This window comes from Sphingomonas aliaeris, from assembly GCF_016743815.1.
Taxonomy (GTDB): domain Bacteria; phylum Pseudomonadota; class Alphaproteobacteria; order Sphingomonadales; family Sphingomonadaceae; genus Sphingomonas; species Sphingomonas aliaeris.
This window is the reverse complement of record NZ_CP061035.1, coordinates 2,191,077-2,306,419: the sequence shown is the minus strand read 5'-3', so window position 1 is coordinate 2,306,419 and position 115,343 is coordinate 2,191,077. Positions and strand designations below refer to the sequence as shown.

The window sequence follows — 115,343 nt, the reverse complement described above, 5'->3', positions numbered from 1 at the left end:
GCCGGATTAACGCCCAACCCGCAATGGCTGCCGTGGACCTGGATATTGTCGGTCTCGGCACCGCTGGGTTCGATGCAGTTCTGCCATGCAACCACGCCATCTTCCCGCGAGAAGATCGACGTCGACGGCACCGGTGGTGCGGTCTCGCTCTCGCTCAACTGCGCACGTGCATCGTCGCCATCGATCTTGTGGCCGGTCAGTATCTGATAGGCTCGCCAGGCGTTCGTCGCCCGCGGCGACCCGGTGAATGGCGATCCCAGAGTGATGACCTGACGAACCGCTTCCGGCGCACGACGCGACAATTGCCGCGCCATCACCCCGCCCAAGCTCCATCCGACGATGCTCACCTTCTGCCCGGTCGTATCATGCACCGCCTTCAGCCGCGCGATCAGCTTCTCGCCCTCTGCACCGATCGCTTTCGGCCCAAGGTTGCGGCCAAGTTCCCAGGCATGCGCATCATAGCCCATCCGCTTCAGGAACGATCGCAGCACGCGGGTCGAAACGTCCGTCGTGACGAAGCCCGGCAGCACCAGCACGGGATGACCGTCGCCATGCGGCGCGCTGGCCAGGATCGGTGCGGCGAGACCCAGCGACCCGAACTCCGCGATGGCGCGGGGCAGTTCGGTCAGCGCCAGCAGCGCCGAAGGCGGGCGGATATCGCCTGCATGTGTCTGGGTCGTCATCTCTATCTCCTGTGTCTCCGGTCCTAAACTTGCCGGGTGACTATATGTTCAATCCTCGATCCCGAATGCCCGGTGCTGTGCCTGTACCCGCGCCACATCATAGGCCAGCACCGCCAGATCGTGCGACTTGCCGCTGCGATCGCGGACATGATCTTTCAGCAACGCCTCGGCGCGGAAACCAAGGCTTTCGAACAGCATCACCGATCCGATCTGGTCCGGCGTCATCTGCGCGGTCAACTTGTCGATGCTGCGTTCCATTGCGATGGCGAAGATGCCCTCGAGCAGGTCGCGACCCAGCCCTGCGCCCCGCTTGGTCGGCGATACGAGCAGGCGGATCTCGCCGACATGCGCGCTCCACCCCAACGGATCGCGCACCAATGCCGCCGTTCCGACGAAGCGCTCGTCTTCCTCCGCAACTAGACTGTCGATCCAGCCTTCCTCGATCGCGGATTGCCATGCATCCACGACCCGGGGGTGCTTCAGATCGCGGCCGAGGAACAGAAGGTCATGCTCGGGCAGCCCCTCGGCAAAGGCGAGCATCGCGTCGCGATCTGTCGGCGCGAACCGCCTGATACGATAACTCAAGTGGATCGATCCCCCAGCCAGTCGATCAATTTCGGCCAGAGCCGTTTGATCGCGTTTCCGCCGGCGACGAGGCTGACATGCCCGCCCTTCATTGTCACCTGTTCCTTGTCCTCCGATCCGATCATCTCGATCAGTGGCGTCGAGGCGGCGGAGGGCACAATATGGTCGTGTTCCGCCGTGACATGCAGGAAAGGCGCGCCGATCGCGGCGAGATCGATCGGCCGGCCAGCGACTTCCATCGTGCCATTATGAAGCGCATTGTCCCACATCAGCTTCTTGGTCGTCTCCCGGAAATATTCTCCGGCCAGCGGCAATGTATCGGTCGCCCAACGGTCGAACATGCGGAAGGATTTGACGAACTCGTCATTCCACATATTGTCGAGCAACCGTATGTTACCCGCAATCTTGGCGCCCGGCTTCAGCATGTCGAACGCGGAATACAGGTAATCCGCCGGGCAATTACCAAATGTGTCGACGAGCCGATCGACGTCGAAGAAGCGCCGGTCCGACCAGGATTGAAACATCTCCATCTGCGAGAAATCGACCGGCGTCGTGAAGCAGACGAGATTCTTCATCGGCGCATCCGGGTGCAGTGCCGCCCATAACAGGGACAGCACCCCGCCGAAGCAATACCCGACCAGACTGAAATCCTGTTCGCCCGTTTCCGCCTGGACCCGCGCGATCGCGCTCGGGATGAAATCGAGAACATAGTCCGCCAGCGTCAACGTCTTCTCGTCGGCGCGCGGCGGCGTCCAGTCGAGCATGAATACATCGTACCCAGCCTTCAGCAGATACTCGACGAGGCTCTGCCCCGGGACCATGTCGAAGATATAGCCGCGATTGGTCGTCGCCATGACCAGCAACAATGGGACGCGGTATACGTCGTCCGTCATCGGGCGATAATGGTACAGGTTCATGGTGCCGCGCTGGATCAGAAGATCCTTGGGGCTCGCGCCGAGTACCGGGGCAGGGGACGCGAAATATTCCAGCCCCTTGAAGTTGCGCTGGATCGTGCGGTCGAACAGCGCGCGGGCTTGATCGAATGCGTCCGGGGCGGCGGTGTCCGTCATGTCAACATCGCCCAAGCTTCGACTTGCTCGTCAAGGCTCGCGAGGCGATCGGGCCAAAAGTCACGCCTTTACCGGCGGTTTGCGGTTGCGGCTTGGCTTGGGGCGAGCGGGCGGCGCTATGCCGGCTTGCGCCATAAGCATCGCCTCGATGCGGGCGACGCTTTCCTCGATACCTTTCAGGCGCGCGGACAAATCCTCGATCTCGCTGCGACTCGGCATGTTGGCGGCGGCGAGCGCACGATCCATCAGTTGGTGCGTCGCGGTCTGCGCGTTCATCGTGGCGGCATTCGCACCCTGGATCGCCCGGGCGAACTCGCCGGATTTCATCATCTGGCCGCCGACCTGGTTCGCCATGCTTTCCCATTGGCCAAGCATGTCGCGCAGGAACGCGCCGGGGTCAGGGGATTGGATCGCCATTCCCGGCATCCTTCACTCGCCGGGACGATCCGTCAAGCAACTGCCTTTGCGACGTTTCTGCGCAGCAATTTTGCAGCAGGCTTAGCCTTCGGACGATGGTAGGAAGAGCCGGCTGATCTCGGTCAGCGGTTTCCTGGCACCCGCGCGCTCCCGGAAGGGCCTTGGCCGACCGCAACCGGCCCCGCCGGAGTTGCCTCCAGCAGCGAGTCTCCACCCAACACCCGATACAACGTCACGAGGTTGGTTGCCCGCGTCAGTTGCGTACCGACCAGCGACCGACGTGCCGAATAGAGCGAGCGTTGGGCATCCAGGCTTTGGAGGAACGTGTCGATCCCCCGCGATACCGCGCGTCGGACAATTGGTAATTGTCCGCGGCCGCCGCGGCCAACGACTGGGCGGCTCGCGTTTGGTCGGTGATCGTCCCGCGACGGGCCAAGGCATCCGAGACTTCCTGGAAAGCGGTCTGGATCGATTTTTCGTACGTCGCAAGGGCAGCATCGCGCTGCGCTTCTGACAGGCGAACGTTGGCCCGGCCGGCGCCGGCGCGGAAGATGGGATATCCTACGGAAGGGGCGACCGAATAGTTGAACGCGCCACTGGTAAACAGGCCGCTCAAAGCGTTGCTGGCAAAGCCAAGCACGGCGGTGAGGGCGAGCCGTGGAAACAGTTCGGCCCTTGCTGCGCCGATTTCAGCATTCGTGGCGCGCAATTCGTATTCGGCCTGAAGAACGTCCGGCCGGCGCAGCAGAATGCCCGAATCCAATCCCGCCGGCAGCTCGGCCAAGTTGCGCGACGCATCATCGATATCGGTTGGCAGCAGAGTCGGATCGACGGGTGCGCCGACCAACGCCTGCAACGCGTTGACGTCCTGCGCCAGAGCGGTCGTCTGCTCGGCAAGATCCGATTGCGCCTGCGCCAGCACAAGCTGCGCCTGATCAAGATCGGTTCTCGGCGCGATGCCCCCGTCGAGACGCGCTTTGGTCAACCGCACGCTGCTTCCTGCGCTTACTGCCGTGTCCTGCGCGATCTTCAGCAGGCTTTTGTCATAGCCATAGGTTGCCCAGGCGGTGGCGATATCGCCCACTAGCGTCAGGCGCGTTGCCCGTGCCACCGCCTCGGTCGCGAAATAGCGGTTTTGCGCCGCGGTGCTGAGTGACCTTATCCGCCCAAACAGGTCGATCTCGAATGCCGTTATGCCGATATCGGTGCTGAAGTTCGTTCGTGATCCACCCGGAGGCGTAAGGCCGCTGCTGTTCGTGTTACCACCGCCGGAATAGCTCCGCGTGGCGCCGGCCGACGCATCGACCTGCGGGAGCAATTCCGCGCGCTGAATGCGGTATTGTGAACGGGCGGCGGCAATGTTTGCGGCCGCTACGCGCAGGTCGCGGTTATTGATCAACGCCTGTTCCACAATCCCTTGCAGCCGTAAATCGCGGAAGATATCCCGATACGTGACACTGGGGAGGGTCGCTTCCGTTTGCCGCAGATACGCGTCCCCCACCGGCCATGACGGCGGCACCGGTAATTCCGGCTGTACGTATTTCGGGGCCATAGAACAGCCCGAGAGCGCCGCGGCCGCCACCAGCGGCGTAAGGACCGACGTGCGGATCATCCTGCTGGTCATGCGGCCGGCTCCGGCTTCGTATCATAAGGCGTCGGTTCTGACGGTTTGTCGCCGTGTATTTTCTTCAGCACGTCCCGCGTTCCCCGGCGAACGAGAACGAAGAAGAGCGGGATGTAGAAGATAGCGAAGATCGTGGCGGTCAGCATTCCGCCGATGACCGCCGTGCCGATCGCCACGCGGCTGTTCGCGCCGGCGCCGGTCGAGATGGCGAGCGGCAACACGCCGAAGATAAAGGCGAGGCTTGTCATAAGAATAGGGCGCAAACGCAGGCGTGCGGCCTCCAGCGCGGCGTCGATCACGCGCTTACCTTTCTTCTCCGCTTGTTCCGCGAACTCCACGATCAGGATCGCATTCTTCGCCGCGAGTCCCATCGTCGTCAGAAGACCGATTTGCAGATAAACGTCGTTTTGCAGCCCCCGAAGCGTGACTGCAAAGACCGCACCGACAAGCCCCAATGGGATAACGAGCAGCACCGCGATCGGGATCGTCCAGCTTTCGTACAATGCGGCGAGGCACAGGAAGACGACCAGCAGAGACAAGGCGTACAAGACCGGTGCCTGTCCGGCCGATAGACGTTCCTGATAGGACAGGCCGGCCCAGGCGACGCTGGTGCCGGTCAATTGCGAGGCGAGTTCCTGCATCTTGTCCATCGCTTCGCCAGAACTCGTGCCGGGCGCCGCCTGGCCGGAAATCTCATAGGCCGATATGCCGGAAAAGCGTGTCAGCGACGGTGGCGCGGTGCCCCAGGAAATCTTCGCAAAGGACGAGAATGGCGCCATCTGTCCGCCGCTCCCGCGTACGAACCATTCGCTCAGATCCTCTGGCGAGGATCGGAACGGCGCGTCGCCCTGCACGTAGACGCGCTTGACCCGGCCGCGATCGTTGAAGTCGTTGACGTATCGACCGCCCCAGGCCGTCGCGAGCGTCGCATTGACGTCGGATTGGGAAAGACCGAGCGCCGCCAATTTCAACGGGTCGATCTCGACCTTCAACGTCGGCTGGTCGTCCAGATCGCTCGGGCGCACGGAAGCAAGGGCGCTATCGGCACGTGCGGTGGCGAGCAGTTTGTCACGCGCCGCCTTGAACTGTTCGCGGCTCAAACCACCAGTATTCTGCAATTCCAGGGTGAAGCCGTTCGACTGCCCGAGCCCGCGAACCGCAGGAGGCTGCGTCGCATAGAATTCAACGTCGCGTAGCCCCTTCAAGGCGGCGCTGGCGCGTTGCGTGATTGCCGCCGCGCCATTCTCCGTACCCTTGCGTTCGGACCAGTCCTTCAGCGCGATAAAGCCACGGCCGGAATTCTGTCCGCCCGCGCCGCCGCCGCCGCCGGCCACCGTCAGGAAGGAGCTAACGTTGCTCTTTTCCTGCGTTACGAAATACTTCTCGATCTCGCGTTGCGCGAGCGTGGTGCGGTTCAACGTCGCGCCGGGCGCGAGGTTATACTGCACGGATGCGATGCCCTGATCCTCGATCGGCAGAAAGCCGGTGGGCAAGCGCACGAACAGCAATGCCAGGATGATCACCACGCCGGCATAGATCAGCAAGAACAACCATTTGCGATCGACCACACGTGCGACGCCATCGACATACTTTTCGGTGGTGCGGTCGAAAGTGGTGTTGAACCAATCCTTTGCCCGCTGCGATTTACGCGAGAACCAGCTTTCGCGCTTCTCCGTATCCGCGCGCTTCTTGAGCAAGGTCGCGGTCAGCGCCGGCGTGAGGATCAGCGCCACCAGCACGGACAGCACCATCGCCGACACGATCGTGATGGAAAACTGCCGATAGATGACGCCGGTCGATCCGCCGAAGAACGCCATGGGCAGGAACACCGCGGACAGAACGAGAGCGATGGCGATCAACGCGACCGTGATCTCGTTCATCGATTCAATCGTCGCATCGCGCGGCGACATGTCCGGATTTTCGTCCATCAGACGTTCGACATTCTCGACCACGACGATCGCGTCATCGACGAGCAGGCCGATCGCAAGGACCAGGCCGAACAAGGTGAGCGTGTTGATCGAGAAGCCGGCGAGATAGAAGATCCCGAACGTGCCGAGTAGCACCACCGGCACCGCGATCGTGGGGATCAACGTTGCGCGCCAATTCTGCAGGAAGACGAACATGACGATCACGACGAGGATGATCGCCTCGATCAGCGTCTTGACCACTTCCTCGACGGACAGCTTGATGAACGCCGTCGAGTCCTGTGGAAACGTATAGGCGTAGCCGGTGGGGAAGTTCTTCGATTGCCGCTCGACTTCCTGCTTCACCAGTTCGGCCGTACCCAGTGCGTCGGCGCCGGGAGCGAGGCTGACGGCGATACCGGCGCCCGGATGACCGTTGATGCGGCTGATCGTGCCGTAATTCTCCGATCCCAATTCGACCCGCGCCACGTCGGACAGGCGAACCGTCGAGCCGTCCGTCTGCGTCTTCAGGATGATGTTGGCGAACTGAGACGGCGTGGAAAGACGCGATTGCGCTGTGACCGTGGCGTTCAGGACCTGATTGGGGCCGTTCGGCGCACCACCGATTTCGCCTGCCGCGACCTCGGCATTCTGCGCGGTGATCGCTGCGATGACATCGCTTGGGATCAGGCTGACGCTCGCCATCTTGTCCGGGTTGAGCCAGATCCGCATCGCGTATTGCGCGCCGAAAACATTGGTATCGCCGACGCCGGGGATCCGACCGATCGAGTCCTGGAAGTTGGACACCAGATAATCGGAAACATCCTGGTTCGTCGTGCGGTCGGTGGTGTCGTAGATCGCAGCGATCAACAGGAAGTCCGGGTTGGATTTCGTAATCGTCAGGCCCTGCTGCTGAACCTGGCTCGGGAGGCGGGAAAGCGCCTGCTGCACCTTGTTCTGTACCTGAACCTGCGCGATGTCCGGATCGACGCCCTTCTGGAACGTTGCGGCAATCGTGACCTGTCCGCGCGAACTGGACTGGGAGGTGAAATACAGTAGCCCGTCGATCCCGGTCAGTTGTTGTTCGATCACCTGCGTAACGCTGGTCTCGAGCGTTTCCGCCGAGGCGCCGGGATAGGTCGCGCGGATGTTCACCTGAGGTGGCGCGACGTCAGGGAATTGTTCGATCGGCAGCGAATAGATCGCGCCCAGGCCCGCCATCATGATGATGATTGCTATGACCCAGGCGAAGATCGGCCGGTCGATGAATATGCGCGACAACATGGTGCCGATCAGCCCTTAGTCTGGCCGGCGGACGCGTCTTTCTTGTCCCCCTGTTTCGGCGGGGTCAGATTTTGTTTCGTGCCGACCGGGACTGCCTTGATCGGCTGATTGGGTTTCGCCTTGCCAGTGCCTTCGGTGATCACCCTGTCGCCCGGCTTCAAACCACCCGTGATGACCCAGTTCTGTCCGACGACGCGCGATGCGGTGACGCTGCGTTGGATCGCCTTGCCGTCCGCACCGACCAGCAGAACCGTCGCATTGCCTTTCGCGTCACGCGTCACGCCGGCCTGCGGCACGAGGAAGGCGTTGATGTCGATCGACTGCGCGAACGATGCCCGCACGAACATGCCGGGGAGCAGCAAACCCTGTGGGTTGGGAAAGCTGGCGCGTAACGTGACGGTCCCCGTCTCCTGGTTGACCATGACCTCGGAGAACTGGACCGTACCGGTCTGGCCGTAATCGCTGCCGTCTTCCAACTGCAGTCGCACGACGGCGCTTGCGGGAGCGGCGCCGCCGGACGCGAGCGAGCGCCGCAACGCGAGCAGATCGGCGGAGGATTGCTGGATATCCACGAACATCGGGTCGAGACGCTGGATCGTCGTCAGCGGATCCGTCTGGCTGGCGGTAACCAGCGCGCCCTCCGTGAATAGCGACCGACCGATCCGGCCCGTAATCGGCGCGGGCACGCTCGTGAAGCGCAGGTTGATCCTCGCCGTTTCCAGCGCCGCCCGCGTTTGCCCGACCGCCGCGGCCGCCTGCCGAGCCTGTGCGGCGGCGTCAGTATAGTCCTGTTTCGCAACGGCCTGGATATCGGCGAGCGGCTTGTATCGATCCGCCTTTACCCGTGTGGCTTCGGCATTCGCCTGCGCGCTGGCCAGATTTGCGCTCGCCTCATTGGTCGCGGCGACATAAAGGCGGGGATCGATCTCATACAGGGTCTGGCCCTTTCGAACGATAGACCCCTCCGTGAACAGCCGGCGGCGGATTATACCGGAGACCTGAGGCCGTACTTCCGAACTTTGATAGGCCGTGGTGCGGCCGCCGAGTTCGATCGTGATCGGAACGCTGGTCGGCTGTACGACGACATAGCCGACTTCCGGGGTACCCTTTTCGCGTCCGGTGTTTTTTTCCGTTTTCCCACCGCACGCGGATACCGCGAGGGACAAAGCAAGACCGATAGAGATCGAGGTGATCGCGCCGGTCCGACGCGCTCCTAAAGGCATCTGCTCACTCAACAGCATTCGATATCCCACCGGTCCGAGATTGCGTCGGCAGGGTCGAAAACTTGCGCGCGCAAGCCCACAAAACACCAACGAGTCTGTAATGTTCCTGAACGAGCCTAATGACCGCGCCGATGCAAGGCCCGATTCTTTAGCGACGCTTCGAGCGGACGATAGCTTGATCGAGTGCGGACAGAAAGCGCGACCGATCGGTCTTCGAGAACGGTGCCGGCCCGCCAATCGCGTCGCCCCCCGCACGCAGATCGGCCATTATCGCCCGCGTTGCGATTGCGCCGCCGATCGATGCGTTGGTGAACGGCTTGCCGGTCGGGGACAATACGGTCGCTCCCGCCTTCAGGCAGCGATCCGCAAGTAATATGTCGGCGGTCACGACGATCGATGCGGCGTCGGAATGCTCCGCGATCCAGTCGTCGGCCGCGTCGAAACCGTCGCTCACGACGATCCGGTCGATCAGCGGGTGAGCCGGTATCCGAAAATGGCTGTTTGCAACGATCGTGACCGGGACTTCGGTGCGATAGGCGACGCGGTAGATCTCGTCCTTTACCGGACACGCGTCGCCATCGACGAGGATACGGACGGTCATGCCGTACCGGCTACCGAGGAGCCGGATCCGAGCCTGACCGTCCGCATCCAGTTGTTACCGTGCCCGGTCATTCGTCCGGCGAAACGTCTTGGGCTTGTGACGCGTTGGGGCCGGGCCGCTCGGGCGTGCGCTCGGGGTCAAGCGCGGCCTGTGTTCCGCCGTGCGGGGCTCGCCATCGACTGACTCAATGCGGACCGCATTTTCGTCCTGTCCGTCGAAGTTCGCAGTGCGCGCGACCGAAGCCGCGAACTTGCCGGCGAGTGCGCGCGGTATCTGGAACATCGTTTCGGTCGCTGCGATGCGAATCGCGCCGATCTCGTTCTTGGTAATGTGTCCACGGCGGCAGATCAGTGGGAGCAGCCAACGCGGATCGGCATTCTGGCGACGCCCAATATCCATGCGGAACCAGACGATATCCTCGAAGCCTTCGCGGTGCCCGTCGTTGCGCGGCGCTCCGCCGGTTTCCTTCGCGGACGAGATCAGCTCCTCCGCGACCGGCATACGTGCGCGATGCGACCGGACGAGCAAGGCGGCGATATCCTCGGCGCTCTTCGTCTCCAGCAGCTTGGCGCCGAGTGCGCGATCGTCGTCGTCGATCTCGACCTCTTCCATCAGGGTAGACAGCAAGCGCTCGCGATCCTTCTCGCGGATATCCTCCAGCGTCGGCGGATTGATCCAGTCGGCGTTGATCCGCGCGCCCTTCAGCATGGCCTCGACGCGGCGGCGACGCGGATAGGGAACGATCAGGATCGCGGTGCCCTTCTTGCCGGCGCGACCAGTGCGGCCCGAGCGATGCTGCAACGTCTCGGCGTCACGGGGAAGTTCGACATGGACGACGAGGCTAAGCGTCGGAAGATCGATGCCGCGTGCGGCGACGTCGGTCGCGACGCAGATGCGCGCACGCTGGTCTCGTAGTGCCTGAAGCGCAGCGTTGCGCTCGTTCTGGCTATGCTCGCCCGACAGCGCGACGGCGCTGAACCCGCGTTCCGTCAGCCCGGCATGCAGATGGCGGACATTGTCGCGCGTGGCGCAGAACAGCATCGCTGTTTCCGCCTCGTGGAAGCGCAGCAGGTTGACGACGACATTCTCGATATCGGCGGGTGCACAGGTCACGGCCTGATACTGGATATCCCCGTGCCCGCGATCCTCGCCGACGGTCGAAATGCGCAGGGCATCGCGTTGGTACCGCTTGGCGAGCGCCGCGATCGTCTTCGGGATCGTTGCGGAGAACATCAGCGTCCGGCGCTCGTTCGGCGTGCCGTCGAGAATCTGTTCGAGATCCTCACGGAAGCCCATGTCGAGCATTTCGTCGGCCTCATCCAGAACGGCGACGAGCAGGTTCGACAGGTCTAGCGCGCCGCGCTCCAGGTGATCGCGCAGACGGCCCGGTGTTCCGACGACGATATGCGCGCCGTGGTTCAGCGCGCGGCGTTCCTTCGACGCGTCCATGCCGCCGACGCAGGTGACGATGCGCGCACCGGCCTTCGCATACAGCCACATCAGTTCGCGGCTCACCTGCAATGCCAGTTCGCGCGTCGGTGCGATCACGAGCGCCAGCGGCCCCTTCTGGGGCAGCTTGCCGTCCTCACCCAGCAGTTCCGCGGCCATTGCGAGACCGAAGGCGACCGTCTTGCCGGAGCCGGTCTGCGCAGACACGAGCAGGTCGCGGCCGATCGCTTCGGGTTCCAATACGCCCGCCTGAACCGGGGTGGGGGCGGCATAGCCGCGTTCGGTGAGCGCTTCGGTAAGAAGCGGGGGTAGTGCTGAAAAAGGCATGGATCTCTCAAATCAAATGGGATGCGGCGCCACCACGGCGATCGCGCATCGGGGTTGTCAGGCAGTCAAATGGACTGGCCCGCGGCCCATCCGCTCGCCCATGCCCATTGAAAGTTGTAGCCGCCCAGCCACCCTGTGACATCGACCGCTTCGCCGACCGCATACAGGTTTTGTACGCGTTTGGCTTGCATTGTTTGCGATGACAGGTCTGCCGTGCTGATTCCACCCGCCGTGACCTCGGCCTTGGCATAGCCTTCGGTGCCGTTGGGGGTGAAGCGCCAGTCCGACAGGCGGCGTTCCGCTTCGGTCAGGATGGCATCCTTGATGTTGTGCAGTTCGCCCGAGATTGCAAGGCGTTCGGCTAAAGTCTCGGCGAGTCTGGAGGGCAGGGCGGAGGCCAGCGCCGCGCCGAACTGTCCGCGTGGTTTTGCCCGTTTCGCAGCCGCAAGCCAGCCGCCGGGCTGATCCGGAGCAAAGTCGATACCTACCGGCTGGCCCGATCGCCAATAGCTCGAAATCTGCAGGATGGCGGGTCCGGACAGGCCGCGATGCGTGAACAGCGCCGCTTCCCGGAACGCGGTCTTGCCGCATTTCGCAACCACATCGGTCGCGACGCCAGAGAGGGAGCGGAACAGGGTCTCGTCTCCGCCGAGCGTCAGCGGGACGAGAGCGGGGCGGGGTTCGACGATCTTCAGCCCGAACCGTCGCGCGACGTCATAGGCGAATCCGGTCGCGCCCATCTTGGGGATCGAGGGGCCGCCGGTCGCCAGCACGAGCGCGGTTCCCGATACCTCGCGATCGCCGACCCTGACCCGGAACAGAGTGTCGGCATGATCGATGGCCGTTACCGGCTTGCCGAGTGCGTATTCCACCGCCCCGCGATCGCATTCGTCGATGAGCATCGCGACGATCTGCTTGGCGGATCCGTCGCAGAACAGCTGGCCCAGCGTCTTTTCATGCCAGGCGATGCGATGACGATCGACCAGATCGATGAAATCGTGTGCGGTATATCGTCCGAGCGCCGACTTGGCGAAATGCGGATTGGCGGAAATGTAGCGGTCGGGCGTGGTGTGGATGTTGGTGAAGTTGCAACGTCCGCCACCGGAAATCAGGATCTTCTTTCCCGGTTGGTCCGCATGATCGACCAGCATCACACGCTTGCCGCGCTGTCCGGCTGCGGCTGCGCACATCAGTCCGGCGGCACCGGCGCCGAGGATTATCGCGTCATAGGGCGTAGAAGGTGGCAAGAGAACGCTACCGCAGTTTCGCGATGTTAAGTCCGTCTTCCTTGGCCTTGTCCTTTACCGATTCCTCGGTACGGGTCAGCGCCTTGGCAATGGCCTTCAGCCCCATGCCCTTCTTGGCCAGCGTATGCAGTTTTTGCACCTCATCCTGTTTCCACGGCTGGCGGTGGCGAGCGAACGTCTCTGCCATATCAGTCTCCTATCGTCTCGATGGCGAGGATTTCGATCGCATCCTCCATGCCGTTGAATTCTGCCCGTTCGCCGACTTCGCCGCCGATCAGTGCCTGTGCCAGCGGCGCCTGAAAGCCGATCCGTCCCGCGACGGGATCGGCCTCGTCACCGCCGACGATCTCGATCGTGCGGTCGGCCTTGTTCATCCGAATCGTCACGCGCAATCCGATACCGACCGTTCCGTCCTGCGGGACGGGCGCGAGTTCGGCCGTCGTCTGGCGTGTATGCCAGTAGCGCAGTTCCCGCTTGAGCGCGTCCCGCTCCGCGTCCGCGGTCGCCGCATCCACCGCAGCTTCGACTTCGCACACTTTCTGCGCCAGCATCTTCAGCCCCCGCGCAGTGACCAGATTTGGGCCGGGCGCGATCGGGCGCTCGAATTTCGGCTCCAGATGCTCTTCGTCGCTCTCCCGGCGAAACGCTACGCTCATACTCGATTCCTCATGCGTCCCTAACGCACATCTACGCCTCTTGGGGCAAGCGACACGCTGTGCTAGGGGCGCGCCCATGCTGAATATCAATGGTATCACGGTGCGGCTTGGCGGCCGCATGATCCTCGACCGCGCGAGTGCTTCGTTGCCGCCCAAGAGCCGCGTCGGGCTGATCAGGCGCAATGGCGCCGGCAAATCGACGTTGATGAAGGTGATGATCGGTCAGCTGGAGCCGGACGACGGCGAGATCGAGATGCCGAAAAAGACGCGTATCGGGTACCTCCAGCAGGAAGCGCCGCACGGCCAGACCACGCCGATCGATACCGTGCTGGAGGCCGACAAGGAACGCGCGGCGTTGCTGATCGAAAGCGAGACGTGCGAAGACCCGGACCGCCTTGGCGAGGTTTACGAACGGCTTATGGCGATCGACGCCTATACCGCGCCAGCGCGCGCGGCGAGCATCCTGGTCGGCCTGGGTTTCGACGAGGAGATGCAGAACCGGCCGCTCGACAGCTATTCTGGCGGCTGGAAGATGCGCGTCGCGCTTGCGGCGTTGTTGTTCTCCGAACCCGATCTGCTTCTTCTCGACGAGCCGTCGAACCATCTCGATCTAGAAGCGACGTTGTGGCTGGAGAACTTTCTCAAAGCCTATCCGAACATGATCGTGATCATCAGTCACGAACGCGATCTGCTGAACAACGTCGTCGACAACATCCTGCACCTCGAGGGCGGGAAGGTGTTTCTGTATTCGGGCGGCTACGATTCTTTCGAGCGCCAGCGCGCCGAACGCGCCGCGCAGCTGGCGGCGGCGAAGGCGTCGCAGGACGCCCAGCGTGCCAAGCTGCAGGAATATATCGCCAAGAATTCCGCACGCGCATCGACTGCCAAGCAGGCGCAGTCGCGCCAGAAGATGCTGGCGAAGATGCAGCCGATCGCATCCATGGCCGAGGATCCGACGCTGTCGTTCGATTTCCCCAGCCCCGAGGAATTGCGCCCGCCACTCGTCACGCTCGACATGGCAAGCGTCGGCTATACCGAGAACAAGCCGATCCTGCAGCGACTGAATTTGCGGCTCGATCCCGACGACCGGATCGCCTTGCTTGGGCGGAACGGCAACGGCAAAACGACGCTGGCGCGCCTGCTTGCGGCACAGCTAACCCCGATGGACGGCAGCATCGCGGTGTCGGGCAAGATGCGCGTCGGATACTTTACGCAGTATCAGGTCGAGGAACTCGATACCGAGGACACGCCGGTCGAGCACATGACCCATTTGATGAAGGGCAAGACGCCCGCCGCGGTGCGCGGACAGCTTGGGCGTTTCGGCTTCTCGGGTGAAAAGGCGACGACCAAAGTTGGAAAGCTGTCCGGTGGCGAGCGCGCGCGGCTCGCGCTGGCACTGATCACGCGGGATGCGCCGCACATGCTTATTCTCGATGAGCCGACGAACCATTTGGACGTCGATGCGCGCGAGGCGCTGGTGCAGGCGCTGAACGCCTATAATGGCGCGGTCGTCATCGTCAGCCATGATCGCCATATGATCGAGCTGACCGCCGACCGGCTAGTGCTGGTGGATGGCGGGCAGGCGAACGAGTATGGCGGCAGTCTGGAAGATTATACCGACCTGATCCTGGGCAAGAACCAGCCCAAGTCGGATGGCCAGAAGTTCGGCAAGAAAGACAAGAAGGCTGCGGCCGCCGCGCGCGAGAAGAGCGCGGACCTGAAGAAGTCCGCGCAGGAAGCCGAGGCGAAGACCGTCAAGCTGACCGCGGAACTGCGCACGCTCGATCAGGCGATGTTCGATCCGTCCAAGGCGGAAAGCTATCTGAAGAAGCTGTCGATGGGGGACCTTTCCAAACGCCGCGCCGACGTGGCGGCGAAGCTGGAAGCAGCGGAGGCCGCGTGGTTGGAGGCAAGCGAAGCAGTCGAGCAGGCAGGGTAACATCGGCCTGCCGTGCGTGCGGGACCTGTCGAAGCGCCTGTGCCTGATACACGCCCTTCGACAAGCTCGCGGCGAACGGGTGGTGGGCCGCAGCAGGTTATTCCGCTATCGAACTTTACGTACGAGCGGACCAGCGGCGCCCTACCGCAACCGCGCCGCCACGACCGCCTTCGCTTCCTGCGCCTGCCACAGGAGGAGAGTCGGAAGGCCGATGATCAGTTCGCGCGCACGCTTCACGAGCGACAGTGCGAGCGCCGTTTCCGCTGGCAGGCCGAACAAGGGTGCGGCGAGCGCATAGGCGGCCTCCTGAACGCCGATCGCGGCAGGGATCGCGAAAGCGACGCTGCGCAATGTGAAAATCAGGCTTTCGAGCGACAGCACGGACCACACTGAAATGCGGACGTCCATCATGTGAAGGGCAAGCCATGCGCCGAATGCGCTGGCGATCCAGCCGAGCAGGTTGAAGCCGAACGCCGCGATCACCCGGCTGCGATCCGCGTAGGTCGCTCGCAACGTTTCGAGCAGCCCGGCCATCGTTCCCGCCGCGCCGGGCAGGAAATGCCCCGCAATGCGTTCCGCGAGGGCCAGCGCCGGACGCTGTGCGATGAAGAAGGATGCCATTACCGCGATCATTATGCCCGTTCCGCCGAGAATGAGTGGACGTAACGCCGCCGCGTCGTGGCCCATCAGGATAGACGCCATCAAGGCGAGTCCGAACAGAGTGAACACCAATTGCGCCGCCATTTCGGTCGTCATATCGACCACCAGCGAGGCATAGATGCGCGTGGGCGCGATCCCCTTTTGCATCAGCGACCGGGTGCCGACCACGATCCCGCCGATCTGCGAGAATGGCAACAGGTCCGCTACCGCCTCGCGCAACACGCGTGCCCAGGTGAAGAGACACAGGCGCGACCCCGGTTCGCCCGGTGCCGCGGCAAGCCACGCCGCGCCGAGCGGCACGAAGCTGGCCAGCGAATAGAGACAGAACAGGACGAACCCGCCGGATCCGATCCGTGCAGTCGCTTCAAGGACGTTTGCGAAGCCCGTCGATCCGAACGCCCAGACCGCCGCCGCCAGCCCGACCAGCGTCGCCAGCAATATGCCGACGCGGGCATATCCGCTCAGGCTGCGGCTCCCTGTGGTGCCGGTTTGGGCTTGCCTGCGAACTTCAACGCCAGTCGCATCATCGCGGGCACGAATTTCGGCCGGATCAGCCTTGGATCGTACACGCCCAAACGACGATCGTTCTCCGCCAAACAGATGCGGGCGAGTTCGGGGAAGGTGACCTCGACGCCAAGTTCCTTCGACCCGTTCAGCGTGAAGTTATTCTCCTGCGCCTTCGTATTGTCGGCGCCCATCCCCTTCGCCATGCTGATCCGCTCACCGATCAGGAACAACCAGACAAGCAGCACCTTGGCTTCGAACAGGGGGCGTCGCCACCACGGCATGGTTCGACGCCACCACGCCACCCAATTGACGAAGAACAGGATATGACGCCCTTCCTCGCGCATCACCGGTTCGAACGTATCGATCAGTTCGTCGGGAAAGAACCCGGTGTCCTTGGCCAGCTTGAACAAGCCGAACCCGAAGAAACTGTCGATACATTCCGAATAGCCGGTGCGCATGAAGGCGAATTCCGGGTCGCGCGGCCGGACATAATCAGGTTCCGGTGCCAGTTCTATGCCGTAGGCCTGGACCATGTCGGCCAGCACGATCTTGTGCCTGCGTTCCTCATAGGCGTTCATCCCGATCGCCTCGTGCAGCAGCGGGTCCTGTATGCGTTCGTTGAATGTTTTCACGTTCATCGACGCGCGACCCTCGGTCTGGACCGCAATGTCCCAGATCGGCAGGCTGACGATACGATTGCGCGTCTCGTCATCCAGTTCGGGCCAGTGGATCAGAGCGGGGCGATAGGCATCGTGCGAGTCGAGCATCATGCGCGACAAAAGGCTGCGATGTTCCGGCGACCCCAGCCGGATACGTTGGCCGGGCGGGGGTGGTGCCTCGAAACTGGCGGGGGAGATCGTCAGCGGTTCGAGATCAGGATGCGTCCGTGAAGCGAGAGAAGTTGCCATGCATCACTCCATCGCGCTGAATCGAGGCCTTCGCAAGAACGTCCGTCAAGGCGGCGAGTTCGTCACGGTAGCGATAGCCGGGGGCGGCACCGTTCCAGTCGTCCGTCGTGGCGGGATGCGTGTAGATTTCCGTGAGTCCGGGCGGGAGCGTGTCGAGCGCTTCGCGCATCCGTGGCGTATCGAAGGCGCCGGTCCAGGCCAGCCCGATCACCCGGTCGGGTACGAGCATATCCTCTTTTCGCAGGCGCCGTTGCAGCCGCGCCGCCCACCAACGTTCGATCCCCGGCGCGCCCGCCTCCAATGGCGCGCGGACCGCCTTCATTCCGTAGTTGCGCCCAATCTCGATGACCGCGTTGGCGATCATTGGGTGCAAGTGGAAGTGTTTGTGCGCGTTGACGTGATCGAGTGGAAGGCCGGTCGCGGCGAAGGCATCGAATTGTGCGGTGATCTCGGCGCGGAGTTGGCGTCGGGCGGCGGGCTTCAGCGCGATCGCAAGTGCGGTTCGTACCATGTTGGTACCGAATCGCCCGCTCGCGTCGACCAGATCCGAAATCTTTTCCGGCGGCAGGACGGGGCGGCCCTCGACCAAAACGAGATGCAGGCCGACCCCCAAAGCAGGCATCGCCTTGGCACGAGAAACGGCGTCATCGACTGCATCCCCCGCGACCATCAGGCTTGCCGCCGTCAAGATGCCGTCGCGATGTGCGATCTCGACCGCTTCGTTGACCGACACCGAGGCGCCGAAATCGTCGGCTGTCACGATCAACCGTCGGGGTAAGGGGGCGGCATGTTCCACCGGACCCTCCTAGCAGGACATTCCCGGTGCGGCACAACCTTGCCACAGCCAAAACGATCCGTTCATGAAACAAACATCGGCGATGGGCTTTATACGGGGGAGATTACCCAGGAGAACCCCAATGAAGAAGCTTATCGCCGCAGCCATGATGGTCGCAGTCGCAACCCCCGCGATGGTCGTAGCGCCCACCGCCTCCGCCCAGTCGCGCGAGTACCGCACTTACAAGGGCAAGGATGGCCGTTATCATCGCCGTTACTATCGTTGCAAGAAGAGCAGCGGCACGACGGGTGCCGTTGCCGGTGCAGTGGGCGGTGGCGTCGTGGGTAACGTCCTTGGCGGTGGTACCGTTGGGACGATCGCGGGCGCGGTCGGCGGCGGTCTGCTCGGACGCCATCTCGACAAGAAGAACGACGCTGCTCAGAACCGTCGTAACGGCTGCTGATCGGCCGGCTGGGGCAGGAACGGCGGTGATGCCCGTCGGTTCTGCCCAAGCATTCGATTCCCCGGACGAGTTCCGGGGAGAAAGCACGGGATCGGACTGGATCCACCTTACCGATTGCCCCTTCTGCGCTTTCGCAGGACGTACGTTGGGAACGTGGGTTTAAGTTCGGTCTCGGGTTTTTCGTTCCGAACCGGGGCGTGGCCCGTTGAAGCGATCGGAACGGGAATTAAAGTCCTCGTTCAAGCCTTCGCCTCTTTCCGGCGACGCAAGAAGTCGAAGAACTCGACGCCTTCCCGCAAGCGGCGCTTCATCATATTCCAGTCTCGCAGCATCTCGCTGACGATCGACCAGATCTTCGACGGTCGGAAATAGAAGCGTTTGTAGAATTCCTCGACCTTGTCGAAGATCAACGCCGCCGGAAGATGCGGATAGCTGAGTTGGGCAATCTGGTTTCCGTCATCCGTCAGCAGATGATCGGTGCCGTCGAACCAGCCGTTTTCGGTCGCCTGTTTGAACAGGAACGTGCCGGGATAGGGCGCAGCCAGCGACACCTGGATCGTGTGCGGATCGATCTCCTTGGCATAGTTGATCGTCTCTTCGATCGTTTCCTCCGTCTCGCCGGGCAAGCCGAGAATGAAGGTGCCGTGGATGACGATGCCGAGAGCGTGGCAGTCCTTGGTAAATTGCCGCGCGACGTCGGTGCGCAGGCCCTTCTTGATATTGTGCAGGATCTGCTGATTGCCACTTTCGTAACCGACGAGAAGCAGTCGGAGGCCGTTGTCCTTCAGGATTTTGAGCGTCTTGTACGGGACGTTTGCCTTGGCGTTGCAGGACCAGGTGACCCCGAGTTTTCCGAGTTCGAGTGCCAATGCTTCCACGCGCGGCAGATTGTCCGTCAGCGTATCGTCGTCGAAGAAGATTTCCTTCGTCTGCGGCATTTCCCGCATGACGTATTTCACCTCCTCGATCACGTGGGGGATCGACCGTGTGCGGTAATTATGCCCGCCGACCGTTTGCGGCCACAGGCAGAACGTGCAGCGGCTCTTGCACCCGCGCCCGGTGTAGAAGCTGACATAAGGGTGGAGCAGATAACCGCCGAAATACTTCTCCATCACCAGATCGCGTTTGTAGACCGGTGACACGAACGGCAGGCTGTCCATATCCTCGACGACCTTGCGATCGCGGTTGTGGATGATCGTGCCGTCGTCGTCGCGCCACGATATGCCATCCACTTCGCGCAACGGCATACCGTTGGCGACGTCCAATATGGTGAAGTCGAATTCGTTGCGCGCGACGAAGTCGATCGCGGGAGAGGCCTCCATCGACGCCTGCGTTTCAACCGCGACCTTCGCGCCCATCAGGCCGATCATGATGTTGGGGTTGCGCGCCTTGATCAGTTCCGCGGTATGGATGTCCTGACGGAAGCTGGGCGTGGACGTGTGCAGGACGACGAGATCGCGGTCGTCGACCTCATGCTTGATATCGTCCCAGCTCTGGTCGTGCGCGGGTGCGTCGATCAGCTTCGATCCTTCCACCAGTGCGGCGGGCTGCGCGAGCCAGGTCGGATACCAGAAAGACTTCACCTCGCGCTTCATCTGATACCGGGCGCCCGCACCCCCGTCATACCCGTCGAAGGAGGGAGCTTGCAGGAACAAGGTGCGGAGCGTCATGCGGATTTCTCCCGGCCCGAAACCTGGCCATTCCCTGTCATTTTAAGCGTGCGGCCGCGCCAATCAACTGTGCGGGTGAAGAAAGTGGCGAAGAAGATAGGGAAGGCGAAGTGGTCGTGGAGCCATGCCATCCATAACGGGCCGACGGGGCCGCCGGTGGTGGAGTCGACGGCGCGGACGACCAGCCATCTTGCGCAAAGTGTTGCGATTACCAGACAAAAACCGGCGACGGGCCAGTACAGGCAGGCCAGCACCGCGAGGGGGAGGGGGTTGCAGACGATCGCGCCGGCATAGGGCCAGAAGGCGATGTCGCGCACCGTCGCGCTCCAGCGGAGTTCGTGCCCCCACAACGCAAGGAGCGATGTTTCGTCATAGGCGTGCGTAATAATCATCGGGGGGATGACGACCGATGCGCCGGTCGCGTTCACGGCCTGCCCGATGGCGTGATCGTCCGCGAGCGTGTCGGCGAAACGCTCGAACCCGCCGATCGCCGTCAGCATTTCTCGGCGCAAGGCGATGGTCGAGCCCATGCACGGCTGGGCGAGCCGATACGTGACCGCGATGACGACGGCGATGATGAACTGATAGGTTACGCCGGCGGCACCGAACCGCGACCAGAAACCGGCATCGCCGCGTCCGCGATACAGACAGGAGACCGCGCCGACGCCCGGCTGGTCCAACGCAGTCAGGATCCGTGCGAGATAATCGGGGCGGACCGCGATGTCGCTGTCGCTCATCACCAGCACGTCGTGCTTCGCCGCTGCCATCATGTTGATCAGGTTAGAGACCTTGCCGCTGGCACCGTGACAGGCGGGATCGACGACAAGCGCGATATCGGCGTCGGGATAGGCGGCTTGCAATTGGTGGACGACGGCTATCGCCGGATCGTCGGCGCGCTGCACCCCGCACACCATCTGCACCGGCCCGGCATGATCCAGGTTCAGGAATGTAGCGAGGTTTTCGCGCAGTCTTGGTTCGGGGCCATAGAGCGGTTTCAGCAATGTGACCGCATCGTCGCGCCCCCGATCGGGCTGGGGGGCGGGCGACGGGGCAGAGAAAAAGCGGAGCAGGGCATGTGCACCGATGAGCTGATAGACGATGCCGATCGCGGCGGCGGCGATGCCCAGCCAACCGAAAGTCGCGCCCGCGATCTGAACTGTCTGCCCCACATTCTTGCGATAGCCTTGCGCGGACCGGCAAGCTAGATCGAACGCGTGGACAGACGCCCCGACATCACCCTGGTCACCGGCGTTTCCGGGTTCGTGGGGTCGGCCGTCGCCCGCATCCTGTCCGCCCGCGGCCATAACGTGCGCGGGATGGTCCGCGCGACGTCCACCCGCGATAATCTGGCCGGCTTTCCCGGCACGCTGGTCGAAGGGGATGCGCGCGATTTCGCGGCCGTGACACGAGCCATGCAAGGCGTGCGATACCTCTTCCACGTCGCCGCCGACTATCGCATCTGGGCGCCCGATCCCGAAGACATCGTGCGGAACAACCTGTCCAGCACGCGCATCGTGATGGACGCCGCGCGCGATGCCGGGGTCGAGCGGATCGTCTATACCAGCAGCGTCGCCACGCTGCGCCCCGACCCGGACGGCCCCGCCGACGAGACCCGTCCCGCGACACCCGAACAGGCGGTCGGCGCATACAAACGCAGCAAGGTGGTGGCTGAACGGCTGGTGGAGGCGATGGTGGCGGAGGGCTTGCCCGCCGTGATCGTCAACCCATCCACCCCGATCGGCCCGCGCGACGTTCGCCCGACGCCGACCGGGCGGATCATCGTCGAGGCCGCGAACGGCCGGATGCCGGCCTTTATCGATAGCGGCCTGAACCTCGTCCATGTCGACGATGTCGCGGCGGGGCATGTCGCGGCGCTGGAGCGGGGGCGGATCGGGGAGCGCTACATCCTGGGTGGTCAGGACGTCGCGCTGGGCACGATGCTGGCCGAGATCGCGAACCGCGTCGGACGCAAGCCGCCGACGATCCGCCTTCCCCGTGGGCCACTGTTTCCGTTTGCCGCCGCAAACGAAGCGATCGCGCGAATGACCGGCAGGGATCCGTTCCTGACGGTCGATTCGCTGCGGATGGCCGCACACCATATGTTCTTCAGTTCGGCGAAGGCGCAGACGGAGCTGGGCTATACTGCGCGGCCGTGGCCCGGGGCGGTGCAGGACGCGATCGACTGGTTCCGTGCCAGCGGGGCGATCCGATGATCGCGGTCGCGGTGCTGAGCCTATGCATCTGGCTGGTGCTGGTCTTTGCCCGGCATGGCTTCTGGTTGACGCGGGAGCGCGACACGCAAGGGCTTCCGCCACCCCCGCCCCGCTGGCCGGCGGTCACGGCGATCGTCCCGGCGCGTGACGAGGCGGCGGTGATCGCCGCATCGATCGGCAGCGTGCTGGGCCAGGAGTATCCCGGCGCGTTGCGGGTGATCCTGATCGATGATGGCAGCAGCGATGGAACAGTGTCGATCGCACGGTCGCTCGATCGCGCCGATCGGCTGGAGGTGGTGACAGGTCGCCCGCTAAAGCGCGGCTGGACGGGCAAATTGTGGGCGGTGGCGCAAGGAGTGGAGCGCGCCGGGGCGGAACCCACCTATCTGTGGTTGACCGACGCCGACATCGCGCATGCGCCCGACACGCTTTCCAGCCTCGTCCGGCGTGCCGAAGGCGATGGTCTGGTCCTCGTATCGCTGATGGCGAAACTCCGCTGCGTCAGTCTGGCGGAACGCGCGCTGATCCCCGCCTTCGTATTCTTTTTCCAGATGCTCTACCCGTTCGGCCGGGTGAACCGGCGCGGCGGTATCGGCGCTGCGGCGGGCGGCTGCATGCTCGTCCGGCGAGACGCGTTGGCGGCGGCGGGCGGGATCGCGGCAATCCGGGCCGCGCTGATCGACGATTGCGCGTTGGGTGCAGCGTTGAAGAAGCAGGGGCCGATCTGGCTGGGGCTGACGGACCGGGCACGCAGCATCCGGCCGTATGATACGGTCGATACGATCGCGGCGATGATATCGCGATCGGCCTATGCGCAACTGGGCTATTCGCCGATCCTGTTGTTCGGCACGCTGCTGGGCCTTGGGCTCGTCTACGGCGTTCCCCCGGTGCTTGCGATATCCGGGGCGGGTTGGACCCGAATTTTCGGATTGGCCGCCTACGCACTGATGGCGCTGGCCTTTCAGCCGATGCTGCGCTTCTATGGACGTTCGCCATTATGGGGGCTGGCCCTGCCGGCAATCGCAGCTTTTTACGCCGGGTGCACCTTGCTATCCGCGTGGCAATATCATCGGGGGCGCGGCGGGATGTGGAAAGGCAGATCTCAGGCGAAAGCCACATGAGCGGGCAAGTCGCCAATCTCGCGTCGGGCAAGGGGCATCGCGACGAGAACTTCCCCGTCGCCAGTTTCCTGTTGAGCGCGAAGCACCGTGCGCCGGTGATGGCATTCTATCGCTTCGCCCGCGCCGCCGACGACATTGCGGATCACGAACAGGCGAGCGCGACCGACAAGCTGGATCGATTGGCGCGGATGCGTGCGGGACTTGAGGGCGACGCGGCCGGCGCGGCTGAGGCATTGGACCTGCGGGCGGTGATGGCCGAACGCGGGCTGGACCCGGTGCATGCGGGCGACCTGTTGACCGCGTTCGAGCGCGACGTGACGGTGGATCGTTGTGCCGATTGGGCCGCCCTGATGGACTATTGCCGGTATTCGGCGATGCCGGTCGGGCGGTTCGTGCTGGACGTTCACGGTGAGGATCGCGCGATCTGGCCGGCGAACGATGCCCTGTGTGCGGCGTTGCAGGTGATCAATCACTTGCAGGATTGCGGGAAGGATTACCGGACGATCCGGCGCATCTACCTGCCGCTGGACATACTTGCCGAACACAGAGCGACCGAGGCCGATCTGGCGAGGGATCATGCATCGCCGGGGTTGCGCGATACGATCGTCGCACTAGCCGGGCGCACACGCAGTTTGCTTGCGGTGTCGGCGCCGTTCGCCGCGTCGATCCGCGACCGGAAGCTGGCAGCGGAAGTCGCCGTGATCCAGCGGCTGGCGGAAAGCCTTGTCGATCGGCTCGAACGGTTCGATCCGCTGAGCGAACGCGTTCATCACCGCAAGGCGGAGGCGGCGTTGCTGGCGGCGCGTGCGGCCTTGCCGATGCTTTTGCGACGCACGGCATGAACCCGGATTCGACCCCGGGGCGCTGCACAAGCAGGTGTCCGGAAGCTCCTTCTATGCCGGGATGCGCGTGCTGCCGAAGGCGGAGCGCGAGGCGATGTACGCGATCTATGGCTTTTGCCGGCTGGTGGACGACATCGCCGATGACGATCGGCGTGATCGGGCGGAGCGTGCGGCGGCGCTGGACGTATGGCGACGGGACATCGCCGCGCTGTATGCCGGACAGGATCCGGGACAGGCCGCATTGGTCGCGCAGGCGGTGCGCCGGTTCGACCTGCGTCAGGAAGATTTTCAGGCGGTGATCGACGGGATGGCGATGGACGTCGATCGCGATCTGCGGTGGCCCCCGTCTGCTGTTCTGGACCTGTATTGCGACCGGGTCGCGTCGGCCGTCGGGCGATTGTCGGTGCGCGTATTCGGGATGGACGAGGAACCGGGCATTGCGCTGGCATTCCATCTGGGCCGGGCGTTGCAATATACCAACATCCTGCGCGATCTGGACGAGGATGCGGCGATCGGTCGCGTATACCTGCCCGGCGAGGCGATCACCGCGGCGGGGATAGAATTCACGACCCCAATCGAGGTGGTGGGGGATTCGCGGATCGACGGTGTCTGCCGGCAGGTCGCGGAGATCGCGCACCGGCATTATGACGAAGCCCGCGCGATCCTTGCCGGGCGGCCCGCTGGTCACCTGTTGGCGCCGCGCCTGATGGAAGCGGTCTATGCGAGGGTATTGGCGCGGACCGAGGCGATCGGATGGCAGCCGCCGCGTACCCGCGTGAAGATGTCTAAACCGGAACTGCTGTGGACCGTCGTGCGGCTGAGCGTGCGCCGTTGAGCTTCGTGCGGGCGACGATCGCCGGTGCCGGACTGGCAGGTTTGTCCGCGGCGGTCGCGTTGCGGCGGGCCGGAGTCGCGGTTCGCATCGACGATGCGGCGGCGCATGCGGGCGGGCGATGCCGGTCCTATTTCGACCCGGCGATCGGGCAGACGATCGACAACGGCAATCACATCGTCCTGTCTGGCAATGACGCGGTCGGGCGGTTTCGCGATACGATCGGGGCGGGTGCGACCCTGACGGGGCCGGAGCATTCGGACTTCGATTTCTGCGATCTTGGCAGCGGCAAGCATTGGACGGTGCGGATCAACGATGGGCGTGTGCCGTGGTGGATCGCATCGTCCGCCCGTCGCGTCCCCGGCAGTTCGGTGGTCGACTATCTGCCGATCGGTCGCTTGCTGATGGCGCGAAAAGGCCGGGTCGACGATCATTTCACGACGATCGGGCCAGTGTGGGACCGATTCCTGGAGCCCGTGTTGCTGGCGGTGTTGAACATGCCGGCGGGTGAAGGTTCGGCCGTGCTGACGCGTAACGTGCTGCGCGAGACGGTGGCGAAGGGCGGACTGGCCATGCGTCCGTTGATCGCGGAGCCGACGCTGTCGGCGGCGTTCGTGGATCCGGCGATCGACTGGCTGGCGGCGCAGGGCGTCGCGGTCGGGACGGGCCGGCGTTTGCGGTCGATCGGTTTTGCCGGTGACCGGGTGGCGGGGCTGGACTGGGGGGCTGGTTTGGAGGAGGTCGCGGAGGATGAGGCGGTGATCCTTGCCGTGCCGTCCTGGATCGCCGCAGGACTCGTTCCCGGTCTGCGGGTGCCGGAGGATCATCGCGCGATCGTGAACGGGCATTTCGCGTTCGCCGCGCCTGACGCAGCGCCGCGGATGCTGGGCGTGATCGGGGGGACGGCAGAGTGGATTTTCGCGTTTCCCGAGCGCTTGTCCGTGACCGTCAGCGGGGCGGATCGGCTGGTCGACATGGATCGTGGCGAGTTGGCCGGTATCTTTTGGGAGGACATCTGCGCCGCGCTTCATATCGATGCGCCGATGCCTGCGTGGCAGATCGTGAAGGAGAAGCGCGCCACCTTCGCCGCGACGCCGGAGCAGGACGCGCTGCGTCCGCCCGCCGCGACGCGCTGGCGGAACCTGTTTCTGGCGGGGGACTGGACGCAGACGGGGCTGCCGGCGACGATCGAGGGGGCGCTGCGCTCTGGTGAGACTGCTGCCGCGCTGGCGACTGGCGCGCAGGCGGGGTAATCGGTGGTGATGCACGCGTTTCCCGATACGATGACGACGATCGAAGGCGCGATCGACCGGGCGAGTGCGGCGCTGGCGGCGGCGCAGCGGGCGGACGGGCATTGGGTGTTCGAGCTGGAGGCGGATGCGACGATCCCGGCGGAATATGTCCTGCTGCGCCATTATCTGGGCGAGCCGGTGGATGCGGCGCTGGAGGGCAAGATCGGGCGGTATCTGCGCCGGATCCAGTCGGCGGATCATCGCGGATGGGGCCTGTTCCACGGCGGCGGGTTCGACGTGAGCGCGAGCGTGAAAGCCTATTACGCGCTGAAGATGATCGGGGATGCCGTCGATGCGCCGCACATGGCGGCGGCGCGGGTGGCGATCCTGGCGGAGGGCGGGGCGGCGGCGAGCAACGTCTTCACCCGCATCCAGCTGGCCTTGTTCGGCGCCGGGCCGTGGTCGAGCGTGCCGACGATGCCGCCGGAACTGATCCTGCTGCCGCGCTGGTTCCCGATCCACCTGTCCAAGATGTCCTATTGGGCGCGGACCGTGGTGGTGCCGCTGCTGGTGCTGGGGGCGATGCGGCCGCTGGCGCGGAACCCCCGGAATGTGCTGGTCGACGAGCTGTATACCGGGAAGGCGGTGCGGCTGGGGTCGAAGGCGGCGGATCCGAAATGGGTCTGGACGAAGGGGTTCGGGCTGCTCGACCGCGTGCTGAAGGCGGGGGACGGGCTGTGGCCGAAGCGGCTGCGCCGGAGTGCGCTGGAGCGGTGCGCGGGTTGGGTGGCGGAGCGGCTGAACGGCGTGGACGGGCTGGGCGCGATCTATCCGGCGATGGCGAACAGCGTGATGATGTTCGATTGCCTCGGCATCGGAGCCGACGATCCGCGCCGGGCGGTTGCGCGCGAATCGATCGAGCGGTTGCTGGTGGTGGGGGAGGACGAGGCCTATTGCCAGCCCTGCGTCTCGCCGGTGTGGGATACCGCGCTCGCGGCGCATGCGATGCTGGAGGCGGGGGGCGAGCACGAGGCGGCGGCGGACCGCGCGCTGCACTGGCTGAAGCCGCGACAGGTGCTGGATGTCGAGGGCGACTGGGCGGAGGAACGTCCGGGGGTCCGGCCGGGCGGATGGGCGTTCCAGTATAATAACGACCATTATCCCGATCTCGACGATACGGCGGTCGTCGTGATGGCGATGGACCGCGCGCGGGGGCGGGGTGGCGATTATGACGAGGCGATCGAACGGGGCGCGGAATGGACCGTCGGGCTGCAGTCGCGCGATGGGGGATGGGGGGCGTTCGATGCGGACAATGCCTATACGTACCTGAACAACCTGCCCTTCGCGGATCACGGCGCGTTGCTGGACCCGCCGACCGCCGACGTCACCGCGCGGTGCGTGTCGATGCTGGCGCAACTGGGCGAGCGCGATAGCCCGCGGATACGTGCGGGACTGGCCTGGCTGGAGCGGGAGCAGGAGCCGGACGGAAGCTGGTTCGGGCGATGGGGCGTGAACTATGTCTATGGCACATGGTCGGTGCTGTGCGCGCTGAATGCGGCGGGGTTGGCGCATGATCATCCGATGATCGCGAAAGCGGTGGCGTGGCTGCGCGCGGTGCAGAATCCAGATGGAGGCTGGGGGAGGATTGCGACAGCTATGCGCTGGATCGCACCGGCCACCGGCCCGCGCCATCGACGGCCTCGCAAACCGGCTGGGCGCTGCTCGGGCTGATGGCCGCGGGTGAGGTCGACAGCGAGGCGGTGGCGCGCGGGGTGGCGTGGCTGGCCGAGCATCAGGAGCCCGACGGGCTGTGGGGACAGGAGATGTTTACCGGCGGCGGATTTCCGCGCGTCTTCTACCTGCGCTATCACGGCTATCCGAAATATTTCCCGCTTTGGGCGATGGCGCGCTATCGCAACCTGAAGAAATCGAATTCGGATCGCATCGCGCACGGCATGTGATCGCGGGCGGTCCACCACGCCTTCCTCTGGTTACGGATATCTGATGAGCGGACATGTCGTCGTAGCAACGGGTTTCAACCGCGAAGTCGCGACGCTGCGCCAAGCGGGCATCGTCGTCGTCGCGGGCGGAGGCGATCCGGTCGGCCTGCGGGCGAAGATCGAGGCGGCGGCGAGCGGTGCGGCGGGCATCCTGAGCTACGGCATGACGGGCGCGCTGGTGGACGGGCTGGTCATCGGGGACTGGATCGTCGGCAACAGGCTGTCAGGCGCGATCGAGGTCGAGTGCGATCCGGACTGGGCCGCGAGCCTCGTCGATCGCCTGCCGGGTGCGCGGCTTGGCGGCTTTTTCGCCGACGGGCGCATGATCGACAGCGTTGCGGAAAAACTCGCGCTGGGCGTCCGGCACGACGCGGTTGCGGTCGATATGGAAAGCCATGTCGCGGCGGCGGTGGCGGTCGAGCGCAACCTGCCCTTCGCGATCGTGCGCTGCATTTCGGATGGCGCGCGCCACATGCTGCCGCATGCGATCACCGTATCGATGCGGCCCGATGGCGGGGTGGATGCCAAGGCGATGCTGCGCTCGCTCGCCGCGCGACCGGGCCAGGCGGCGGATATCGCGCGCACCACGGCGGGGTTCGGAAAGGCGATCCGCGAGTTGAAGCGCGGCGCGGTGCGGATCGGGCCGCGTATGGCGCTGGCGGGGTAACGGCGGGGCGGCAGGACAGGTGCTTCGACGGGCTCAGCACGAACGGTCTGAAATGAGGTTCCTCTAGGTAAACCGCTTTGTTTGGGAGCCGGTTTCTCGACTTCGCTCGAAACGAACGGAGGGGGTGTGCCGGTTTCTCGATTTCGTTCGAAACGAACGGAGGGGGTGTGCCGGTTTCTGGACTTCGCTCGAAACGAACGGGGAGGCGTGTGCTGGGTCACGCGCCGTCGAGTGGCCGAGCCGTTGGGCGGGGGGCGTCGTCAGGCGGCGCGTTGGACCCGCTTGAAGCCTTCCGGGTCGGTTTCCTTGATGCGGGCCAGTTCGCGTTCGACGTGGGTCGAGTGGACGTCCTCCGCGCGGCGCTGGTTCGAGATGTCGATGTCGGGCGCCATCGGGCCATCAGTGCGGACGCCCTTCCGGCCGATACCGAACATCTTGAGCGGGTGGCGGATCGAATCGGTCGCGGCGGTGCCTTCGAAGCCGCAATGCACCATGCAGTCGGCGCATTTCTCGTACTTGCCGACGCCGTATTGGTCCCAATCGGTGCCCTGCATCAATTCGGCGAACGACTGAACATAGCCTTCGCCGACGAGGTAACACGGCTTCTGCCAGCCGAAGACGGTCTTGAGCGGCATCGACCAAGGCGTGCATTCGTACGTCTGGTTGCCGGCGAGGAAGTCGAGGAACAATGGTGAGTTGGTAAAGGTCCAGGCCTTGCCGCCATCGCCTTTCGCAAACACGTCGCGGAAGAATTGCTTGGTCCGCGTGCGGTTTAGGAAATGTTCCTGATCCGCCGCGCGTTCATAGGCGTAGCCGGGGGAGATCGTGATCTCGACGCCCATCTGCTCCATCGTGTCGAAGAACGCCGCCAGCCGGTCCGAACTCGCGCCGTCGAATACGGTGCAATTGACCTGCACGCGGAAGCCCGCGTCCTTCGCCATTTGGATCGCATCGATCGCGACTTCGTACGTCCCGTCCTGATCGACCGCGTGATCGTGCATGCCCTTGTCGCCATCCAGATGGATCGACCAGGTGAAGAAAGGGGACGGCTTATAGTCGCCGATCTTCTTCTTCATCAGCAACGCATTGGTGCACAGGATGACGAATTTCTTCCGCGCGATATATCCTTGCACGATCCGGGGCATGTCGCGGTGGAGCAGGGGTTCGCCACCGGCGATGGAGACGGCGGGCGCACCGCATTCCTCGATCGCGTCCATGCATTCCTCATAGCTGAGCCGCTGGTTCAGGATCGCGTCGGGATAGTCGATCTTGCCGCAGCCGGGGCAAGCCAGATTGCAGCGCAGCAGCGGTTCCAGCATCAGAACGAGCGGGTATTTGCCGCCCTTGATGTGGTTCTTCAGCGTGTAGGCGCCGATCCGCAGCAACGGGGAAAGAGGAAGGGTCATACGGTTCGTCCTGCGGAGCGTGTCATGCGCGTCGTTTGGTGCCGCAGTTCGGGCGGCAGGCTGAATTCCACGGTCTCCTCTATTCCATCGAGCTGGGAAACGCGAACGTCGCGAAGCGCGCCCAGCGCGGCGATGACGCTGTCGACCAACGCATCGGGTGCGGATGCGCCAGCGGTGACGCCGACCGTGGAAACGCCGTCGAGCCATGCCGGATCGACCCCGGCACCATCGTCCACGAGATAGCTGGGCAGGCCCATCTCCACGCCGATTTCCCGCAGACGCCGCGAATTGGAACTGTTTGCGGCGCCGACGACGATCAGCAGGTCGCTGACGCGCGCGAGATCGCGCGTCGCCGTCTGGCGGTTCTGCGTGGCGTAGCAGATTTCGGAGACGTCGGGACCGATGACGTCGCTGAACCGATCGCCCAAGGCCGCGATCACGGTCCGCGTATCGTCCACGCTGAGCGTCGTCTGCGTGACATAGGCCAGCGGCGTATCGCGCGGGATCGGCAGCGCGGCGACGTCGGCCGCGGTGGAGACGAGATGAACGGGGGCATCCACCTGACCGATCGTGCCTTCAACCTCGGCATGACCGTCATGTCCGATCAACACCAATGTCCGGTTCGACCGGGCGTAACGCCGGCCCTGGATATGGACTTTGGTGACGAGCGGGCAGGTAGCGTCTATCACCGGCAGGCTGCGCGCCGCGGCTTCGGTCTCGACCGCTTTCGAAACGCCGTGCGCGCTGAAGATCGTCAACGCGCCCTCAGGAATCTCCGAAAGTTCTTCGACGAACACCGCGCCCTTGCGACTAAGGTCGTCGACGACATGACGGTTGTGGACGATTTCATGCCGGACGTAGACGGGGGCCTGTTCCCGTTCCAGCGCGCGTTCGACGATATCGATGGCGCGGACCACGCCGGCGCAAAAGCCGCGCGGATTGGCGAGAACTATCTGCAACGGCAGGTTGGTCTCGCTGGTCGCTCGTTCGTCCAAGTCGATCGCCCTTTTCCTGGTGTAAAAAGTCCATTCGTTTCGCGACCTGCAAGAGGATTATCACTGAGAGAGGGGAAAACGCAAACGGCTGGAAGCATCTTTTTGCACTGCGAAGAACCTGCGTTAAGCCGGCAATCATCTGGACCGGTGATGATGCGGATCCTATGATCCGGGATATGCAAGGAGCCGTCGAATGCGCCATCTCATCACCGTCGGCATGGGCATCGTCATGGCCGCAGGCGCGACGATCTCGCCCGGTCAGGCGATGGCGCAGGCGGCCGATCCCGCAATAAGCACCGTCCGTGCGCTGAACGACGGGCTGCTTTCGATCATGCGCGCGGGCAAGGCCGCGGGGCCGAAGGGCCGGGCCGCGACGATCGGGCCGGTGATCGATCGCGCGTACGACCTGCCGCTGATGACGCGGCTGTCGATCGGATCGGGATGGACGACGATCAAGCCGGCCGACCAGGCCGCCCTGACCGCGGCATTCCGGCGGATGACGGTCAGCCAATATGCCGCCAACTTCGACGATTTTTCCGGGCAGACGTTTACCCTGGATCCCAAGGTGGAGGCGCGCGGCGGCGATCGGCTTGTGCGGACGACGCTGAACGATCCGAAGGGCGAGACGGTGGCGATCGCGTACCGCCTGCGGAATTCCGGGGGCACCTGGAAGATCATCGATGTCTTCTATCGCAATTCGATCAGCCAGCTTGCGATCCGCAGGGCGGATTTCGCGCGGATCGTGCAGAATAAAGGGGCCAGGGCATTGGTCGACCATCTGAATGCATTATCGGTGAAGAGCGGCGGGTGACGCTTTCCGCGCTGATCCCGGCGCTGGTCCTGGCGGTGGCGCCACCCGCCGCGCCCGCCATGCCGCCCGGACAGGCGGTCGCGACGGCGCCGGTCGCGGCGGAATCCGATGTCGCGCCGGTCGTGACCGTGGAACCGGAACGTCCTAAAGGCGACCCGCTGGAGGCGTTCAACCGGCGGATGTTCGCGCGCCAGCAGAGTTTCGACAAGGCGTTGTTCCGCCCCGCCGCAATGGGGTACAAGCAGGTCATGCCCAAGCCGGTGCGCAGCGGGCTGCGGCGGTTCTTCAGCAATTTGAGCGAACCGATCGTCTTCCTGAACTATATGCTGCAGTTGAAACCGGGCAAGGCGGTCGAGACGCTGGTGCGGTTTTCCGTCAACTCGACGCTGGGGTTCGGCGGGCTGGTGGATATCGCGAGGCTGCCTGGCATCGGGTTGCCGCGGCGGGACAATGGGTTCGGCAATACGCTCGGTTTCTACGGTGTCGGGCCGGGGCCGTATCTGTTCCTGCCCTTCGTCGGGCCGACCAGCGTGCGCGACCTGATCGGCGGGCAGGGGGGACGGACTGGTCCTGCCGCTGGCCGTGGGCAAGCCATTCGACCGGCTGGAATATCAGATCCCGCGGGGCGTCGTGACCGGGCTCGACCTGCGGGCGGAATCGGACGCGGAGTTGCGCGCGCTGTTCGATGGCGCGGTCGATCCCTATGCGACGTTGCGGTCCGCCTATCAGCAGAGCCGGCAGGGCGAGATCGATGCGCTGCACGGCGGGGCGCGGAACTCGGCGCCGCGGGAGTTGGAGGACGATCTGGCCGATCCGGCGGGGGCCGATGCCGCGGCCGGGGAGCCGGCTTCCACGGAGCTTGCCGATCCGCTTGTCGATCCGGCGACTGTTCCCAAGCCCTGATCCGGGGCCGGTCAGGGTTTGTCGCGGCGGCTGCGTTGCGGCGGGCCGAGCAGGGCAGGTTCGAAGATCAACGCGCAGACCAGGGTCCAGGCCAGCGAGATCATCAGGATCTTGCCCATGCTCGCGGTGCCGGGGTGATGCGACAGCCATAGGCTGCCGAACGCCGTTCCGGTGGCGAGCGCGCTGAACAGGACGGCCCGCGCGAGGCTTGATTGCAACAGGTCGGTCGCGCCGTCGCGCCACGCCATGACGAAATAGATGTGGAACGCGACGCCGACGCCGAACAGCAAGGGCAGCGCGATGATGTTGGCGAAGTTGATCGGCTGACCGATGACGACGCAGGTGCCGAGCGTCAGGAAGATCGAGAGGATGACGGGGGCGAGCGTGAAGGCGACCTCCCTGATGTTGCGCAGTACGGCGAGCAACAGGAGGCTGACGAGCGCGAAGGCGATGATCCCCGCCTGCACGAACGCGCCTGCGATCGTCGCCGCCGCCGCTTGTGTGGCGACGGGCAGGCCGGAGACGTTCGGGGTGACGGTCGCGACTGCCGCGCGGAAGCGTGCCATTACCTTGTTGTCGTTGGCATTGCCGGCGGGGAAGACCTCCAGCCGGTAGCGGCCGTCGGGCGTGCGCCAGTCGCGGGCAAGGTCGGCGGGGATCGTGTCGCGTGTGACGGGCGCGGCCTGCAGCATCAGACGGATCTGGCCGAGCATGATATCGAGGGGGCGGGCCAGCATCGTCTCGACCGCCAGCCTTTGCGCCGGCCTACCGGTCGCGAGGCGGTCGAATGCGCGCGACAGGGCGCGGGCTTCGAGCGATCCCGGCCCGGGGTGGGCTGTGGCGGCGCTCGCCAGCTTTGCCGCAGTGGTGCCCAGGGCGGCGATGCGCGCGGGATCGTCGGGCGCTGGCGCGAGATCGAAGGGGTTTATCGCGACGTCGAGCAGGAGCGCGGCATCGCCGATCGCTTCCAGCTTGGGTGACTGGTCCTGCGGCACGAAGCTGTCGAGGGAGACGACCTGCTTTACCTCGGGCAGCGCCGACAGGCGGCGGGCGAGCGTAACTGCCTCCGTATGGTTCGGGGCGAGCACCGCGATCGTGTTAGGCGTGCGATCCGGATCGCGGGTCAGGTCCGTCAGCGTACGCATCGCCGGGCTTTCCGGATCGCGCAGGTCGAGCGGGTTGAAGTCGAACGAGACCCAGGGCAGCAGCGCGATGCTGAGCGCCATCGATCCTGCGAACGCCCACAGGATCGCGCGGCGGCGGCGCTCCAGCCAGCGGTCGAACGGTGCCATCGCGGCGAACCCGACCTCGCGGCGCGGCGCTGCGGGACGGAGGATCATCAGCAGGGCGGGGAGCAAAGTGACGCTGAGGCCGAGCGCGATGACCATGCCGATCCCGGCGATGACGCCGAGTTCAGCGATGCCGATATAGGCGGTCGGCAGGAACGCGCCGAAGCCGAGAAAGACTGCACCTGCCGCAAGCAGGAGGGGCAGGCCAAGCGCGACCGCGCTGCGGTCCAGCCCCTGCGCGAGCGATGCGCCGCCGACGCGCTCGGCGTTGAACCGCACGCAGATCTGCACGCCGAAATCGACGCCCAATCCGACGAACAGCGGGATAAACGTGATCGATATGAGGTTAAGGCGCCCGACCGCGAGCAGCCCCGCCGCCAGCGTTACGATCAGCCCTATCGCGATCGTCAGGATGATCGCGAGGACGAGCTTTGCCGATCGCGTGGCGAACCACAGGGTCAGCAGCATCGCGGCCAGCATGACGCCGGCGACGAGTCCGATATTGTCCTGCAACGTCGCAAATTCCTCGTCGGACAGCGGGACGTCGCCGGTCAGGCGAACGCGCACGCCGTGCGCCGCGTCCAGTTGCAGCGTGCGGGCGGCGGCGTGGATGGCGGCGCGTGCCGTCTCGCCGGGCATCAGCGATCCATAATCGAGCACCGGCCGGATGAGGATCAAGCGGCGGGTCGGCGGGGCGAGGGTGGATCCATTTCCCGAGAGGAGCTTTTGCCACGAAAAGAAAGTGGGCTTGCCGGAAAGCGATCCGTCCGTCGCATCGGCGAGCGCGCGCATCGGGGCCTGGAGATCGGCTAGGCTTGCCTGACCCGCATCGACTCCGTCGATCATCGTGGAGATCGCCTGCGTGACGCCGACGAGCGAGGGATCTGCGGCAAGTGGGCCGAGCAGGGGCTGCGCTTTCACCAGCGCGTCCAGCGCCTCGCGCACGTCCGCCTCGGACCCGAACAGCAAGCCTTGGCGGGCGAGGAAGTCGCCGCCATCGGGCCGGCGCACCGCGCGGAAATGCCTGCGGTCGGCGGCGAAGGTCGCGGCCAGGCGTGCCGCGCCGTCCTCCGCCAGTTCGGGCGTGCGGCCATCCACGACGACGACCATTGCGTCGCGTAACTGCGGGAAGGCGTCGTCCATCGCGCGTTCGTGGCGCCGCCAGTCGACGTCGGGGGAGATCAGTTCGGCGGTGTCGGTCGTCATCTCGAAATGCGACGCGATGAACAGCAGGGAGAGCAGGGCGATGGCCAGCGCGAGGATCAACGTGACGAACGGGCGCGCAATGCTGGCCGCCGTGGCGCGCGTCACGATCGACCCGAGCGACGGCATCACGTGTTCGACGGACCCGACGCCCCGAGGAAATAGCGCATTTGCAGCGCGATCGCCTGTTCCCCGCCCGAATATACGAAGTTCGCCGCCGCCCATTTCGGTGGGCCGAGCCTGATCGGCGCGTCGTTGGAGAAGCCTACGCCTTCCTTCGGCACGCCGAACAAGGCGCGGTCGACCTTGCCGTTGCGATTCTCGTCATGGAAGGCCTGCACGGCGTAGCGGCCGGCAGGCACGTTCTGCGCGACGACCACGGTCGTTCCGGCGCGCGCGGGCGCGGGGGCGGTGTAGGGGCACGTGTCCTTCAGGAAATCTCCCTGCGGGCAGACGTCGATGCGCAGGACGCCGCGATCGTCGCGGACGTTCCCGATCTGGACGGCCAATGTCGCGACGGGGAGGGGCGCAGCGCCGATCAGGATCGACGCGAGCGCACCGGCCACCGTCGCGCGCTTCATGCAGACGCCTCCACGACGCCGGTGGCGTTATGGCGGAGCGCGGTGAGGACGGTATCGACGATGGCATCGGCATCGAGCCGGGCGGCGGCATATTGCAGCTCGGGCTTGTCCTGATCCTGGAACAGGTCGGGCAGGCGCATCGTGCGCAGCTTCAGCCCGCCATCGATCAGCCCCTCGTCCGAGGCCAGCGTCAACACGTGCGCGCCAAGGCCGCCGACCGAGCCTTCCTCGATCGTCACGGCGACCTCGTGGGTCGTCAGCAGGCGGCGGATCATCGCTTCGTCCAGCGGTTTCGCGAAGCGCAGGTCGGCGACCGTCGTGCTGAGCCCCTTGGCATCCAGCGCATCGGCGGCCTTCAGCGCCTCGGCGAGGCGCGTGCCGAGCGACAGGATCGCGACCTTCTTGCCCTCGCGCACGATTCGGCCCTTGCCGATCTCGAGCAGTTCGGGCGTCTCGGGCAGCGCGACGCCCGTACCGTTGCCGCGCGGATAGCGCACCGCGATCGGCCCGCTGTCATGCTGCACGCAGGTGTGCGTCATGTGCACCAGTTCCGCCTCGTCCGCCGCCGCCATGACGACGAAGTTCGGGAGCGTGGCAAGATAGGTCACGTCGAACGACCCGGCATGCGTCGCGCCGTCCGCGCCGACGAGCCCTGCGCGGTCGATCGCGAAGCGCACGGGCAGGTTCTGGATCGCGACGTCGTGGACGACCTGATCGTAAGCACGTTGCAGGAAGGTCGAGTAGATCGCGCAGAACGGCCGCATGCCCTGCGCCGCAAGGCCCGCCGCGAACGTCACCGCATGCTGTTCGGCGATGCCGACATCGAAGAAGCGATCGGGATAGGCCTTAGCAAACGCATCCAGCCCTGTGCCCGAGGGCATGGCGGCGGTGATCGCGACGATGCGATCGTCGCTCGCGGCCTCGCTGGTGAGCGCTGCGCCGAACACGTTCTGATATTGCGGCGGTCCGGGCGGTGCTTTCGCCTGTGCCCCCGTGATCACGTCGAACTTCTGCACGCCGTGATACTTGTCCGCCGCGGCTTCCGCCGGGCCGTAGCCCTTGCCCTTCTTGGTCACGACATGGACCAGGATCGGGCCGTCCGCTGCATCGCGAACATTCTCCAGCACCGGGATCAGATGATCGAGATTGTGGCCGTCGATCGGGCCGACATAATAGAAGCCCAGTTCCTCGAACAAGGTGCCGCCGGTTGCCATGCCGCGGGCATATTCCTCCGCCTTTTCAGCGGCATTGTGGACCAGCCTGGGCAGCTTGCGCGTGACCTTCTTGGCGAAGTTGCGCAGGCCCAGATACTCGCTGGAGGACACCATCCGCGCGAGATAGGCCGACAGCCCGCCGACCGGCGGCGCGATCGACATGTCGTTGTCGTTCAGGATCACGACCAGCCGGTTGCCCGCCGCGCGCGCATTGTTCATCGCCTCATAGGCCATGCCCGCCGACATCGCGCCGTCGCCGATCACCGCGATCCCCTTGCCGGGCCGGTCGCTCAATTTATTGGCGACGGCAAAACCCAGCGCCGCCGAGATCGAGGTCGAGGAATGCGCCGCGCCGAACGGATCATACTCGCTCTCGCTGCGCTTGGTGAAGCCGGACAGGCCCCCGCCGGTGCGCAACGTACGGATCCGGTCGCGCCGGCCGGTCAGGATCTTGTGCGGATAGCATTGGTGCCCGACGTCCCACACCAGTTTGTCGCGCGGCGTATCGAAGACGTAGTGGATCGCCACCGTCAGTTCGACCACGCCCAGACCCGAGCCCAGATGACCCCCCGTCACGCCGACCGCTGAAATCGTTTCCGATCGAAGCTCGTCCGCCAACTGACGCAATTGCGCAGGCGCGAGACGCCGCAAATCGGCGGGGTCGGAAACTGTATCTAGCAACGGCGTATCGAAATCGGCATTCATCAAGGTCTGGACTCCTTGGGCAGGAGCCTAGCCCAAACCGGTCGTCAGGCAAGATTATTTGCCGATTACAGCCCCGTTATCCGGCCGATGACGCCATTATTGCAGGCCGTTTTCAATCCCGATCCACGATCGCATCATATTGCGAGTCGAGTTCGACCGCACGTTCCCCGTCCCGTTCGGCAAGCCGCCGATCGCCCGTTTCACTGGCGACGACGGCGCGATGATAACGGTAGCGCGCGACGTTTGGGGCCAGACGCACCGCCTGGTCCAGGTCGTCCAGCGCGCGCGCCGGTTCGCCCTTGCGGCGATACGCGAGCGCGCGGTTGAGATAGGCGGCGGGGTCGCGAGGGGCGATCGCGATGGCGCGCCCGAAGGCGGCGATCGCGTCGTCGGTCTCGCCATCCCATGCCAACGAAAGGCCCTCCGTCAGGACGGGTGCCGCGCGGGCATCGCGGGCCACGCGCTTGCGGCACCGCGCCGCGTCTTGGGCGGGATCGTCCACCGTGCACGCATTCCAGTCACCGCGCCGGCTGGCCGGGGACGACCGGACGCGTGAACCGGTGACGACGATGTCGTTATCGTCCGCCTGCGATACCCGCTTAGCATCGGATCGCGACATTGCCATCGGGGCGGGCGCTTCAGCGACGTGCGGCGGCGGAGGAGGTGGTGGCGGGGGTGGCGGAGGTGGCGGTGGAGGAGGAGGTGGTGGAGGCGGCGGCGGCGCAAAGGCGGGGGCGGGCCTGCCTTGTTCGAGCGCGGCCGATCTGGAAGGGGTGTCAGGCCGATCGAGGACGGGCTCGTTCGCCGGCTCACCCGTGGGCGCGGCAGGTTCCGCGCGCTTTGGAACAGTGTCGGCGTCAGGAGCGGAAGGCGGCGTTACGCCGAACCTGTCGCCCACCCGCTGCCCGGCCGCTTCGACCGGAGATGTCGTCCGCGTCGTGTCCGCTGCAGGCCGGACGTCCTCCGTCGGCGCGAGACCCAGATCGCGCGACATGAAGACCGGCACGCCCAACGTGACGACCAATGCTATACCGGCCAGCGCGGCGATTTGCGGGCGACCGATACGGCCCCGGGACGGTCGCGGTGCTTCGGCAGTCGGGCGATCGGGCAACCCTTCGAACCGCCGCATGGCCGCCTGGATCGCGGCATCCCGCGCGGCGGGGCGGGGCGGGGGCGGGGGTGGCAGGGCCGCGGCGATGTCGTCGTCATGCGCCATCAGCGCTTCCCCGCGATCCGGAACGGCGTTGCGCACGAGGGGAGACGAAGCGGCATGGACCGACCTTATAGCTCTAATTCCGATCGGGTCGATTGCCCGATGACGGGGCGGGCGGCAGAACCGCACCGCCCCGTGGCACGGTCATTCGCCGGTCGGTGACATCGAACGGGCGGATTTCGCCGCACGGACGAGCTGGATGAATTCAGACCGGTAGCCGAACGGGTCGTCGCCACGTGCGGCGAGTGCGATCTTCAGCACGTCGTCATAGGTCATCGCGCCGTTGTAGCGGCCGCCACGCAGGAGTTCGGCGAAGGCCGCGACGCTGGCCGCGAAGCGTGCATCCTGCGGCGCATCCTCGAAGCGCGCCGCCTCCGCCCGACGATCGATCGGCGTGGAAATCAGTCGGCTGGTATCGGATTTCGGCAGTTTGTAGCGGATCTTCACGAAGCCGTACTCGGTCGCGCTGGACTGTACCGGGGCGGCGGGTTTGGCGTAGCGCAGATCGCCGACCGCACGCGGCCCGCCGACGGGGACGATCTCGTACAGCGCCGTGACGGTCTGACCCGATCCGACATCGCCGGCATCGACCTTGTCATTGTCGAAATCGTCGCGGTTCAGCAGGCGGGTTTCGTACCCGATCAGGCGATATTCGGCGACCGTCGCGGGATTGAATTCGACCTGGATCTTCACGTCCTTCGCGATCGGGAAGAGCGTCGAGCTTGCTTCCTCGACCAAAGCCTTCCGCGCCTCTCCGATCGTATCGATATAGGCGGCGGCGCCGTTGCCGTTCTGTGCCAGCGCCTGCATCAGCGCATCGTTGTAATTGCCCATGCCGAAGCCGAGTACCGACAGGAACACGCCCTTGCCGCGCTGGCGCTCGACATAGCCTTTCAACTCGTCCTGATTGCTGATCCCGATGTTGAAATCGCCATCCGTTGCCAGGATCACGCGATTGACGCCTTCGGGGTCGAAGTTCGCCTCCGCCAGCGCATAGGCTTGCCGGATACCCTCTGCGCCGGCGGTTCCGCCGCCTGCGCCGAGACCGTCGATCACCGCCCGAATGCGCGCCTTGTCGCTGGCGCGGGTGGGGGCGAGCGCGGTGCCGGCATAGCCCGCATAGGTGACGATCGCGACGCTGTCGTCAGCGCTCAACTGATCAAGCAGCATCGTCAGCGATCGTTTGACCAGAGGCAGTTTGTCGTCGGCATTCATCGATCCCGACGTGTCGATCAGGAAGACGAGATTGGCGCGGGGGCGGGTGGCGCGCTTGATCTCATAACCCTTGATGCCGATGCGAACGAGCTTGCGCCCCGCCGTCCACGGGCTCGGCATGACCGCAACGTTGCTGGCGAAGGGCTGGCCGATCGTGGCGGGGGCGGCATAATCGTAGGGGAAATAGTTGATCATTTCCTCGGTGCGCACCGCGGCGGGTTGCGGCAGGACGTTGCGGTTCAGCGACGCCCGCGTGAAGGCGTAGGATGCGGTGTCGACGTCTATCGAGAAGGTCGAGACGGGTTCCTCGCGCACGACCTTGAACGGATTTTGCGCGACGGCGGTGAACTTGTCGCGGCCGACGTCCTTGTATTGCTGTCGGGTTCGGGGATCGACCTGCGGGGAGGCCATGATCGGGGGAGGAGCGAACATCATTCCGGGGGCGGGCGGCGGAGGCGGCGGGGGTGGCGGCGGCGGGGGTGGGGCACCGGGATAGGCTTGCTCCAGCCGGCTTCGCACCGCGATGGCCGGCGAAGCGTTTCTGGCGCCTGTCACGATGATATCGTTGCTCTCGGCGGCGGCCGGGGTTGCGTTCGGGGCTATGTCGATCGGGGGCTTGCCGCAGGACGCGACGAGCAGGGCGGCGATGCCGATGGTGGCCGTAGTGCGAAGGCAGGACATGGTTTTCTCCCGGAACAGCGGCGCGAGATCGTCCGCATATTCACTGGGACGCGCCGGGCCGGGATATCCTTGGAAGATTCTTTCGAACTTTTTTGGGGGAGGTCAGAGGCCGCCGATCATTCGTCGGACCTCGTGCATGCGCCAGGAAATCGTCGCCTCCGCCACGCCCAGTATCTCGCCCGCCTCGGCATGCGTCAGTTGCTGGCCCGCGACGAGGATCGCGGCGTCGCGATACGCCGGTTTCAGCCGGGCGATCGCGCCGTTCAGCCATGCGGCGTCATAGGCGTCGCGGCCATCGGGCACTGGCGCCAGGCCGACCAGGACCGCGAGGCGATCGGTAAAGCCGGCGAATGCGCGGCGGCGGCGGCGATGATCGCGGGTCGCGTTGAAGACGATGCTGCACATCCACGTCGTGAACTTCGCTTCGCCGCGGAAGCCGTGGATCTTTTCCACCAGCGTGCAACAGACATCCTGCGCGATATCGTCGGCATCGGATCGCGATCCGGTCAGTTGCCAGGCGAGCCCGTGGATGCGGTCGTAGTGGCGGGCGAGAAGGGTTCCGAATGCGGCGCGATCACCGTCTGTGGCGGCGGCGACCAATTGCGCGTCGGTCCGGGCGGCGGGGTCGTCCATCGTTCAGGCGATGTGCCGACGTGACGCGGGCCGCCGCTGGCCACAGCGGCCGCGGCCGAATCCGGTTGTTGAAGTCGCCGCGCCCGCCACCGGCGCTTTGTGCATCATCGGCGGCCGGGATGCCATCGTCGTGCCGATGGACGAGGATTCAGGCGGGCATCTCACGCACCAGCCGAAGGACCGCGTCGGCGAGTTCGGGTCGGCAGATCAGCAGATCGGGCAGGTACGGATCGGCGCAATTGTAGACCAAGGGCGCGCCATCGACGCGGCTGACGTGCAGCCCGGCGGCCTGGGCGACGGCGATCGGGGCGCAATTGTCCCATTCGTATTGGCCGCCGGTGTGGAGATAGATGTCCGCTTCGCCGCGAACGACCGCCATCGCCTTCGCGCCGGCCGAGCCCATCGGGACCAAAGTCGCGGCGAGCGCTTCGGCGACGTACAGGGCCTCGCGGGCCGGCCGCGTGCGGCTGACGAGCATGCGGAGCGGATCGCCCGCGGGCGACAACGGCGTCGGCGTGCCGGACGTCAGCGTCAGGCCGAGCGCGGGCAGCGCGACCGCGCCGACCGTCGCGAAGCCGTCTATCGCCAGCGCGACGTGCACCGCCCAGTCGGCGCGCCCCTCGCCATATTCGCGCGTGCCATCCAGCGGGTCGACGATCCAGGCGCGGCTGACCGAGCAGCGGCGCGGATCGTCCTTTTCCTCTTCGGACAGGATCGCGTCGGCAGGGCGGGCCGCGCGCAACGCCTGCATCAGGAAGGCGTTCGCCTTATGGTCGCCGGCCTTCCCCAGCTCCTTGCCGGACAGGTTGCCGGCCGTCTGAAGCTGCAGCAGGATCGCGCCCGCTTCCGTCGCGAGGCGCGCTGCGAGCGTGTCGTCGCATTCGCTCATTTCAGCGGCATAATTTGACGGACGATGAATTCAGCGGCTTCGGCCGGCGTCATCGCGACGGTGTTGACGCGGATTTCAGGATGCTCCGGCGGCTCGTACGGGCTGTCGATGCCGGTGAAGTTCTTCAGGTCGCCGGCGCGCGCCTTTTTATACAAGCCTTTCACGTCGCGTGCTTCGGCGACGTGCAGCGGCGTATCGACAAAGATCTCGATGAATTCCCCCTGTGGCAGCATCGCGCGGATCATGTCACGTTCGGCGCGGAAGGGCGAGATGAAGGCGGTCAGCACGATCAGTCCGGCATCGGCCATCAGCTTCGCCACCTCCCCGACGCGGCGGATATTCTCGATCCGGTCCGCCTCGGTAAAGCCGAGATCCTTGTTCAGCCCGTGACGGACATTGTCGCCGTCGAGCAGGAAGGTGTGGCGGTTCATCAGGTTCAGCGTCTTCTCCACCTCGTTCGCGATGGTCGATTTGCCCGATCCGGACAGGCCGGTGAACCACAGGACGCGCGGTTTCTGGTTCTTGAGGCTGGCATGCGCCTCGCGTCCGATATCGGTCGCCTGCCAGTGCACGTTCTGCGCCCGCCGCAAGCTGAAGTGCAGCATGCCGGCGGCGACTGTCGCGTTGGTGATCTTGTCGATCAGGATGAACCCGCCGAGCGTGCGGTTGTCGGCATAGGGTTCGAATACGATCGGGCGGTCGGTGGTGATCTCCGCGACGCCAATCGCGTTCAGGTCCAGCGTCTTGGCCGCCAGATGTTCCATCGTGTTGACGTTGATCTGGTATTTCGGCTCCTGCACCGTCGCTGATACGGTCTGGGTGCCGAGCTTCAGCCAATAGGCGCGGCCGACGACGAGCGGATCGTCGTCCATCCAGACGATCGTCGTTTCGAACTGGTCCGCGGTTTCCGGCGGGGCGTCCGCGGCGCCGATGACCGACCCACGCGAACAATCGATCTCGTCTTCGAAAGATAGCGTGACGGACTGCCCCGCGACCGCTTCCTTCAGGTCGCCGCCGAGCGTCGTGATGCGGCTGATCGTGCTGGTCTTGCCGCCGGGCAGCACGCGGATCGCGTCGCCCGGTTTCACCGACCCGCTCGCGATCTGACCGGAGAAACCGCGGAAATCCAGGTTGGGCCGGTTCACCCATTGCACGCCCATGCGGAACGGCTTCGCCTGATCCTCGTCTACGCCGATCTCGACGGTTTCGAGATGCTCCATCAGCGTCGGGCCGGAATACCACGGCATCGCATCGGATTTGAGCGAGATGTTGTCGCCCCGGAAGCCGGAGATCGGCAAGGCGGTGAAGTCGGTAATCCCGATGCTGCGAGCGAAACCGGTATAATCGGCGAGGATCGCGTCGTAGGTCGCCTGATCGTAGCTGACCAAATCCATCTTGTTGATCGCGAGCACGATGTTCCGGATGCCGATCAGATGCGCCAGATAGGAGTGGCGGCGCGTCTGGGTCAGTACGCCCTTGCGCGCGTCGATCAGGATCACCGCAAGATCGGCGGTTGATGCGCCGGTGATCATGTTGCGGGTATATTGTTCGTGGCCGGGCGTGTCGGCGACGATGAACTTGCGCTTTTCGGTCGAGAAGAAGCGATAGGCGACGTCGATCGTGATGCCCTGTTCGCGCTCCGCCGCAAGGCCGTCGACCAGCAGGGCGAAGTCGATCTCGCCGCCCTGCGTGCCGACGCGCTTGCTATCCGCCTCCAGCGCTGCAAGCTGATCCTCGAAGATCATCTTGGAATCGTACAGGAGCCGGCCGATCAGCGTGGACTTGCCGTCATCGACCGAGCCGCAGGTGATGAAGCGCAGCATCGTCTTGTGCTGATGCTTTGCGAGGTAGGTGTCGATGTCCTCCGCGATGAGCGCTTCTGTCTGGTAGGCGGAAGTTTGAATCTCGGCGACCATCATACTGACCTCGTCATTCCCGCGAAGGCGGGAATCCATAAGCGTGACCTGTCATCGCGGGCGCAGGGACTATGGATCCCCGCCTTCGCGGGGATTACGGGGGAGGGTGGGAGGATGACCGTAGGAGGTGCGAACATCAGAAATAGCCCTCCTGCTTTTTCTTCTCCATTCCGGCGCCGCCTGCATCCTTGTCGATCGCGCGACCCTGTCGTTCGCTGGTCGTCGTCAGCAGCGTTTCCTGGATGATCTCGGACAGGGTGGCGGCGGTGCTTTCGACCGCGCCGGTGAGCGGATAGCAACCGAGCGTGCGGAAGCGGATCGAGCGTTCGACCGGTACTTCGCCCGGTGCCAGCGGGAAGCGGTCGTCGTCGACCATCAGCAGCATGCCGTCGCGCTCCACCGTCGGGCGCTTGCCGGCGAAATAAAGCGGCACGATCGGCACGTCGTTCAACTGGATATATTGCCAGACGTCGAGTTCGGTCCAGTTGCTGATCGGGAAGACGCGGATGCTCTCGCCCTTCGACTTGCGGGCATTGTAGAGGTTCCAGAGTTCCGGGCGCTGCTTCTTCGGATCCCAGCCGTGGTTTGCAGTGCGGAACGAGAAGATGCGCTCCTTCGCGCGGCTCTTCTCCTCGTCGCGGCGCGCGCCGCCGAACGCAGCGTCGAAACCGTATTTGTCGAGCGCCTGCTTCAGGCCTTCCGTCTTCCACATATCGGTGTGCAGCGCGCCGTGGTCGAACGGATTGATGCCGCGTTCGATCGCTTCCGGGTTCTGATAGACGAGCAACTCCATCCCGGCATCGCGCGCCGCGCGCTCGCGCAGATCGTACATGGCGCGAAACTTCCAGGTGGTATCGACATGCAGCAGCGGGAAGGGCGGGGGAGACGGGTAGAAGGCCTTGCGCGCGAGATGCAGCATGACGGCGGAATCCTTGCCGACCGAATACAGCATCACAGGCTTTTCTGCCTCCGCGACCACCTCACGCATGATGTGGATCGCTTCGGCCTCCAGCCGTTCGAGATGAGTCAATGTTCGCGTCATGATTCCGGTGTCTCCGGCGCGCTGACTGCCCCGAACGCGCATGCCGGGCAATCAAGGCATTCTTCGGCGGGGGAACGCGCTGCTTTCACGGTCATGGGTTCAACCCCTGGCGGTGCGACGGCGAATGGCGTCGAGGTCGATCCCGTGCCGCTTGATCTTGTAGTAGAAGGTCTTGCGCGGAATGCCGAGCGCGGCGATCGCCTGCGCGGCATCGCCGGACAGCCTTTCCAGCGTTTCGACGATGATCTGGCGTTCGAATGACATCACCTGATCGGGTAGTGGTGTTTGACCGGTTTGCGATCCGGCATCGACCGTATCGGCATCCAGGCCCAGGACGAGGCGGTCCGCGAAATGCGCCAGTTCGCGGACGTTGCCGGGCCAGTCGTGCTGCGTCAGGTGCCGGTGGGTCGATGCGGTCAGCGCGGGGATAGGGCGGCGACGGCGACCTGCGGCAAGATCGATCAGATGTGCGAACAGCATGGGCACGTCCTCCCGCCGTTCGCGCAAAGGCGGCATGCGCAGGCGGACCGCGGCGAGACGGTAGAACAAGGCGGGCACGATCGCGTCGGCGCTACGCTGCGCCTCCTCCTGACCCGTGGCGATGATGCGCAGGTCGAGCGGGATGGCGTCGCGCGACTGCGGCACGCGCAGCGCGCGATCCTCGATCACCGTGCTGAGTCGCGCCTGAAGCGGATGCGAGGCGCGGTCGATATCGTCGAGGAACACCGTGCCGCGATTGGCGGCGGCGATGCCGTTCGACGCGCTGTTAGAGAAGAGTTCGGTATCGATTAACGCATCGGGCAAGGCGGCGCAGGCGACGGACAGGAAACGATGGCGGCCGCGCTTGCCCGCGCGGTGGATTTCGCGGGCGAGCAATTCCTTGCCGGTGCCCGTTTCGCCTTCGATGAACAGGTCGATATCCGCATCCGCCAGAACCGGGACCATTTCGCGCAGGCGGCGGATCGCCGGCGATGCGCCGATCAACGCCGCGGTCTCGTCCAATGCGGCAAGCGATCGCAGTCGCCGGTTTTCGAGCGTCAGTCCGCGCGCGGTGGCGGCGCGGGCGACGGCGGCGACCAGTGCCTCCGGGTCGAAGGGTTTGGACAGGAAATCCCACGCGCCGTTGCGCAGCGCATCGACCGCCATCTGGACGTCGCCATGCCCGGTGACGAGGATGACGGGCAGCGTCGCATCGGCATCGCGCAGGGCGTTGAACAGGTCGATTCCCGACAGTCCGGGCATCCGCACGTCCGTGACGACGACGCCTTCATAGGCGTCGTTCAACGCGGCGAGCGCGGGCGCGGCCGCGGGGAACGCATCGACGGTATAGCCCGCAAGCGACAGCAGTTGCGCCGTGGATGCGCGGAGATCGTCGTCATCCTCCACCAGCGCCACGCGCAGGGTTTCGCCACCAGTCATGCGCGTTTCATCTCGATTTCGAATGTTGCGCCGGTTTGGCCGGGCGCGAGCCGCAGCGCTCCGCCGAGATCGACCATGATGTCCTGTGCGATGACGAGACCGAGGCCGAGACCGGTGGCGCGGCTCGTCACGAACGGTGTGAAGAGGCGCGCGGCGACATCGGGTGCGATGCCCGGGCCGTTATCGGTGATGTGCAACGTCACCGTCTCGTCCCCGACGGTCAAGGCTATCCGTATCGTCTGTTCGGACTGCCCCTCTATCGCTTCGGTGGCGTTCTGCAGCACGTTGACCAGAACCTGTTCCAGCCGCACGCGTCCGGCCATGACGTTCAGGTCGGGCGGAATGACCGGCATCGTCATCGCGACGCGGGACAGGCGCTCCTTCAGGATCAGTCTCGCGCCTTCGATCACTTCGCACAACGGCACGGGCTGGATCGCGCCGGTGCCTTTTCGCGCGAAGCCGCGCAGTTCGGCGGTGACCGTGCCGATCCGCGCGGTCAGACGGGCGATAGCGCGCAGGTTTTCGCGAACGTCGTCCAGTGCGCCGCGATCGAGCAGCTGTTCGCTGGTCGCGGCATAGGTGCGGATCGCCGCGACGGGTTGTGCGGTTTCGTGCGCGACGCTGGCGGTGATCTGCCCCAGCGCGGCGAGCCGGTTGGCCTGACGCAACCCCTCGCGCAGATCGGCGGCACGCGCCTCCAGTGCGGCGCGTTCGTTCATCTCGCGGCGCAGGTCGGCGGTGCGTTCCACGACCGCCGCCTCCAGCGCGCTGGTACGTTCGCGGCGTCTGCGCGCCTGCGTCCGGGCGAGCCAGACGAGACCGCACAGCACTGCAGCACCAAGGCCGGCGGCGATCTGTGCCGTTCGGATCGCGGTGTCGATCGCGGGGCCATCGGGCTGCGCGACGGTCACCGTCCAGCCGAGGGTGTCCGGCGCGGTTGAGCCGAGCGTCAGCGTGTCGCGGCTGCCCGTCGTGCGCGCCCGGGCCGGCGCGATCCTGTCGATGGGAGAGGGGCCGAAGGCGGCGATCCCGACTTCCGATCGCAAGGCGGCCGCGCGTTGGGCGGGGATCGGGGCGGTCGCGGCGAAACGCCATGCCGGGCGGCTGGCGATCAGCACGACGCCGTCGCCGTTGCTCGCCCAGGTCAGGCCGCCCGCCGCCGCCCATTGTCGCTCGAGGCGGTCGAACTCCAGCTTCACGACGATCACCCCGCCGTTCGGGCTGCGGCGGCTTAGGTACAGACCGGGCCGGCCGCTGACCGTCCCGAGCGCGAATTGCTGACCGGAGCCGGTGCGGACGGCATCGTTGTAATAAGGCCGGAAGCGATAATCCCGGCCGACGAAGCTGCGCGGTGTGTGCCAGTTGTTTGCTGCGATGGCACGCCCGTCCGGCCCGATCGCATAGATGGCGGCGGCGCCGATATCGCGCGCGAGCCGCTCCAGCTTCAGGTCGAGCGCGTGCGTGGCGCCGGGTGCCTTACGCAGCGCGGCGGCCAGATCGCTGTCGCCGGACAAAGCGAGCGGGAGCAGTCGGAAACGGGCGATCTCGCTGGCGAGCAGGCCCTGGCGCAGCCGTGCGTCGGCGGCGATCGATGCGGCGAGATCGGTGCGGGTGCGTCGTTCGACTGCCCACCCCGCGCCCCAGGCCGCGATCACGCAGAAGAGCGTCGTCGCCAGCACGGGTGCGATTCGTCGCCAGCCGGACGTTGGTATCATCCAGCAGCGATACCGGGCTTGAACCAAGTGGGCAAGTTTCTGCCCAGATCCGATTCGTCTCGTGTCGAAGTCAGGACACGAGATTGGGCTCGCGACCGGGGATGCGACGGATATCCTACAATAATCCAGGAATTCGTTTTTCTGGATTGTCCGCGGATATCCTGCGGCGATGATCGATCATTGCCTGACCGTCGTGAGAACGAAGCAGGCGTCCGAGAGGATGAAAGGCCCATGATGACGATAACCACCCACTCCAGCGACCAGATCAAGGCTCCCGCCGACAAGCCGTGGTACAGGCAATTGTACCTGCAAGTGCTCGTCGCGATCACCGCCGGCGTCCTGCTCGGGCACTTCTATCCGTCCATCGGCGAGTCGATGAAGCCGATCGGCGATGCCTTCATCAAGCTGGTGAAGATGATCATCGCGCCGGTGATCTTCCTGACCATCGTCACCGGGATCGCAGGCATGCGGGATCTCGCGTCGGTCGGTCGCGTGGCCGGCAAGGCTTTCGCCTATTTCCTGTTCTTCTCGACGCTGGCCCTGATCGTCGGGCTCGTCGTCGCCAACGTCGTGCAGCCGGGCGCGGGACTGAACATCGATCCCGCGACGCTGGATACCAGCAAGATCACGGAATATGCCGAAAAGGCGCATGAGACGACGCTCACGGGGTTCCTGACCGGGATCATACCGGACACGTTCCTGTCCGCGCTGACGCAGGGCAACATCCTGCAGGTGCTGTTCGTCGCGATCCTGTTCGGCGTCAGCCTGGCGATGATCGGCGATCGCGGGACGAAGGTCCTCAACGTCCTGAACGATATTTCGATCGCCTTTTTCAAGCTGGTCGGCATCGTCATGAAGGCGGCGCCCATCGGTGCATTCGGGGCGATGGCGTTCACCATCGGCAAATACGGTGTCGGCACGCTCGCGAACCTCGCGATGCTGGTCGGGACGTTCTACCTCACGTCTTTGCTCTTCGTCGTGGTCATCCTGGGCGTGGTCGCGAAACTGGCCGGCTTCTCGATCTTCCGCCTCATCGCCTATCTGAAGGCCGAATTGCTGCTCGTCCTAGGCACGTCGTCGTCGGAAAGCGCGCTGCCCAGCCTGATCGAAAAGATGGAACGCGCCGGCTGCCCGAAGTCGATCGTCGGTCTGGTCGTGCCGACCGGGTATTCGTTCAATTTGGACGGCACCAACATCTATATGACGCTGGCCGCATTGTTCATCGCGCAGGCATGCAATGTCGACCTCACGCTTGGCCAGCAATTGCTGCTGCTGGGCGTCGCGATGCTGTCGTCCAAGGGCGCAGCGGGCGTCACGGGGGCGGGGTTCATCACGCTCGCGGCGACGCTGTCGATCGTGCCGTCCGTCCCGGTCGCAGGCATGGCGTTGATCCTGGGCGTCGACCGCTTCATGAGCGAATGCCGCAGCCTGACCAACTTCATCGGCAACGCGGTCGCGACCGTGGTCGTCTCCCGCTGGGAAGGTGCGCTGGACAAGGAACAGTTCGATGCGGCGCTGGCTGGCAAGCTGCCCCCGGCCGAAGAATTGCCCGAGGGTGTCGTCGCCGCCTGATCCCTGCATGACCCGTCGCCGGCCGGCGTGCTGACGCTGCGGCCGGCAACCTCAAACACGAAAGTATGTCTATGTTGACTTGCTCGTGGCGCACCGCGTGCGCCGCCGCCCTTGCGCTCGTCCCCGCGACAGGCGCATTCGCCCAGAATACCGGCCCAAAGGAAGCCGCCAATCCCAGCCAGGCGGCACCGGTCTCGGAAGCCTATCCGGTGGAGGCGATCGGCGACGGTGTTACCTCCGGCGGCTATAACCAGTCGCGTTGGGCGGAGGACTGGACCCGCTATCGCAACCCGGCCAAGCGCGACGACCCGATCGACAGGCTGAAGTTCATCCCGATAGCTGCCGATGGCGATGTCTATCTGACGCTGTCCGGCGAACTGCGTTTGCGCGTCAACCAGACGACCAACCCGAACCTGCTCAACAGCGAGGCGCAGCGGCAGGACATCAACCGCATCGTCGGCGGCGCCGACCTGCATCTCGGCAAGCACATCCGCGTGTTCGGCGAACTGGCGCATGGCGGCCTTGCCGGGCGCAACCTGGGCACGCCGGCGGCGACGCTGCGTAACGATCTGGTCGTGCAGCAATCGTTCGTCGACGTCACCGGAACCGTATCTGGCGTCGATCTCGGCGTGCGCTATGGCCGCCAGACTTTCGCGGACGGCCCCAATCTGATGGTGGTACCGCGCGACAACAACACGATCTTCTTCGTCTATAACGGCACGCGCGCATGGGCACGGGGCAAGACGTTGCGCGCGGATGTGTTCGATTTCCGCACGACCCGTCTCGGCTTCGGCGGCACAGGAGACGATGTCACCGACCAGGCCCGCCGGTTTTCCGGCATCTCGGCGGGCGTTGTCCTGCCGAAAAGCTTCCTTGGCGGGTCGAAACTGTTTGTCGATCCGTTCCTGTGGCGGTTGCGCAATACCGCGGCCGTCTGGGGCCCCCGCACCGGCCGCGAAGTGCGTGATTTCTACGGCCTGCACGTCTGGGGCGATGCCGGGCCGGTCAATCTCGACTGGACGATCAACCATCAGGGCGGCAGCTATGACGGCCGCAAGATCGACGCCTGGCTGATCCTGCTCGCGCAGAATTACAAGCTCGGCAAGTCGAAGACCGCGCCACGCGTTGGCTTCCACGCCGATTATGCCAGCGGCGGCGGAGCGTACGGGACGGGTACTTTGCGCAACGCGCTCGCGCCCTTCGGCAACAACATCTATTACAGCTATCAATTGTTCGCCACGCCGACCAACCTGATCGCATTCGCGCCCAACGTGACGTTCTCGCCGCTGAAGGCCGTGCGGGTCAGCGCGGAATACCAGTTGTCTTGGCGCGATACGACCAGCGACGCAGTGTACCGCGCCAACGGCACCGCATTCGCTCGGACACAGAACGTCGCCGGCCGCAAGATCGCGGATACCGCACGATTACAGGCAGTCTGGTCGATCTCGCCGCGGATCAGCGTCACCGGTCGCTACGAGCATCTGATGGCCGGGCCGGCGCTGACCAATGCGGGTTACAAAAGCTCCGACTTCCTCGCGGGCTGGGTCAGCCTGCGCTTCTGATACGAAGGATATCCAGCATTTCCCCCGCTCTCCACGCCGCCGCGCGCGCGCTGCTTGCCGATCCGCTGACCAACAAGGGAACGGCCTTTACCGAGGCCGAGCGCGACCGCCTGGGGCTGCACGGGCTGTTGCCACCGCATGTCGGGACGCTGGACAGCCAGATCGCGCGGCGGCGGCGTGCGCTGGAACGGCAGCCTGACGATTTCCACCGGTACGCCTTCCTGCGGGAATTGCAGGATTCGAACGAGGTGCTGTTCCACGCGTTGGTGCAGAGCGACCTGCCACGGATGTTGCCCCTGGTGTACACGCCGACGGTCGGAGAGGGATGCGAGCGGTTCAGCGAGATCTGGCGGCGCCCGCGCGGCCTGTTCCTCAGCTGGCCCAATCGCAATCGCATCGCCGACATCCTCGCCGATCCGGCGCTCGACCGGGTGAAGGTGATTGTGGTGAGCGACGGCGAACGGATCCTGGGGCTGGGCGATCAGGGTGCCGGCGGGATGGGAATCCCGATAGGGAAGCTGGCGCTGTATACGGCCTGTGCGGGCTTCCACCCGGCCGAAGTGCTGCCGATCCTGCTGGATGTCGGCACCGATAATGCGGCGCGGCGCGACGATCCGCTTTACGTCGGATGGCGCAACCCGCGCATCCGCGGCGACGATTACGATGCTTTCGTCGAAGCTTTCGTAACGGCGGTCGCGGAACGGTTTCCCAAGGCGCTGTTGCAGTGGGAGGATTTCGCCGGACACAATGCGTATCGGCTACTAGACCGGTATCGCGACCGGTTGCTGAGCTTCAACGACGATATCCAGGGCACGGCGACGACGGCGGTCGGCACGCTGCTGGCGGCGATCCGGCGGACCGGCGAGACGCTTGCGGACCAACGCATCGTGCTGTTCGGGGCAGGCGCGGCGGGGACGGGGATTGCTGACTTGCTTGTTCGCGTGATGATCGCCGACGGACAGGATGAGGCGGCTGCGCGCGGACGCATCTGGGCCGTCGATCGCGACGGCCTGATCGTGCAGGGCATGAACGCGCTGACGACGCAGCAGGCCGCATTCGCCCGGGATGCCGGCGACGTCGCGAGCTGGGGGAATGCCGGACCGCACATTTCGCTCGCGACGACTGTCGCCAGCGTTCGCCCGACCGTTCTGATCGGGGCATCGGGGCAGCATGATGCGTTCGACGAGCAGGTGATCCGCAGCATGGCTGCCGCCACGCCGCAGCCGATCATCTTCCCGCTGTCCAACCCCGTCTCGCGGGCGGAGGCATCGCCCGCCGATCTGATCGCCTGGACCGAAGGGCGTGCCCTGATCGGAACGGGCAGCCCGTTCGGCGTCGCCGGCGTGACGCAGGTCAACAACGTCTATGTCTTCCCCGGCATCGGGCTGGGGGCGCTGGCCGTGGGCGCAACGAGGATCACCGACGGCATGTTCATGGCCGCCGCGCGCGAACTGGGCACGCTGGACGAGTCCGGTGCCGGGCCGCTCTTGCCGCCAATCGACGATCTGCGTCCGGTCGCGATCCGCATCGCCGAGGTAGTGGCGCGGGAGGCGATCGCGGACGGTGTGGTTCCGGAACTGCCGACCGAGCCGATCCCCGATCTGGTGCGGCAGGACTTGTGGGATGCAACCTACGCCTGACGGCACAGCCCCGCTTGATTACATTACGACCATCATTTAACATCCCTGCCGGACGGACTTGCAACGGCAAGTTCGCGATATGGGGATGGGGATTGGACGATGCCGCTGTGGAAAGTCTATCATCCGGTCGGCGCGTTCGCGGCCGATGACAAGCGGGCGCTCGCGGAACGGATCATGGCGCTCTATTCCAAACACATGCCCGCTTTCTATGTCGGCGTGATCTTCGAGGAGGTGGCCGCGGCCTCCTTCTATATCGGCGGAAATCGCATGACCGCTTCGTCCGGATCTGGATCGATCACATCGCGCGCGAATTCCCCAACGACAAATATGCGCGCCGCTTCGTCGATGTGGTGAACGACACGCTTGCCCCGTTCGTCACGGCGCAGGGCTATGATTGGGAATTCCATATCGACGATACGCCGTTCGAATTGTGGTCGATCCAGGGGCATTTCCCGCCGACCCAGGGTAGCGCGGACGAGGCGCGCTGGATGGCCGAGAACAAGGCGTCGCCACGAACGCACGATTGAGCGTGCCGTGGGGCGTTCCATGGTGAAGGAGCGACCAGCAGGAACGCCGCCGACCGGGCGGTCGGCGGCGTGGCGCTGCATCAGTCCCGGGTTAGATATCGCGCGCGCAAAGTCCGGATCGCGGCGGCATCGAGGTGCAATTGGTCGCGCAGATATCCGTCGAAACCGCCGGGCTGAGCTCGCATCGTCGCGAAGGCCGCATCGAGGTATCGGCGATCGACACCAATCAGCTTTTTCAACGCGTCGGCCGGGAGGTTTTTCATGAAGGCGCTGGTCTTGTCGTCGGCGGCGGTACCGCTCGCGCCCTTGCGCGGGTCGTAATAGCGGTTGGATAAAAGATAATCTTCCATCACCGTCGCGCGGGGCACGCCGAGCACCGTCAGCACCAGCGCAGCGGCGATGCCCGTGCGATCCTTCCCCGCCGAACAGTTGAAGGCGAGCGGAACGCGGCCGGCGACGAGTTCGGCGAACATCCGGCGATACTGGCTGGCGAAGCGTATCGGCATCTTCGAATAGGCCTCGGTCATCACATCGGCCGCCTGTGCGCCGGTGAGGTTCGGGCGCATCAATCCCGCGAAATCCCGGTCCATGCTATAATCGTCGGCGAAGACCGCCGGTTTGTTCTTGTCGGGCCAGCGGACCGGTGCCGCGTCGCGCTCGCTCGTGGAACGGAAGTCGCAGACGGTGCGGATGCCGCGCGCTTCCAACTGCGCGAAATCGGCATCGGTCAAGCCGTTCATTGCGCCGGAACGGTACAGTACGCGCCATTTCACTTGCCGGCCGTCGGTCGTGCGATAACCGCCAAGATCCCGGAAATTCTGACCGCCCTCCAGCGTCAGGACGCGCTGATGCTGGGTGGCGGCCGGGCCTTGCTTGGCAATGGCGACGGTCGCAAATGGCGTGGACATGACGAGCAGGGCCGCCGCCAGTCGAAAATGATGATGCATATCTCTATCCTTCGGTCGAATTTAGATCAGAAGTTGAAGCGGATGCCGCCCATATATCGGCGACCGATCTGCTCGACCTCGGTCGGGCGACCTTCGTTGCCCTGATAGGCCGAGTAGACCGCGTTCGTGAGGTTGCTCAGGTCGGCATAAAGCGAGACGTTCGGCGTCACGGCATAGCGGATCGCCACGTCGACATTGTCGTATCCGGCGCGATATTCGTCGCTGCTACCGCCAAGTCCGAGGCCACCCAGTGTATCGAGCCAGCGGGTACGGTGCTGGTAGCTGACCCGCGCGGACAGGCCGAACTTCTCGTAATACAGCGAGGCGTTGGCGATGCGGTTCGACGTACCCGGAAAGCGGATGTCCTTGCGTTCGACGGTGTCGAAGCTGCCGCCGATCAACGTCAGATTCCCCTGGAAGCCGAAACCATCGAGCAGTCCCGGCAGGAAAGTGAAGCGCTGCTGATAGTTGAATTCGACGCCGTAGAGGCGACCGCTTCGGCCGTTGAAGGTCGAGGACAGGAGATAGCCCGAACGGTCGACGCCGCTGGAATCGAAGGCATTGCTGCCGACGCGTTGGGTGCTGGCATACAGGACATTGTCGACCCAGCGGTGAAACCCGGCGATCGAGAGAATGCCGCTGCCCGGCAGGTAATATTCCAGGCTGCCGTCGATCCCCCAGGTATATTCCGGGCGCAACGTCGGGTTGCCGCCACCGATCTGCCCCGGCGAGGCCGTGTCGTCGATCGACGATCCGACGCGCACCTCGCCGAACGATGGGCGCGCGATCCCGCGCTGTCCCGCGATACGGAAAACGAGGCGATCGGTAAGGTCGAACCGGCTGTTCACGCTGGGAAACAGATCGGTATAGGTCTGCCCGACCGACAGAGGCGCCAGCGCGCCGCCGGCCAATGTCGCGGTGCCGCGATTGTCGAGGTCGAACCGTTCGACGCGCAAGCCCGCTACGACCTGTCCTCCGTCGAACTTCAGCTTTGCCATGCCATAGCCTGCGAGCAGCCGCTCACCCAACGCATACCGGTTGCTGGCGGGCACGTCGCGCGCGGTGTCGTAGATTCCGAGCGTCTGCAAGCGCGCGAGGATCGTATCGACGTCGCGACGCATGCTTTTATTGTCGATGTTCTTGAGGGTGAAGCCGAGCGGGAAGCCGGTGTCCCAGTTCTGGTCGGTGACATAACGGTTGATGTCGAAGCTTAGCCCCGAACCCGCGGGGAAGCTGGCGAGATTGACGACATTGGCGGTGGCGAAGGTGAAGCCGGTGATCGTCCGGTCGCTATACAGGCCGCCCGCCGACAGCGTGACCGCGCCGAGCTCCTGCGACATATCGAGCTTCATCGTATAGCTGTCGGTGAAGCTGTCCTGCCGACCGATGATCGCGATGGGCGCGGCGAGCGTCCGCTGGTCGAACCCGGACAAGGCGCTGCCCCGCGAAGGCACCGTGCCGGCGACTGTCCCGAACAGCTGTACGACGGGCAAACGCGGGTCGCTGAAGTCGTAGGTGAGCGACGGCGATGCCGCTGTCGGCGTGCTTGCCTGGATGAGCGGCAGATGGGTCGTATTCTCGGTGCGGGTATAGTTCATCGCGACCGCGACCTTAAAGCCGTTCTTGTCATCCAGTTCGCCACCGATCGTGTTGATATAGTTCCGGGTGCGATACTGGCCGTCGTTGAACGTGCCCCGCACCGGAACCCGTACGAGAGCGCCGCCCGTCAGGTTGCGCGTGCCCGACGACGCCCGGTCGAGGCGCAGTTCGTACTGGTTGCGTTGCTCGTCGTCGTTGAAATCGGTGTAGATCGCCTTCGCCCACATGCGCTGGCCGTCGATCGGCTCGAACTCCAGCCCGGCGAACAAGCCGTTATTCTCGCGCACCAGTCGATAGCTGCGGATATCGAGTTCGGTCGGACCAAACTGCGTGTCGGCGGCATTGGTCGGTTCGTCGTACAATCCGACCTCGCGATTGTCGGTCACCTGATGGCGGCGATAGTGCGAGCCACCGACCACGACGCCGAACACGTCGTTGGACCAGCTTGCCCGCAGCGATCCCTGGCGCTGCTCACCACCGCCAAGTGCCATGATACCATAGCCGAGGTCCCCCTGAACATTCAGCCCCTTCTCGCTCATCGGCGAATAGGTGCGCAGATCGATATTGGCGACGATCGCCTCCGCCTGAAGGTCTGACGTCAGCGACTTGTTGATGGCGAGGCTGCTGAGCAGAACGGCCGGGATCGCATCGAAGCGATACGCGCGGGTGGTGCCCCCTTCGTCAACGCCGATGACCGGCACGTTGTCGATGCTGACCGAGGTCCAGCGGTTGGGTGCGCCGCGAACCTGGATATAGCGTTCCTGCCCCTGATCGCGCTGTACCGCGACTGCGGGCAGGCGGGCGAGCGCCGCCGCACTGTTCTGGTCGGGAAAGCGTCCGACGGCATCGGCAGCGGCGATATCTACCAGATTGTCCGCCATCCGCTTCTGCATGATCGACGAGCGCTGTGCCTCGACGATCGATCCCGTAACGACGATCTCGTCGCCACCGGGCGGATCCACCGGATCGGATGCGGGGGCGGCGACGGCTGCGTCGCCTGCGGTCGATTGCTGCGCGCGAGCGGGCATCGCCATGCTGGCGGCGATCGCGGCGGCGATGGCGATACGGGACGCGATCGTGGTGTTGAAGATTATCATGTGGAAGCCCCCTTGGATGTCGTTGTCGGGGCCGCCTAGAACGCTTGTATTGCGCTTTACCGTCAATTCCGCGTCACTTCAATGACGCGGACATTTGCTTACCCGGTATTCTGCGCTGGTATGGAAGGGTGATCCGTACCTTAACGATCTGATTCCATCGGGTAACGTCTGTATTGTAGCGACATTATCCGCTTCCTTTGGTATCGGGTGGCGATGAACTCTTCGCACGATCGCCTGATCGACGCCGTGATCCACGCCTGGGAGCGGGACGGAGCCGCCGGTGTCTCGGCACGCGCGATCGCGCGGGATGCTGCTATTCCCGTGTCGTCGATCTACCATCACTTCGGCGACATGGATGGATTGTTGCTGCGTGCTGGCGAGGTCGCACTGGGCCGCGCGACCCGGTGGTTCGACGCGCAATCGCACGAACTGGCGGGAATGTTTGGCGATCCAACGGCGTTCGCCCACCTGCTCTCCGCTGTCATAGACGACTGGTGCGAACGTCAGCGCCCGCTGGCTTATGCCTGGCGTGAAATTCAGTCGCTGGCGATGCGTGACCCGCGCCACGGTGGCGCGGCGGGAGCGTGGTGGACGATGGCTTTCGAATTTTGGCGCCCGGTCTGCGATCGTTTCGGGATTGGGGACCTGACCGGATCGGTCGTGCTGACGTTCGATGAGGAAAGCTCTCTTCACCTGATACGATGGCGGCGCCTGATCGACCGCGCGGCCTTATCGGAACTGTGCGGCACATGGGCAGGATGGGCCGGGGGCCGCACCGGCATCGACGCCCCCTGGCGGACGCTGGCGATGCGCGAGGCGCTGGCGGGGCAGCCGGTCGCGCCCGGTCAGGATGCAGTCACGGAGGATATTGCAGATGCCGCCGCGCGTACGGTCGCGCAACGCGGCGTTTCCGGGCTGACGCATCGTGCGGTCGCCGAAGAAGCCGGCCAAACTTTGGGCATCGTATCGAACCGGTTCCGCAGCAGTGCCGACCTGCTGCGCGCGGCGTGCTACGCACTATATCGGCAGATCGTCCGCCCGTTCGGTGAAAGCGATACGCCGATCGATCTGATCGCTGGCGCACAGGATCGGGGCGGGGACGACCTTGCCTTGCGTGCCTTCTTCGAACTGACTCTTGCCGCCTCGCGTGAACCCGCACTCCAGCCATTCGCCGCGCAGCTTCGCTATCTGCGCGGACGGACGTCGATCCGGCATTTGCGCGCCATATCGCCGGCGGATCGCGAACCGTCCGTCGCCGACGGCGCGCTGCTGTCCACGCTTTTTTCCTCGCAAAACCGGATACGTCTAGCGGGGGTGGACTTACCCGGAATCGATCAGGGTGTCGAGGCGATGCTGGCGCGCCTGTCGAAACGGTAGTGCGGTCGATGGGTGGAGAAAGACGACACGTCCGGTCGTCGAACTCAATCTACATCATGTCGTATCAGGAAGCGATCAAGCGGTGTTCGAAGACGCGCTATCCCGGCGAAACATCGTGACCCTGCGGGTATTGAGCCAATGGCTTTGCCGTGAAAGGACATGACGTACCGGCTATCTCCTGTCGTTCATTGATCTCGGATCGCGATCGATGGTTCCGCGCGACGCTCGCGAGGGACTGGCTAAGCATCCCTCTGTTTTCAGAACGTCGCCCCCGCGACCCCCGCATACGCCTGGATGCCGTCTTCCGCGCGGCCGTTGGTTCGTTTGCCGAACGAAATCCTCAGTTGCCGCGGTCGACCCTGCGGACCGCATAGGGGTCGTCTTGCTGTTCGCGCCTCATTAGTAAGCTGGGTCGCGGTGCTCCGGACGGCGCGGGAGGCTACCGAGTTGGGGCGCCGTCTCGATCTCTATCGTCGGGCCACTGCCTTTGCGATGGCCCGACGCTTCGGCGCCACCGCTTCCGGCTGACCGGTGAACTCATGCTGCCCCCAGCTTCCGAAGCGGCTGGTCGGCCCGGTCGAGTTGTACAGCATGATCGGACCGGTATGGACGGCGCGGAGGTCGGCCAGATAGCGGTCGTATGCCGCCTCCATCAGCGGGCTGCGCTGCATCTCCTCGTTGATATCGGCATTGATCTCCGACGAGATCGTGCCATTGCCGCCCTCGTAGATCATCGACAGCTTGCCGAGTTTCTTCGCGGCCGCGGCGATGTTGCTCGTCAGGGAGATGGACTTCTTGCGCTCGACCTCGACCTTGGCGAACAGATCCGCCTGCGTGCCGGTATAGCGCGTGGTCGTGTTCAGGTCGTTGACGCCGAAGTATGGCGCGTCGGCGAAAGCATCGACCCAGTTGATTGTGTCCGGGTACCGCAAAAAGATGTTCATCGCCACGGTGTTGCCGCTCTGGAACGATGCCACACGGACAAGGCGGTTCGGCTGCGCCTTGAACACGTCGGTGACGATCTTGTTCTGCTCGATCGTCTTCTGGGCATAGCGCAGGAACATGTTGTCCCACTTGTTGCCGCTACCGGCGAGGTTGGCAGCTTCTCCCTCGGCCTGAGCCTGCCCCGTAACCTTGAACATCCAGTTCCAGACCTCGTTTCCGGTCTCGAAATAGGCTTTGCCCTTCAGCGTATCGCGGATGAGCGTCGCCATGCGCCGGATATAATCGTCATCGGCGTTCCAGGGAATCGTGAACCACGCATCGCCGCCGATCGCATTGGCGATCTCGATCTGGTCCTCCAGCGGCTGATCGCCGGTAAAGGTGCCTGACCTTTGCTGATTGGGAAGCGCGCGCGTGGCCCACGTAATCGGCGCGTTGCTGTTCGCGGTCGACCAGTCGAGGAAGCGGACGACGCTGTAGAGCTTCATGTCGTCGACATAGCGCTGGTCGAGCCGGCCGTTCGCGACGACGCCGGGTTCGCGACAGTCGAGATCGCGGAACGTGCCGTCACTTCCCGACAGATCGAACCAAACGCCGCCATGCTTGCCCGGGGGTCCCGCAGGTTGCCAGACGAAGCTGATCGTGCGCGTGTCGCTCTTGACCCAGTTGGGAACGCTTCCGTTGACGAAGGCCGCACCATTGCCTTGCCACGTACAGGTGATCCTCGTCGCCTTGCCGAGAAGCACGTCGTTCGGTGCCTGGAGGAAGATACGCCCGGCGGTGTTCGGGTTGCCATACTGATTGAGGCCGCCGACGATGGTCATCCATTCGCTGGCCCGGTAGGCGAGGTTCGCCCAGATCCGCTCAGTGCCGTAATAGCTGGCCGGCACCGCGCTGACGCCGATTTTCGAGTCCAGTGTGGCGGCCGCAGCACCCGCCGTCGGTTGCCCACACGACGCAAGCATGACCGCCGCGATGGCCGCACCTGCCCGGCTGAGTGTCAAAGATCCTGCAGCCGCCATTCCGGAATCCGATTTCATTGTGATTTTGCAACCCACGCTAGACCTTTCGACATCGACTGATCTTACGGGATGAAGGGATTGGAGCTTCGGTGACCGACGGTATCGACATTGGGTTGGCCGGCGCTGCTGAACTGGTTCCGATACCCCTGACGCGCTCCCGCCGCGCGGCTTCCGGGGCCAGCGCTAAAGCCTTTGCTTCATCGAAGCAATCGGCGGCGTGCGGCAGGCCAGCTAGTGGACCTTGCATGACCGATATTACCGACCATGCACGCTCAAACGCAGCGTCGGAAAAGTGAGGACTTTTTAGGTGGTGACCCCTACGGGAATCGAACCCGTGCTTCAGCCGTGAAAGGGCCGCGTCCTAACCGCTAGACGAAGGGGGCCATGCCGGCGTGGCCGGTTGGTTGGAGGCGGTTAGGGAAATGCGTCGGGGCGGTCAAGCGCCTGTGTGCCTAAACTTGCATTTGTCCGCCGGAAATCCGCTCAATCGATCCAGGCGGCGTCGTCGAGGTGCAATTCGGCGGCGGGCTTCGCGCCCCAATCGTCGATCTTGACGCGTCCGGCGAGCCACAGGCGGCGATGGGGCGGGGCGCCGAGCAGTGCAGCGCCCAGCGCGGTTTCGGACTGGCGGAACGCCACCGCCTTCAGCGATCGCCCGTCGTCGCCCGCGATGATGACGCGGACATGGCCGTTCCCGACGATGTCCGCCTTGATGATCCTGACCGGCCCGGCGACGATGCGCGGTTGCGGCCAGCCCATGCCGTACGGCCCGCCCTGATCCATCGCTTCGACTAGCGACGGCGTGATCCCGCCGGGGGCGAGCAAGGCGTCCAGCAGCAAGGCGCGGTCGCCGATCGATCGCGTGACCGACTCGGACAGGCGTTCCTCCAGGAAATCGGCAAAATTGCCGATCCGGTCCGCCGCGATCGTCAGGCCGGCTGCCATCGCATGCCCGCCGCCCGCGACGAGGATATCACTGTCCTTCGCCGACAGCACTGCGGCCCCCAGATCGACGCCGGAGATCGACCGGCCCGATCCCTTTCCGATGCCGTTGTCGTCCAGCGCGATGACGATTGCGGGGCGGCCGTATTTCTCCTTCAGCCGCCCGGCGACGATGCCGATCACGCCCGGATGCCAGCCATGCCCCGCGACGACCAGCACTTTGCGGTCGCTTGCCACTGCGGCGAGCGCTTCCGCCGCCTCCTGCACGATCGCCTCGATCGCGCGGCGTTCCTCGTTCAGGCCGTCCAGCTCCGCCGCGATCGCCGCTGCTTCCTGCGGATCGCGCGTGGTGAGCAGGCGGACGCCCAGATCCGACTTGCCCACGCGCCCGCCCGCATTGATGCGCGGGCCGAGTGCGAAGCCGAGATCGGTCGCGGTCGGCGGGCGCGTCAGCCGGCTGGCGGAGATCAGCGCGTTCAGCCCGATGTTGCGGCGCTGCGCCATCACCTTCAGCCCTTGTGCGACGAATGCGCGGTTGAGGCCGCGCAACTGCGCCACGTCGGCCACCGTGCCCAGGGCGACGATGTCCAGCAGGTCGAGCAGGCGCGGCTCCGGTTTGTCGCGAAACGCACCCCGCGCGCGCAGGACGCGGATCAAGGCCGCGCCCAGCAGGAACGCGACGCCGACCGCCGCGAGGTGGCCGTGCGCCGCCCCGTCCGTCTCGTCCAACCGGTTCGGATTCACCACGGCGTGCGCGTGCGGCAGGGTGAGTGCGCATTTGTGGTGATCGACCACGATCACATCGACCCCGGCGATCCGGGCCTGTTCCAGCGCGTCAAACGCCTGCGCGCCGCAATCGACGGTGACGATCAGATCCGCGCCTTCGTCCTTCAGGCGAACGAGTGCCGGTCCGGACGGGCCATATCCCTCCATCAGCCGATCGGGAATATAGGGTTTCGCCTCCAGCCCAAGATCGCGGAGCAGCAGGATCATCAATGCGGCGGAGGTCGCGCCATCGACGTCGTAGTCGCCGAACACCGTGACGGATTCGCGGTTGGAGATCGCATCCGCAAGCCGTTCCGCCGCCCGATCCATATCGCGGAAGATCGACGGATCTGGCATGAACCCGCGGATGCTGGGCGTTTTGTGCGCGTCCAGATCGTCGCGGGGGCAGCCGCGCGACAGCAATAATTGCGTGACCAGATCGTCGGGTGCGAAGCCGGGATCGCGCGTATCTGTTTCCAGCGCACGCCAGCGCCAGGGCTGGCCGAGAATCGACCGGGTGATGTTGAGGACGGTGTTCATGGGATGTCCAACGGCTTAGACGAGGCGCGGGCGGTTAGGAAGGACCGGGATATGGCGTCGAACGAACTGCTGCGCGCGGGCGACCCCGCCCCGGTGCGGATCATCAATCCGGGTGGCGCATCGCCATTCCTGTTGCTCGGCGATCATGCGGGCAATCTGGTACCGGCGGCGCTGGGCGATCTTGGCTTGCCGCCGGAGGAACTGGCGCGGCACATCGGCTGGGATATCGGTATCGGCGACCTGGGGCCGATGCTGGCAGAGGCGCTGGATGCGGTGTTCGTGCGCCAGACCTATTCCCGACTGGTGATCGACTGCAACCGCGATCCGGCGCGCGCCGATGCCATGCCGGAGGTCAGCGACTTGACCGTGATTCCGGGGAATCGTGGACTGACCGATGACGACCGTGTGGCCCGCGTTGCGGCGATCCAGACGCCCTATCAAACCGCGATCGGCGCGGAGATCGCGCGGCGCGACGCGGCGGGGCAGGGGACGATCCTGGTATCGTTGCACAGCTTCACTCCGGCGATGCAGCGCGTGCCACGCCCGTGGGAAGTCGGGGTTCTTCACGATGGCGGCGATACGACGTTCGCGCATGCCCTGCTGCATGCCTTCCGTGCGGATCCTGCACTGACGGTCGGGGACAACGAACCATACAGTATGGATGCGATCGACTATACGATCCCGCTCCACGCCTATCCGGCGCGCCGGCCCTATGCGGAGATCGAGGTGCGGCAGGATTTGATCGGCACGATGGAAGGCTGTTCGGACTGGTCCGCGAGTCTCGCGGTCGCCTTGCGGGCGGCCGAAGCCAGCATTGCGAGACGGTAGGTCATGCCGAATTGGGCGTGGCTGGCGATCGCAATCGTATCGGAAGTCGTCGCGACATCGTTCCTGAAGGCGACCGAAGGCTTCTCCCGGCCAGTCCCGTCGATCATCGTCGCGATCGGATACGCCGCCGCCTTCTATTTCCTGTCGTTCGCATTGCGATCGATCCCGGTAGGCGTGGCCTATGCGATCTGGTCGGGCGCGGGAGTTGTGATGGTCACCGGCGTGGCGTGGATCGCTTATGGGCAGAAACTGGATGCGGTAGCGCTGGGCGCGATCGGCTTGATCGTGGCGGGGGTTGTTATCCTCAACCTGCGGCCGGGCCACGGCTGACGCGCCGGGCACCGACGTCTGGCAGCACGCAATTTCATTTGCGCAGCGCAGCATTTCCACTATGGGCGCGATCGAGACCGGGTGGTTCCCATCCGGTTTCGCATGATCGCGCCGGTGCCTCGAAAGAGGCTCAAATGTGGAATGCGGTGCGGGAAGGTTTCTTCCCAAAGCCGCGGCTGTCCCTGCAACTGTAAGCGGAGAGCGCGATGCACATGTCCTGCCGGCCCGAAAGGGTCCGGACAGGGCGGCCACTGGATCCAAACGGATCTGGGAAGGCGTGCATCGAGCCTTGACCCGTGAGCCAGGAGACCTGCCGGCGCTGTCGCTCATGCTCTCGGATCCAGGGGTTGGCCGGGGCACGGAACGAGTCCGTTCGAGCGACGAACCGTGCGGCTGGGGCCGCACACGGTGTCGAGGCAGCCGGGCTCCGCGTCCGTTCGGCTGAACCGACGCCGTCGTCGCGTTCGCGCGGTCGATCGGCCCCCGTTGCTTCGTCCACGACGGCGCGGGGGACTGACCTGATGAGAATGATTGCCGTATCCATCGTAGCGCTGGTCGCTGCAACGCCTGCGCTGGCCCAGACCGCGCAGGACAAGACCGTTTTCGATACATCTGCCACCGACGCGTCGGGATCGGATGCCGCGGACGACGCCGTCGTCGTCACGGCGTCGCGGTCGGGCAGCGGCACCGAAGTTCGCGATCTTCCCGCCTCCGTCGCCGTGCTGTCCGCCGAACAGATGGAACAGCGCCAGACGCGGCTGGTGTCCGACATCCTGCGCGACGTGCCCGGCGTCGCGGTCAACCGCTCGATCGGCGGGCTGACCGACGTGCGTATCCGCGGTAGCGAGGCGAACCACGTCCTCGTCCTGATCGACGGGATCGAGGCATCCGACCCGTATCAGGGCCAGTACGATTTCGGCACGCTGATCGCCGATGACGGCGCACGCGTCGAGGTGCTGCGCGGTCAGCAATCCTCGCTCTACGGCTCCGACGCGATCGGCGGCGTCATCCAGTACATCACGCCGACCGGCGCGGAAAACCAGGGGCTCAGCGCACGGGTCGAGGGCGGGTCGTTCCGGACGGCGGCAGGCGCGGCACGCTTTGGCGGGGTGTCCGGTAATATCGACTATGCGCTGTCGGGTACGCTGTATCGCACGGACGGCACGCCGACCGATCGGGAGGGGACGCGCGACATCGGTTACACCGGCATCGGCGCCAGCGCGAAGGTCAACTGGACACCGTCGGACGTGCTCAAGCTGACAGGCGTGGGCCGCTACAGCTATACCGATGCGCTCAGCAACGATTCCGCATTCTCCGGCCCGCGCTTCGGGTTCATCGTCGATACGCCGGGCACGCATTTCAAGAACAAGGCCTATTACGGCTTGGTCCGCGCCGCGCTGTCGCTGGCGGATGGACGTTGGAACACGTCGCTGACCGGGCAGGTCGCCGATACCACGCGTACCGGCTACAGCGCCTTCGGGATCGATTATGGCGACAAGGGGCAACGCTACAAGGCGTCGTTCGAGTCCAGCCTCGCGTTCGGCACTGACGCCTTTCGCAGCAAGCTGACGGGTGCGGTCGATTACGAGCGCGAACAGTTCCGCAACACCGCTGTCTCGCCATTCGCGTTCAGCGGGCGGAAGTCGACCGAGAATTGGGGCTTCGTGGGACAATATGAAGGGACGATCGCCGACGCACTCGTCATCGGGGGCTCGGTCCGTCACGACCAGAACGACCGCTTCGCCGATGTCACGACGTACCGCGTCCAGGCGGGGTACCGCCTGCCGTTCGGCCTGCGGGCGCGGGGTGCGTACGGCACGGGCGTGAAGAACCCGGGCTATTTCGAACTCTTCGCCTTTGCGGACGGTCGCTATATCGGCAATCCGAACCTGAAGCCGGAGAAGTCGAAGGGCTGGGAAGCCGGGCTGGATCAGGAATTCGCCGGTGGCAAGGCGACGATCGGCGCGACCTATTTCGATAGCAAGCTGCAGGACGAGATCTTCACTACGTTCCCGGGGCCGACCTTCGTGGCGACGCCGGCCAATCGGACGACGCGGTCCCAGCAGCGCGGCGTTGAGGTTTTCGCCTCGGCCCGTCCCGTCGAGCAATTGCGCTTCGATCTTGCCTATACGTATCTGAACGCCCGCGAGAACGGCACGGTCGAACTGCGCCGGCCCAAGCATATCGGCAGCTTCAACACGACCGTGTTCAGCCTGGACAAGCGCTTCTCCTCGACGCTCAGCGTGCGCTACAATGGCCGGCAGGACGATAACGCGTTCATCGACCCGAGCTTCGTGCCGGTGCGCGTGTCGTTGCAGGAATATGTGCTGGTGAACCTCAACGGCGAATACAGGCTGAGCGATCGCTTCTCGGTCTTCGGTCGGGTCGAGAACCTGTTCAACGAACGCTATGAGGAAGTGTTCAGCTTCGCGACGCCGGGACGCGGTGCCTATGGCGGCGTGAAGGCGCGCTTCTGAGATGACGATACGACCGGCATTGCTCGCATCGCTGTCGCTCCTGTTGGTTCAGGGCGGTTGCGGCGTGGAGATGCCGGTCGCGCAGGCTATGCCCGATCGACCGATGCGGGTGATGAGCCTGAACCAATGTACCGACCAGCTTCTGCTGGCGCTGTTGCCGCCGGATCGCATCGCGTCGGTGACGTGGCTGTCGCGCGATCCGCGATATTCGGCGCAGGTCGAGGCGGCGCGGCGCGTGCCGGTCAATCACGGCAGCGTCGAGGAGGTCGCGCGGACACGGCCCGATCTGATCGTGACGGATACGTTTTCCAATCCCGCCGGACGCGCGATGCTGCGGCGGCTGGGATATCCGGTGATCGAACTCGCGGACTCCGGGAACGTCGCCGGGATCCGGCAGAATGTGGCGGCGCTGGCGAATGCGCTGCGGGAAGAGAATCGCGGACGCATGCTGATCGCGCGCATGGACCGGCAGCTTGTGCCCAAACCCTTGCGCCGACCAGTGACGGTGGCATCGTGGGGCCGCGACGGCATGGGCGAAAGTCCGCTGCTGACCGCGATCGTCGATGCGGCTGGCCTGAAGCTTGTCGGGGAGCAGGGCGGGGTCGAAGCTTTGCTGCGCACAAAACCCGATTACCTCATCCGCGGCGTCTCGGACCCTCGCGAGGGAACGCTTGGGGATAACGTGTCGGGCCATCCACTTGTGCGGCGGCTTTGGCCGGCGACCAAAAGGCTTGTCATCGCGCAGTCGGCGACGATTTGCGGAACGCCTGCGATCGGCGATGCCGCGGTGAAGCTCCGTCAATCGATCGATGCGAAACTCGCGTCGTGACAAGGCGCAATACGCTTCTGCTGATCATCGCGATCTTCGTTCTGGCGGGCGCGTCGGTGCTTGCCGGATCGGTGTGGATGTCCCCCGGTCAGGCGATCCAGGCACTGGCCGCGTCGCACGAGACCCTCGATCACCTGATCCTTGTCGAGGTTCGTCTTCCGCGCATGGTGCTGGCGCTGCTGGTCGGCGGAATACTAGGACTGTCCGGCGCGGTGTTGCAGGGATTGCTGCGCAATCCGCTGGCCGAGCCGGGATTGCTGGGTGTTTCGTCCGGCGCATCGCTTGGGGCGGTGATCGCTATATATTATGGCTTCTCGGCGAGTTTCGGATTGGCGACGCCCCTGTTCGCCCTGGTGGGCGCGCTCGGCACGGCAGGGGTCGCGTTCGCATTGTCTCGAATGGGTGGAACATTGTCGCTGATCCTGGCGGGCGTGGCGATGTCGAGCATTGCGGGGGCGGGGGTCAGCCTTGCGCTCAATCTCGCGCCCAACCCCTTTGCGGCGTACGAAATCATGACATGGCTGATGGGGTCGCTCAGCGATCGGTCGTGGGACCATGTGGTGTTGGCCGGGCCGTTCATCGTCGCCGGCGCGACCCTGTTGCTGCTGACCGGTCGCGCGATCGACGCCCTCACGCTGGGAGAGGCGCAGGCGGAAAGCCTCGGGATCGATGTCGGACGGGCGCGTCTGTTCGCGCTGCTCGGCACCGCGTTGGGCGTGGGCGCGGCGACGGCGGTAACCGGTACGATCGGTTTCGTCGGATTGATCGCGCCGCACATCGTCCGCCCCCTGGTGGGGCACCGCCCCGGCGCGACGCTGATCCCCGCCGCCCTCGTCGGCGCGCTGATCGTCCTCGCCGCCGATCTCGCCACGCGAATGTTGAACTTCGGGACCGAGATCCGGCTCGGTGTCTTCGTGTCGATCCTTGGCGCGCCGTTCTTCCTCTGGCTCGTTTTGCATGTCCGGCGAACGGCCCCATGAACGCCCTGTCGCTCATTGATGTCACGGTAGGATTGTCCGGCCGAACCGTTCTGGATTCGGTCGATGTCACGTTCGCGCCGGGCCGGCTGACCGTGGTGATCGGCCCGAACGGTGCCGGGAAATCCACGCTGTTGCAGGTCGCTGCCGGGTTACGGCGGCCGAACGCTGGGAGGGTTACGATCGGCGGCGTTCCCTTGGCGGACTTTTCCCGCAGGCACCTGGCGAAACGCCGTGCGTATCTGCCGCAAAGCCCGCAGATCGACTGGGCGATCAGTGTCGAGCGGGTCGTCGCGCTGGGCCTGACCGCGCACCTGCCGGCATTCGGCGCGCTTCTGTCGTCTTGGCAATCGGAGATCGAGATAGCGTTGGCGCGGTACGACCTGATCGCGCTCCGCGATCGCCCGGCGACGCGATTGTCGGGGGGCGAACTGGCGCGCGTGATGTTGGCGCGTGCCACCGTGGGCAGCCCGGACATTCTGATCGCCGACGAGCCGACCACCGGCCTCGACCCGCGCCACGCGCTGGATGCGGCACGACGTCTCCGGCAATTGGCGGACGAGGGGAAGACGATCGTTGTCGCGCTCCACGATCTGGATCTTGCTCTCGGTATCGCGGACGACGTGGTCGCGCTGAAGGACGGTCGTGTGATGGGGGCCGGGCCGGCCGGGGAGATGTTTACCGAGACCACGCTCAGCGCGCTGTACGACGTGGATACGCGCGTGGTGCGGAGCGACGACGGTGATACGATCCGCTTCCTGTAACGCCGCGTTGCTCTCCGCGATTGCATTTCCCGCGGCACGAGATAATTTCGGCTGATTATTGTTATTGATACGGCGCATCGTTTCGGAGAGATCGTGCGTTACACCGCCAATAGCCATCATTCTAATGCGCCGCGGGGCCGACACCGGTCGTCCTACCGTGAGCGTTTCCCAAGGGGCATCTTATCATGGAAACAACCGGCGACGCCGAAATCTCGCGCCGTGGCATCATCGTCGGCGGTGCTGCGGTGGCCGCATTGAGCGCGGTTCCCGACGTTCAGGCGGCGACGCAAGCGGCCGGAACGCAACCTGCGCCTTCACTCATGAAGGTGTCGCTTCAGGTAAATGGCAAGCGTCGTGACCTTCAAGTCGATACCCGCACCACATTGCTGGACGCGCTGCGCGAGAATCTTCATCTGACCGGAACGAAGAAGGGCTGCGACCACGGCCAGTGCGGCGCCTGCACGGTGCTGGTCGACGGACAGCGGATTAACTCCTGCCTGACGCTCGCCGTGATGCACGAAGGCGACAAAATCGTAACGATCGAAGGGCTCGGTACCCCGGACAAACTCCACCCGATGCAAGCCGCCTTTATCAAGCATGACGGTTATCAGTGCGGGTATTGCACCCCCGGGCAGATCTGTTCGGCGGTCGCGGTTCTGGACGAGATCAAGGCCGGCACGCCCAGCCATGTCAGCGCCAGTCTGACGGACAAGCCGGCAATAACAGCTGACGAGATGCGGGAGCGGATGAGCGGCAACATCTGCCGTTGCGGGGCATATTCGAACATCATCGAAGCGATGAACGAAGTCGCGGAGGCACGCGCATGAAGCCATTCACCTATACCCGTGCGACGTCGCCGGCCGAAGCCGCTGCCGCAGTCGCCCGCACGCCAGGCGCGAAGTTCATCGCCGGCGGGACCAATCTGCTCGACCTGATGAAATTGCAGATCGAGACGCCTGCGCACCTGATCGACGTGCAGGACCTGAAACTCGACCGGATCGAGAAGACGAAGGATGGCGGTCTTCGCATCGGTGCGCTCGTTCGCAACACTGCGCTTGCCTCGGACGAGACGGTCCGGCGGGATTACGGCGTGCTCAGCCGCGCACTGCTTGCCGGCGCATCGGGCCAGTTGCGCAACAAGGCGACCACGGCGGGGAATCTGCTGCAACGGACGCGCTGCCCGTATTTCTACGACACCAATCAGGCGTGCAACAAGCGCAAGCCCGGGTCCGGTTGTGCCGCGATCGGCGGGTTCAGCCGAAATCTCGCGATCCTGGGGACCAGCGACGCGTGCATCGCGACGCATCCCAGCGATATGGCGGTGGCGATGCGCGTACTGGATGCCACGGTCGAAACCGCCCGTCCGGATGGCGGCACGCGCGCGATCGCGATCGCCGACTTCCATACGCTGCCGGGCAAGACTCCGCATATCGAGACCGTGCTGGCGCCGGGTGAGTTGATCACCGCGGTGACGTTGCCGGCGCCGGTCGGGGGGACGCATATCTATCACAAGGTGCGCGACCGCGCGTCCTACGCATTCGCGTTGATCTCGGTTGCCGCCGTCATCCAACCCGGCGGCCGGGGCCGCCTGGCCTTTGGCGGGCTTGCTCACAAACCTTGGCAAGTCGATGCGGCCGACCAGAAGATCGGCAGTGGCGCGAAGCCCGTGGCCGCAGCCGTTCTGGCCGGTGCGAAGACGACGTCGCAAAATGCATTCAAGCTGCCGCTCGTCGAACGATCGATCAGCGCGGTATTCGCCGAAGCGAGGGCACAGGCATGAAGTTCGATAAACCCGCCGGCCAGAACCCGATCGACCAGCTGAAGGTCATCGGCAAGTCGACCGACCGCATCGACGGCAAGTACAAGACAACCGGTACCGCGCCCTATGCGTATGAACGGCACGATGTCGCGGCCAACCCGGCTTACGGTCAGATCGTCGGGTCGGCAATCGCCAAGGGGCGTATCAAGGCGATGGATACGCGCGAGGCGGAAGCTGCGCCGGGCGTGATCGCCGTCGTCACCGCGGCCAATGCCGGGAAACTGACGAAGGGCAATTTCAATACGGCGAAGCTGCTCGGCGGGCCGGAGATCGAGCATTATCATCAGGCGATCGCGGTCGTGGTGGCCGAGACGTTCGAACAGGCACGCGCGGCGGCGGCGCTGGTGCGCGTGGACTATGTCCGCGCGGATGGCAGTTACGATCTGGCGGCGGTGAAGGACAAGGCGACCAAGCCCACGGGCGGTGGATTTGGTGGCGAACCGGACTCGGCTTACGGCGATTTCGCATCCGGCTTTTCCGGGGCCGCGGTCAAGATCGACCAGACCTACACCACGCCTGACCACAGTCATGCGATGATGGAGCCGCATGCAACGACGGCAGCGTGGAACGGTGACAAGCTGACGCTCTGGACGTCGAACCAGATGATCGCGTGGAGCAAGGGCGACATTGCCAAAACGCTCGGTATTCCGAAGGAGAATGTGCGGCTGGATTCGCCGTATATCGGCGGCGGTTTCGGAGGCAAATTGTTCGTTCGCGCCGATGCGCTGATGGCGGCGCTGGGCGCGAAAGCTGCCGGACGTCCGGTCAAGATCGCGCTGCCGCGTCCCTTCATCGCGAACAACACGACGCATCGTCCGGCGACGATCCAGCGCATCCGGCTGGGTGCGGGCAAGGACGGCAAGCTGGTCGCGATCGGACACCAAAGCTGGTCGGGCGATCTGCCGGGCGGCGGGCTGGAAACGGCTGCGGCGCAGACCAAGATCCTGTACGCCGGCGCGAACCGCATGACGCAACAGCGGTTGGCGGTGCTCGACCTACCCGAAGGCAATGCCATGCGGGCGCCTGGCGAAGCTCCCGGACTGATGGCGCTCGAGATCGCGATCGACGAAATGGCCGAAAAGCTCGGCATGGATCCGATCGAGTTTCGCGTCACTAACGATACGCAGGTCGATCCCGAAAAGCCGGAGCGCAGCTTTTCACAGCGGCAGTTGATCCAGTGCATGCGGACGGGGGCGGCAAAGTTCGGCTGGGAAAATCGTAGTGCGACGCCGGCGACGAAGCGTGAGGGGCGGTGGCTGATCGGCATGGGGATGGCGGCGGGTTACCGCGGCAACATCCTCAGCAAATCGGCGGCGCGCGTCCGTCTGAATGCCAAGGGCATCGTGACGATCGAAACCGACATGACCGACATCGGCACCGGCACCTATACCATTTTGGCACAGACGGCCGCCGAGATGATGGGCGTCGGTATCGGTCAGGTGAAGGTGACGCTCGGCGATTCCGATCACCCGGCGTCGGCCGGTTCGGGCGGTCAGTGGGGTGCGAACAATGCGACTTCCGGCGTGTATGCCGCCTGCGTCAAACTTCGCGAGGCCGTTGCTCAGCGGCTCGGGTTCAACTCGACCGACGTGCAGTTCGCCGATGGGAAAGTGAAGTCCGGCAATCGCAGCGTCAAACTTGGCGACGCCGCGAAAAACGGTGAACTCGTTGCCGAGGATGCGATCGAATATGGCGACCTGGACAAGAAGTATCAGCAGGCGACGTTTGCGGGCCATTTCGTCGAAGTCGCCGTGGATTCATACACCGGCGTGACGCGCATTCGGCGTATGCTCGCCGTATGCGCGGCTGGCCGCATCCTGAACCCGAAATCGGCACGCAGCCAGGTGATCGGCGCGATGACGATGGGGGCGGGGGCCGCGTTGATGGAAGAATTGGCCGTCGACAAAAGGTTCGGCTTCTTCGTCAATCACGATCTGGCGGGTTACGAGGTTCCCGTGCACGCCGACATCCCGCATCAGGAAGTGATCTTCCTGGACGAAGTCGATCCAATCTCATCGCCGATGAAGGCGAAGGGCGTTGGCGAACTGGGGATTTGTGGTGTAGGCGCGGCGGTAGCGAACGCCATCTACAACGCCACGGGTGTCCGCGTTCGGGAATACCCGATCACGCTGGAAAAACATCTCGAGGCTCTTCCGCAGCTGGTCTGACGCATCGGGCACATCCGTTCCGGTGCAGTGTCACCGGAACTGGAGCCTTAGCTACGGGCTCGCGGTGTCGTTTTGGTCGACGCGACGATGTTGCAGTTCGGATCGCCTTCCATCATCGTGCGGACCAGACCGTCGAACAGAATTGCCGCGCAAGCGTCGGGCTCAGGATCTTCGCGCGGGCCGATCGTCTCCACGATGTCGTCCAAGCTCATGGCGAATGCATCCGCCGCGATCGAGGCGGCGCGCGCCCATAACAAGCCTGCATCTGCGATAGTGCAGGTAAGCGAAATACGTACCGGGCTGGCAGACTGGTTCACGATTTCGTCCTTGCAGCGATATGCTGCGACTTGCTTTTGCAACGTTAGCTTGCAGGAACCTTACGCGCTGAGGGCTGAAAGCTCTGCGGCCTTCAACAAGTTCAGTGACTTACCCGGATATACTGGAATTTTTCGTTCTATATGAATAACGACTTTGGATCTATCTAAGGCAGGATCATTAGCAGCTTCGTCGTGCATATCGATCATGCCGATTTGGACCTAAATGATCCGTCCTGAGTTACCGACATTCGATTTGCTCCGCTATGGCCGGCAGGCATCTCCGACGGACCAGGGGGAATTCAATGACGATCGATCAAAAACGTGTGGAGAATGGCGGGCTGATCGTGTTCCTGGCGATCATCACGACAGGTCTCATATTGGTGGTGTCCAGCTTCCTTGGCGCGCTTTTCTCGGCTGTCCTGGGTGCGTTGCTGTTTCAGCCGCTGTACCAGAGGCTGCTGCGGCGCTGGCCGGATCGTCGGAATACGGCGGCCGCGTTGACCTTGCTGATCATAACCGTCGCGGTGGTCATCCCGGCACTTGTTCTCAGCAGTCTGGTGATCGAGCAGGCCGCCGGGGTCTATGCGCAGATCCGGTCCGGCCAGATCAATTTCGCAACGTATTTCCAGCAGGTCTATGGTGCGTTGCCGATGCGGCTTCAGCGCCTGCTGGACGGAGCCGGTCTGGGCAGCTTCGAGCGTGCGCAAGGCCAGATTTCGCAGGCCCTGAGCAGCAGCGCCAGCACGCTGGCCCGGCGCGCCTTGTCGATCGGTGCGAATGCCGCCGGATTCCTGCTCGCGTTCGGCGTCGCCTTGTACGTCATGTTTTTCCTCCTCCGGGACGGCGAACGGATCGGCCCCGCGGTTGTGCGGGCACTTCCGCTCGAGGCATCGGTCGCAGAGCGGCTTGCGGAAAAGTTCGCGTCCGTCGTGCGCGCCACGGTGAAGGGATCCGGCGTCGTGGCGCTGGTGCAGGGTGCGCTGGGTGCCATCACTTTCTGGATCGTCGGGCTGCCGGCGGCGTTGCTCTGGGGCATGTTGATGGTCATCGCGGCGCTGCTGCCCGCGATCGGGCCGGCGATCATCTGGGCGCCGGTGGCCGTCTACCTGCTTGCGACCGGGGCGATCTGGCAGGCGGTGGTCGTGGTTATTTCCGGCGTCGTGGTGATCGGTCTGGCGGACAATATCCTTCGTCCGATCCTGGTCGGTCGCGACACGGGCATTCCCGATTGGTTGGTGCTGGTCACGACCCTGGGAGGGATCGAGCTCGTGGGTCTCAGCGGTATCGTCGTCGGTCCGCTTGCCGGCGCGCTGTTCCTGACAGGCTGGCAAATCCTGACGGAGCAACGCCAGAGAGGCGGGACCGTGGCCGCGGACGACGCCGCCTGACCCAAGCTTATTTCAACCCGTAAGGGGAATTGCGTCGCGCCGGGTGTTGCGCGACAAGCTTCTCAAAACAGGAGAAGTTCATGCGTCTTGCCATTACCCTCGCATTGTTGCCCGTCCTTCCATTGATGCAGGCGAGCGCGCCGGTACCGGTACAGGCGGCGCCGGTTTCGAATCAGGACGCGGCGCTGCTGAAGTTCCTGGACGACGCCTATGACGCGCAGCTCGAACTCAGCCCGGAATCGCAGACGCAATTGGGATTGAAGACGAATTACGGCAAGCTGGACGATTACACCGATGCGTCGGCGATACGCTCTCAGGCGCTTGCCGAGCGTCAGTTGAAGGACATGCGCGCCCGTTTCCAGCCGGACCGTCTGGGCGAGAGCGCCAGGGTGAGTTTCCGACTGTTCGAGTATGAGAACGAACGCGGTGCGCGTTCGATGAAGTTTCGGAAGTTGCGCTTTCCGGTATCGACCAACGGCAGCCCGGCCGGCGAAATCCCCGTCCTGCTGATCAACAATCACAAGATCGATACCGTCGCGGATGCGGAGGCATACGTGTCCCGCCTGCGCGAGACGGAGCGGGTGATGCGCGAAGTCGCAGCGACGATGCGGCAGCAGGCAGCGGCCGGGATCATCCCGAACAAGGTGAACTTCGCGCCGGCCCGCGCCGACGCCCGTGCGGTCGTCACTGGTGCACCGTTCGACGGTGACCCGGATTCCACCGTGATGGCCGATTTCCGTAAGAAGGTGACTGCGCTCGATACGCCGGCGGCTACGAAGACGAGGTTGCTCGCGGACGCAAGCGCGGCGCTCACTGGTCCGTTCCGGCGTGGCTACGATACGCTGTTCGCCGCGCTGGACGAGATCGAGCCGAAGTCGAAAGGCAATTTCGGCGCGTGGAATCTGCCGGACGGTGCCGCCTATTATGCCAATCAACTGGCGAACTCGACGACCACGACGCTGACGCCGGACCAGGTCCATGAACTCGGGCTGCGGCAGGTCGCGTCCATTCGTCAGGAGATGGAGGCGATCAAGAAGGAGGTCGGTTTCGCCGGCACGCTGGAACAGTTCTTCGACAAGATCCGTACCGATCCGCAGTTCAAATATCCCAATACTGCCGCCGGACGCGAGCAATATCTGGGCGATGCTCGTGCGGTGATCGCTTCGGTCATGCTTGCCGCGCCGCGCTATTTCCGCGTGCTGCCAAAGGCACCACTGGAAGTGCGCGCGGTCGAGAAATGGCGCGAGGGGACGGCGTCGACGGCGTTCTACAATCCCCCGTCGGCCGACGGAAAACGCCCGGGAATCTATTACGTCAATCTGGTGGACATGAACCAGACGCAGAAGGTTCAGGTCGCCGGTATCGCGGCGCACGAGGGCGCGCCGGGGCACCATTTCCAGATTGCCCGGCAGCAGGAGCTGACGAACATTCCCAAGTTCCGGAAGTTCGGCGGATATGGCGCATATATGGAAGGCTGGGGGCTGTATTCCGAGCGGCTCGCGAACGAGATGGGCGTGTATAAGGACCCCTATTCGCGCTTCGGCATGCTCTCGCTTCAGGTCTGGCGCGCCATCCGTCTGGTTCTGGATACGGGCATCCACTCGCGGCGTTGGACCCGCGAGCAGGCTATCGCGTATTTCAAGGCCAACAGCTCGGTGTCCGACAAGGATATCGCGCGCGAGGTGGATCGGTATTTCAACTGGCCCGGCCAGGCCACGAGCTACATGGTAGGGCAGTTGAAGATCGCAGAGCTTCGCGCGCGTGCGGAACGCGAACTCGGGCCGAAGTTCGACATTCGCGACTTCCACGAAGCAGTCCTGAGCCAGGGCGCGCTGCCGCTGGATATTCTTCAGGAGCAGGTGGAACGCTATATAGCGGCGAAGCGCACCTGACGGTTCGGGGCGACGAAGCGGCGGGTCGATGCCCCTCATCGCTACGACGGCGCGGTTTCCTGGTAGGTTACCGCGCCAATATTCTCGTCTTGGCGAGATCGTTGCGGATCGCGGTGGCCGCGACACCGGCTTCGCCCATCGCATGGCTGATCTGGTCGAGCCCTTTCGACACATCGCCGGCAGCATATAATCCCGGCACGCTGGTGCGCTGGTGATCATCGACGACGAGACAGCCTTCGTCGCTTGCATCCGCGCCGAGATCGACGGCCAGTCGCGATCGGATAACGGACCCTAGAGCCGGATAGATCGTGTCGAACGCCAGCGGTCCCGTGGCTGTCGGCGCGACGATATGCGTACTGTCCAGCTTCAACTTCTCGCACGGCCCGTCGGCCAGAGTGATACCGAGTTCGGCGAGCGACGCCCGTTCCTTATCGTCCAATTCGTGGGTTGCGTCGGGCGCTATCAACGTGACGTGGGGGGTGTACATGCGCAGGAAGACCGCCTCGTTATAGCCGTGCGTTCGCGTTCCAATCACCCCAACGTGCCGGTCCATCACCTCATATCCGTCGCATATGGGGCAATATCGCAGCCGCCCGTTTTCCACGGCGCGATCGTGATCCGCGGGATCGATGCGCGGGCGATTGTTGACGACGCCGGTCGCGAGCAGGGCCCTGCGCGTGGCGATCGTCCCCGCGCCGGTCATAGCCTCGAAGCCATTGGCGGTCCGATCGATCCGCGTCACGCGGGCATCGGTTACGTGCACGCCGAACTCCGCCGCCTGATCGCGCATTCGCTGCAACAACTCGGTTCCGCGAATGCCGCCCGGATAGCCAGCGTGATTGTGCGTGCGGGGGATCGTCGCACATCTGCTCTTTCCGTCATCGATGATGCGGATCGCAAGATTGAACCGCGCAAGATAGATTGCCGCGGTCAGCCCCGCTGGTCCCGCGCCGACGATAAGGCAGTCGATCGTTTCGTCCATGACCGTTCAATCGCATCGAATGCTGCTTGGTTCATCCCCGATCACGTCGATTTCAGGGATCATTGCCAGAATCCGACTGACCTCGATCAGTGTGCGCAACGGTTGCCGGGCGGGGACGTTCGCAAATTCATTCCGTCCGGCACCCAGCCGGGGGGCGTTTCAGCAGATTGGGCAATACTATCACTCTTCAGGACATTGCCGGGTGGATCGCCCCGATCGCCACCACCATCGCCGCGATCATGACCGCGGCAAACCTGGGCACCAGGGTAACGGGCTGGGGCTTCGTGGTGTTCACGATCGGTTCGATAGCGTGGTCGACCGTGGCGATCAGCACCGGACAGTCCAATCTCTTGTGGGCCAATGGCTTCCTGACGCTCGTCAACCTTATTGGCATCTGGCGTTGGCTGGGGCGTCAGGCAAAGCATGAGGACGGGCGTGATGCCGCAACCAGATACAGTGCGGCCGCTGCGGGGGTGCCGACGCTGTTCGGCGTCGGATCGCTGGTCGGCGCAGCGCTGACCGGGCGTGATGGCGAGCAGCTTGGGGTCATTGTCGACGGCATGATGCGTTGCGAGGATTCGCGGCTTTCCTATCTGGTGATCGGCGAGGGTGGTGTCGCCGGTGTGGGTGAGCGGCTTCACGCACTGGCGCCAGAGACGGTTCGGTTCTCCAATGCCCGGGCCGAGTGCGACCTGACCCTGACCGATCTCAAGAGTTTGCCAGTGCTCGATCCGGAACGGTGGCCAGCGGAGATCGACCGGGAGGCCGGCCGTGTCGGACGCTGAGTTCCTGGCGCCGATCGGCGTCGTAACGGTGCGTATCGCGGAGGCGCTCGACGGAGGAGACGTGCTGGCGATCGTATCGGACGAGCAACGCGCCGAGCGGATAGCGATCGCGCTGCGCCGGGCCGCCCCGCAGGCGCAGGTGGTCCATTGTCCGTCGAGCGATGCCTTGCCCGGCGATACCGCGCCTGCATCGCCTTCCAATATCGGGCGGCGGGTGGCCGCGCTGCGCGCTGCGCGGATTGCAGCCGGATCTTCGGAGCGTCCGCCCTTCGCCTTTGTCACCACGGCGGAGGCTGCTGCGTCCGCTTTTCCGGCACCAGTGGAATTCGACCGGGCCCCGCCGGTGATGCGGACTGGCGATACGCTGGACGTGGCCGACCTGTCCGCGACTCTGGAAGAGATCGGATATGTGGTCGACGATCGCGTCGACGAACCCGGCGAGGTGGCGATACGCGGCAATGTCGTCGATCTGTACCCCGCCGACGCAACAATGCCGGTGCGGATCGAATTCGGCGCCGGGAAGATCGTCGCCATCCGGGCCTATGACCCGGTATCCCAGTTGAGTTGCGGCGAGCTGGACGAGGTCGAACTGGGGCGCGCGGCGGAACCGGCGATCGGGGAGAATTGGACCACGCTGTTCGACCATTTGCCAAAGGCTGTAATCGCGATCGATCCCGACGCCGCTCATCGTCGCGATCGCTTCCTGGCGCTCTCTCGCAACGCCAGGCGCGGAGCCGGCACGGTGCCGGTGGTCGACGCCGATAGCTGGAAGACCGCACTTGCCGACCGTACGGTGATCGATCTTGCATCCGACGGTGAAACGCCGACGCCGCGGTTCGTGGAAAAGGCATCGCCGCGCCGTGCTGCTGCGCAGTTTGCGAAGAAAGCATTGGCGGCAGTCGACAGGCTCGTCCTGCTTGGTGCGGAGCGTGACCTCCGATTTCTCGCCCCGAAACTCGCGAAAGCCGTAGGAATCGATCCGGTTCACGCCGAAAGCTGGCGCGACATTCTCGATCGGCCTGCCGGATCGCTCATGCTGTTGGCGATGCCTGTCGACCGCGGGTGGCAGTCGCCCGGTCTCGCTGTGATTGCGGCGAACGATCTGCTCGGCAGCCGTGCGCTGGATGATCATCAGCCGGACACCGCGATCGATCCGCTTGCCGGATTGCTCGGCGATATTCGCATTGACGACGTCGTCGTGCATGAGGATTTCGGCGTCGCCGTCGTCGCGGGCATAGAGCCCATGACCGTCGGCAGCGCGGCGTCGGACGATATGGGCGATGCGATCGTGCTGGAGCATGCCGGGGGCGGGCGACGGCTTATCTCGGTCGACGATGCGGATCGTATCTGGCGCTACGGTGCCGATGCGGACGCTGTAGCGCTCGACAAGCTCGACGGCTCCAGCTGGGAAAAACGGCGAAGCGAAGTGCATGCGGTGATCGCCGAAAGCGCCCGTGCGCTGATCGAGGTCGCGGCGGAGCGCGATAGTCGTACCGCGGACGTGCTCGAGCCGAATGTCGAGCAGTATGAGCAGTTCGCCGCCGGTTTTGGCTATGTTGAAACGCCCGACCAGGCGCGCGCCATCGCCGCCGTTCGCGCGGATCTGGCGTCGGGCAAGCCGATGGAACGTCTCGTCGTTGGCGACGTCGGATATGGCAAGACGGAGGTGGCGTTGCGCGCGGCCGCGATCGCGGCGCTTGCGGGCAAGCAGGTCGTTATTGCCGCCCCGACGACTGTATTGGTGCGACAGCATCTTGAGCAATTCAGCCGGCGTTTCGAAAAGACCGGCCTGAACGTCGCGGCCTTATCGCGACTGTCTACCCCCGCGGAGCGCAAGGCGGTCAAGGCCGGGCTTGCGGACGGATCGATCGCGGTCGTGGTCGGCACGGGAGCCGTGGCCGGGAAGGGCGTCGTATATCACGACCTCGGCTTGGTGGTGATCGATGAGGAACAGCGCTTCGGAGCTGCTGACAAGGCACGGTTGCGCGATGTCAATCCGGACGGCCACGTCCTCACGCTGACCGCCACGCCAATACCGCGAACGCTGCAAACGGCAATGATAGGGCTACAGCAGCTATCGGTCATCGCCACCCCGCCGGCCCGCCGCCAGCCGATCCGCACCAGCGTCGGAAGTTTCGACGACGCTGTAGTCCGCACCGCCCTGCTGCGCGAAAAGGGACGCGGTGGGCAGAGTTTCGTCGTCGTCTCCCGGATCGAGGATATGGAGCCGATGGCGAAGCGACTGGCCAAGCTGGTTCCCCCCCTCACGATCCGATCGGCGCATGGAAAGATGCCCGCGCTCGAAATCGATGAAGCGATGGTCGCGTTTGCCGGCGGAGATGGCGATGTCCTGCTCGCGACGAACATCATCGAGGCGGGGCTGGACGTGCCGCGTGCGAACACGATGATCGTCTGGCGCGCGGACCGGTTCGGATTGTCGCAACTTCATCAGTTGCGTGGTCGCGTCGGGCGTGGGGGACGGCGTGGCCAGATCATGCTGCTGACCGATCCCGATACCGCCATCGCCGATGCGACGTTGAAACGCCTGCGTACGCTGGAAGCGCTCGATCGATTGGGTGCGGGGTTCGCGATCAGCGCCCGTGATCTCGATATGCGCGGGGCCGGCGACCTGTTGGGCGATGCACAGGCCGGTCATATGAAGCTGATCGGCGTGGACCTCTACCAGCATCTGTTGAAGAGCGCGCTGCAGGAGGCGAGGGGCGAGACGGTCGATCGCTGGACCCCGTTGTTGCGCGTGGGAGTCGCTGGGCGGTTGCCGGAGGACTGGATACCGGAGGCGGACGTTCGCGTCTCGCTATACGGTCGCTTGTCGCGCCTGACGACGTTGCAGGAGCTGGACCGGTTCGAGGCGGAGCTGGAAGATCGTTTCGGCGCGTTGCCGGACGAGGTGGGGGACCTTTTGGCGCTGGCACGGCTTCGCATCAATGCGCGGCTTGCCCGGATCGCCCGGATCGACGCCGGACCTTCTGCCATCGCGCTTACGCCTCGGCCCGAGTTCGAAGATAGCGGGCTGCCGGACGGCTTTGAACGAAAGGACGGACGGATCCTCGCGCGTGTCGCGATCACCGAGCCGCGCGAACGGCTTGATCATGTTTCCGAATTGCTGGCCGATCTGGCGCATGAAGATTGACGGTCGCCCTGTACAAGGGCGACCGTCAATCTTGCTTAGCGCGGGGCAATGTCCGGAAGTCGCGCTAGAACTTCGCGCCCGCCCGGAACCCGACCGTCCGTGGGGTGGCGACCACGGTATAGTTGCGCTGGTTGCAAACGCTGCACGCCTGATAGCGTGAGAGTTCGGCACGTTCGTCGGTGATGTTCTGGACGAACAGTTCGAAGCTGTACCGCGAAGTTTCGGCGCCGACGGAGAGGTTACCGGTCGTATAGGTCCCAAGCCGTCCAAGCACGGCGGCGGGTGCGGTGCGGATGTCCGAGGATGCCGAGCCCTGATAGGCGACCAGCCCCTGAACATAGGCCCGGAACTCCGCGCCGATCGGTACGGCATAGCGCGCCGTTGCATTCGCCTTGAACTTCGGCGTGATCGGCAGGCGCGTGCCCGCGGGCGTCAGGATCGAATTGGCACCGCCCGCAGGGGTGGTCACGCACGCGAAGGTCGGGTCGGCGGCCCGGCAGATATTCTGGCGCGTCTTTGCGTCGGTATAGGCTCCGCTTGCGGTGAACGTGAAGGCTGGAGTCGGCGTCCAGTTCAGATCCGCCTCGATACCCTTGATCCGGGCGTTCGAGCCGTTCTGGATCTGCGTCAGGCTGTTCAGGCCGAGAAAGGCGAACTGGAACGCCTTCCAGTCCTGCATGTAGATCGCGCCGTTGAAGCGCAGGTGATCGATCGGCGTCGTCTTGAAACCGATCTCGTAATTGGTCAGGTAATCCGGGTCATAGGGCGGCAGCGTACCTTGGCGATTGATCCCGCCCGGACGGAAGCCGCGAGACCATGTCGCATAAGCGAGCAGGCCGTCGCGTGGTTTCCATGTCAGGTTGAGCTTGTGGGTAAAGCCCTGGCCGTCCGCCTGCTTCGGAACGACCTGCCCGTTTCCGATATAGACGCCGAGGTTGGTGCACGGACCGCCCGCCACCGCCGGCGGGATCACCGTGCCGCCCGGATTGTTGCGCACCGTCGCCCCGGTGGTCGTGAAGCACGCTGCCACGCCCGTTCCGCCGCTGCCGACCCCGTTATAGGGCGGGCCGGCGGGATTCCGCCCGAAACCGTAAAAGCCGATTAGTGTGTTGTCGTAGATGAACGCGCGTCCGCCGGCGGTAAGCGTCAGGGTCGGCAGGATGTCGAAGCTCGCCTCGCCGAACACTGCATAGTCGCGGTCGACCCGCTTCTGCTGCGTCAGCCACAGTGTGCCGGGCGAACTGTTGACCGACAGGGCCGGGGCGAGGTTGGCGACCTGATAATCCTGATGGATCAGGTTGCTCTGCCGCTGATAGAACACGCCCGCAACGACGCGGAACCGATCGCTCTGCGGGGATGCGACGCGGAATTCCTGGCTCATCTTTTTGAAGTGGTCGGACCCGACGACGTATTGCCGCTGGTCGATCGTCTGACCGGCCGCATTCTGGAAGTATAGATAGCCGGCCGATCCGCCGACCGATGCATACAGCGCGTCATACGCTTCGGCATAGTCGGTATAGTCGGAACCGGAATTCGTCGTGCGATCCATATAGGCGCCAGCGTAGGTCGCATCCCAATTGCCGATCTTGCCTTCGATCGTCAGCGCGGCCTGCACGAAGCGTTCACGGCGATAATCGGGGGCGAAGCGCTGTACTTTCAGATCCCCGACGCTTTTGTCATAGCCGAAGATGCCCTTCGTCTTCTGCTCCTGATAGATGACGCCGGGCGTGGCGGTCCACGTATCGTCGAGGTCGATCTTTAACGCCGCACGACCGCCGAACGTCTCGGTCGTATTGAAGTCCTTCTTCACGAATGGGGCATTGGTGACCACGCCGGTATAGCCGGGCGCAAGCGGCGCGGCGGGTGCGGTGACGTTGAACGTCCGCGTGCCGGCGACATTGTCGATATAGCCCGCGTCGCGCTGGTAGAAGCCGACGACACGCAACGCCGCCATGTCGGCGATCGGCACGTTGAGGAAACCCTCGACGTTCCCGCCCTGCTTGCCGTGCGCGACCGTGTTTACTTCGGCGTCGATCCGTCCGGAAAAGGCATTCAGTTCGGGCTTGTTGGTGATGATGCGGATCGTGCCGGCCTGGCTGGATGCTCCGTACAACGTACCCTGCGGCCCCGCGAGGCTCTCGATCCGGGCGATGTCATAGACATGGACGTCCAGCGTCCCGCCGATCGTCGTCACAGGCTGTTCGTCGAGGTACACGCCGACCGAGGGGAGTGAACCCGAATGGTTGCCGTCTCCGCCCGATGCCACGCCGCGCATATAGACGGTGGTGACGCCCGGCTGCTGGCTCTGGAACGCGACGGATGGCAGCAACTGCGCGAACTGTGCGAAATTGGAGATGTTCAGCTGGTCAAGCTTGCGGGTGCTGAGCGCCTGAATGCTGACCGGAACGTCCTGGAGGTTTTCTTCACGCTTCTGTGCCGTAACGACGATGTCGCCGTCATTCTCGACTGCTGCATTTACCGGTACGTCCTGCGCGAACGCTGGAACCGATATGGCGGCCGAGGCTAGCAGCGCGGTAATCGCGGCATGGCGTGCGGTTCGAAGCATGATATCCCCCTGTGATGTCCCTGCTACGCAGGGTGTTCGCAGGTGCAACATCCGTCAACGGGAAGAACTTAACCAAACGCAATTCGCAGGAATGCGTGACAGAATTGCAACGCATCCGTAACGGATCGCGCATCATTTCACTACGGGTTTTCCGGGATAGGCGGGCAGTACGTCGCCAAGCGCGGACTTCAGCCGGTCCAGATAGGGTTCGAACGGTTTCCAGGCCTCCGTGCCGTCGCGGAAGATGGGTTGGCGTACCTGCTCGGAACTGGCCGTCCGTACCGCGCGCTCGGTCTTGTGGAAATCCAGACACGCGGGTTCGAAGTCGAGCCCGCATGCCGTCAGCAATGCGCGGACTTCAGCCTCGGTATCCTCCACCATCCGCTCGTAGATCACGCGGTGGACCCGACCTGGAAGGACGTCGTCGATATGCGACAGCAGGCGGACATAATCCCGGTAATATCGGCCCATGTCGGTCAGATCGTAGCTGAATGCCTGGCCGCGCGCGAAATGCTGTTTGAAGTTCGAGAAACAGCATCCGAGCGGATGTCGGCGAGCGTCGATGATCGTCGCGTTCGGCAGCATGAGTGCGATCAGCGGTAGATGCGCCCAATTGTTGGGGAGCTTGTCGATGAAGAACGGCTTGTCCGTGCGCCGCTGTATCCGCGTCCGTTGGAGATAGTCGTCACCCATCGCGCGCAGCGTATCCGCGGAAAGGTCGGTGAGATTGTGGGGGTAATCGGTCGCGCGGCGGGCGATGGCAGGGATGTCGGGCAATTCCGACGTTCCTTCCACCAGCGAGTGGCTGGACAAAATCTGTTCGACCAACGTCGATCCCGCGCGTGGCATGCCCAGAATGAAGATCGGATCGGCTACCCATGATCCACTGCCCGCGCGCTCCGTGAAAAACGTCGCGTCACACAAAGCGATGCTGGCATCGACGAAGGCCGACGTTTCGTCGGCGTCGTACACGACCTTCGTGCGACGGAGCGCATTGCCGGCCGTGTAATGCTCGAACGCCTCTTCGGCCCGGCGACGATCCTCGAACGCCTTGCCCAATGCGAAGTCGAGGTGAAAGCGATCCTCGTCCGATATGTCATCGCGCGCTGCCTGCGCCTGCATCGCGGCAATATCCGCATCGTCGAACCGGACCGTCTTGAGGTTCGCGAGACTCCACCACGCCTCGCCGAGTTCGGGCGCGATCCCGATCGCGCGGCGATACGCATCGACGCCATCTTGCTGCCGCCCGACCGTCTTCAGCATATGGCCGAAGCTCATCCACACCTTGGGCTGTAGCGGCGCGTCTTTCAGGACCTGTTCGTACAGCTCGATCGCCTCCTCGAACCCGCCGATCCGTCCCAGCGCCGCCGCTTTCAGATTGGCATGTCCGGGATTGTCTGGATCCTCCTCGATCACGCGCTCCAGCTCGGCAATCGCTTCCGGCGCGCGGTTCTGCCGATACAATACGATCGCAAGGTTGGCGCGGGCGGCGGTGAATTCGGGGGATAATTCTATCGCCCGCCGCAACAGGGTCTCGGCATCCTTGTACCGACCGATCCGTCCCGCCAGTTCGGCCAGCATGCGGATCGCGCGCACGTCGAACGGATCGATTTTCAGGTGGCGTTTCAGCAGGGGCTCCGCGTCAGACAGCCGGTTGTCATGCAGCGCGAGCGCGGCATCGATCAGGCTCTGCGGATAATCGCGGTGCGGCAGGGTCACGGTGTTCATGGACGCGAGGGTAGGGCTTGTGGTCGCCGAGCGAAACGATTTCTTGGCGCCTGTTCGCTCGTCGCAACATGATACCGGAATGAACGTCGTGGACCGCCGGCACGCATCCGGGCATAGAACGGCAAAGAGCGTGGGAGCAGGATAATGACGTTTTCTCTTTATGATGCCGTGGTGCCGTCGAACATCCAGATACTGGGGGCGATCGATGCCTTGCTCGACAAGGCCGAGAAATTCTGTGGCGAGCATGATCGGGCCGCATCCGATATGATCGACGCGCGGCTGGCGCCCGATATGCTTCCGTTCGGGTATCAGGTGAAATCCTGTGCCGCCCACTCGATGGGCGGAATCGAGGGCGCGCAGGCGGGCCAATTCTTTCCGGACATGAAGCCGTGGCCGACCGACTTTGACGGCCTGCATCTGGCGATCCGGTCCGCGATCGAAAGCTTGAAAGGGCTAGACCGCGAGGCGGTCGACGCGTTGCTTGACGCGGATACGCAGTTCGTCTTCGGCGAGACGCGGCTGCCCTTTACCGGCGCCAACTTCCTGCTCTCTTTCTCTCAGCCCAACTTCTATTTTCACGCGACGACTGCCTATGCGATTCTCCGGGTGCAGGGTGTGAAGATCGGCAAGCGTGACTTTCTCGGGATACCCAGGGTCAAGGCATAACCGCGCCGATCAACGCGGGCGACGGCCGAGATGTGCGTCGAAGAAGCGGGCGATAATCGCGAACGCCTCGTCGGATCGGGCATGTCGGGCCACATGAAGAACGCATGCGGCAGGCCGTCGAAAATATAGAGTTCGCTCGGGACACCCGCCGCGGCGAGATGGCGGTGCGCGAGGGTCAGGGCGCTGACCGCAAAGTCGCGGCTGCCAGCCAGCAATAATGTCGGTGGCATCGCGCGGATCTGCGCGTCGGATGACAGGGGATAGGCGATCGGGTCGTCCGCCGGAACGCCGGCCATATAGCTGACGGGCAGTGTGGGCGGCAGCGTGGATATGGCGGGCGGCGCGTTCCCGGCGGTCGCCGGGGCAAGGTATGGACTGTCGCCACTATAGGCGGCCCCCGTTCCGCAGAACGTCCCGATCGCGCCGGGCCGGGGCAGTCCCTGCTTCCCGATCCAGGCGGTCGCCTGCGCCGTAATGATCCCGCCAGCCGAGCAGCCATAGATGCCGATATTCTCCGCTCGATAGCGCTTGAGCAGGGCGCGATAGACTGCGGTCACGTCTTCCGTAGCGGCGGGGTAGCGATGCTCCGGCGCCAGCCGATAGTCCACTGTCACGACGCGCACCCGCATCGTCGCCGCGATCGGAATCGCTTCCACCAGCGCGCCGCTGCCGGCGCCCCACATGAAGGCGCCACCGTGGACGTTGACCAACACCCGCATCGTATTTCCGGGAGCAACGCCGTCCGCCGGTTCGACGGTATCGACCGCAACACCGCCCAGCTTCTCGCGGCGGACCACGGTGCGGAAATGGCGACGCATTTCGGCGAGACGGTCGTCGTTCCACTGGCCATAGAATTCGCGCTGTTTCGCGACGTCGCCCGTAATTGCGATCTGCGCGGTCGCGTCTGCCATCCGGTCCAGCACCTTTCTGGCGGCGTCGCTTAGTTGGTTGGACGGCGGCAGTCGGAATGCAGGAACCTGAATCGTCTGCCCTCGCGCCGATAGCGGTGCCGCAAGGAATACGGCCAAGACCAAACGACTGATCATTCTTTCTCTCCTTCTCGCGCTATTCGAACGGCATGGCAGCCGAAAGCCGCCCGGCCGCTATCGCACGGATCCGATCAGGTTTCCCGCACGACGATGTCGGTCGGCAGGACGACCGATGTCGGGCGGCCACCATCGATCTGTTGCATCAGCTTTTCGACCAGCAACGCCCCAGCTAGATCGGTCTTCTGATCGATCGTCGTTATCGCTGGACTGAAATGCGCCGCTGGCGGGATATTGTTATATCCGACGAGCGAGAGATCCCCCGGCGCGCAGAGGCCCGACGCCCGGAACGCGCCGAGCGCAGCCATCGCCGCCGTGTCCGAAAAGGCGAACACCGCGTCCGGACGATCAACCGTGTCGAGGTGCGCGGTAACTGCCTGCGCCGTCGCGGTGAAGGCCATCGACGCTATCGGCAGCAGGTCGATCGTTACATCTTCCCGGTCCTTCGCGGCGAGGCGTAATCCTTCGTACCGCAGGCGCAGTTCCTCGTGCCGGGTGTCCCCGATGAATAGCCACCGTTTGCGCTGGCGGGCGAGGAAGTGGCGGCCCGCCAGCGTCCCGCCCTCCAGATTGTCGCTGCCGACCGCGCAATATGGAGCGTCGGGCGCAACCGCCCCCCAAACGACGAGCGGAATGCTTTCCCGGGCCAGCGTTCGCAGCATGTCGTCGCGCGTGCCCTGGCCTAGTACGATAAACCCGTCGGCCCCGCGCGCGCGAAAGAAATCGCGAAAATCGCGTGCGCTTTGCAGGCCGGGCGGCGAAAGCAGCAAATCCTGATCGCGGATCGAGAGCGCCTCGGAAACACCGGCCAGAAGTTCGAAGATGAAGGGGTCGCCGATCGCGCCGTGGCGATGCGAGCCGAAGTCCAGCATCACCGCGATCGTATTGGTGCGGGCATTGCGAAGCTTTTGTGCGTTACGGTTGACGGCGTAGCCATGCGTCTTGGCGACTTCCAGAACGCGATCGCGCGTTTCGGCGGTGACCAGCGAACTGCCATTCAGCACGCGCGAAACGGTCGGGGTGGAAACGTTCGCGAGGCGAGCGATGTCGTGCATCGTCGGGCGCGAAGTGCCGCCGCGCCGAAGTCCGTAATCTGCCCTGCTGTCATCGTTGTCATCGACCATCGGGCGAGTCGTAGGGGGCATGGCGAACGGTAGCAAGCCACTGACGAAACGCATTGAAACAGAATGCTTGAAATGCATTTCATTATTTTCTAATGCGGCCTTCGACAGACAAGGATGTCGTCGTCGAAAGGGGAGGAATACAATGTTTCGTCATGCCATGCTGATGGTCGGCGTTGCACCGCTGGCACTGATCGCCGCGACCGCGCAGGCTCAGATCGTTCCATCGTCCGAACCGACCGCGACGACGCCTGCGACCGATCAGGCGACGGCGGCCGAGCCCGACCAGGAAATCATCGTCGTCGGCACCGCAGGTGGTGGCACGCGTCGTCAGGACGCGGCTTTCGCCGTCACCACGATCAGCAATGAGGCGATCGCACGCGCCGCCCCGAACAGCACGGCCGATTTGTTGCGCACGGTTCCCGGCATCAGCGCGGAAAGCTCGGGCGGGCAGAATGGTGCGAACATCTTCGTGCGCGGCTACCCATCGGGCGGCGATGCGCAGTTCGTGACGTTCCAGGTCGCGGGCGTGCCGGTTTTCCCACCATCGACCTTGTCGTTCCTCGAAAACTCCCAGCTGATTCGGCTGGATGAGACGGTCCAGCGCGTCGAAGCGGTTCGTGGCGGCACGGGGTCGCTCTTCTCGAATGGCCAGCCTGGCCTGACCGTCAACGTCGTCCAGCGCACCGGTGGGAAGGATTTCCACGGCCTGGCCAAGGTGTCCTACACCGACTTCGACGAAATCCGCGGCGATGCATGGGTTTCCGGCCCGCTCGGGGAAGATACCGGCTTCATGGTCGGCGGCTATTATGCCCAGGGGAATGGCCTGCGCGATCCGCAGTTCCGTGCCGAAAAGGGCGGCCAGGTCACCGCGAACATCCATCACGACTTCGGCAACAAGGGGTCGGTAGAGGTCTATGCTCGCTATTTGAACGATCGCGGCCAGTGGTTGCTGCCGATCCCGATCGTCGTCGGCGCCGGCGGCAAGATCAGCGAATATCCCGGTTTCGATCACGGCTCCGGCGCACTTGCCGGTCGCGAGACGCGGATCACGACCAACGTTGCGGGCCAGCGCGTCGATCTGGCGGACGGTCGCGGCGCGAAGGTGATCAACACCGGGCTGTCGTTCGACTATGAACTCGCCGACGGGCTGCGCTTCCGCGAACGGATGAGCTATCTCGGCGGACGGGCCGACACGACCGGGCTGGTCCCGTCCGACGCGCCGATCTCCGCCGCGCAGATGGCGATCAACCTCGGCGGTGCGGGCTCCACGGTCAACCGTCTGTCCTACGTCAATGGCGGCGGCACCGTGACGACCGGCGCGGGGACGCAGGTCCTGCGTGCCGGCATCTGGACAGTCGACAAGAAGCTGACTTCCTATGTCGCGGATACCGCGATGGAATGGTCGACTGGATCGAACAAACTGACCGGCGGCTTCTATTATGCCAACTATACGACGCGCGACACTTGGGCACTTGGTAACCAGGTGCTGCTCGCGGCCGAGCCGAATGCACGTCTGCTCAACCTGACGCTGGATGGTGGGCGCACCGCAACGCAGAACGGCTTCACGAGCGGCCCGGGCTTCATCGTCAACGCCTATTACGAAGGCTCCGACTATGCCGCATATGGTGTCGACGAGTTCCAGATCACGCCGGAACTGCGCGTCGACGGCGGCGTGCGCTGGCAGCAGCATGTGGTAGACGGAACGATCCGCACGCCAGCCGCCGCAACGGTCAATCTGGATGGCAACGCGCTGACGTTGTACGACAATGCCGTATCGGTCTTCGGTTCGCCGCGCCAGGTGAACTATAATAAGAGCGAGTGGTCGTGGACGGCGGGTGTGAATTACGATTTCACTCGTCAGATCGGTGCCTTCGCACGCTACAGCCGCGGCAACAGCTTCCCGCAGTTCGACAATCTGCGCGAAGGCCTGACCAACGTGTCGCAAGTCGATACGTATGAAGGCGGCGTGAAGGTTTCGACCAGCTTGCTCAACCTCTACGCCACCGTGTTCCATAACAAGTTCGGTGGGCTCGCGACGGTCAACCTCGTGTCCACGCCGACCAATCCTACCCCTACGCCGGTCACTGCCGTCGGTGGGGCAAAGGCGACGGGCGTCGAGATGGAAGGCGTGCTGCGTCCGTTCCGCGGCTTCAGCCTGACCGCAGCCGGCACGTACCTGGATGCGACCTATCGCGGCTTCTTCACGGGCAATGGTGCGATCAACAACACCGGTAACCGGGTGCAGCGTCAGCCGCGCTGGACGTGGCGCGTGACCCCGGCGCTGGACGTGGATGTCGGCGGCTTCAAGCCGTCGCTGTTCGCCACCTTGCAATATACCGGTGATCGCTTCTCCGATCCGGAAAACCAGCAGGTCCTGCCCAATTTCTATCAGCTGGATGCGGGCGTCTCGGTCGACATCTCGGACCGCCTGCGCCTCGCGGTCACGGGCAACAACCTGACCGACGAACTCGGCCTGACCGAAGGCAACCCGCGCATCATCGGCGGGCAGGGTACGGGCGCGATCCTGGCGCGTCCGATCTTGGGGCGGTCGTTCCGCTTCTCCGCTTCGGCGAAGTTCTAACAGTTCCTCCACCTGCCGGCCCGGACGAGAAATACGTCCGGGCCGGCATTTTTCTTCCAGCGTAGCGATGGAGTGATCCGATGGATCGGCGTTCCGTACTGCTCGGCGCATCGTTGCTCGGCGCCGCCGCCCTGGTCGATGGCAAGGCCGCGATGGCGGCTGCATCGCCGAAGCCGCAGCGCAACGTGCTGCTGCTGATCTCCGACGATCAGGGCTCGGACCTTGGCTGCTACGGCACGCCGATCCGCACCCCGCGCATCGACCGCTTCGCGCGTGAAAGCACGCGCTTCACCAATGGTTTCGCTGCGGTATCGTCGTGCAGCCCGAGCCGCGCGGTCATCAACACCGGGCTCTTCACGCACCAGAACGGCATGTACGGGCTGCAGCACGACGTGCATCACCAGTCGTTGCTGGACGGCATAGAGACGTTGCCGGGCATGCTGCGCCGTGCCGGCTATGCAACCGCCTTAGTGGGCAAGAAGCATGTCGGACCGGACAGCGCCTTTCCGTACGAAGTCGAACTGGTGCCCGAGCGTTCGGGCATCCGCGACGTGCGCGAACTGGCGATCGCGGCATCGAGTTTCATCCGATCATCCGACGACCGGCCGTTCTTCGTAACGGTGGCCTATAGCGACCCGCACCGCGCCGCGGTCGACTATGGCAACGATCGCACCTGGCCGGGCGTGAAGGCGGCGGTCTACGATCCGGCCAAGGTGCCGATCCCCTCGCACTTGCCGGATCTGCCCGCCGTTCGTCAGGACCTCGCGGAATATTACGAGTCGCTTAGCCGGCTCGATAGCGGGGTCGGCATGATTCTGGACGATCTGGTTGCGACGGGGCGCGCGGAGGATACGCTCGTGATCTTCTGCAGCGACAACGGTCGGCCGTTTCCGGGCGCGAAGACCAATCTCTACGACCCGGGATTGCATCTGCCGCTGATCGTCCGGGCGCCGGGACGGACCGGCAGCGTCAACAGCGCCATGGTCAGCTGGGTCGATATCGCGCCGACGATTCTGGACTTTGCCGGCGTCGCGCCGCCGACCGCCTATCCACTATCGGGCACCTCGCTGCTGCCCCTGCTGGGGACCAACGAGGGAACCGGGCGCGATACTATCTTCGCCAGCCACGACTTCCACGAGATCAACCAATATTACCCGATGCGCAGCGTGCGGACGCGCACCCATAGTTATATCCTCAATCTGGCCTACCCGCTGGATTACCCGATTGCAGGCGACGTCGCCGGTTCGCCAAGCTGGAAGGCGATAGCGGCGGATCCTGCCACTCGCCTGGGCAAGCGGACGCAATCGGCCTATCTCAAGCGCCCGGCCGAAGAACTGTACGATCTGACACGCGACCCGGAGGAACTCGTCAACGTCATCGCCGATCCCGCCTACGCGAGCGTCCTCGCCGATCTGCGCGGGCGCCTTCAGGCGATGCGGGCGGCAACGAAGGATCCGTGGCTTGCGGGGCAGACCGATCCCTATGCGCATGTCGGGCATAGTACATGACCGCTGGCGTGTTCCAGCTATATAGCCCGCCTGCCGACGCGCGACACCGCGCGTGACTGCTACATACGACCGCAATCCGGGACACGATAGACGATGACACGATTGCGCACCCTGATCGCGCTGGGGCTGACCTACGCGCTGCTCGGCATATTGATGAACAGCGTCGGCGTGGTGATCCTGCAATCAATCCGCCATTTCGGGACGAGCAAGCCGGGCGGCTCGACGTTGGAAGCATGTAAGGACCTGTCGGTCGTGGCCGCGTCGTTCCTGCTGGCAACGCGCATCCCGGCCTACGGATATCGCCGCGCATTGATCGGCGTCATGGCGGCGATCGCGGTCGCCTGTGTCGCGGCTTCGTTTGCGCAGGCATTCGTTGCGATGCAGATTTTGTTCGTCGTCACCGGGCTGGCATTCGGTATCGCGAAAGTATCGACTTATGCCGCGATCGGATTGCTCGCGCGCGACCCCGCGGACCATGCCAGCATCACCGGGATCATCGAGGGCGTTTTCATGGTCGGGCTGCTGGCGGGGGTATGGCTGTTCGGCTGGTTCGTCGGCACGGACGACTCCGGCCGGGACTGGCTGCACGTCTATTGGGTACTCGCGGCGCTTTGCACGGTGGCGAGCCTGCTGTGGTGGGCCACTCCACTCGACGAGTCTGCGGCGATCGTAAATTCGGAGGACACGCCCAGCGGCTGGCGCGAGATGCTGTCGCTGGCCGCCTTGCCCGCGACCATCGCGTTCCTCGCCGGCATATTCTGCTACGTTCTGCTGGAACAGAGCGTCGGCACGTGGTTGCCGACCTTCAATAACGAAGTGCTGCACCTGCCACCGGCGATGAGCGTGCAGATGTCGAGCATTTTCGTGGGCGCGCTCGCCTTTGGGCGGCTCGTTTCGGGAATTGTCCTGCGGCGGTTCGACTGGCTGCCCGTATTGCTTGGGTGCCTGGCATGCGTGGCGCTGCTGATCGTCGCGACGCTGCCGGCCACGCAAGGATTGGTCGCGCGTCCCGACGTGACGTGGACGACCGCTCCGATCGCGGCATTCCTGTTCCCGCTGCTGGGCGTGTTCCTGGCCCCGATCTACCCGACCTTGTGCTCGATCGTGCTCAGCGCGCTGCCCAAGCATCGTCATGCCGCGATGATCGGGATGATCGTGGTCTTCTCCGCGCTTGGTGGCACGATCGGTTCGTTCCTGACCGGACTGCTGTTCCAACATGTTTCGGGACAGATCGCCTTCTACTTCGCGCTGGTGCCGATCGCCCTGATCGCGATCGCGCTCGGGTTCATTCGCCGGTCGCTCGGCAAGAGCGTGGCGGCGTGACGATGATTGTCGCCATTCCGTCCAATTTGTTCGGCAGCCTGTTCGTCGCGGTTCAGGAACGCCGTCTGTTCGCGGATTCCAAGACCTTTGCCGATGCCGTGCCGCTCCGGTCCGCAGCGGACATCATGTCGAATTGGGCAGACAGGGCCGACATGAACGACGAGGAGCTTCGCGCCTTCGTCGTGCGCAATTTCGATCTGCCGACGGAGCGCGAGATGCCGGCGCGCGATCGGTTGCCGCTGGCCGACCATATTCACGCTTTGTGGGACGATCTCACGCGCGAGACGGTCACTACGCCGGCCGGTTCCTCGGCGCTGTCGCTGCCACGGCCCTATGTCGTGCCGGGCGGGCGGTTCCGCGAACTCTATTACTGGGACAGCTACTTCACGATGCTGGGGCTGGCGCGGTCGGGGCGGCAGGATCTGGTCGAGGACATGATCGCCGATTTCGGCAGCCTGATCGAGCGGTACGGCCATATCCCGAACGGTACGCGCAGTTACTATCTCAGCCGGTCGCATCCGCCATTCTTCCACCTGATGGCCGGTTTGTCGCGCGACGATAGCGTGGCTGGCCGGCAGCAGCGTCTGGCGTGGATGACGGCCGAGCATTCCTACTGGATGTCCGGAGCGGACGAGATCGCGCCCGGCGGCGAACATGCCCGCGTGGTGCGTCTGAAGGATGGCGTGCTGCTCAACCGCTATTGGGACGACAGCGCCCAGCCACGCGACGAATCCTGGATCGAGGATGTCGATCTTGCGCGCGAGGCACCGGGTCGTGCGGCGGCTGACGTCTGGCGCGATCTTCGCGCCGCCGCGGAAAGCGGATGGGATTTCAGTTCGCGCTGGTTGGGCGACGGACGAACCCTGGCCACGATCCGGACCACGCGCATCGTTCCGGTCGATCTGAACAGCCTGTTATACGGCCTGGAACGATCCATCGCCGGTGCTCATGACGCGGCGGGCGACGCCGACCTGGCGACGAGGTTCTCTGCACGGGCCGCAGCACGGCAGGCGGCGATCGAAACGCATCTGTGGAGCGATGCGTCGAACCACTATGCGGATTACGACCTTGATGCGCAGGCGCCGATCGATCGGCCCAGTGCAGCGATGGCCTTCCCTCTGTTCGCCGGGATCGCCCGAGACGATCGTGCGAAAAGCACGGCCGAGGCCATCGGGCGCCTGCTCGCACCCGGCGGGCTCAACACCAGCGATATCGCGACGGGGCAGCAATGGGATGCACCGAACGGCTGGGCGCCCTTGCAATGGATCGCCGTGGCGGGATTGGCGCGGTACGGCGAGGATCGTATTGCCGCCGAGATTGCTGCACGGTGGCTGGCGACCGTCGAGCGGCAATATCTTGCGACCGGGCAGCTCTTCGAGAAATACGACGTCGAGACGGGGCTTGCCGGCGGGGGTGGCGAATATGCCGTCGCGACCGGTTTCGGCTGGACCAATGGCGTGACGCTGGAGATGATGGCGATGCAGCCGGAAAGAGAGCGCTGACGGGCGGTGTTCACCTTCTATACGACCGCGGCCAAACCGGCTAGGTCGTACGCGGGGGATGGCGAATTCGCCATAACCCGTGTTGTTTTGCAGGATATTTCGCGTGAAGACTTCGATGGAGAGCATCGCCCCGACCGGAATCGACGGTCTGGACGATATCCTGAACGGCGGTTTCACCCCGGAGCGTTTGTATCTGATCGAGGGTACGCCCGGGACGGGCAAGACGACGCTGGGGCTCGGATTCCTCCTGCGGGGCGCGAAGGACGGTCAGTCCGGCCTATACATCACGCTCGCCGAGACCGAGGTCGAACTGCGCGCCGTGGCGGAAACGCATGGCTGGTCGCTGGATCCGATCACGATCTTCGAGATGGTGCCCGCCGACGGGTTGGGCGACGATCACGAACAGACGTTGTTGCATCCGAGCGAAGTCGAACTTGGCGAGACCGTCCGGGCGATCATGGCGAAGGTCGATGAACTGCGGCCCGCCCGGGTGATTATCGACAGTCTGTCCGAACTGCGTCTGCTCGCGCAAAGCCCGGTGCGCTATCGACGCCAGATCCTCGCGCTGAAGCACTATTTCTCGACGCGTCAGTGCACCGTGCTGATCCTCGACGACAAGAGCGCCTCGGGTAGCGACCTGCAACTGCACAGCATCGCGCACGGCGTGATCTCGCTGGAACAGATATTGTCCGGTTTCGGTGCGCAGCGTCGACGGATGCATGTCGTGAAGATGCGCGGCGTGCGGTATCGCGGCGGATATCATGATTTCGAGATTCAACCGGGAGGGCTGTGCATCTATCCCCGTCTGGTCGCGGCGGAACATGGCGTGGCGCACGAAATGCCGTTCGTCTCCACCGGATCGGCGGCGTTCGACGCTTTGCTGGGCGGGGGCTGGTGCCCGGAACCGCCACGTTGCTGACCGGTCCGGCCGGCGTCGGAAAGACCACGGCGACCGTACAATGCATGGTCGCGGCGCTTCGGCGCGGCGAGAAAGCCGCTTATTATCTGTTCGACGAACGCGCGCCGACCTTGCTTTCGCGGTCGCGGGCGCTCGGCATGGATCTGCAGCCCTTCATCGATTCCGGCAGTCTCGACCTGCGCGCGATCGACCCGGCCGAACTGTCGCCGGGCGAGTTCGCCGCGACGGTCCGGGCGTCGGTGGAGGACGATCAGGCGCGGATGATCGTGATCGACAGCCTGAACGCCTATCTCCAATCGATGCCGAGCGAGCAGTTCCTGATCCTTCAGATGCACGAATTGCTGACATATCTGGGACAAAGCGGCGTGGTGACCATGCTGATTCTGGGGATGCACGGCATCATGGGCGACGTCCGGGCGGACGTGGATCTGAGCTATCTTGCCGATACGGCCGTGCAACTGCGATATTTCGAGGCGTTCGGAGAGGTCCGGCAAGCAATATCAGTGATCAAGACCCGCACCGCGCAGCACGAACGGACGATCCGCGAATTCCGCATAGACCATGACGGGATCAGGCTAGGCGAGCCTTTGCGCGATTTTCAGGGTGTGCTGACGGGCGTGCCGAACTTCTCCGGGCAGGGCCAGGCCTTGATGGCGGCGAGCGAGCCGGGGGCCGGGGCCGGGGACGCCTGAAGTGGACGACCGTGTCCTGATCCTGGCGCCACGCGGACGCGATGCGATGATCGCCGCGGGGCTTTTGCGGCGGCACAATATCGAGGCGGAGATCGCGCCGTCGCTGGCGGCTTTGGTCGACGAATTGCCGCGCGGAGTCGCTGCGGTACTTATCACCGAAGAGGCCTTGGGCGAGGCCGGACGGACGGAGCTGCTGGATTGGGTGGCGCGCCAACCGACCTGGTCGGACTTGCCGTTCGTGATGCTCTCCAACGGTGCGCGCGCGCCGCGCTCCGCGCGTGCGGCGGAACAGGTGGTCGATCTCGGCAACGTGGTGATGCTCGAACGGCCCTTGCATGCCGAAGCGATGATCGGCGCGGTCCGGTCCGCGATCAAGGCACGTCAGCGCCAGTATGAGATCCGCTCCGCGGCGGATCTCGATGGAAGCAGCGGTCGCCGCCCGGACATCCGAACTTGCCGCAGCGCGAACCAACCTGGAATTCGCCTTGAGCGCGGCGGATATGGGTAGCTGGGAACTCGACCTTTCGACGGGGTCAATCCGGCGCAGCGCGAGGCACGACGAGATTTTCGGCTATGCCGATCTTCAGGCAGACTGGTCGATCGCGCGAATGCTGACGCACGTCCCGGTCGAGGAACGTGCGCGCATCGCCCAGGCGTTCGAAACGGCCAGGTCATCGGGGCATTTCGATATCGAGTGCGAGATCCGCGGTGCCGACGGCAGCCAGCGCTGGATCACCAAAAAGGGGCGGATGCGATGTGACGACGCGGGCAACCCCGTCGCCCTGATGGGTGTTGTTACCGACGTAACGACACGGCGCGAAGCGGACGCGCAACTCGCCCAGGCCCAAAAGATGGATGCGATCGGCCAGTTGACCGGGGGCGTCGCGCATGACTTCAACAACCTGTTGACACCGATCGTCGGCAGCCTCGATCTCGTCCGGCGCCGGCACAAGGATGACGAGCGGACGCAGCGCATGGTCGGCAACGCGTTGCAGGCGGCCGAACGCGCCGCCACGCTGACCCAACGCCTGCTTGCCTTTGCCCGGCGCCAGGCGTTGCAGCCCAAGGCGGTCAATGTCTCGACTTTGATCGACGGGATCGCCGATCTTATCCGCAGATCGCTCGGCCCAACGGTCAAGGTCATCCTCGAACTGCCGGACGGTTTGCCGCCGGCGCGCGTCGATCCCAACCAGCTGGAACTCGCCCTGCTGAACCTCGCGATCAACGCGCGCGATGCCATGCCCGGGGGCGGGCAACTGCGCATGACGGTCGCCAGCGATACGCTGGGAGAGCGCAATTCGGTCGGGCTGGAGGCGGGCCGCTACGTCCGGATCCTCGCCAACGATACCGGTATCGGCATGGACAAGGCCACGCTGGCGCGCGCGACCGAGCCCTTCTTCTCGACCAAGGGCGTGGGGAAAGGGACCGGACTCGGTCTGTCGATGATCCACGGGCTTGCGGCGCAGTCCGGCGGTACGTTGACGCTGTCCAGCGAATTGGGGCGCGGCACGAGCGTGGAGCTGTGGATCCCGATCTCCACGGATGAACTGGAGCCGGTCGCAAATCAGCGCAGCGAACCGGTGCCTGCCCGCCGGGCCGCCAAGATCCTGCTGGTCGATGACGAGGAGATCGTGCGTTCGGCCACCGCCGACATGCTGCGCGACGTCGGCTACCGCGTCGTCGAGGCGGCATCGGGAAGCGAGGCGCTCAGCGCATTGCGTGGCGGTCTGGAAGTCGATCTGCTCATCACCGATTATCTAATGCCCGGCATGACGGGAGCAGCGATGATCGGCGAATTGCGCGGCGCAGGGCAGGGGCTGCCAGTCCTGCTGATCACCGGCTATGCCGCGACCGGGGAGGACGTGCCGATGGACGTACCAAGGCTCGCCAAGCCGTTCCGGCAGGTCGATCTCGCGGCGCGCGTCGACGAATTGCTGCACGTGCCGCCGGTATTGAAGCGACTTCGCGCGGTCGATTAAGGTTCAACCCCCCCCGCTTCGGTTTGACGAAGTCCGCGAGAGTGATGCAACGCGGCGCGGTGAGTCATTCCGCGAAAGTCGCTTCTGTGTTTCAACGGCTATTAACTCTGGTAATGCTGGCGGTCCTGATGGTCGCCCCGCAAACGTCGTTCGCCCAGCAAACGTCGCTCGGCAGCCTGTCGGAACAGCTCGCCCAGGCCGAGGCGGACATCCGCTCGGTCGATCGATCGCTGGATGGACGTGCCGACGCGACCACCCAGAAGCAGTTGCGCAGCAAGGCACTGGCCGCCCAACAGGCGAGCGCGGACGCCGTCCGCCAACTCGGCGAACAACTGGCGCTGATCGAGGCACGCGTCGCCGGGCTGGGCAGCGCGACGGAAGGCACGCAGGAGGACCCCGTCATCCGCCAGCAGCGCGCCACGCTCGCGCAGCAGCGGAGCGCGATCGACGCCGCGATCAAGCGCGGGGGCTTGGCCGGGGTCGAGGCCGCGCAGCTGATCGCAGAAATCGATCGCGGTCAGGTGGAGGAATTCAGTCAGGCCGTATCAACCCGCGTCGCGTCGCCGCTCACCCCGTCCTTCTGGCGGGCCGTGATCGACTCCACACCGCGCGATGTGCGCCGTGTCGCGTTGTTCTGGTCACAGGGGTTCGACCAGATTCGAACGGTGTGGCGGGGCGGCATTCCGTGGCAGGCGCTGCTGGGCGCGCTGCTCGCGTTAGTCCTCCTCTTCCCCGCCCGGGTGTATGCACGCCAGTTCGGGCGCCGTTATCTGATCGAGGGCGCACCCGGACACCGGCTGCGGCGATCGGGGAGCGCGATCTGGCGCGTGCTGACCGGGACGCTGGCGCCGACCCTTGCCGCAGCAGCCTTCTTTCAGGGGCTGCGCTGGGCCGGGCTGCTGCCCGAACGGTGGGGCGGGCTGTTTGATGCGGCGACCGTCGCCGCTGGTTTCGCCGGCTTCACCGCGTCGGTCACCGGTGCGGTGCTGATGCGAGGCCAATCCTCCTGGCGTATCGCATCGATGGACGACGATACCGCCGGCCGCCTGCGACCGCTTTCCTGGATACTCGCGCTCCTGTCCGGTGTCAGCATCATGTGGACGGCGTTCAACACGAACGTGGGGGCAAGCCACGCCGCAGTGGTCGCGACCGAAACCGTGCAAGCGCTGCTCCACCTGATGTTGATTGCAGCATTCCTGATCGTGCTGGGTCGGCTTCGCGTGGCGCGCGCCGACGATCCCGATGCCGGTAGCAGATCGACAACCGCCGGGCTGGGAATCGTCACGCTGGCGCTGTGGTTGCTGCTGCTCGTGGCCTTCGTCGCGCTGCTGGTTGGCTATGTCGGGCTGACTTTGTTCATCGCGCAGTTCGTCGCCTGGACGACCGTCTTGGGCTCCGCGTTGTACCTGTCCCTGGCTGCCGCCGACGACGTCGCGACCACGATCTTCTCTCGCGACAGCCAGTTCGGCGGGGTCATGACCCGGGCACTCGGCATCCGCGGCAGCATGGTCGCGCAATTCGGACTGTTGCTGTCGGGCGTGCTGCGCATCGCGCTCGTACTGATCGCGCTCGGCATGTGGATGACGCCGTTCGGCACGGGCGGTGCGATCGGATCGATCTTCGGCCGATTGGGTACGCTCGCGCAGGGCGTGGAGATCGGCGGCGTATCGATCTCGCCGGGCGCGATCCTGCGCGGCATCGTCGTTCTCGTGATCGGGCTGGGACTGGTCCGGGCGTTCATGGGATGGCTGGAGGGGCGCTACCTGCCGGTGACCGATCTCGACGGGTCGGGCCGCAATTCGGTAAGCCTGATCGCCCGCTATGTCGGCATCGCCCTGGCGGCAATCTGGGCGCTCGCATCGCTCGGGATCGGTGTCGAACGCGTCGCCTTGCTCCTGTCGGCTCTGTCCGTCGGCATCGGTTTCGGCCTTCAGGCGATCACGCAGAATTTCGTGTCGGGCCTTATCTTGTTGGCCGAGCGGCCAATCAAGATCGGCGATCTGATCCGCGTCGGCACCGACGAGGGCGACGTAAAGCGGATCAGCGTCCGTTCGACCGAAATCGAGCTCGCGGATCACTCGACCCTCATCGTGCCGAATTCCGAATTGATCACGAAAACGGTGCTAAACAAGACGCTGGGCGACAATCACGGCCGCATCCAGATCCAGTTCTCCGTGCCGCTGCTGACCGATCCGCAACTGGTGCGCCGCATCGTGCTGGACGCGATCGGGGCGGAGAGCAGCGTTCTGGAAAAGCCCGCGCCCGCTGTTTTCATCGACGGACTGAATGACGGCCGGGTGCTGTTCAATTGCCTGGCGCACGTCAACTCGCCGCGGGACGTGTACCGGGCGCGCAGCAACATTCTGATGACCTTGCTCGGACGTTTCCGCGAGGAACATATCGCGCTGGGTACGGTACCCGCCGACGTCCTGCCCGCTGCAGCGGAACCGCCTGAGGCCGTAGTACGAACGCCGTTTATCACCCAAAGTTGACGCCGTACCGGGCTGATTGCACAGCAAAGCGGGCGAAAACGGAAAGGGGCGGCTTCGTGCATCCAGCGGCGAATTTCGAGCTGATCATCGGCATGTTTCTTGTCGTGCTCGGGCTGCATTACCTTGCCCGGCGATTGTCGCTGCCACCCGCCGCCGCGCTGATCATCGGCGGCAGTGCGGTTGCGTTCGTACCGGGGCTGCACGGCATCGCGATCGATCCCGAACTGGTTCTCGTCCTGTTCCTACCGCCATTGCTGATGGACGGTGCATGGTTCACCGCAATCGCACCATTCCGGCGTCATATGGCGGGTATCCTGTCACTCGCGGTCGGCGCGGTCTTCTTCACCACTGCGGTCGTCGCGATCGTGACCAGGATGCTGATGCCCGATCTGCCCTGGGCGGCCTGCGTTGCCTTAGGCGCGATTCTCTCGCCGCCGGATGCCGTTTCCGCGCGCGCCGTGCTGCAGCGGGTAAAACTTCCGCGCCGCCTGACCACATTGCTGGAGGGCGAAAGCCTGTTGAACGATGCGGCGGGACTGGTGCTGTTCCGGTTTGCCGTAGCCGCCGTACTGACGGGCAGTTTCGACCTCGGGGCCGCAACGGGTACCTTCTTCCTGCTGGTCGTCGGCGGGATCATCGTCGGCGGTGCGATCGGCGGTTTGTGGGTGTTCCTGCTGCGTCGACTGGGCGACGATACGCTGATGATCGCGGCGACCGTGCTGGTCTGCTGGAGCGCCTATATCGCAGCCGAACTGCTGCATGTCTCGGGCGTGATCGCCGTCGTCACCGCCGGTCTGACGTGCGGATGGTATCAGCACGTCGTGTTCAACGCGAGTGTCCGTATCCGCGCGCTGGCATTCTGGCAGGTGCTGGTATTTCTGCTGGAGGCCGCAGTGTTCCTGCTGATCGGCCTGTCGCTGCGCGGGTTGCTGGATCGTGTCGGCGGGCTCGGCGTCGTGGTGGACACGATGGCCGAACCGGTGCTGCTCATCGTCCTGGCGGTGGTCGTCGCACGGTTCCTGTGGATATTCGGGGTCGATGCGCTGGTCAGTGCTGGCTGCCGCTTGGGTCTGACGCGGCACCAGCCGCTTGGGCCGCGCGCCGCAACGGTCATGAGCTGGGCCGGGATGCGGGGCGTGGTTACGCTGGCGGTTGCCCTTTCGCTTCCCGCCGCGATGCCTGCCCGCGACCTTATGCTCGTAACCGCTTTCGTCGCGATCCTGGTGACCGTTCTGGTTCAGGGGACATCGCTCGGCTGGGTCATCCGGCGCATGAAGCCGCCTGAAGACGGCAGCACGCGGCCGCCATTGGATATGCATGCTGCGGAAACGAGGATTTTTCAGGCACAACTGGCCGCGGTCGAGCGCGAGGCGATCGGAGCGGACGGGACGGTGCTCCACCCGCAACTTCTCCGCCGTTATCGTACGCGCGCGACGGCGGCGGACGCGTTCCAAGGTACTTCGGATGAGCGTGATATGGCGATTGCCAGTCACTTCGACGTGATCATATCGGCGGTTGCCGCAGGGCGAGAAGAACTGGTTCGGCTGCATCGCAGCGGCGCGATAGACGATGAAACGCTTCACGATCTCGAACATGATCTCGATCTGGAGGAGCTTGGCGCGGTGGCCGCGAAGGGGTGAGAGAAATGCGGCGAAGGTCCCGGCTCAGGGGCGCGACCTGTCGTCTTCGCAGGATCGCTCGAACGCTATGCCCCGCTCAAGACCTCGCAACTCCGAAAGTCCACGCATCCGGCCGAGCAGCGAATAGCCGGGGTTGGTCCGCTTGGTCAGGTCGTCCAGCATCTGGTGGCCGTGGTCCGGGCGCATCGGAATGGACCGGCCGGATCGCATCTGCAGCGCATGAACCGCCGAGACGATCGCCGGCATATTCGCGCCGCCGTCCAGATGACAGGCTTCGTGGAATGCGCCCCGTGCCTCGCGCTGCACCGACCGGAGGTGCAGGAATCCAATCCGGTCACCCAGACGTTCGACCATGCCCGGCAGGTCGTTGTCCGCGCGGACGCCGAGTGAGCCTGCGCAGAAGCAGAGGCCGTTCGAAGCGTTAGGCACGCGATCGAACAGACAGGCGATGTCCGCCTCAGTACTCACGACGCGGGGTAGCCCGAAGATGGGGAAGGGTGGATCGTCGGGATGGACGACCAGCCGGATGCCGAGTTCGTCCGCCACCGGGCAAACCGCTTCGAGAAAGGCGACATGATTGTCCCGCAAGGTCGCGGCGTCGATCGCGGCATATGCGCCGATCGCGGTCAGGAATTCCGACGACGTAAAGCTTTCCTCGCTGCCCGGCAGGCCCGCGAGGATCGTCCGTTCCAGCGTCGCGCGCTCTATCATCGACATCCGCTCGAACCGGCGCGTCGCCGCGGTCATGATATCGGTCGCATAGTCGTTCTCCGCGCCCGGCCGACGCAGGATGAAGACGTCATAGGCAGCGACGGCTTCCAGCTCGAACCGCAGCGCCAACGCCCCATCCGGCAGCGGCCAGGCCAGATCGGTGCGTGTCCAATCGAGCAGCGGCATGAAATTGTAGGTGACGACCGTGATGCCGCATGCCGCAAGATGACGGAGGCTCTGTTGGTAATGGTCGATGAGGCGCGTCCAATCGCGGCCGCGCGTTTTGATCCCTTCATCGACCGGCAGGCTTTCCACGATGCTCCATCCGAGACCGGCGCGTTCGATCATTGTCCGGCGCTCGGCGATCATCTCGATCGGCCAGATCGCTCCGTTGGGAATGTCGTGCAGCGCCGTGACGACCTCCGTCGCGCCCGACTGACGGATATCACGAAGCGACACGGGATCGGGCGGGCCGAACCAGCGCATCGTCGGCGTCATGAGCATGGTACGAACTCTCCCGGGCAATGCTCTTCGATCATGCCCGGCGATCGCCGGGTGTTCCGCTCACCTGCATATAGATGGCGCTATGCCGTGGTGTCGCTGTCTTGCGGCACGATGCTGTCTTCGGCGATTTCTTCGTCGAGATAGCGATGACGTTCGAGGCTCTTCTGCATGTGACGGCGCGCAGCCCGCCGCGCCTTGGCATGATCGCCATTGGCGATGGCGGTGAAGATCGCATCGTGATCGCGGTAGATGCCGCGCGCATAGGCGCGATGTTCGGAGTCCGCGCGATCGCGAAGATACAGCCGGCGCGACGGCACGAGCCGCACGCCGAGAAAGTCCATGAAGCGAAGATAATATTCGTTGCGGGTGGCCGATGCGATCGCCCGGTGAAAGGCCATGTCGGCGGTGATCGCGGCACCGATATCGGTACTGTCGCGCATCCGTTCGTTCCACAGTCGCATCTCGGCGATATCCGCGTCGGTCCGACGACGTGCCGCGAGATCCGCCATTTCGGACTCCAGCGCCATCCGCATTTCCAGCAGCTTCAGGACGTCAGATCGTTCCCCCATTTCCTGCGGCGTCACCTGAAACGCTTGGTAGCGCGCACTTTCCGGCACATAGGCGCCCGATCCGCGACGCGATTCCAGCAATCCGCGAGCGGCAAGACGCGCAAAGGCCTCACGCACGACGGTCCGGCTCACGCGCGCGCTGTCGGTGATCGACTTTTCCGTCGGAAAGCGCGACCCCGGCGGCATCTCCCCGGCTTCGATACGTCGTTCGAATTGCAGGACGAGATCGTCGGCAAGGGAAGCGGCTTTGGTCGTCATGACGATATCGTTAGCAGCGGACGATACCCGACAACACCCATTCTCTCCTCCCGTCCTCTGCGCTTTGTGCCGCGCGCCGGGCTTCTTCAAAGAAAGCGGGCGAGTCAAGATTTGTATGACAACCGGCCTGGCGGGGATACGGGCGTTGGACAGGTGACTATTTAACCCGGAAGTCAGGCCGTTCGGCGGAGACATATCGTTCCCAGCGCGCGCGGTCGTGAAAGTCGCGGCCGCCGGTCCATGCGCTGCCCATGTAATAGACGAACGGCCGCCCGGGTGTGACCCGAAGCAGGACGAGGTAATTGTCGTAATCCTCGGTGACGCCGACGATCTGCGACGGATCGACCATCACGGCGACGCCCAACCGCCCGCGTACGGGATCCTGCGGGCTCCACCACGTCATCTTTCCGTCCGGGCGATCGACGGACAGCGTCCCCAGCTTCCCATCGCTCGTAACCCGTTTGCCGATACCTATACCGACGATGATTTCGCCCGTCCGGTCGGACCGGATCGTGGAGGTCATGCGCGTGAAGTTCGATCCGGCTGGAAGCGAGAAACTCCGCGTCTCCCATACCTTCCGTCCCGTATCGACGGGCCAGGGGTCGTAATCAACCTCGAAACTGGCGACATTAGGCCCGTCCCGCAGGATGCGATGACGGGCATAGTTGCGCGACGTCCAAAGCTTGTTGTCGTGCCAGATCCCGATCCCGCCGGCGCCCCGAGACGCATTCACGTTGTAGAAGTCGAGGCCCTCGCCCTGATAATCGTGCTGGTGCCCGGTGCGGAGCTGGCGGTCCATGAATGGCCAAGGGACCGCCTTGCCCCACGCGTCGATCCCGGAGGACGATGGCGGCTCGATCGCCTCCAGCGGGCGACCATAGATACGGTGCGCGGTGCGGTCGTTCTCCCACAGAATATCCCCGTATCGATACGGGGCCACGACGACCGCGGCGCGGCGTTGCCGATCGGCCGGGGAAGGCGGTTGCAGTTTGGTCTTGGCGACCAGCGCTGGCCGGTCATCGTCGCGTCCCTGAGCAGTCATTGCGGTCGCCGCCAACAGGGTCAGCACCGCGACCGAACGGCCGAATTTCATATCGCTCTCCTCACCGACGTCATGCGGGCCGGTGCCGACATCCGCTGTGCCACGGAGTCGCGCAGCACCAGCTTGGACGCGAACAGCGACTGTTCGGGATCGGCCGATTGCCCGATCAGCCCGGTCAGCAGTTTGCGCACGCCCGATCGAGCCATCGCCTCGATCGGCCATCGCACCGTGGTCAGCGGCGGCCAGACATGGCTTGCAATCTCCGTATCGTCGAAGCCGATGACGGAGACGTCCTGTGGCACGGAAAGGCCAAGATGCCGTGCGGCATGCAATACGCCCGCCGCCATCGCATCGTTGGACGCAAAGATCGCGGTATGTCGCCGGGCCCTGCCGAGCAGTCGCCGTCCGGCCGCCACGCCGGAATCGAAGCGGTAATCTCCCGTCACGATGAGCGACGGCGAAATCGGGATACCCGCGCCGCGCAGGGCCTTCTCGAAACCCTGGCGACGCTCCAATGCCGAGCGGAACCCGTCCGGCCCGGTGACGAGGCCGATCCGGCTATGCCCCTGCGCGATCAGATACGCGACCGCCTCCGTCACGGCTTCGGCATCGTTCTACGCGACGCAGTGCGGTTCCTCGTCGAGCAGCGCGGACCCCATGCGCACGTACCGGCATCGGAGCGAGGCACAGAGATTGCCCAAAGCATCGATCTCGGAAATCGGCGGCAGCAGCATCACGCCGAACAGACGGTGGAGTTCGAGAAACTGCCGGACGTGATCGAGCAGATCGGGCGACCCACGGTCCACCGGCTGAACGACCAGCGCGAATTCGGTGCCCTGGATGGCCGACAATATCCCGCGCTCGACGCCGACGACCATCTGCGAATTGGGATTGTCGTGGATCAGGCCGATCAGGAAGTTGCGGCGCAGCGCCAGTCCGCGCGCCTGGAGGTTTGGCGTGTAGCCCAGATCGTCGATCACCGCCTGAACCCGCGCACGCGTCGTATCGCTGATGAAGGGTGATCGGTTGACGACCCGGCTGACGGTTTTCTTCGAAACCTCGGCAATGCGGGCGACGTCGTTGATCGTTGGCGTGGCCTGCTGGTTCATCCGCACGAACCCTGCATCGGCTGGTATCCTTCGGTTGCTGAAATCCTGCCCGATCTGGTGCCCGCGCTGCGCATGGTCCGCTCCCCCCCGATCCGGTTTTTTCCGGTTGTCCTACAACTTCGATTGACAGAGTTGGCGAAAAAGGAAAAGTGTTTTGTCACCGGTGTCAGCGATAAATGACGCTTCAGGAGGCAGGATGGTTGGAAGGCTGGGATTGTGCGCGGTCGCACTCGGGATCGCTGTACCCGCGATCGCCCTGTCGCAGGAGGCCGTAGTCCACCCGTCGACGTGGCCATCGGTGGCCGCTTCGCCAAAGGATGCGGCGATCGAGCGCTGGGTCGAAGAAATTCTGCGCCGTATGTCGCTGGAGCAGAAAGTCGGCCAGACGATCCAGGGCGACATAGCGTCGGTTACGCCACAAGACGTCGCTACCTATCACTTGGGGTCGGTGCTGAACGGCGGAAGTTCGTCCCCGGGTGGCGACGAGTTCGGCCCGGCATCTTCATGGGTCGCAGCGGCCGACGCCTATTACGACGCGTCGATGCAGAAGCAGGGTCAACTGCCCCGCATCCCGATCATGTGGGGGAGCGACGCGGTCCATGGCCACAACAATATCGTCGGCGCGACGCTGTTTCCGCACAATATCGGTCTGGGTGCGGCAAACGATCCAGCGCTGATCGAGAAGATCGGGGCGATCACCGCAGCAGAATTGCGCGTCACCGGGCTGGACTGGACCTTCGCACCGACTCTCGCGGTTGCGCGCGACGATCGCTGGGGTCGCACCTATGAAAGCTTTTCCGAAGAGCCGTCGATCGTCGCGGCCTACGCGACCGCTTATGTCCGCGGTTTGCAAGGCGAACGCGGCAGCCGCGACTGGCTGCGCGGACAGCACGTCATCGCCACCGCCAAGCACTTCATCGCCGATGGCGGCACGTTCGAGGGGCGCGACCGGGGGGACGCAAAAGTAAGCGAAGGCGAGCTGATCCGCTTGTTTTCGCCGCCATACGTATCCGCGCTCGACGCGGGCGTTCAATCCGTCATGGCGTCCTTCTCGAGCTGGAACGGCGCCAAAATGCATGGCAGCGAAGGCATGCTGACCGGCGTTCTGAAGCGGCGCTGGGGGTTCGACGGAGTCGTCGTCGGGGACTGGGACGGCCATGCACGCGTCCCCGGTTGCACCCCGGACGACTGCCCCGCGTCGATGGCGGCCGGATTGGACCTGTACATGGCGCCAGCAAGCTGGAAGGCCTTGTATGCCAGTCAGCTTGCGTCGGCCCGATCCGGAAAGCTTCCATCGGCACGGCTGGACGATGCGGTGCGCCGCATCCTGCGGGTCAAGCTGCGGGCCGGCCTGTTCGAAGCGGGCCGACCTTCGACGCGGCCGCTGGCCGGGCGGTATGAACTGCTCGGGTCCCCGGGCATCGCGCCGTCGCGCGGCAGGCGGTGCGTGAGTCGCTGGTCCTGCTGAAGAACAATGGCATATTGCCGCTGAAGCCCTCTGCGCGGATCCTCGTGGCGGGCGACGGCGCTGACGATGTCGCGAAGCAATCCGGCGGCTGGACGCTGACGTGGCAGGGCACCGGGACGAAGCCCGAATATTTTCCACATGCGCAATCCATCTGGTCCGGCATCCGCGACGCGGTGAAGGCGGGCGGCGGGGCGGCCGAACTGTCGATCGACGGTCGCTACGGCACCAGACCGGATGTGGCGATCGTCGTGTTCGGGGAGGATCCCTATGCCGAGTTTCAGGGGGACCGCACCAATCTGCTGTTCGACGACCGGACGAACACCCTGACGACGATGACCCGCCTGAAGGCCGCAGGCATTCCGGTTGTCGCGGTGTTCCTGTCCGGCCGGCCTTTGTGGGTCAACCGGCATATCAATGCGTCCAACGCGTTCGTCGCGGCCTGGCTTCCTGGATCGGAAGGGGCGGCGTCGCCGACATGCTGATGGGCAAGCAGGACTTCAGGGGGCGGCTGTCCTTTTCGTGGCCAGCGACAGCAACGGGGGCGCCGCTGAACGTCGGCGATTTGAACTACGCGCCGCTGTTCCCGTTCGGTTATGGCCTGAAACTCGGGGAGCGCCGCATAGCCGCGCCGCTGTCCGAAGATCCCGGCATCGACCTGTCTTCGCTGGATACGCCGGTCGGGCCTCTGTTCGACGCCGGCCGAGCCATTGCGCCGCGCGTCGTCCAGATCGACGGGGCGAACGACAGTCCGCAAACGGTTTCCGGCGCGGCCGATAACGGCGCGATCTCGACCCGTCCGATCGATCGCGATCGGCAGGAGGATGCGCGGGAAATTGTCTGGATCGGGCGCGGGCGCGGCACGTTGCTGATCGCCAACCCGCGCGTGGTCGACTGGTCGAAGGCCGGACCGCTCGTGCTCGGTATTGCGGTGCGCGTCGATGCCGCACCTGCGGGGCCGGTATCGGTCGAGTTCAAATGCGGGCCGGGGTGCGGCGGCAAGATCGACGTTACCAAGGCTCTCACATTGCTAGGTGGGCGGGGATGGCAGCGGCTCGATATTCCGCTCGGCTGCATGGCCGGCGGCGATCTGTCCAAAGTTTCGGCGCCGTTCGTGATGACGACGTCCGCTGCGCTGAAACTCGCCATCTCGTCGATCGAGATACGGTCGATCAAAGGGAGAGCCACATGTCCATGATCGCTTTTTCGGCTGTGCTGGCGGCGCCGGTAGCGCTGATCAGTCCCGCGCAAGTCCAGATGTCGCGCCCGGCCGATATCCTTGCCGCCACGCAGCGCGTCGCCGATTGGCAGATCGCGCATCGGGATACGTTCGATCATATGCCCGCCGCCTCGCGCTCGGTGCGCAACCCTCGCGACTGGCAGCAAGCGACGTTCTGGGTCGCGCTTACCGAACTCGCCGATCGCAGCCGTAGTCCGGCCTATGCCAAAGCGGTGCTCGACCTCGGGCGGGCCGAGAATTGGAGGCTCGGCGACAAACCGTTCCACGCCGATGATCAGTTGATCGCGCAGAGCTGGATCTGGGCGAGCAGGAAAGGGGCGGGGGCGGCCGCGATCGCACCAGCGCGAATATATTTCGATCGCGTGCTGGCGCAGCGTCCGACCGGTGATCTGGCCTTCGTACCGGGCCCGCCGCGAAGTGGAGATCCGCCTTGCACGACGCGTTGGTGCTGGTGCGACGCTTTGTTCATGGCGCCACCGACCCTGCTGCGCCTGACGCGCTCAACGGGCGACACGCGCTATGCCGCCTTCGCGCATGAAGAATTCCGCGCCACGACCGACTATCTTTACGACAGAAGCGAACGGCTGTTCTTCCGCGACAGCCGCTTTTTCGACCGTCGCGACACGCACGGGCGAAAGCTTTTCTGGAGCCGCGGAAACGGGTGGGTGATGGCCGGTTTGGTCCGCATCCTGCAACAACTCGACCGCAAGGATCCGCACCGCGCTTATTATACCGGCCTGTTCCGCGACATGGCGGCGCGGCTCGTGACGCTGCAAAAAGCCGACGGATATTGGGCACCGTCCTTGCTCGACAATGGCGCGGATACGCCTCCGGAATCAAGCGGCACCGGGTTCATCACTTATGCGTTTGCATGGGGCGTGGATACCCGCGTGCTGGATCGCGCGACGTACCGGCCGGCGGCGATCAGGGGCTGGGCCGCACTCCAGAAAGCGGTGCGGAACGACGGCCGGCTCGGCTGGGTGCAACAGGTCAGCGATCGGCCCGACACTGTTTCGGAAAGCGACACGCAATTTTACGGTACCGGCGCTTTCCTACTCGCGGGCAGCGCGATGTACGATCTCGCGCGACACGAAGGAGTGCGCTGATGCGTCGTTCGGCCCTTGGCGTCTTGGCGCTGCCTATGCTCGTCGCCGCGTCCCCGGCTCCGTTTCCACCCGCCGCGGTGGCACCGGACCGATGGGCGGATCGACCGCACGGCCCGACCTATCCCACGGCTCCGGCAATGCACGATACGGTCGAACGACGGCTAATACCGCAACTGGAAAAGCTGCTGGTCCAGTTGCTCAGGGATCGACGTGACATGACTTTGGGCGGGGTCAAGGTTTTCGAAAGCGGCGACAAGTTCCTCCCGGGGAAGATTGCGACCGCCATGTCGTATCGCATCCTCGATCTGCCGAAAACGGATCCCCGCCTGCCGCAACGGCTTGCCGATTTCGCCGCGATCGCAGACCTGACGGTCGATGATACGAACGATAGCTGGGGCATCTATTACTACGTGTCCGCGCTGCACCGCCTGAACGAAGCCGGGTTGCTCGATCGCGCGGTACGACCCGCCACCCTGGCCAGGTTGCGGGCGAAGCTGGACTGGCGGCGCTTCGTTCGCCCGGACCTGACGTTGATCGATCTGCCCAACAACTATTACGGCGTGGCCTTCAGTATCGCCCGCCTGCGCTATTTGCTGGGTTGGGAAGATGCTAAAGGCAGCGACGCTCTGCTCGCCAGGACGCTCGATCATTATCGACGCTATTCCGGCACGTACGGTTTTGCGGACGAAACTGAAGGCGAGGGGCGGTTCGATCGGTACAGCGTGCTGCTGATCGGCGAAATCGCGCAACGGCTCGTCGAAACCGGCATGACGCCGAGTAAGGAAGTGAAGGGCTGGCTACGGCGGTCTGTCGACCTGATGCTGCCCCGTTTCAACATGGAGGGCGAGGGCTTCGAATATGGCCGCAGCATCGGTCCCTACGGCGAAACCGCGTTCCTCGAGGTGCTGACCGCGGCGGCGCGGTTGAAGGTCCTGACGCCGGTCGAGGAACGCATGGCCTATGCCTTTTCCAGCCGCATCGCCGCGCGCTATATGAACTTCTGGGTCTCGCCGGACACCGGGTCAGTCGATATGTGGGGGCAGGGCCGTCGCACCGACGCGTATCGCGGCACTCACCGAATCTTCGGCGAAAATCTCAGCCTGGCGCGGCAATATATCTATACCAACGTGATCTGGAACGACCTTGGCTATCGCGGCAAGGCCCCGGCTGGCGGCGAGTATGCACGCTGGTTGAAGACGCTCCCGCGGCTCACCACGACATGGTTCGCGCGCGGCACCTATGATCGTGCCGTCGTGACGATCCGCGACGGTGGGCACGTGATTTCCCTCCCGATCATCAACGGGGCGGGCGGGCAGCATATGAACAACCCGTATTTCCCGGTCCCGTTCTCGCCCGGCATGCTGCAGGGAGCCGCCGACGCTCAGTTCCCGCAACTGCTCCCGCGGATCACGCTCACCGACAACAGCGTCCTGATGCCTCTGGCGTACTTCAAGGATCTGAAGGTCGTTCGCAAAGGCACGACGACCGAAGTCCGCTGGCGGCAGGACGCGCTCGACCTAATGAGCGAGAGCAACGCCCGAGCAGATACCCGCGTGTCGATCGTCACGCGATACGTGTTCACGCCGGGACACATTTCCCGCCGCGATACGATCACCGCGTCGAAGCCTGTCAAACGCATCGATGTCGAGTTCGCGACCTTCTCGAAGCACCCATCTGTCAGAGACGCCCGCGTGGCATTCGGCCGAGGAGAGGTCAGCGGATTTTCCGCGCAGGGATATGACGAGTGTGCCGCAAAGCAGATTCAAGCGGATCCTTATCGTGCCACGACAGGCCCGTTCAATTCGCTGATCTCATGCAAAAAAATGACTAAAACGACGCCCGCAACATCACCATCCGAAACCCTGATCGGATGGGATTTGTCCTACAACATGCGAAATTTGCGTTGACAGCCTCCGTCTGAAGATTAGAAATCCATCTCGATGACACCGGTAACAATCGGGCGTCGGACGCATCGTCGTCTGTCCAGAGGGAGGATGAATTGAACATTTCAAAAGCCGCCGCACCACCGCGCGTGGAATGCTGCTCGCATCTGCCGCGATGGCGGCAATGGCTCAGCACATCGCCGCTGCCCAGACCGTCAGCGGCCCGGCGCGGGACCAGTCCGCCGCTCCGACGCCGACCGACACCGACGTGTCGGACATCGCCCGCGATCAGGAAGCCGAAACGACGATCGTCGTAACCGGCGCCCGCGCGACGCAGCGTTCGTCGATCGAACTGAAGCGTGATGCCTCGGTCGTCGTCGATGGTTTGGTCAGCGACGAGATCGGTGCGTCGCCGGACAATTCGGTCGGCGACACGCTTGAACGCATTACCGGCGTCACCGCCGATCGCTTCAAGGGCAATGCCAATGAATTGTCCGTCCGCGGGCTCGGGCCGACGCTCAGCTTCTCGACCTTCAACGGCCGCGAGGTCTCCACCGCCGGGCCGGACCGGTCGGTTGCATTCCAGCAATTCCCGTCCGAACTCGTCAACGGCGTGCTCGTCTATAAGACGCAGCAGGCGGACTTCTTGGAAGGCGGGGTCGGCGGCGTGATCGAGCTGCGCAGCCTGGAAGCCACTGGATTATAAAAAGCGTCGTATCCAGGCGGAAATCCGCGGCGATTTCCAGCCGAAGGACGACGACGTTTACCAGCATGACGGCCTCGGCTACCGTGCCAACATCTCCTATACCGACCAGTTCAAGACCGGCATCGGCGAGATCGGCATCAGCATCGGTTATCAGCGGCAAGATACGACCGCGCCGGAAGATTATTACAACGGCAACGCCACGTTCCAGCCGTGCAATACGAGTGCCATCAATGGCGGTTTGGCAACCGGCACCGCGGCGGCATTGATCACCGCCGGCGCGAGCCTGAACTGCGCACAGACGACGGTTGCTCGTACCGCGATACCGACGACCGGGTCGCCCGCCATCAACGTCGGCGAAACGCGTGGCGACACTTATTACGCGACATCCTCCCGCAGCTTCCGCACGCAACAGACGGCAGAGGTTCGCGATGCGGTCATCGGTGCGCTGCAATGGCGTCCCTCGTCGCAGTTCGAGGTCTCGATCGACGGGCAATATTCGAAGCGTAGCAGTCTCGAAAAGCGCAACGTCCTCGCGATCGCGGAGGGGCTTCGCGGCATCCAGCCCTTGCTCATCGGCAACGGCACGAACGGCTACAGCCCCGGTGCGCTGATCAGCTATCGCGGCAATTCCAATATCGAAGACCAACTGGAGAACCGCCAGCGCAACGAGGAGTATCTTGGCGGCGGATTGAGCCTCATTTGGCGCCCGGACCAGTGGACGATCAGCGCGGATGCATCCTATTCCAGTTCGCATCGTACCGAGACCCAGAAGGCGACCCGCATGCGGTCCACGACGCGGGTCGGGTACACGCTGACCTACGAACGCGATAACGTCGTCCCGAACGTGGTGTTCGACAATTTCGACGTCACGAACCCGGCCAACTTCCTCGCCACTGCAGCGACGGCGGTCTATGCCCGCAATCGCTTCGTGACGGACCGCAAGGACACGATCTGGGCCGGGCGCTTCGATGCGCAGCGCCAGCTGGACGGGTTCTTCACGTCGTTCAAGGTCGGTG

At 64.5% G+C, this 115,343-nt stretch carries 87 protein-coding genes, 1 tRNA gene, 5 pseudogenes and 1 riboswitch (2 of these 94 cut by a window edge); of the genes and pseudogenes, 48 read left to right on the top strand and 45 right to left on the bottom strand.

Going from position 1 to position 115,343, the window contains the following annotated elements:
* From H5J25_RS10795 to H5J25_RS10740, 12 genes and pseudogenes are all read right to left on the bottom strand, one after another.
* Positions 1 to 683, bottom strand: the 5' portion of a protein-coding gene (locus H5J25_RS10795) for an esterase/lipase family protein (RefSeq protein WP_202090840.1). 109 nt of this gene lie to the left of the window's left edge; only the first 683 of its 792 coding nucleotides appear in the window; the start codon lies at positions 681 to 683; its stop codon lies beyond the left edge, outside the window.
* 48 nt (positions 684 to 731) lie between these two features.
* Positions 732 to 1,268 carry a GNAT family N-acetyltransferase gene (locus H5J25_RS10790; RefSeq protein WP_202090838.1) on the bottom strand — a complete coding sequence of 179 codons (537 nt, stop codon included), beginning with the start codon at positions 1,266 to 1,268 and terminating at the stop codon, positions 732 to 734.
* Positions 1,265 to 2,338, bottom strand: coding sequence for an alpha/beta fold hydrolase (locus H5J25_RS10785; protein ID WP_202090836.1), 1,074 nt, complete (start codon positions 2,336 to 2,338; stop codon positions 1,265 to 1,267). Before H5J25_RS10785 ends, H5J25_RS10790 begins: the two co-directional genes overlap by 4 nt.
* Before the next feature lie 60 nt (positions 2,339 to 2,398).
* Entirely contained in the window at positions 2,399 to 2,755 is a 357-nt protein-coding gene (locus tag H5J25_RS10780) for a poly(R)-hydroxyalkanoic acid synthase subunit PhaE (RefSeq protein WP_202090834.1), read from the bottom strand.
* Between the two features lie 122 nt (positions 2,756 to 2,877).
* Positions 2,878 to 4,367: pseudogene (locus H5J25_RS10775) on the bottom strand (efflux transporter outer membrane subunit).
* Positions 4,368 to 4,375: 8 nt separating this feature from the next.
* The gene (locus H5J25_RS10770) at positions 4,376 to 7,567 is read right to left on the bottom strand and encodes an efflux RND transporter permease subunit (RefSeq protein ID WP_202090832.1); all 3,192 of its coding nucleotides are present in this window, start codon (positions 7,565 to 7,567) and stop codon (positions 4,376 to 4,378) included.
* A gap of 8 nt (positions 7,568 to 7,575) precedes the next feature.
* A complete protein-coding gene (locus tag H5J25_RS10765) occupies positions 7,576 to 8,790 on the bottom strand; it encodes an efflux RND transporter periplasmic adaptor subunit (RefSeq protein WP_202096307.1) in 1,215 nt (404 codons plus the stop codon).
* 148 nt (positions 8,791 to 8,938) lie between these two features.
* Positions 8,939 to 9,391 carry a YaiI/YqxD family protein gene (locus H5J25_RS10760; protein WP_202090830.1) on the bottom strand — a complete coding sequence of 151 codons (453 nt, stop codon included), beginning with the start codon at positions 9,389 to 9,391 and terminating at the stop codon, positions 8,939 to 8,941.
* A 54-nt stretch (positions 9,392 to 9,445) separates the two neighbouring features.
* A complete protein-coding gene (locus tag H5J25_RS10755; protein WP_202090828.1) occupies positions 9,446 to 11,167 on the bottom strand; it encodes a DEAD/DEAH box helicase in 1,722 nt (573 codons plus the stop codon).
* 65 nt (positions 11,168 to 11,232) lie between these two features.
* Positions 11,233 to 12,414, bottom strand: coding sequence for a BaiN/RdsA family NAD(P)/FAD-dependent oxidoreductase (locus tag H5J25_RS10750; protein ID WP_225883059.1), 1,182 nt, complete (start codon positions 12,412 to 12,414; stop codon positions 11,233 to 11,235).
* A gap of 7 nt (positions 12,415 to 12,421) precedes the next feature.
* A complete protein-coding gene (locus H5J25_RS10745) occupies positions 12,422 to 12,601 on the bottom strand; it encodes a hypothetical protein (protein ID WP_055782933.1) in 180 nt (59 codons plus the stop codon).
* A 1-nt stretch (position 12,602) separates the two neighbouring features.
* Complete coding sequence (locus H5J25_RS10740; RefSeq protein WP_202090824.1) at positions 12,603 to 13,070, bottom strand: GreA/GreB family elongation factor; 468 nt, start codon at positions 13,068 to 13,070, stop codon at positions 12,603 to 12,605.
* 76 nt (positions 13,071 to 13,146) lie between these two features.
* Between H5J25_RS10740 and H5J25_RS10735 the strand changes: the two genes are divergently transcribed.
* The gene (locus H5J25_RS10735) at positions 13,147 to 15,009 is read left to right on the top strand and encodes an ABC-F family ATP-binding cassette domain-containing protein (protein ID WP_202090822.1); all 1,863 of its coding nucleotides are present in this window, start codon (positions 13,147 to 13,149) and stop codon (positions 15,007 to 15,009) included.
* Between the two features lie 141 nt (positions 15,010 to 15,150).
* Here H5J25_RS10735 and H5J25_RS10730 read toward each other — a convergent pair whose 3' ends face one another.
* Genes H5J25_RS10730 through hpnK form a run of 3 tightly spaced genes read right to left on the bottom strand, consistent with a single transcriptional unit; the run spans position 15,151 to position 17,844 of the window.
* Complete coding sequence (locus H5J25_RS10730; RefSeq protein WP_225883058.1) at positions 15,151 to 16,107, bottom strand: lysylphosphatidylglycerol synthase domain-containing protein; 957 nt, start codon at positions 16,105 to 16,107, stop codon at positions 15,151 to 15,153.
* 23 nt (positions 16,108 to 16,130) lie between these two features.
* Entirely contained in the window at positions 16,131 to 17,084 is a 954-nt protein-coding gene (locus tag H5J25_RS10725; RefSeq protein WP_202090820.1) for a ferritin-like domain-containing protein, read from the bottom strand.
* On the bottom strand, positions 17,050 to 17,844 hold the full coding sequence (gene hpnK, locus H5J25_RS10720; protein ID WP_318781292.1) for a hopanoid biosynthesis-associated protein HpnK: 795 nt from the start codon (positions 17,842 to 17,844) through the stop codon (positions 17,050 to 17,052). Before hpnK ends, H5J25_RS10725 begins: the two co-directional genes overlap by 35 nt.
* A gap of 157 nt (positions 17,845 to 18,001) precedes the next feature.
* Between hpnK and H5J25_RS10715 the strand changes: the two genes are divergently transcribed.
* The gene (locus H5J25_RS10715; RefSeq protein WP_202090814.1) at positions 18,002 to 18,322 is read left to right on the top strand and encodes a glycine zipper 2TM domain-containing protein; all 321 of its coding nucleotides are present in this window, start codon (positions 18,002 to 18,004) and stop codon (positions 18,320 to 18,322) included.
* A gap of 239 nt (positions 18,323 to 18,561) precedes the next feature.
* On the opposite strand, the gene hpnJ is transcribed toward H5J25_RS10715, so the two are convergent.
* Complete coding sequence (gene hpnJ, locus H5J25_RS10710) at positions 18,562 to 19,992, bottom strand: hopanoid biosynthesis associated radical SAM protein HpnJ (RefSeq protein WP_202090812.1); 1,431 nt, start codon at positions 19,990 to 19,992, stop codon at positions 18,562 to 18,564.
* Positions 19,989 to 21,161, bottom strand: a complete 1,173-nt coding sequence (gene hpnI / locus H5J25_RS10705) for a bacteriohopanetetrol glucosamine biosynthesis glycosyltransferase HpnI (protein WP_202090805.1) — start codon at positions 21,159 to 21,161, stop codon at positions 19,989 to 19,991. The genes hpnJ and hpnI overlap by 4 nt, the downstream gene beginning before the upstream one ends.
* Before the next feature lie 45 nt (positions 21,162 to 21,206).
* On the opposite strand from hpnI, the gene hpnA reads away from it, so the two are divergent.
* The 7 genes and pseudogenes from hpnA to H5J25_RS10670 all read left to right on the top strand — a co-directional run bounded on the left by hpnA (position 21,207) and on the right by H5J25_RS10670 (position 28,899).
* Entirely contained in the window at positions 21,207 to 22,205 is a 999-nt protein-coding gene (gene hpnA / locus H5J25_RS10700) for a hopanoid-associated sugar epimerase (RefSeq protein WP_202090803.1), read from the top strand.
* Positions 22,202 to 23,326, top strand: coding sequence for a glycosyltransferase (locus H5J25_RS10695; protein ID WP_202090802.1), 1,125 nt, complete (start codon positions 22,202 to 22,204; stop codon positions 23,324 to 23,326). The genes hpnA and H5J25_RS10695 overlap by 4 nt, the downstream gene beginning before the upstream one ends.
* Positions 23,323 to 24,168, top strand: coding sequence for a squalene synthase HpnC (gene hpnC / locus H5J25_RS10690; protein ID WP_202090800.1), 846 nt, complete (start codon positions 23,323 to 23,325; stop codon positions 24,166 to 24,168). Before H5J25_RS10695 ends, hpnC begins: the two co-directional genes overlap by 4 nt.
* A gap of 34 nt (positions 24,169 to 24,202) precedes the next feature.
* Positions 24,203 to 25,003 (top strand): presqualene diphosphate synthase HpnD, encoded by an 801-nt coding sequence (gene hpnD / locus H5J25_RS10685; RefSeq protein WP_225883057.1) that lies wholly within the window; start codon positions 24,203 to 24,205, stop codon positions 25,001 to 25,003.
* The gene (hpnE, locus tag H5J25_RS10680; protein ID WP_225883056.1) at positions 24,970 to 26,253 is read left to right on the top strand and encodes a hydroxysqualene dehydroxylase HpnE; all 1,284 of its coding nucleotides are present in this window, start codon (positions 24,970 to 24,972) and stop codon (positions 26,251 to 26,253) included. The genes hpnD and hpnE overlap by 34 nt, the downstream gene beginning before the upstream one ends.
* Before the next feature lie 9 nt (positions 26,254 to 26,262).
* Positions 26,263 to 28,193, top strand: a pseudogene (gene shc / locus H5J25_RS10675) (squalene--hopene cyclase).
* A gap of 43 nt (positions 28,194 to 28,236) precedes the next feature.
* Entirely contained in the window at positions 28,237 to 28,899 is a 663-nt protein-coding gene (locus H5J25_RS10670; RefSeq protein WP_202090798.1) for a phosphorylase family protein, read from the top strand.
* 260 nt (positions 28,900 to 29,159) lie between these two features.
* Here the strand turns inward: H5J25_RS10670 and hpnH are convergent, their stop codons facing one another.
* Both hpnH and ispH read right to left on the bottom strand, forming a co-directional pair.
* Entirely contained in the window at positions 29,160 to 30,305 is a 1,146-nt protein-coding gene (hpnH, locus tag H5J25_RS10665; RefSeq protein ID WP_202090796.1) for an adenosyl-hopene transferase HpnH, read from the bottom strand.
* On the bottom strand, positions 30,302 to 31,264 hold the full coding sequence (ispH, locus tag H5J25_RS10660; protein WP_202096303.1) for a 4-hydroxy-3-methylbut-2-enyl diphosphate reductase: 963 nt from the start codon (positions 31,262 to 31,264) through the stop codon (positions 30,302 to 30,304). Before ispH ends, hpnH begins: the two co-directional genes overlap by 4 nt.
* 229 nt (positions 31,265 to 31,493) lie before the next feature.
* Here ispH and H5J25_RS10655 point away from each other — a divergent pair, with 229 nt between their 5' ends.
* The 3 genes and pseudogenes from H5J25_RS10655 to H5J25_RS10650 all read left to right on the top strand — a co-directional run bounded on the left by H5J25_RS10655 (position 31,494) and on the right by H5J25_RS10650 (position 33,014).
* On the top strand, positions 31,494 to 32,111 hold the full coding sequence (locus H5J25_RS10655; RefSeq protein ID WP_225883055.1) for an ABC transporter substrate-binding protein: 618 nt from the start codon (positions 31,494 to 31,496) through the stop codon (positions 32,109 to 32,111).
* Between the two features lie 59 nt (positions 32,112 to 32,170).
* Positions 32,171 to 32,650 (top strand): annotated as a pseudogene (locus H5J25_RS21665) (MlaA family lipoprotein); the annotation flags it as partial.
* Positions 32,651 to 32,693: 43 nt separating this feature from the next.
* The gene (locus H5J25_RS10650) at positions 32,694 to 33,014 is read left to right on the top strand and encodes an MlaA family lipoprotein (RefSeq protein WP_202096495.1); all 321 of its coding nucleotides are present in this window, start codon (positions 32,694 to 32,696) and stop codon (positions 33,012 to 33,014) included.
* Positions 33,015 to 33,025: 11 nt separating this feature from the next.
* Here H5J25_RS10650 and H5J25_RS10645 read toward each other — a convergent pair whose 3' ends face one another.
* From H5J25_RS10645 to H5J25_RS10595, 11 genes are all read right to left on the bottom strand, one after another.
* Positions 33,026 to 35,635 (bottom strand): MMPL family transporter, encoded by a 2,610-nt coding sequence (locus tag H5J25_RS10645; RefSeq protein ID WP_202090790.1) that lies wholly within the window; start codon positions 35,633 to 35,635, stop codon positions 33,026 to 33,028.
* Positions 35,635 to 36,087 carry a DUF2141 domain-containing protein gene (locus H5J25_RS10640; RefSeq protein WP_202090789.1) on the bottom strand — a complete coding sequence of 151 codons (453 nt, stop codon included), beginning with the start codon at positions 36,085 to 36,087 and terminating at the stop codon, positions 35,635 to 35,637. The genes H5J25_RS10645 and H5J25_RS10640 overlap by 1 nt, the downstream gene beginning before the upstream one ends.
* Positions 36,084 to 38,006, bottom strand: coding sequence for a 1-deoxy-D-xylulose-5-phosphate synthase (gene dxs / locus H5J25_RS10635; RefSeq protein ID WP_202096301.1), 1,923 nt, complete (start codon positions 38,004 to 38,006; stop codon positions 36,084 to 36,086). Before dxs ends, H5J25_RS10640 begins: the two co-directional genes overlap by 4 nt.
* Positions 38,007 to 38,118: 112 nt before the next feature.
* The gene (locus tag H5J25_RS10630; protein ID WP_202090788.1) at positions 38,119 to 39,222 is read right to left on the bottom strand and encodes a tetratricopeptide repeat protein; all 1,104 of its coding nucleotides are present in this window, start codon (positions 39,220 to 39,222) and stop codon (positions 38,119 to 38,121) included.
* 141 nt (positions 39,223 to 39,363) lie between these two features.
* Positions 39,364 to 41,115, bottom strand: coding sequence for a vWA domain-containing protein (locus tag H5J25_RS10625; protein ID WP_202090787.1), 1,752 nt, complete (start codon positions 41,113 to 41,115; stop codon positions 39,364 to 39,366).
* Between the two features lie 102 nt (positions 41,116 to 41,217).
* Positions 41,218 to 41,748: an RNA polymerase sigma factor gene (locus tag H5J25_RS10620; RefSeq protein WP_202090786.1), complete on the bottom strand. Its 531-nt coding sequence runs from the start codon at positions 41,746 to 41,748 to the stop codon at positions 41,218 to 41,220.
* A gap of 148 nt (positions 41,749 to 41,896) precedes the next feature.
* Positions 41,897 to 42,637: a 3'(2'),5'-bisphosphate nucleotidase CysQ gene (locus tag H5J25_RS10615; RefSeq protein WP_202090784.1), complete on the bottom strand. Its 741-nt coding sequence runs from the start codon at positions 42,635 to 42,637 to the stop codon at positions 41,897 to 41,899.
* Complete coding sequence (gene cysN / locus H5J25_RS10610; RefSeq protein WP_202096300.1) at positions 42,634 to 44,553, bottom strand: sulfate adenylyltransferase subunit CysN; 1,920 nt, start codon at positions 44,551 to 44,553, stop codon at positions 42,634 to 42,636. Before cysN ends, H5J25_RS10615 begins: the two co-directional genes overlap by 4 nt.
* Positions 44,554 to 44,689: 136 nt before the next feature.
* Positions 44,690 to 45,637: a sulfate adenylyltransferase subunit CysD gene (cysD, locus tag H5J25_RS10605; RefSeq protein WP_202090782.1), complete on the bottom strand. Its 948-nt coding sequence runs from the start codon at positions 45,635 to 45,637 to the stop codon at positions 44,690 to 44,692.
* A gap of 57 nt (positions 45,638 to 45,694) precedes the next feature.
* Positions 45,695 to 47,014 carry a sigma-54-dependent transcriptional regulator gene (locus tag H5J25_RS10600; protein ID WP_202090781.1) on the bottom strand — a complete coding sequence of 440 codons (1,320 nt, stop codon included), beginning with the start codon at positions 47,012 to 47,014 and terminating at the stop codon, positions 45,695 to 45,697.
* Complete coding sequence (locus H5J25_RS10595; protein WP_202090780.1) at positions 47,011 to 48,729, bottom strand: sensor histidine kinase; 1,719 nt, start codon at positions 48,727 to 48,729, stop codon at positions 47,011 to 47,013. The genes H5J25_RS10600 and H5J25_RS10595 overlap by 4 nt, the downstream gene beginning before the upstream one ends.
* Positions 48,730 to 48,963: 234 nt before the next feature.
* On the opposite strand from H5J25_RS10595, the gene H5J25_RS10590 reads away from it, so the two are divergent.
* The 4 genes and pseudogenes from H5J25_RS10590 (at position 48,964) to H5J25_RS21660 (ending at position 54,030) form a co-directional block, all read left to right on the top strand.
* Positions 48,964 to 50,301, top strand: a complete 1,338-nt coding sequence (locus tag H5J25_RS10590) for a dicarboxylate/amino acid:cation symporter (protein ID WP_202090779.1) — start codon at positions 48,964 to 48,966, stop codon at positions 50,299 to 50,301.
* 65 nt (positions 50,302 to 50,366) lie between these two features.
* Positions 50,367 to 51,863, top strand: a complete 1,497-nt coding sequence (locus H5J25_RS10585) for an alginate export family protein (protein ID WP_225883054.1) — start codon at positions 50,367 to 50,369, stop codon at positions 51,861 to 51,863.
* Positions 51,842 to 53,503, top strand: coding sequence for an NAD-dependent malic enzyme (locus tag H5J25_RS10580; RefSeq protein WP_225883514.1), 1,662 nt, complete (start codon positions 51,842 to 51,844; stop codon positions 53,501 to 53,503). Before H5J25_RS10585 ends, H5J25_RS10580 begins: the two co-directional genes overlap by 22 nt.
* A gap of 99 nt (positions 53,504 to 53,602) precedes the next feature.
* A pseudogene (locus tag H5J25_RS21660) lies at positions 53,603 to 54,030 on the top strand (tautomerase family protein).
* Positions 54,031 to 54,110: 80 nt separating this feature from the next.
* Here the strand turns inward: H5J25_RS21660 and H5J25_RS10565 are convergent.
* Both H5J25_RS10565 and H5J25_RS10560 read right to left on the bottom strand, forming a co-directional pair.
* Complete coding sequence (locus tag H5J25_RS10565; RefSeq protein WP_202090776.1) at positions 54,111 to 54,977, bottom strand: tyrosine-protein phosphatase; 867 nt, start codon at positions 54,975 to 54,977, stop codon at positions 54,111 to 54,113.
* Positions 54,978 to 55,003: 26 nt separating this feature from the next.
* Positions 55,004 to 57,673 carry a TonB-dependent receptor gene (locus H5J25_RS10560; protein ID WP_225883053.1) on the bottom strand — a complete coding sequence of 890 codons (2,670 nt, stop codon included), beginning with the start codon at positions 57,671 to 57,673 and terminating at the stop codon, positions 55,004 to 55,006.
* Positions 57,674 to 57,886: 213 nt separating this feature from the next.
* Between H5J25_RS10560 and H5J25_RS10555 the strand changes: the two genes are divergently transcribed.
* Positions 57,887 to 59,050, top strand: a complete 1,164-nt coding sequence (locus H5J25_RS10555; RefSeq protein ID WP_202090774.1) for a TetR/AcrR family transcriptional regulator — start codon at positions 57,887 to 57,889, stop codon at positions 59,048 to 59,050.
* Between the two features lie 467 nt (positions 59,051 to 59,517).
* On the opposite strand, the gene H5J25_RS10550 is transcribed toward H5J25_RS10555, so the two are convergent.
* From H5J25_RS10550 to recJ, 3 genes are all read right to left on the bottom strand, one after another.
* On the bottom strand, positions 59,518 to 61,032 hold the full coding sequence (locus H5J25_RS10550; protein WP_202090772.1) for a hypothetical protein: 1,515 nt from the start codon (positions 61,030 to 61,032) through the stop codon (positions 59,518 to 59,520).
* Positions 61,033 to 61,322: 290 nt separating this feature from the next.
* A tRNA-Glu gene (locus H5J25_RS10545) sits at positions 61,323 to 61,398 on the bottom strand.
* Positions 61,399 to 61,497: 99 nt separating this feature from the next.
* Positions 61,498 to 63,261 carry a single-stranded-DNA-specific exonuclease RecJ gene (recJ, locus tag H5J25_RS10540; protein ID WP_202090771.1) on the bottom strand — a complete coding sequence of 588 codons (1,764 nt, stop codon included), beginning with the start codon at positions 63,259 to 63,261 and terminating at the stop codon, positions 61,498 to 61,500.
* 51 nt (positions 63,262 to 63,312) lie between these two features.
* On the opposite strand from recJ, the gene H5J25_RS10535 reads away from it, so the two are divergent.
* The 9 genes from H5J25_RS10535 to paoC all read left to right on the top strand — a co-directional run bounded on the left by H5J25_RS10535 (position 63,313) and on the right by paoC (position 73,453).
* Positions 63,313 to 64,089 (top strand): N-formylglutamate amidohydrolase, encoded by a 777-nt coding sequence (locus H5J25_RS10535; protein ID WP_202090769.1) that lies wholly within the window; start codon positions 63,313 to 63,315, stop codon positions 64,087 to 64,089.
* 3 nt (positions 64,090 to 64,092) lie between these two features.
* A complete protein-coding gene (locus tag H5J25_RS10530; protein WP_202090767.1) occupies positions 64,093 to 64,419 on the top strand; it encodes a DMT family transporter in 327 nt (108 codons plus the stop codon).
* A 95-nt stretch (positions 64,420 to 64,514) separates the two neighbouring features.
* Positions 64,515 to 64,751, top strand: a riboswitch (cobalamin riboswitch).
* 189 nt (positions 64,752 to 64,940) lie between these two features.
* Positions 64,941 to 66,896 (top strand): TonB-dependent receptor plug domain-containing protein, encoded by a 1,956-nt coding sequence (locus H5J25_RS10525; protein ID WP_225883052.1) that lies wholly within the window; start codon positions 64,941 to 64,943, stop codon positions 66,894 to 66,896.
* Between the two features lies 1 nt (position 66,897).
* Complete coding sequence (locus H5J25_RS10520; RefSeq protein ID WP_202090765.1) at positions 66,898 to 67,725, top strand: ABC transporter substrate-binding protein; 828 nt, start codon at positions 66,898 to 66,900, stop codon at positions 67,723 to 67,725.
* The gene (locus H5J25_RS10515) at positions 67,722 to 68,705 is read left to right on the top strand and encodes a FecCD family ABC transporter permease (protein ID WP_202090763.1); all 984 of its coding nucleotides are present in this window, start codon (positions 67,722 to 67,724) and stop codon (positions 68,703 to 68,705) included. Before H5J25_RS10520 ends, H5J25_RS10515 begins: the two co-directional genes overlap by 4 nt.
* Positions 68,702 to 69,466, top strand: coding sequence for an ABC transporter ATP-binding protein (locus tag H5J25_RS10510; RefSeq protein WP_202090761.1), 765 nt, complete (start codon positions 68,702 to 68,704; stop codon positions 69,464 to 69,466). Before H5J25_RS10515 ends, H5J25_RS10510 begins: the two co-directional genes overlap by 4 nt.
* A 185-nt stretch (positions 69,467 to 69,651) precedes the next feature.
* Positions 69,652 to 70,293 (top strand): aldehyde dehydrogenase iron-sulfur subunit PaoA, encoded by a 642-nt coding sequence (paoA, locus tag H5J25_RS10505; protein ID WP_202090759.1) that lies wholly within the window; start codon positions 69,652 to 69,654, stop codon positions 70,291 to 70,293.
* Positions 70,290 to 71,246: an FAD binding domain-containing protein gene (locus H5J25_RS10500; protein WP_202090758.1), complete on the top strand. Its 957-nt coding sequence runs from the start codon at positions 70,290 to 70,292 to the stop codon at positions 71,244 to 71,246. Before paoA ends, H5J25_RS10500 begins: the two co-directional genes overlap by 4 nt.
* A complete protein-coding gene (gene paoC, locus H5J25_RS10495) occupies positions 71,243 to 73,453 on the top strand; it encodes an aldehyde oxidoreductase molybdenum-binding subunit PaoC (RefSeq protein WP_202090757.1) in 2,211 nt (736 codons plus the stop codon). The genes H5J25_RS10500 and paoC overlap by 4 nt, the downstream gene beginning before the upstream one ends.
* Positions 73,454 to 73,500: 47 nt before the next feature.
* Here paoC and H5J25_RS10490 read toward each other — a convergent pair whose 3' ends face one another.
* Positions 73,501 to 73,770: a hypothetical protein gene (locus H5J25_RS10490; protein WP_202090756.1), complete on the bottom strand. Its 270-nt coding sequence runs from the start codon at positions 73,768 to 73,770 to the stop codon at positions 73,501 to 73,503.
* 302 nt (positions 73,771 to 74,072) lie between these two features.
* Between H5J25_RS10490 and H5J25_RS10485 the strand changes: the two genes are divergently transcribed.
* Together H5J25_RS10485 and H5J25_RS10480 are read left to right on the top strand one after the other, a co-directional pair.
* On the top strand, positions 74,073 to 75,158 hold the full coding sequence (locus H5J25_RS10485) for an AI-2E family transporter (RefSeq protein ID WP_202090755.1): 1,086 nt from the start codon (positions 74,073 to 74,075) through the stop codon (positions 75,156 to 75,158).
* An 80-nt stretch (positions 75,159 to 75,238) separates the two neighbouring features.
* Positions 75,239 to 77,050 carry a DUF885 domain-containing protein gene (locus H5J25_RS10480; protein WP_202090754.1) on the top strand — a complete coding sequence of 604 codons (1,812 nt, stop codon included), beginning with the start codon at positions 75,239 to 75,241 and terminating at the stop codon, positions 77,048 to 77,050.
* Between the two features lie 67 nt (positions 77,051 to 77,117).
* Here H5J25_RS10480 and H5J25_RS10475 read toward each other — a convergent pair whose 3' ends face one another.
* Positions 77,118 to 78,032 carry an NAD(P)/FAD-dependent oxidoreductase gene (locus tag H5J25_RS10475; RefSeq protein WP_202090752.1) on the bottom strand — a complete coding sequence of 305 codons (915 nt, stop codon included), beginning with the start codon at positions 78,030 to 78,032 and terminating at the stop codon, positions 77,118 to 77,120.
* Positions 78,033 to 78,199: 167 nt separating this feature from the next.
* Between H5J25_RS10475 and H5J25_RS10470 the strand changes: the two genes are divergently transcribed.
* Both H5J25_RS10470 and H5J25_RS10465 read left to right on the top strand, forming a co-directional pair.
* Entirely contained in the window at positions 78,200 to 78,817 is a 618-nt protein-coding gene (locus H5J25_RS10470; RefSeq protein ID WP_225883051.1) for a PRC-barrel domain-containing protein, read from the top strand.
* Positions 78,804 to 81,968: a helicase-related protein gene (locus H5J25_RS10465; protein WP_225883050.1), complete on the top strand. Its 3,165-nt coding sequence runs from the start codon at positions 78,804 to 78,806 to the stop codon at positions 81,966 to 81,968. Before H5J25_RS10470 ends, H5J25_RS10465 begins: the two co-directional genes overlap by 14 nt.
* Positions 81,969 to 82,032: 64 nt before the next feature.
* On the opposite strand, the gene H5J25_RS10460 is transcribed toward H5J25_RS10465, so the two are convergent.
* Both H5J25_RS10460 and H5J25_RS10455 read right to left on the bottom strand, forming a co-directional pair.
* Entirely contained in the window at positions 82,033 to 84,534 is a 2,502-nt protein-coding gene (locus tag H5J25_RS10460; RefSeq protein WP_202090742.1) for a TonB-dependent receptor, read from the bottom strand.
* 132 nt (positions 84,535 to 84,666) lie between these two features.
* Positions 84,667 to 86,262 (bottom strand): tetratricopeptide repeat-containing sulfotransferase family protein, encoded by a 1,596-nt coding sequence (locus H5J25_RS10455; protein WP_202090736.1) that lies wholly within the window; start codon positions 86,260 to 86,262, stop codon positions 84,667 to 84,669.
* Between the two features lie 144 nt (positions 86,263 to 86,406).
* Between H5J25_RS10455 and H5J25_RS10450 the strand changes: the two genes are divergently transcribed.
* Positions 86,407 to 86,928: a DUF1993 domain-containing protein gene (locus H5J25_RS10450; protein WP_202090735.1), complete on the top strand. Its 522-nt coding sequence runs from the start codon at positions 86,407 to 86,409 to the stop codon at positions 86,926 to 86,928.
* Here H5J25_RS10450 and H5J25_RS10445 read toward each other — a convergent pair.
* Both H5J25_RS10445 and H5J25_RS10440 read right to left on the bottom strand, forming a co-directional pair.
* On the bottom strand, positions 86,853 to 87,974 hold the full coding sequence (locus H5J25_RS10445; RefSeq protein WP_202090734.1) for an alpha/beta hydrolase: 1,122 nt from the start codon (positions 87,972 to 87,974) through the stop codon (positions 86,853 to 86,855). The genes H5J25_RS10450 and H5J25_RS10445 overlap by 76 nt on opposite strands.
* A 74-nt stretch (positions 87,975 to 88,048) precedes the next feature.
* Positions 88,049 to 89,098, bottom strand: coding sequence for a LacI family DNA-binding transcriptional regulator (locus tag H5J25_RS10440; protein WP_225883049.1), 1,050 nt, complete (start codon positions 89,096 to 89,098; stop codon positions 88,049 to 88,051).
* Positions 89,099 to 89,240: 142 nt separating this feature from the next.
* Here H5J25_RS10440 and H5J25_RS10435 point away from each other — a divergent pair, with 142 nt between their 5' ends.
* The 10 genes from H5J25_RS10435 to H5J25_RS10395 all read left to right on the top strand — a co-directional run bounded on the left by H5J25_RS10435 (position 89,241) and on the right by H5J25_RS10395 (position 103,734).
* On the top strand, positions 89,241 to 91,679 hold the full coding sequence (locus H5J25_RS10435; RefSeq protein WP_202090730.1) for a TonB-dependent receptor: 2,439 nt from the start codon (positions 89,241 to 89,243) through the stop codon (positions 91,677 to 91,679).
* 80 nt (positions 91,680 to 91,759) lie between these two features.
* Positions 91,760 to 93,187, top strand: a complete 1,428-nt coding sequence (locus H5J25_RS10430) for a sulfatase family protein (RefSeq protein ID WP_202090726.1) — start codon at positions 91,760 to 91,762, stop codon at positions 93,185 to 93,187.
* A 93-nt stretch (positions 93,188 to 93,280) separates the two neighbouring features.
* Positions 93,281 to 94,510, top strand: coding sequence for an MFS transporter (locus H5J25_RS10425; protein WP_202090724.1), 1,230 nt, complete (start codon positions 93,281 to 93,283; stop codon positions 94,508 to 94,510).
* Positions 94,511 to 94,512: 2 nt separating this feature from the next.
* Positions 94,513 to 96,012, top strand: coding sequence for an alpha,alpha-trehalase TreA (gene treA / locus H5J25_RS10420; RefSeq protein ID WP_202096293.1), 1,500 nt, complete (start codon positions 94,513 to 94,515; stop codon positions 96,010 to 96,012).
* Positions 96,013 to 96,115: 103 nt separating this feature from the next.
* Positions 96,116 to 96,931, top strand: coding sequence for an ATPase domain-containing protein (locus tag H5J25_RS21375; protein ID WP_318781286.1), 816 nt, complete (start codon positions 96,116 to 96,118; stop codon positions 96,929 to 96,931).
* A complete protein-coding gene (locus tag H5J25_RS21370) occupies positions 96,907 to 97,623 on the top strand; it encodes an ATPase domain-containing protein (protein WP_318781285.1) in 717 nt (238 codons plus the stop codon). Before H5J25_RS21375 ends, H5J25_RS21370 begins: the two co-directional genes overlap by 25 nt.
* 1 nt (position 97,624) lies before the next feature.
* Positions 97,625 to 98,131 (top strand): hypothetical protein, encoded by a 507-nt coding sequence (locus tag H5J25_RS10410; RefSeq protein ID WP_202090722.1) that lies wholly within the window; start codon positions 97,625 to 97,627, stop codon positions 98,129 to 98,131.
* Positions 98,043 to 99,602 carry a PAS domain-containing hybrid sensor histidine kinase/response regulator gene (locus H5J25_RS10405; RefSeq protein ID WP_202090720.1) on the top strand — a complete coding sequence of 520 codons (1,560 nt, stop codon included), beginning with the start codon at positions 98,043 to 98,045 and terminating at the stop codon, positions 99,600 to 99,602. Before H5J25_RS10410 ends, H5J25_RS10405 begins: the two co-directional genes overlap by 89 nt.
* A gap of 113 nt (positions 99,603 to 99,715) precedes the next feature.
* Positions 99,716 to 102,094 carry a DUF3772 domain-containing protein gene (locus H5J25_RS10400; protein WP_225883048.1) on the top strand — a complete coding sequence of 793 codons (2,379 nt, stop codon included), beginning with the start codon at positions 99,716 to 99,718 and terminating at the stop codon, positions 102,092 to 102,094.
* A 56-nt stretch (positions 102,095 to 102,150) separates the two neighbouring features.
* Complete coding sequence (locus tag H5J25_RS10395; RefSeq protein ID WP_202090718.1) at positions 102,151 to 103,734, top strand: Na+/H+ antiporter; 1,584 nt, start codon at positions 102,151 to 102,153, stop codon at positions 103,732 to 103,734.
* A gap of 24 nt (positions 103,735 to 103,758) precedes the next feature.
* On the opposite strand, the gene uxuA is transcribed toward H5J25_RS10395, so the two are convergent.
* The 4 genes and pseudogenes from uxuA to H5J25_RS10375 all read right to left on the bottom strand — a co-directional run bounded on the left by uxuA (position 103,759) and on the right by H5J25_RS10375 (position 107,927).
* Entirely contained in the window at positions 103,759 to 104,943 is a 1,185-nt protein-coding gene (gene uxuA, locus H5J25_RS10390; RefSeq protein ID WP_225883047.1) for a mannonate dehydratase, read from the bottom strand.
* Positions 104,944 to 105,029: 86 nt separating this feature from the next.
* Positions 105,030 to 105,776 (bottom strand): FadR/GntR family transcriptional regulator, encoded by a 747-nt coding sequence (locus tag H5J25_RS10385; RefSeq protein ID WP_202090714.1) that lies wholly within the window; start codon positions 105,774 to 105,776, stop codon positions 105,030 to 105,032.
* Positions 105,777 to 105,933: 157 nt separating this feature from the next.
* Positions 105,934 to 106,869, bottom strand: coding sequence for a DUF4861 family protein (locus H5J25_RS10380; protein WP_225883046.1), 936 nt, complete (start codon positions 106,867 to 106,869; stop codon positions 105,934 to 105,936).
* Positions 106,866 to 107,927: pseudogene (locus H5J25_RS10375) on the bottom strand (LacI family DNA-binding transcriptional regulator). The gene H5J25_RS10380 and the pseudogene H5J25_RS10375 overlap by 4 nt, the downstream one beginning before the upstream one ends.
* 196 nt (positions 107,928 to 108,123) lie before the next feature.
* On the opposite strand from H5J25_RS10375, the gene H5J25_RS21365 reads away from it, so the two are divergent.
* The 7 genes from H5J25_RS21365 to H5J25_RS10350 all read left to right on the top strand — a co-directional run.
* Positions 108,124 to 109,395: a glycoside hydrolase family 3 protein gene (locus H5J25_RS21365; protein WP_318781283.1), complete on the top strand. Its 1,272-nt coding sequence runs from the start codon at positions 108,124 to 108,126 to the stop codon at positions 109,393 to 109,395.
* Positions 109,371 to 109,877 carry a glycoside hydrolase family 3 protein gene (locus H5J25_RS21360; RefSeq protein WP_318781282.1) on the top strand — a complete coding sequence of 169 codons (507 nt, stop codon included), beginning with the start codon at positions 109,371 to 109,373 and terminating at the stop codon, positions 109,875 to 109,877. The genes H5J25_RS21365 and H5J25_RS21360 overlap by 25 nt, the downstream gene beginning before the upstream one ends.
* Entirely contained in the window at positions 109,877 to 110,590 is a 714-nt protein-coding gene (locus tag H5J25_RS21355) for a putative glycoside hydrolase (protein ID WP_318781281.1), read from the top strand. The genes H5J25_RS21360 and H5J25_RS21355 overlap by 1 nt, the downstream gene beginning before the upstream one ends.
* Positions 110,581 to 111,738 (top strand): glycoside hydrolase family 88/105 protein, encoded by a 1,158-nt coding sequence (locus H5J25_RS10365; protein WP_202090712.1) that lies wholly within the window; start codon positions 110,581 to 110,583, stop codon positions 111,736 to 111,738. Before H5J25_RS21355 ends, H5J25_RS10365 begins: the two co-directional genes overlap by 10 nt.
* Positions 111,738 to 113,645, top strand: a complete 1,908-nt coding sequence (locus H5J25_RS10360; RefSeq protein WP_202090710.1) for a hypothetical protein — start codon at positions 111,738 to 111,740, stop codon at positions 113,643 to 113,645. Before H5J25_RS10365 ends, H5J25_RS10360 begins: the two co-directional genes overlap by 1 nt.
* 130 nt (positions 113,646 to 113,775) lie before the next feature.
* Complete coding sequence (locus tag H5J25_RS10355) at positions 113,776 to 114,327, top strand: TonB-dependent receptor plug domain-containing protein (RefSeq protein ID WP_202090708.1); 552 nt, start codon at positions 113,776 to 113,778, stop codon at positions 114,325 to 114,327.
* On the top strand, positions 114,317 to 115,343 hold the start of the coding sequence (locus H5J25_RS10350; protein ID WP_202096290.1) for a TonB-dependent receptor. It continues 1,382 nt past the right edge of the window; 1,027 of the gene's 2,409 nt are visible here — the first part of the coding sequence; the start codon lies at positions 114,317 to 114,319; its stop codon lies off the right edge, out of view. The genes H5J25_RS10355 and H5J25_RS10350 overlap by 11 nt, the downstream gene beginning before the upstream one ends.

Excerpts from the sequence above, each read along its gene's own strand:
- H5J25_RS10785 (WP_202090836.1), bottom strand. The coding sequence starts at position 2,338 with ATGACGGACACCGCCGCCCCGGACGCATTCGATCAAGCCCGCGCGCTG.
- H5J25_RS10780 (WP_202090834.1), bottom strand. The coding sequence starts at position 2,755 with ATGGCGATCCAATCCCCTGACCCCGGCGCGTTCCTGCGCGACATGCTT.
- H5J25_RS10770 (WP_202090832.1), bottom strand. The coding sequence starts at position 7,567 with ATGTTGTCGCGCATATTCATCGACCGGCCGATCTTCGCCTGGGTCATA.
- H5J25_RS10765 (WP_202096307.1), bottom strand. The coding sequence starts at position 8,790 with ATGCCTTTAGGAGCGCGTCGGACCGGCGCGATCACCTCGATCTCTATC.
- H5J25_RS10760 (WP_202090830.1), bottom strand. The coding sequence starts at position 9,391 with ATGACCGTCCGTATCCTCGTCGATGGCGACGCGTGTCCGGTAAAGGAC.
- H5J25_RS10755 (WP_202090828.1), bottom strand. The coding sequence starts at position 11,167 with ATGCCTTTTTCAGCACTACCCCCGCTTCTTACCGAAGCGCTCACCGAA.
- H5J25_RS10745 (WP_055782933.1), bottom strand. The coding sequence starts at position 12,601 with ATGGCAGAGACGTTCGCTCGCCACCGCCAGCCGTGGAAACAGGATGAG.
- H5J25_RS10740 (WP_202090824.1), bottom strand. The coding sequence starts at position 13,070 with ATGAGCGTAGCGTTTCGCCGGGAGAGCGACGAAGAGCATCTGGAGCCG.
- H5J25_RS10735 (WP_202090822.1), top strand. The coding sequence starts at position 13,147 with ATGCTGAATATCAATGGTATCACGGTGCGGCTTGGCGGCCGCATGATC.
- H5J25_RS10725 (WP_202090820.1), bottom strand. The coding sequence starts at position 17,084 with ATGGCAACTTCTCTCGCTTCACGGACGCATCCTGATCTCGAACCGCTG.
- H5J25_RS10715 (WP_202090814.1), top strand. The coding sequence starts at position 18,002 with ATGAAGAAGCTTATCGCCGCAGCCATGATGGTCGCAGTCGCAACCCCC.
- hpnJ (WP_202090812.1), bottom strand. The coding sequence starts at position 19,992 with ATGACGCTCCGCACCTTGTTCCTGCAAGCTCCCTCCTTCGACGGGTAT.
- H5J25_RS10695 (WP_202090802.1), top strand. The coding sequence starts at position 22,202 with ATGATCGCGGTCGCGGTGCTGAGCCTATGCATCTGGCTGGTGCTGGTC.
- hpnC (WP_202090800.1), top strand. The coding sequence starts at position 23,323 with ATGAGCGGGCAAGTCGCCAATCTCGCGTCGGGCAAGGGGCATCGCGAC.
- H5J25_RS10670 (WP_202090798.1), top strand. The coding sequence starts at position 28,237 with ATGAGCGGACATGTCGTCGTAGCAACGGGTTTCAACCGCGAAGTCGCG.
- hpnH (WP_202090796.1), bottom strand. The coding sequence starts at position 30,305 with ATGACCCTTCCTCTTTCCCCGTTGCTGCGGATCGGCGCCTACACGCTG.
- H5J25_RS10655 (WP_225883055.1), top strand. The coding sequence starts at position 31,494 with ATGCGCCATCTCATCACCGTCGGCATGGGCATCGTCATGGCCGCAGGC.
- H5J25_RS10645 (WP_202090790.1), bottom strand. The coding sequence starts at position 35,635 with ATGCCGTCGCTCGGGTCGATCGTGACGCGCGCCACGGCGGCCAGCATT.
- H5J25_RS10640 (WP_202090789.1), bottom strand. The coding sequence starts at position 36,087 with ATGAAGCGCGCGACGGTGGCCGGTGCGCTCGCGTCGATCCTGATCGGC.
- dxs (WP_202096301.1), bottom strand. The coding sequence starts at position 38,006 with ATGAATGCCGATTTCGATACGCCGTTGCTAGATACAGTTTCCGACCCC.
- H5J25_RS10630 (WP_202090788.1), bottom strand. The coding sequence starts at position 39,222 with ATGGCGCATGACGACGACATCGCCGCGGCCCTGCCACCCCCGCCCCCG.
- H5J25_RS10625 (WP_202090787.1), bottom strand. The coding sequence starts at position 41,115 with ATGTCCTGCCTTCGCACTACGGCCACCATCGGCATCGCCGCCCTGCTC.
- H5J25_RS10620 (WP_202090786.1), bottom strand. The coding sequence starts at position 41,748 with ATGGACGACCCCGCCGCCCGGACCGACGCGCAATTGGTCGCCGCCGCC.
- H5J25_RS10615 (WP_202090784.1), bottom strand. The coding sequence starts at position 42,637 with ATGAGCGAATGCGACGACACGCTCGCAGCGCGCCTCGCGACGGAAGCG.
- cysN (WP_202096300.1), bottom strand. The coding sequence starts at position 44,553 with ATGGTCGCCGAGATTCAAACTTCCGCCTACCAGACAGAAGCGCTCATC.
- cysD (WP_202090782.1), bottom strand. The coding sequence starts at position 45,637 with ATGCGCGTTCGGGGCAGTCAGCGCGCCGGAGACACCGGAATCATGACG.
- H5J25_RS10600 (WP_202090781.1), bottom strand. The coding sequence starts at position 47,014 with ATGACTGGTGGCGAAACCCTGCGCGTGGCGCTGGTGGAGGATGACGAC.
- H5J25_RS10595 (WP_202090780.1), bottom strand. The coding sequence starts at position 48,729 with ATGATACCAACGTCCGGCTGGCGACGAATCGCACCCGTGCTGGCGACG.
- H5J25_RS10590 (WP_202090779.1), top strand. The coding sequence starts at position 48,964 with ATGACGATAACCACCCACTCCAGCGACCAGATCAAGGCTCCCGCCGAC.
- H5J25_RS10585 (WP_225883054.1), top strand. The coding sequence starts at position 50,367 with ATGTCTATGTTGACTTGCTCGTGGCGCACCGCGTGCGCCGCCGCCCTT.
- H5J25_RS10565 (WP_202090776.1), bottom strand. The coding sequence starts at position 54,977 with ATGCATCATCATTTTCGACTGGCGGCGGCCCTGCTCGTCATGTCCACG.
- H5J25_RS10560 (WP_225883053.1), bottom strand. The coding sequence starts at position 57,673 with ATGATAATCTTCAACACCACGATCGCGTCCCGTATCGCCATCGCCGCC.
- H5J25_RS10555 (WP_202090774.1), top strand. The coding sequence starts at position 57,887 with ATGAACTCTTCGCACGATCGCCTGATCGACGCCGTGATCCACGCCTGG.
- H5J25_RS10550 (WP_202090772.1), bottom strand. The coding sequence starts at position 61,032 with ATGAAATCGGATTCCGGAATGGCGGCTGCAGGATCTTTGACACTCAGC.
- recJ (WP_202090771.1), bottom strand. The coding sequence starts at position 63,261 with ATGAACACCGTCCTCAACATCACCCGGTCGATTCTCGGCCAGCCCTGG.
- H5J25_RS10535 (WP_202090769.1), top strand. The coding sequence starts at position 63,313 with ATGGCGTCGAACGAACTGCTGCGCGCGGGCGACCCCGCCCCGGTGCGG.
- H5J25_RS10530 (WP_202090767.1), top strand. The coding sequence starts at position 64,093 with ATGCCGAATTGGGCGTGGCTGGCGATCGCAATCGTATCGGAAGTCGTC.
- H5J25_RS10525 (WP_225883052.1), top strand. The coding sequence starts at position 64,941 with ATGAGAATGATTGCCGTATCCATCGTAGCGCTGGTCGCTGCAACGCCT.
- H5J25_RS10520 (WP_202090765.1), top strand. The coding sequence starts at position 66,898 with ATGACGATACGACCGGCATTGCTCGCATCGCTGTCGCTCCTGTTGGTT.
- H5J25_RS10510 (WP_202090761.1), top strand. The coding sequence starts at position 68,702 with ATGAACGCCCTGTCGCTCATTGATGTCACGGTAGGATTGTCCGGCCGA.
- paoA (WP_202090759.1), top strand. The coding sequence starts at position 69,652 with ATGGAAACAACCGGCGACGCCGAAATCTCGCGCCGTGGCATCATCGTC.
- H5J25_RS10500 (WP_202090758.1), top strand. The coding sequence starts at position 70,290 with ATGAAGCCATTCACCTATACCCGTGCGACGTCGCCGGCCGAAGCCGCT.
- paoC (WP_202090757.1), top strand. The coding sequence starts at position 71,243 with ATGAAGTTCGATAAACCCGCCGGCCAGAACCCGATCGACCAGCTGAAG.
- H5J25_RS10485 (WP_202090755.1), top strand. The coding sequence starts at position 74,073 with ATGACGATCGATCAAAAACGTGTGGAGAATGGCGGGCTGATCGTGTTC.
- H5J25_RS10480 (WP_202090754.1), top strand. The coding sequence starts at position 75,239 with ATGCGTCTTGCCATTACCCTCGCATTGTTGCCCGTCCTTCCATTGATG.
- H5J25_RS10475 (WP_202090752.1), bottom strand. The coding sequence starts at position 78,032 with ATGGACGAAACGATCGACTGCCTTATCGTCGGCGCGGGACCAGCGGGG.
- H5J25_RS10460 (WP_202090742.1), bottom strand. The coding sequence starts at position 84,534 with ATGCTTCGAACCGCACGCCATGCCGCGATTACCGCGCTGCTAGCCTCG.
- H5J25_RS10455 (WP_202090736.1), bottom strand. The coding sequence starts at position 86,262 with ATGAACACCGTGACCCTGCCGCACCGCGATTATCCGCAGAGCCTGATC.
- H5J25_RS10450 (WP_202090735.1), top strand. The coding sequence starts at position 86,407 with ATGACGTTTTCTCTTTATGATGCCGTGGTGCCGTCGAACATCCAGATA.
- H5J25_RS10445 (WP_202090734.1), bottom strand. The coding sequence starts at position 87,974 with ATGATCAGTCGTTTGGTCTTGGCCGTATTCCTTGCGGCACCGCTATCG.
- H5J25_RS10440 (WP_225883049.1), bottom strand. The coding sequence starts at position 89,098 with ATGGTCGATGACAACGATGACAGCAGGGCAGATTACGGACTTCGGCGC.
- H5J25_RS10435 (WP_202090730.1), top strand. The coding sequence starts at position 89,241 with ATGTTTCGTCATGCCATGCTGATGGTCGGCGTTGCACCGCTGGCACTG.
- H5J25_RS10430 (WP_202090726.1), top strand. The coding sequence starts at position 91,760 with ATGGATCGGCGTTCCGTACTGCTCGGCGCATCGTTGCTCGGCGCCGCC.
- H5J25_RS10425 (WP_202090724.1), top strand. The coding sequence starts at position 93,281 with ATGACACGATTGCGCACCCTGATCGCGCTGGGGCTGACCTACGCGCTG.
- treA (WP_202096293.1), top strand. The coding sequence starts at position 94,513 with ATGATTGTCGCCATTCCGTCCAATTTGTTCGGCAGCCTGTTCGTCGCG.
- H5J25_RS10405 (WP_202090720.1), top strand. The coding sequence starts at position 98,043 with ATGGAAGCAGCGGTCGCCGCCCGGACATCCGAACTTGCCGCAGCGCGA.
- H5J25_RS10400 (WP_225883048.1), top strand. The coding sequence starts at position 99,716 with ATGCTGGCGGTCCTGATGGTCGCCCCGCAAACGTCGTTCGCCCAGCAA.
- uxuA (WP_225883047.1), bottom strand. The coding sequence starts at position 104,943 with ATGACGCCGACGATGCGCTGGTTCGGCCCGCCCGATCCCGTGTCGCTT.
- H5J25_RS10385 (WP_202090714.1), bottom strand. The coding sequence starts at position 105,776 with ATGACGACCAAAGCCGCTTCCCTTGCCGACGATCTCGTCCTGCAATTC.
- H5J25_RS10380 (WP_225883046.1), bottom strand. The coding sequence starts at position 106,869 with ATGAAATTCGGCCGTTCGGTCGCGGTGCTGACCCTGTTGGCGGCGACC.
- H5J25_RS21365 (WP_318781283.1), top strand. The coding sequence starts at position 108,124 with ATGGTTGGAAGGCTGGGATTGTGCGCGGTCGCACTCGGGATCGCTGTA.
- H5J25_RS21355 (WP_318781281.1), top strand. The coding sequence starts at position 109,877 with ATGGGCAAGCAGGACTTCAGGGGGCGGCTGTCCTTTTCGTGGCCAGCG.
- H5J25_RS10365 (WP_202090712.1), top strand. The coding sequence starts at position 110,581 with ATGTCCATGATCGCTTTTTCGGCTGTGCTGGCGGCGCCGGTAGCGCTG.
- H5J25_RS10360 (WP_202090710.1), top strand. The coding sequence starts at position 111,738 with ATGCGTCGTTCGGCCCTTGGCGTCTTGGCGCTGCCTATGCTCGTCGCC.
- H5J25_RS10355 (WP_202090708.1), top strand. The coding sequence starts at position 113,776 with ATGCTGCTCGCATCTGCCGCGATGGCGGCAATGGCTCAGCACATCGCC.